The 115343-nt window shown below is 53.5% G+C and carries 106 protein-coding genes, 3 tRNA genes and 3 riboswitches (2 of these 112 cut by a window edge); of the genes, 73 read left to right on the top strand and 36 right to left on the bottom strand.

The window, feature by feature from the left end; genetic code table 11:
* Window positions 1-883: the 5' portion of a site-specific integrase gene (locus M4I36_RS11360; protein WP_258111854.1), read on the bottom strand. Its footprint begins 92 nt before the window's first position; 883 of the gene's 975 nt are visible here — the first part of the coding sequence; it begins with the start codon at window positions 881-883; its stop codon lies beyond the left edge, outside the window.
* 280 nt (window positions 884-1163) lie between these two features.
* Here M4I36_RS11360 and M4I36_RS11355 point away from each other — a divergent pair.
* The 3 genes from M4I36_RS11355 to M4I36_RS11345 all read left to right on the top strand — a co-directional run bounded on the left by M4I36_RS11355 (window position 1164) and on the right by M4I36_RS11345 (window position 1536).
* Window positions 1164-1239: transfer RNA gene (locus tag M4I36_RS11355), tRNA-Phe, on the top strand.
* A gap of 54 nt (window positions 1240-1293) precedes the next feature.
* Window positions 1294-1368 (top strand) — tRNA-Gly (locus M4I36_RS11350).
* A 94-nt stretch (window positions 1369-1462) separates the two neighbouring features.
* A tRNA-Cys gene (locus M4I36_RS11345) sits at window positions 1463-1536 on the top strand.
* Between the two features lie 254 nt (window positions 1537-1790).
* Here M4I36_RS11345 and M4I36_RS11340 read toward each other — a convergent pair.
* Window positions 1791-2723, bottom strand: a complete 933-nt coding sequence (locus M4I36_RS11340) for a phosphotransferase (RefSeq protein ID WP_258111853.1) — start codon at window positions 2721-2723, stop codon at window positions 1791-1793.
* Window positions 2724-2951: 228 nt separating this feature from the next.
* Between M4I36_RS11340 and M4I36_RS11335 the strand changes: the two genes are divergently transcribed.
* Window positions 2952-4457: a glycosyltransferase family 2 protein gene (locus M4I36_RS11335; protein WP_258111852.1), complete on the top strand. Its 1506-nt coding sequence runs from the start codon at window positions 2952-2954 to the stop codon at window positions 4455-4457.
* Between the two features lie 29 nt (window positions 4458-4486).
* Window positions 4487-5587 carry a phosphotransferase gene (locus M4I36_RS11330; protein ID WP_258111851.1) on the top strand — a complete coding sequence of 367 codons (1101 nt, stop codon included), beginning with the start codon at window positions 4487-4489 and terminating at the stop codon, window positions 5585-5587.
* Here the strand turns inward: M4I36_RS11330 and M4I36_RS11325 are convergent.
* Window positions 5494-6684 (bottom strand): YheC/YheD family protein, encoded by a 1191-nt coding sequence (locus M4I36_RS11325; protein ID WP_258111850.1) that lies wholly within the window; start codon window positions 6682-6684, stop codon window positions 5494-5496. The genes M4I36_RS11330 and M4I36_RS11325 overlap by 94 nt on opposite strands.
* 109 nt (window positions 6685-6793) lie before the next feature.
* Here M4I36_RS11325 and M4I36_RS11320 point away from each other — a divergent pair, with 109 nt between their 5' ends.
* Window positions 6794-7933: a glycosyltransferase family 4 protein gene (locus M4I36_RS11320; RefSeq protein ID WP_258111849.1), complete on the top strand. Its 1140-nt coding sequence runs from the start codon at window positions 6794-6796 to the stop codon at window positions 7931-7933.
* A 101-nt stretch (window positions 7934-8034) separates the two neighbouring features.
* On the opposite strand, the gene pepF is transcribed toward M4I36_RS11320, so the two are convergent.
* Entirely contained in the window at window positions 8035-9837 is a 1803-nt protein-coding gene (pepF, locus tag M4I36_RS11315) for an oligoendopeptidase F (RefSeq protein ID WP_258111848.1), read from the bottom strand.
* A 124-nt stretch (window positions 9838-9961) separates the two neighbouring features.
* Here pepF and M4I36_RS11310 point away from each other — a divergent pair, with 124 nt between their 5' ends.
* The gene (locus M4I36_RS11310) at window positions 9962-11035 is read left to right on the top strand and encodes a GGDEF domain-containing protein (protein WP_258111847.1); all 1074 of its coding nucleotides are present in this window, start codon (window positions 9962-9964) and stop codon (window positions 11033-11035) included.
* Window positions 11036-11081: 46 nt separating this feature from the next.
* A complete protein-coding gene (locus tag M4I36_RS11305; protein ID WP_258111846.1) occupies window positions 11082-11225 on the top strand; it encodes a hypothetical protein in 144 nt (47 codons plus the stop codon).
* A 122-nt stretch (window positions 11226-11347) separates the two neighbouring features.
* Here M4I36_RS11305 and M4I36_RS11300 read toward each other — a convergent pair whose 3' ends face one another.
* Window positions 11348-12724, bottom strand: a complete 1377-nt coding sequence (locus M4I36_RS11300) for a hypothetical protein (RefSeq protein ID WP_258111845.1) — start codon at window positions 12722-12724, stop codon at window positions 11348-11350.
* 280 nt (window positions 12725-13004) lie between these two features.
* Here M4I36_RS11300 and M4I36_RS11295 point away from each other — a divergent pair, with 280 nt between their 5' ends.
* The 3 genes from M4I36_RS11295 (at window position 13005) to M4I36_RS11285 (ending at window position 16031) form a co-directional block, all read left to right on the top strand.
* Window positions 13005-14189 (top strand): M20 family metallopeptidase, encoded by a 1185-nt coding sequence (locus M4I36_RS11295; RefSeq protein ID WP_308661218.1) that lies wholly within the window; start codon window positions 13005-13007, stop codon window positions 14187-14189.
* 14 nt (window positions 14190-14203) lie between these two features.
* Complete coding sequence (locus M4I36_RS11290; protein ID WP_258111843.1) at window positions 14204-15451, top strand: MFS transporter; 1248 nt, start codon at window positions 14204-14206, stop codon at window positions 15449-15451.
* Window positions 15452-15653: 202 nt separating this feature from the next.
* Complete coding sequence (locus M4I36_RS11285; RefSeq protein WP_258111842.1) at window positions 15654-16031, top strand: SPW repeat protein; 378 nt, start codon at window positions 15654-15656, stop codon at window positions 16029-16031.
* A gap of 96 nt (window positions 16032-16127) precedes the next feature.
* Here M4I36_RS11285 and M4I36_RS11280 read toward each other — a convergent pair whose 3' ends face one another.
* A complete protein-coding gene (locus tag M4I36_RS11280; protein ID WP_258111841.1) occupies window positions 16128-17837 on the bottom strand; it encodes a chloride channel protein in 1710 nt (569 codons plus the stop codon).
* A 108-nt stretch (window positions 17838-17945) separates the two neighbouring features.
* Here M4I36_RS11280 and M4I36_RS11275 point away from each other — a divergent pair, with 108 nt between their 5' ends.
* Window positions 17946-18398 (top strand): MarR family winged helix-turn-helix transcriptional regulator, encoded by a 453-nt coding sequence (locus tag M4I36_RS11275; protein ID WP_258111840.1) that lies wholly within the window; start codon window positions 17946-17948, stop codon window positions 18396-18398.
* Between the two features lie 47 nt (window positions 18399-18445).
* Here the strand turns inward: M4I36_RS11275 and M4I36_RS11270 are convergent, their stop codons facing one another.
* Window positions 18446-19198, bottom strand: coding sequence for an SDR family NAD(P)-dependent oxidoreductase (locus M4I36_RS11270; RefSeq protein ID WP_258111839.1), 753 nt, complete (start codon window positions 19196-19198; stop codon window positions 18446-18448).
* 135 nt (window positions 19199-19333) lie between these two features.
* On the opposite strand from M4I36_RS11270, the gene M4I36_RS11265 reads away from it, so the two are divergent.
* The 12 genes from M4I36_RS11265 to M4I36_RS11210 all read left to right on the top strand — a co-directional run bounded on the left by M4I36_RS11265 (window position 19334) and on the right by M4I36_RS11210 (window position 31138).
* Window positions 19334-20641 (top strand): NRAMP family divalent metal transporter, encoded by a 1308-nt coding sequence (locus M4I36_RS11265; RefSeq protein WP_258111838.1) that lies wholly within the window; start codon window positions 19334-19336, stop codon window positions 20639-20641.
* 13 nt (window positions 20642-20654) lie between these two features.
* Complete coding sequence (locus M4I36_RS11260) at window positions 20655-21302, top strand: helix-turn-helix domain-containing protein (RefSeq protein ID WP_258111837.1); 648 nt, start codon at window positions 20655-20657, stop codon at window positions 21300-21302.
* Between the two features lie 122 nt (window positions 21303-21424).
* Window positions 21425-21590, top strand: a riboswitch (M-box (ykoK) riboswitch).
* 264 nt (window positions 21591-21854) lie between these two features.
* Entirely contained in the window at window positions 21855-23189 is a 1335-nt protein-coding gene (locus tag M4I36_RS11255; protein ID WP_258111836.1) for an NRAMP family divalent metal transporter, read from the top strand.
* A gap of 70 nt (window positions 23190-23259) precedes the next feature.
* On the top strand, window positions 23260-23433 hold the full coding sequence (locus M4I36_RS11250) for a hypothetical protein (protein WP_258111835.1): 174 nt from the start codon (window positions 23260-23262) through the stop codon (window positions 23431-23433).
* 65 nt (window positions 23434-23498) lie between these two features.
* On the top strand, window positions 23499-23909 hold the full coding sequence (locus tag M4I36_RS11245) for a hypothetical protein (protein ID WP_258111834.1): 411 nt from the start codon (window positions 23499-23501) through the stop codon (window positions 23907-23909).
* Between the two features lie 435 nt (window positions 23910-24344).
* Window positions 24345-25244: a phosphogluconate dehydrogenase (NAD(+)-dependent, decarboxylating) gene (gene gnd, locus M4I36_RS11240; protein WP_258111833.1), complete on the top strand. Its 900-nt coding sequence runs from the start codon at window positions 24345-24347 to the stop codon at window positions 25242-25244.
* 179 nt (window positions 25245-25423) lie between these two features.
* On the top strand, window positions 25424-25774 hold the full coding sequence (locus M4I36_RS11235) for a YojF family protein (RefSeq protein WP_258111832.1): 351 nt from the start codon (window positions 25424-25426) through the stop codon (window positions 25772-25774).
* 148 nt (window positions 25775-25922) lie between these two features.
* Entirely contained in the window at window positions 25923-26621 is a 699-nt protein-coding gene (gene bshB2, locus M4I36_RS11230) for a bacillithiol biosynthesis deacetylase BshB2 (RefSeq protein WP_258111831.1), read from the top strand.
* 239 nt (window positions 26622-26860) lie between these two features.
* The gene (locus M4I36_RS11225; protein ID WP_258111830.1) at window positions 26861-28603 is read left to right on the top strand and encodes a putative bifunctional diguanylate cyclase/phosphodiesterase; all 1743 of its coding nucleotides are present in this window, start codon (window positions 26861-26863) and stop codon (window positions 28601-28603) included.
* Window positions 28600-29265: a pyroglutamyl-peptidase I gene (pcp, locus tag M4I36_RS11220; RefSeq protein WP_308661214.1), complete on the top strand. Its 666-nt coding sequence runs from the start codon at window positions 28600-28602 to the stop codon at window positions 29263-29265. Before M4I36_RS11225 ends, pcp begins: the two co-directional genes overlap by 4 nt.
* Entirely contained in the window at window positions 29262-30059 is a 798-nt protein-coding gene (gene pxpB / locus M4I36_RS11215) for a 5-oxoprolinase subunit PxpB (protein WP_258111829.1), read from the top strand. The genes pcp and pxpB overlap by 4 nt, the downstream gene beginning before the upstream one ends.
* Window positions 30056-31138, top strand: coding sequence for a 5-oxoprolinase subunit C family protein (locus M4I36_RS11210; protein WP_258111828.1), 1083 nt, complete (start codon window positions 30056-30058; stop codon window positions 31136-31138). The genes pxpB and M4I36_RS11210 overlap by 4 nt, the downstream gene beginning before the upstream one ends.
* A 40-nt stretch (window positions 31139-31178) precedes the next feature.
* Here the strand turns inward: M4I36_RS11210 and M4I36_RS11205 are convergent, their stop codons facing one another.
* On the bottom strand, window positions 31179-31931 hold the full coding sequence (locus M4I36_RS11205; protein WP_258111827.1) for a VIT1/CCC1 transporter family protein: 753 nt from the start codon (window positions 31929-31931) through the stop codon (window positions 31179-31181).
* A gap of 317 nt (window positions 31932-32248) precedes the next feature.
* On the opposite strand from M4I36_RS11205, the gene M4I36_RS11200 reads away from it, so the two are divergent.
* The 3 genes from M4I36_RS11200 to M4I36_RS16890 all read left to right on the top strand — a co-directional run bounded on the left by M4I36_RS11200 (window position 32249) and on the right by M4I36_RS16890 (window position 35041).
* Window positions 32249-33454 carry an MFS transporter gene (locus M4I36_RS11200; protein WP_258111826.1) on the top strand — a complete coding sequence of 402 codons (1206 nt, stop codon included), beginning with the start codon at window positions 32249-32251 and terminating at the stop codon, window positions 33452-33454.
* Between the two features lie 124 nt (window positions 33455-33578).
* On the top strand, window positions 33579-34310 hold the full coding sequence (locus M4I36_RS11195) for a 5-oxoprolinase subunit PxpA (protein ID WP_258111825.1): 732 nt from the start codon (window positions 33579-33581) through the stop codon (window positions 34308-34310).
* Window positions 34311-34505: 195 nt separating this feature from the next.
* Window positions 34506-34573, top strand: a riboswitch (Fluoride riboswitch).
* Window positions 34574-34648: 75 nt separating this feature from the next.
* Window positions 34649-35041, top strand: coding sequence for a FluC/FEX family fluoride channel (locus tag M4I36_RS16890; RefSeq protein ID WP_374986069.1), 393 nt, complete (start codon window positions 34649-34651; stop codon window positions 35039-35041).
* Between the two features lie 657 nt (window positions 35042-35698).
* Here the strand turns inward: M4I36_RS16890 and M4I36_RS11185 are convergent.
* Window positions 35699-36070: a fluoride efflux transporter FluC gene (locus M4I36_RS11185; RefSeq protein WP_258111823.1), complete on the bottom strand. Its 372-nt coding sequence runs from the start codon at window positions 36068-36070 to the stop codon at window positions 35699-35701.
* A 62-nt stretch (window positions 36071-36132) separates the two neighbouring features.
* Window positions 36133-36200, bottom strand: a riboswitch (Fluoride riboswitch).
* A 132-nt stretch (window positions 36201-36332) separates the two neighbouring features.
* Here M4I36_RS11185 and M4I36_RS11180 point away from each other — a divergent pair.
* Together M4I36_RS11180 and M4I36_RS11175 are read left to right on the top strand one after the other, a co-directional pair.
* On the top strand, window positions 36333-38795 hold the full coding sequence (locus M4I36_RS11180) for a bifunctional acetate--CoA ligase family protein/GNAT family N-acetyltransferase (protein ID WP_258111822.1): 2463 nt from the start codon (window positions 36333-36335) through the stop codon (window positions 38793-38795).
* The gene (locus M4I36_RS11175; RefSeq protein ID WP_258111821.1) at window positions 38792-39547 is read left to right on the top strand and encodes an SIR2 family NAD-dependent protein deacylase; all 756 of its coding nucleotides are present in this window, start codon (window positions 38792-38794) and stop codon (window positions 39545-39547) included. The genes M4I36_RS11180 and M4I36_RS11175 overlap by 4 nt, the downstream gene beginning before the upstream one ends.
* 190 nt (window positions 39548-39737) lie before the next feature.
* On the opposite strand, the gene M4I36_RS11170 is transcribed toward M4I36_RS11175, so the two are convergent.
* Entirely contained in the window at window positions 39738-40355 is a 618-nt protein-coding gene (locus M4I36_RS11170; protein ID WP_258111820.1) for a hypothetical protein, read from the bottom strand.
* Between the two features lie 262 nt (window positions 40356-40617).
* Here M4I36_RS11170 and trxB point away from each other — a divergent pair, with 262 nt between their 5' ends.
* Both trxB and M4I36_RS11160 read left to right on the top strand, forming a co-directional pair.
* A complete protein-coding gene (trxB, locus tag M4I36_RS11165; protein WP_258111819.1) occupies window positions 40618-41580 on the top strand; it encodes a thioredoxin-disulfide reductase in 963 nt (320 codons plus the stop codon).
* A gap of 131 nt (window positions 41581-41711) precedes the next feature.
* Entirely contained in the window at window positions 41712-42731 is a 1020-nt protein-coding gene (locus tag M4I36_RS11160) for a hypothetical protein (RefSeq protein WP_258111818.1), read from the top strand.
* A 57-nt stretch (window positions 42732-42788) separates the two neighbouring features.
* Here M4I36_RS11160 and M4I36_RS11155 read toward each other — a convergent pair whose 3' ends face one another.
* The 5 genes from M4I36_RS11155 to M4I36_RS11135 all read right to left on the bottom strand — a co-directional run bounded on the left by M4I36_RS11155 (window position 42789) and on the right by M4I36_RS11135 (window position 48071).
* A complete protein-coding gene (locus M4I36_RS11155; RefSeq protein WP_258111817.1) occupies window positions 42789-44252 on the bottom strand; it encodes a phytoene desaturase family protein in 1464 nt (487 codons plus the stop codon).
* Window positions 44249-45406 (bottom strand): glycosyltransferase family 2 protein, encoded by a 1158-nt coding sequence (locus M4I36_RS11150; RefSeq protein WP_258111816.1) that lies wholly within the window; start codon window positions 45404-45406, stop codon window positions 44249-44251. The genes M4I36_RS11155 and M4I36_RS11150 overlap by 4 nt, the downstream gene beginning before the upstream one ends.
* Before the next feature lie 129 nt (window positions 45407-45535).
* Window positions 45536-46300 carry a lysophospholipid acyltransferase family protein gene (locus tag M4I36_RS11145; RefSeq protein WP_258111815.1) on the bottom strand — a complete coding sequence of 255 codons (765 nt, stop codon included), beginning with the start codon at window positions 46298-46300 and terminating at the stop codon, window positions 45536-45538.
* Window positions 46297-47148 carry a carotenoid biosynthesis protein gene (locus M4I36_RS11140; protein WP_258111814.1) on the bottom strand — a complete coding sequence of 284 codons (852 nt, stop codon included), beginning with the start codon at window positions 47146-47148 and terminating at the stop codon, window positions 46297-46299. The genes M4I36_RS11145 and M4I36_RS11140 overlap by 4 nt, the downstream gene beginning before the upstream one ends.
* On the bottom strand, window positions 47145-48071 hold the full coding sequence (locus tag M4I36_RS11135; RefSeq protein ID WP_258111813.1) for a phytoene/squalene synthase family protein: 927 nt from the start codon (window positions 48069-48071) through the stop codon (window positions 47145-47147). Before M4I36_RS11135 ends, M4I36_RS11140 begins: the two co-directional genes overlap by 4 nt.
* 117 nt (window positions 48072-48188) lie before the next feature.
* Here M4I36_RS11135 and M4I36_RS11130 point away from each other — a divergent pair, with 117 nt between their 5' ends.
* Both M4I36_RS11130 and fni read left to right on the top strand, forming a co-directional pair.
* Window positions 48189-49772, top strand: a complete 1584-nt coding sequence (locus M4I36_RS11130) for a phytoene desaturase family protein (RefSeq protein ID WP_258111812.1) — start codon at window positions 48189-48191, stop codon at window positions 49770-49772.
* A 68-nt stretch (window positions 49773-49840) separates the two neighbouring features.
* Complete coding sequence (gene fni, locus M4I36_RS11125) at window positions 49841-51016, top strand: type 2 isopentenyl-diphosphate Delta-isomerase (protein WP_258111811.1); 1176 nt, start codon at window positions 49841-49843, stop codon at window positions 51014-51016.
* On the opposite strand, the gene M4I36_RS11120 is transcribed toward fni, so the two are convergent.
* From M4I36_RS11120 to M4I36_RS11110, 3 genes are read right to left on the bottom strand one after another with little or no spacing between them, the layout of a single operon-like run.
* Entirely contained in the window at window positions 50918-51427 is a 510-nt protein-coding gene (locus M4I36_RS11120; RefSeq protein ID WP_258111810.1) for a glycosyl-4,4'-diaponeurosporenoate acyltransferase CrtO family protein, read from the bottom strand. The two genes, fni and M4I36_RS11120, sit on opposite strands and share 99 nt — an antisense overlap.
* A 37-nt stretch (window positions 51428-51464) precedes the next feature.
* On the bottom strand, window positions 51465-52622 hold the full coding sequence (locus M4I36_RS11115) for a glycosyltransferase family 2 protein (RefSeq protein ID WP_258111809.1): 1158 nt from the start codon (window positions 52620-52622) through the stop codon (window positions 51465-51467).
* A complete protein-coding gene (locus tag M4I36_RS11110; protein WP_258111808.1) occupies window positions 52619-54142 on the bottom strand; it encodes an aldehyde dehydrogenase family protein in 1524 nt (507 codons plus the stop codon). The genes M4I36_RS11115 and M4I36_RS11110 overlap by 4 nt, the downstream gene beginning before the upstream one ends.
* Window positions 54143-54396: 254 nt before the next feature.
* On the opposite strand from M4I36_RS11110, the gene M4I36_RS11105 reads away from it, so the two are divergent.
* From M4I36_RS11105 to M4I36_RS11095, 3 genes are all read left to right on the top strand, one after another.
* On the top strand, window positions 54397-55914 hold the full coding sequence (locus M4I36_RS11105) for a phytoene desaturase family protein (protein ID WP_258111807.1): 1518 nt from the start codon (window positions 54397-54399) through the stop codon (window positions 55912-55914).
* A 335-nt stretch (window positions 55915-56249) separates the two neighbouring features.
* Complete coding sequence (locus M4I36_RS11100; RefSeq protein ID WP_258111806.1) at window positions 56250-56612, top strand: DUF423 domain-containing protein; 363 nt, start codon at window positions 56250-56252, stop codon at window positions 56610-56612.
* Window positions 56613-56731: 119 nt separating this feature from the next.
* A complete protein-coding gene (locus M4I36_RS11095; RefSeq protein ID WP_258111805.1) occupies window positions 56732-57835 on the top strand; it encodes an HD-GYP domain-containing protein in 1104 nt (367 codons plus the stop codon).
* On the opposite strand, the gene M4I36_RS11090 is transcribed toward M4I36_RS11095, so the two are convergent.
* Window positions 57770-58717, bottom strand: a complete 948-nt coding sequence (locus tag M4I36_RS11090; RefSeq protein ID WP_258111804.1) for a DMT family transporter — start codon at window positions 58715-58717, stop codon at window positions 57770-57772. The genes M4I36_RS11095 and M4I36_RS11090 overlap by 66 nt on opposite strands.
* Window positions 58718-58803: 86 nt before the next feature.
* Here M4I36_RS11090 and M4I36_RS11085 point away from each other — a divergent pair, with 86 nt between their 5' ends.
* On the top strand, window positions 58804-59958 hold the full coding sequence (locus tag M4I36_RS11085) for an aminotransferase class I/II-fold pyridoxal phosphate-dependent enzyme (protein WP_258111803.1): 1155 nt from the start codon (window positions 58804-58806) through the stop codon (window positions 59956-59958).
* 22 nt (window positions 59959-59980) lie between these two features.
* Here the strand turns inward: M4I36_RS11085 and M4I36_RS11080 are convergent, their stop codons facing one another.
* Window positions 59981-60616, bottom strand: a complete 636-nt coding sequence (locus tag M4I36_RS11080) for a Maf family protein (RefSeq protein WP_258111802.1) — start codon at window positions 60614-60616, stop codon at window positions 59981-59983.
* 129 nt (window positions 60617-60745) lie between these two features.
* Between M4I36_RS11080 and M4I36_RS11075 the strand changes: the two genes are divergently transcribed.
* Together M4I36_RS11075 and M4I36_RS11070 are read left to right on the top strand one after the other, a co-directional pair.
* Window positions 60746-60937, top strand: coding sequence for a hypothetical protein (locus M4I36_RS11075; protein ID WP_258111801.1), 192 nt, complete (start codon window positions 60746-60748; stop codon window positions 60935-60937).
* A 91-nt stretch (window positions 60938-61028) separates the two neighbouring features.
* Window positions 61029-62195: an MFS transporter gene (locus M4I36_RS11070; protein ID WP_258111800.1), complete on the top strand. Its 1167-nt coding sequence runs from the start codon at window positions 61029-61031 to the stop codon at window positions 62193-62195.
* Here M4I36_RS11070 and M4I36_RS11065 read toward each other — a convergent pair.
* Window positions 62128-63408: a BaiN/RdsA family NAD(P)/FAD-dependent oxidoreductase gene (locus M4I36_RS11065; protein ID WP_258111799.1), complete on the bottom strand. Its 1281-nt coding sequence runs from the start codon at window positions 63406-63408 to the stop codon at window positions 62128-62130. The two genes, M4I36_RS11070 and M4I36_RS11065, sit on opposite strands and share 68 nt — an antisense overlap.
* A gap of 239 nt (window positions 63409-63647) precedes the next feature.
* Here M4I36_RS11065 and M4I36_RS11060 point away from each other — a divergent pair, with 239 nt between their 5' ends.
* Complete coding sequence (locus M4I36_RS11060; RefSeq protein ID WP_258111798.1) at window positions 63648-64811, top strand: iron-containing alcohol dehydrogenase; 1164 nt, start codon at window positions 63648-63650, stop codon at window positions 64809-64811.
* A 105-nt stretch (window positions 64812-64916) separates the two neighbouring features.
* Here the strand turns inward: M4I36_RS11060 and M4I36_RS11055 are convergent, their stop codons facing one another.
* On the bottom strand, window positions 64917-66080 hold the full coding sequence (locus M4I36_RS11055) for a G1 family glutamic endopeptidase (RefSeq protein ID WP_258111797.1): 1164 nt from the start codon (window positions 66078-66080) through the stop codon (window positions 64917-64919).
* Window positions 66081-66267: 187 nt separating this feature from the next.
* On the opposite strand from M4I36_RS11055, the gene M4I36_RS11050 reads away from it, so the two are divergent.
* Entirely contained in the window at window positions 66268-66756 is a 489-nt protein-coding gene (locus M4I36_RS11050; protein WP_258111796.1) for a hypothetical protein, read from the top strand.
* 230 nt (window positions 66757-66986) lie between these two features.
* On the opposite strand, the gene acnA is transcribed toward M4I36_RS11050, so the two are convergent.
* The 6 genes from acnA to M4I36_RS11020 form a co-directional block, all read right to left on the bottom strand.
* Window positions 66987-69704, bottom strand: a complete 2718-nt coding sequence (acnA, locus tag M4I36_RS11045) for an aconitate hydratase AcnA (protein ID WP_258111795.1) — start codon at window positions 69702-69704, stop codon at window positions 66987-66989.
* 241 nt (window positions 69705-69945) lie between these two features.
* Window positions 69946-71130 carry a THUMP domain-containing class I SAM-dependent RNA methyltransferase gene (locus M4I36_RS11040; RefSeq protein ID WP_258111794.1) on the bottom strand — a complete coding sequence of 395 codons (1185 nt, stop codon included), beginning with the start codon at window positions 71128-71130 and terminating at the stop codon, window positions 69946-69948.
* A gap of 51 nt (window positions 71131-71181) precedes the next feature.
* A complete protein-coding gene (locus M4I36_RS11035) occupies window positions 71182-72144 on the bottom strand; it encodes a glycosyltransferase family 4 protein (RefSeq protein WP_258111793.1) in 963 nt (320 codons plus the stop codon).
* Window positions 72141-73346 (bottom strand): ornithine--oxo-acid transaminase, encoded by a 1206-nt coding sequence (locus M4I36_RS11030; RefSeq protein ID WP_258111792.1) that lies wholly within the window; start codon window positions 73344-73346, stop codon window positions 72141-72143. Before M4I36_RS11030 ends, M4I36_RS11035 begins: the two co-directional genes overlap by 4 nt.
* Window positions 73347-73496: 150 nt before the next feature.
* Window positions 73497-73718 (bottom strand): YjzC family protein, encoded by a 222-nt coding sequence (locus M4I36_RS11025; protein ID WP_258111791.1) that lies wholly within the window; start codon window positions 73716-73718, stop codon window positions 73497-73499.
* A gap of 166 nt (window positions 73719-73884) precedes the next feature.
* Entirely contained in the window at window positions 73885-74952 is a 1068-nt protein-coding gene (locus M4I36_RS11020; RefSeq protein ID WP_258111790.1) for a class I fructose-bisphosphate aldolase, read from the bottom strand.
* A gap of 169 nt (window positions 74953-75121) precedes the next feature.
* Between M4I36_RS11020 and ispG the strand changes: the two genes are divergently transcribed.
* Complete coding sequence (ispG, locus tag M4I36_RS11015) at window positions 75122-76231, top strand: flavodoxin-dependent (E)-4-hydroxy-3-methylbut-2-enyl-diphosphate synthase (protein ID WP_258111789.1); 1110 nt, start codon at window positions 75122-75124, stop codon at window positions 76229-76231.
* A 210-nt stretch (window positions 76232-76441) separates the two neighbouring features.
* Here ispG and M4I36_RS11010 read toward each other — a convergent pair whose 3' ends face one another.
* On the bottom strand, window positions 76442-78259 hold the full coding sequence (locus M4I36_RS11010) for a peptide ABC transporter substrate-binding protein (RefSeq protein ID WP_258111788.1): 1818 nt from the start codon (window positions 78257-78259) through the stop codon (window positions 76442-76444).
* 469 nt (window positions 78260-78728) lie between these two features.
* Window positions 78729-80582, bottom strand: a complete 1854-nt coding sequence (locus M4I36_RS11005; protein WP_258111787.1) for a peptide ABC transporter substrate-binding protein — start codon at window positions 80580-80582, stop codon at window positions 78729-78731.
* Between the two features lie 413 nt (window positions 80583-80995).
* On the opposite strand from M4I36_RS11005, the gene hisC reads away from it, so the two are divergent.
* The 15 genes from hisC to M4I36_RS10930 all read left to right on the top strand — a co-directional run bounded on the left by hisC (window position 80996) and on the right by M4I36_RS10930 (window position 94403).
* The gene (gene hisC, locus M4I36_RS11000) at window positions 80996-82123 is read left to right on the top strand and encodes a histidinol-phosphate transaminase (protein ID WP_258111786.1); all 1128 of its coding nucleotides are present in this window, start codon (window positions 80996-80998) and stop codon (window positions 82121-82123) included.
* Window positions 82120-83232: a pyruvate dehydrogenase (acetyl-transferring) E1 component subunit alpha gene (gene pdhA / locus M4I36_RS10995; protein ID WP_258111785.1), complete on the top strand. Its 1113-nt coding sequence runs from the start codon at window positions 82120-82122 to the stop codon at window positions 83230-83232. The genes hisC and pdhA overlap by 4 nt, the downstream gene beginning before the upstream one ends.
* Entirely contained in the window at window positions 83232-84218 is a 987-nt protein-coding gene (locus M4I36_RS10990) for an alpha-ketoacid dehydrogenase subunit beta (protein ID WP_258111784.1), read from the top strand. Before pdhA ends, M4I36_RS10990 begins: the two co-directional genes overlap by 1 nt.
* Window positions 84215-85573, top strand: a complete 1359-nt coding sequence (locus M4I36_RS10985; RefSeq protein WP_308661209.1) for a dihydrolipoamide acetyltransferase family protein — start codon at window positions 84215-84217, stop codon at window positions 85571-85573. The genes M4I36_RS10990 and M4I36_RS10985 overlap by 4 nt, the downstream gene beginning before the upstream one ends.
* A 200-nt stretch (window positions 85574-85773) precedes the next feature.
* On the top strand, window positions 85774-86412 hold the full coding sequence (locus M4I36_RS10980; RefSeq protein ID WP_258111783.1) for a TetR/AcrR family transcriptional regulator: 639 nt from the start codon (window positions 85774-85776) through the stop codon (window positions 86410-86412).
* A gap of 92 nt (window positions 86413-86504) precedes the next feature.
* Window positions 86505-87398, top strand: a complete 894-nt coding sequence (paaA, locus tag M4I36_RS10975; protein WP_308661217.1) for a 1,2-phenylacetyl-CoA epoxidase subunit PaaA — start codon at window positions 86505-86507, stop codon at window positions 87396-87398.
* 38 nt (window positions 87399-87436) lie between these two features.
* On the top strand, window positions 87437-87778 hold the full coding sequence (locus M4I36_RS10970; protein ID WP_258111781.1) for a phenylacetic acid degradation protein: 342 nt from the start codon (window positions 87437-87439) through the stop codon (window positions 87776-87778).
* Window positions 87775-88581, top strand: a complete 807-nt coding sequence (gene paaC / locus M4I36_RS10965) for a 1,2-phenylacetyl-CoA epoxidase subunit PaaC (RefSeq protein ID WP_258111780.1) — start codon at window positions 87775-87777, stop codon at window positions 88579-88581. The genes M4I36_RS10970 and paaC overlap by 4 nt, the downstream gene beginning before the upstream one ends.
* Before the next feature lie 61 nt (window positions 88582-88642).
* Window positions 88643-89119, top strand: coding sequence for a 1,2-phenylacetyl-CoA epoxidase subunit PaaD (gene paaD / locus M4I36_RS10960; RefSeq protein WP_258111779.1), 477 nt, complete (start codon window positions 88643-88645; stop codon window positions 89117-89119).
* Between the two features lie 14 nt (window positions 89120-89133).
* Complete coding sequence (locus tag M4I36_RS10955) at window positions 89134-90456, top strand: phenylacetate--CoA ligase family protein (RefSeq protein WP_258111778.1); 1323 nt, start codon at window positions 89134-89136, stop codon at window positions 90454-90456.
* 85 nt (window positions 90457-90541) lie between these two features.
* Window positions 90542-90850: an EthD family reductase gene (locus M4I36_RS10950; protein WP_258111777.1), complete on the top strand. Its 309-nt coding sequence runs from the start codon at window positions 90542-90544 to the stop codon at window positions 90848-90850.
* Window positions 90847-91632: an enoyl-CoA hydratase-related protein gene (locus M4I36_RS10945; RefSeq protein WP_258111776.1), complete on the top strand. Its 786-nt coding sequence runs from the start codon at window positions 90847-90849 to the stop codon at window positions 91630-91632. Before M4I36_RS10950 ends, M4I36_RS10945 begins: the two co-directional genes overlap by 4 nt.
* Before the next feature lie 14 nt (window positions 91633-91646).
* A complete protein-coding gene (locus tag M4I36_RS10940) occupies window positions 91647-92438 on the top strand; it encodes an enoyl-CoA hydratase-related protein (protein WP_258111862.1) in 792 nt (263 codons plus the stop codon).
* Between the two features lie 84 nt (window positions 92439-92522).
* Complete coding sequence (locus tag M4I36_RS10935; RefSeq protein ID WP_258111775.1) at window positions 92523-92915, top strand: thioesterase family protein; 393 nt, start codon at window positions 92523-92525, stop codon at window positions 92913-92915.
* A 48-nt stretch (window positions 92916-92963) separates the two neighbouring features.
* Window positions 92964-94403 (top strand): NAD-dependent succinate-semialdehyde dehydrogenase, encoded by a 1440-nt coding sequence (locus M4I36_RS10930; RefSeq protein WP_308661206.1) that lies wholly within the window; start codon window positions 92964-92966, stop codon window positions 94401-94403.
* A gap of 164 nt (window positions 94404-94567) precedes the next feature.
* Here the strand turns inward: M4I36_RS10930 and desA are convergent, their stop codons facing one another.
* Entirely contained in the window at window positions 94568-95602 is a 1035-nt protein-coding gene (gene desA, locus M4I36_RS10925) for a Delta(5) desaturase DesA (RefSeq protein WP_258111774.1), read from the bottom strand.
* Between the two features lie 237 nt (window positions 95603-95839).
* Between desA and M4I36_RS10920 the strand changes: the two genes are divergently transcribed.
* Window positions 95840-96394, top strand: coding sequence for a hypothetical protein (locus tag M4I36_RS10920; protein ID WP_258111773.1), 555 nt, complete (start codon window positions 95840-95842; stop codon window positions 96392-96394).
* 83 nt (window positions 96395-96477) lie between these two features.
* On the opposite strand, the gene acs is transcribed toward M4I36_RS10920, so the two are convergent.
* Window positions 96478-98433: an acetate--CoA ligase gene (gene acs / locus M4I36_RS10915; protein ID WP_258111772.1), complete on the bottom strand. Its 1956-nt coding sequence runs from the start codon at window positions 98431-98433 to the stop codon at window positions 96478-96480.
* A gap of 317 nt (window positions 98434-98750) precedes the next feature.
* On the opposite strand from acs, the gene M4I36_RS10910 reads away from it, so the two are divergent.
* Window positions 98751-99779: an ATP-binding cassette domain-containing protein gene (locus tag M4I36_RS10910; protein WP_258111771.1), complete on the top strand. Its 1029-nt coding sequence runs from the start codon at window positions 98751-98753 to the stop codon at window positions 99777-99779.
* Window positions 99776-100594 (top strand): ABC transporter permease, encoded by an 819-nt coding sequence (locus M4I36_RS10905; protein ID WP_258111770.1) that lies wholly within the window; start codon window positions 99776-99778, stop codon window positions 100592-100594. Before M4I36_RS10910 ends, M4I36_RS10905 begins: the two co-directional genes overlap by 4 nt.
* 62 nt (window positions 100595-100656) lie before the next feature.
* Here the strand turns inward: M4I36_RS10905 and M4I36_RS10900 are convergent, their stop codons facing one another.
* Together M4I36_RS10900 and M4I36_RS10895 are read right to left on the bottom strand one after the other, a co-directional pair.
* The gene (locus M4I36_RS10900) at window positions 100657-101754 is read right to left on the bottom strand and encodes a sensor histidine kinase (protein ID WP_258111769.1); all 1098 of its coding nucleotides are present in this window, start codon (window positions 101752-101754) and stop codon (window positions 100657-100659) included.
* Window positions 101751-102425, bottom strand: coding sequence for a response regulator transcription factor (locus M4I36_RS10895; protein WP_258111768.1), 675 nt, complete (start codon window positions 102423-102425; stop codon window positions 101751-101753). The genes M4I36_RS10900 and M4I36_RS10895 overlap by 4 nt, the downstream gene beginning before the upstream one ends.
* Window positions 102426-102749: 324 nt before the next feature.
* Here M4I36_RS10895 and M4I36_RS10890 point away from each other — a divergent pair, with 324 nt between their 5' ends.
* The 12 genes from M4I36_RS10890 (at window position 102750) to M4I36_RS10835 (ending at window position 112250) form a co-directional block, all read left to right on the top strand.
* Window positions 102750-102923 carry a hypothetical protein gene (locus M4I36_RS10890; protein ID WP_258111767.1) on the top strand — a complete coding sequence of 58 codons (174 nt, stop codon included), beginning with the start codon at window positions 102750-102752 and terminating at the stop codon, window positions 102921-102923.
* Window positions 102924-103120: 197 nt separating this feature from the next.
* Window positions 103121-103576: a DinB family protein gene (locus tag M4I36_RS10885; RefSeq protein ID WP_258111766.1), complete on the top strand. Its 456-nt coding sequence runs from the start codon at window positions 103121-103123 to the stop codon at window positions 103574-103576.
* 238 nt (window positions 103577-103814) lie between these two features.
* Window positions 103815-104933, top strand: coding sequence for an ATP phosphoribosyltransferase regulatory subunit (locus M4I36_RS10880; RefSeq protein WP_258111765.1), 1119 nt, complete (start codon window positions 103815-103817; stop codon window positions 104931-104933).
* A complete protein-coding gene (gene hisG, locus M4I36_RS10875; RefSeq protein ID WP_258111764.1) occupies window positions 104927-105568 on the top strand; it encodes an ATP phosphoribosyltransferase in 642 nt (213 codons plus the stop codon). Before M4I36_RS10880 ends, hisG begins: the two co-directional genes overlap by 7 nt.
* The gene (gene hisD / locus M4I36_RS10870) at window positions 105561-106871 is read left to right on the top strand and encodes a histidinol dehydrogenase (RefSeq protein ID WP_258111763.1); all 1311 of its coding nucleotides are present in this window, start codon (window positions 105561-105563) and stop codon (window positions 106869-106871) included. Before hisG ends, hisD begins: the two co-directional genes overlap by 8 nt.
* Complete coding sequence (gene hisB, locus M4I36_RS10865; RefSeq protein ID WP_258111762.1) at window positions 106864-107505, top strand: imidazoleglycerol-phosphate dehydratase HisB; 642 nt, start codon at window positions 106864-106866, stop codon at window positions 107503-107505. Before hisD ends, hisB begins: the two co-directional genes overlap by 8 nt.
* The gene (gene hisH / locus M4I36_RS10860) at window positions 107499-108179 is read left to right on the top strand and encodes an imidazole glycerol phosphate synthase subunit HisH (RefSeq protein WP_308661205.1); all 681 of its coding nucleotides are present in this window, start codon (window positions 107499-107501) and stop codon (window positions 108177-108179) included. The genes hisB and hisH overlap by 7 nt, the downstream gene beginning before the upstream one ends.
* Window positions 108163-108918 carry a 1-(5-phosphoribosyl)-5-[(5-phosphoribosylamino)methylideneamino]imidazole-4-carboxamide isomerase gene (locus tag M4I36_RS10855; protein WP_258111761.1) on the top strand — a complete coding sequence of 252 codons (756 nt, stop codon included), beginning with the start codon at window positions 108163-108165 and terminating at the stop codon, window positions 108916-108918. The genes hisH and M4I36_RS10855 overlap by 17 nt, the downstream gene beginning before the upstream one ends.
* Window positions 108912-109694 carry an imidazole glycerol phosphate synthase subunit HisF gene (gene hisF / locus M4I36_RS10850; protein ID WP_258111760.1) on the top strand — a complete coding sequence of 261 codons (783 nt, stop codon included), beginning with the start codon at window positions 108912-108914 and terminating at the stop codon, window positions 109692-109694. Before M4I36_RS10855 ends, hisF begins: the two co-directional genes overlap by 7 nt.
* Window positions 109695-109699: 5 nt before the next feature.
* Window positions 109700-110503: a bifunctional phosphoribosyl-AMP cyclohydrolase/phosphoribosyl-ATP diphosphatase HisIE gene (gene hisIE, locus M4I36_RS10845; protein WP_258111859.1), complete on the top strand. Its 804-nt coding sequence runs from the start codon at window positions 109700-109702 to the stop codon at window positions 110501-110503.
* Entirely contained in the window at window positions 110503-111426 is a 924-nt protein-coding gene (locus M4I36_RS10840) for a DMT family transporter (RefSeq protein WP_258111759.1), read from the top strand. Before hisIE ends, M4I36_RS10840 begins: the two co-directional genes overlap by 1 nt.
* A complete protein-coding gene (locus tag M4I36_RS10835) occupies window positions 111423-112250 on the top strand; it encodes a DODA-type extradiol aromatic ring-opening family dioxygenase (protein ID WP_258111758.1) in 828 nt (275 codons plus the stop codon). The genes M4I36_RS10840 and M4I36_RS10835 overlap by 4 nt, the downstream gene beginning before the upstream one ends.
* A 209-nt stretch (window positions 112251-112459) precedes the next feature.
* Here M4I36_RS10835 and M4I36_RS10830 read toward each other — a convergent pair whose 3' ends face one another.
* Window positions 112460-113827, bottom strand: a complete 1368-nt coding sequence (locus M4I36_RS10830; RefSeq protein WP_258111757.1) for a hypothetical protein — start codon at window positions 113825-113827, stop codon at window positions 112460-112462.
* Window positions 113828-114068: 241 nt separating this feature from the next.
* On the opposite strand from M4I36_RS10830, the gene M4I36_RS10825 reads away from it, so the two are divergent.
* Window positions 114069-114521, top strand: a complete 453-nt coding sequence (locus tag M4I36_RS10825; RefSeq protein WP_258111756.1) for a hypothetical protein — start codon at window positions 114069-114071, stop codon at window positions 114519-114521.
* Window positions 114522-114631: 110 nt separating this feature from the next.
* Here the strand turns inward: M4I36_RS10825 and M4I36_RS10820 are convergent, their stop codons facing one another.
* A protein-coding gene (locus tag M4I36_RS10820) for a S9 family peptidase (protein ID WP_258111755.1) crosses the window boundary here: on the bottom strand, window positions 114632-115343 show its 3' end. 1220 nt of this gene lie beyond the right edge of the window; the window shows 712 of its 1932 coding nt (coding positions 1221-1932); its start codon lies beyond the right edge, outside the window; its stop codon occupies window positions 114632-114634.

Genomic DNA, 115343 nt, shown 5'->3' with positions numbered 1-115343 from the left:
GCCGCATGATATCTCGCTCCAACACCCCGTTGATAGCGGCCTGTGTGGCAAATCCTGAACGCAGGCTGTGACCGGCGACTTGACTAGGGTCGAGACCGACACTCTCGGCGCAACGCTTCACCACAAGTGCAACGGATTGCGCGGTCAGGGCTCGATGTTCCACATGGTCCGCTTTGTTTACTTTCCGGAAAATCGGCCCCTCTTTTATAGAGGACTCGGCCAACCAAGTTTGCAGCGATGTCACTGGGCAGGTCGTCTTCGATTGGCCACGCACAACCGCGATGCGTTGCCCAGCGCCTTCTTGGTCAGTTTTGCTGTGGCGTACGGTCAGAACCATGCCGTCCTCACGAAACTCGACGTCATGGACGGTTAGGGACACAAGTTCCGAACGGCGAAAGGCGCCAGCAAAGCCGACCAGCAAAAGTGCTTTGTCACGTAATCCACGCAGAGTGGTTGTGTCAATTGCATCCACCATGCGCCGCAAGTCGTCGACTAAAATAGGGCTCTTAGGCTCTGGTGCCGTACCGTGTTCTCTGCGAATGCCGCGCCAGACAGCGCGCACGAGTATGGAGTGCGTGGGTGAGTCGAGTTTCTTGGCTTGGTGCGCGATGGAAATAGACGAAAGGCGCCGGACAATCGTGCTGGCCTTAGCCCCCAACTGTGCCATTTCGGCAATATAGCCTGCTACAGTCTCTGCTTCTGCAGGCAACGCAGAAGCATGGTGAGACTGACACCAATCGGTGAAATCCGCCCAATCCGAACGATATGCACGCCGACTATTGGGCGCATGAGAGCGCTCCAAATATCGCTGTAGTGCTCTCTCCATCGTCTGGCGCTGCACTCTGTAACCGTGTGTTTTTGGCTGCTGCTCTGAAGGAAGCACGGAACGTCTCCTCCTCGTAGATTATCTGGCATGATGGAATTATAGCACGGGGGAACCAGCATACTTCCGACAACTTCACAAACGACAAATCGAGTGTGGAGACAAGGGACGGTCTGACCGTGATGCTTTTTAAGGTGACTTGTAACCATCAAAGGAGTGTGTTACTATATCCTCCGTGCGAAAGAACAGAGTGACCGATGGCGGTGGATGCTCTCGCTGGTGTTTTTCCATCTTGACTTTGTTTGGCTAAGGTGTTACTGTTGAAATGTTATGCACTCATGGCTCGGTAGCTCAGTCGGTAGAGCAGAGGACTGAAAATCCTCGTGTCGGCGGTTCGATTCCGTCCCGAGCCACCATCACCTGGAAAGAAGATCAACAAAGGTTGTCTGATTTCCAGATAAATTCCTCTTGCGGAAGTGGCTCAGGGGTAGAGCATCGCCTTGCCAAGGCGAGGGTCGCGGGTTCGAATCCCGTCTTCCGCTCCATAGAGAGTACGTGTTGTCTCGGACTGGAGTTCTACGACTCCATGGCATAGGCATTTGGGTCGTAAGATACACTAGACTTCGTGACCTTTGATTTGGTGCCATAGCCAAGTGGTAAGGCAGAGGTCTGCAAAACCTCCATCGCCGGTTCAAATCCGGCTGGCGCCTCCAAAGAAAAACCTAGCATTCGCGCGGTTTCTCGTGACACGAGAGCCGCGTCGATTTCTTTTTCAGCGACTTTTCCATTCGTCCTGTGATGGTAGACTTTTTGTGATTGTAGACTTTTTGTGATTGTAGACTTTTTGTGATTATCATGTGCGCCGTAAAACCCCTTGCTTCATCAATGCGGAGTGGTCACCGACTTTCAAAGCGGTTTGGACCTACCCTTCGAGAATCTGCCCCTTTTACCTCGCCGTGCGGTTTTTCTATAAGAGAGCGGAATTCAAGTATTCGGCATATTGGTGAAGTTGTTTGCGACTGGGAAGCGACAATCCACCTTCGCTCCCAGACTTGCCGTGCCTACGAGCCATGTTGTACCAGCGCAGCACTGGGTAGGGTACATGAAGTAGCGTGAATAGGTACCGCTTCTCGGTTTTCCCGAGTGTTCGCTGACGGTCGTAGGTGCTGATGGACTCGACCATTCGAGGTCCGTCCCAAGCCGCATTTCGATGCAACAGATGGGCTAAATCCATCATTCGTCCCTGCATAGACGTATTGTCAAAATCAATCAAATGAAGCTGACGATGTGTATCGAATACGAGATTGGGATAGTTGTAATCCCCGTGAATAAATGAACCATCGAGACGCTCTCTCTCGATAAATTGCTGGACGAGAGGGTGCTTGACAGAATCCTCGGCCACATCCAGCAAATCAAAGAATCTTTCGTATTTCTTCTGAACATGGGATAGATGAGAGATAATTTGCTTTCCGGACTCGACTCGCTCTAGAACACGATGGTATTGGATTTTGGCGGTCGGTACGAGCGTTAAAGGATATCCGACAGCATGTTGATGAAAGACAGCGAGGGTCTGCAAAGCTTTGTTCCAATCGTTGATGTCCGATAAATGTGGGTTTTCACCGGGAATCCAGTTTGTCACAAAGAGAATTTTTTTTCGCCATGAAACGTACGCTTTTCCAGACTTGTCATACTGGACCAGGGGACAGTGAACAAACCCGTTTGCCTGTAAATATTCACTCACTTGGAGCAGATGACGAAGATGTTCCGGCGTGCTCTGCACTACTTTCACGCACCACTGGGTTCCATCTGTCGTGCGCAGCAAAAACACGTTACGTCTCTTGGGTTGGATGTGTGCCACACGCATCCCGTACATCTTCTCCATGAACTCTGTCAGGTGCATCCAATGTCTCCCCCTCTAGTGGGCATAAATTCCAAAAGATCTCCAATTGAACGTACCCCACATAGAATAAAATGCTTCAGGGTACGACTTTGCGCCAATCAGTGGAAGCCGCGCGTAGCTTTGTGAAAAGGTAGGTGGCATGAGATGTCTCCTGTAGACCGTCGCATCGGACTGACCAAGTTCCACCCGCATTCCCCGCAGCCAAGATCGATACCAAGCGAGGGAGGGGTGAGTGTCGTCATGCCTGTCTGTAATGAAGAGCGGACGCTTCGTGAGAATTTGCGGAGGCTTACTTCGTGGTCAGCTGTGCGGGAGGTCATCGTCGTTCTGAATGGGTGCACGGATGCGTCTGAGTCGATTGCTCGTGCTGCTGGTGTACGCCAATTGACATACCCGGAGAAGTTAGGCCCGGACGTCGGTCGGGCGCTTGGAGCGGCTGTTGCGAAGTCGGAATTCATCTTGTTTTTGGACGCAGACATTGTCTGGCGATTACAGGAACTGCAACCGTTCATTCGAAGTTTGCGGGACGGGGCAGATATAGCTTTGAATCAATACCCAACACCAGCCAATCGGCATTTCGACCACCCGACGGCCCTTGCCAAACGGGCCCTCAATATCGCACTGGAACGACCCGATTTGAGGGCGGCATCGTTGACGGCCGTACCGCATGCCATTCGCAAAAGTGCTCTCGTTGTAATGGAGTGTGCGGACCTTGCTGTGCCTCCCGTATTTTTCACGAAGGCCGTGTTGGCCGGACTGAAAATTAGCGCTCCTACGTACGTTGATGTAAGTACCCGCAATCGCTCGCGCGAGGCGCGAGGAGATGGTTATCTTCGTCGCGACGTCATTCTTGGCGACCATGTCGAGGCCTTTTCAGAAATCATTCGTCAGCGTGGAACTCGCGGAGGATTTGACGACTTGAATCGCCGACGGGAGGTCATAGAAGCACTCCAGAGTGCCCGGGATACCGAAGAGATTCAGGCGACGCATATCGATTGTCTGGGAAGGGCGGCAGTGGTTCCGGCGCGCAATGAGGCAAAGACTCTGCCACAAGTGGTCGCATCGTTGAAGGAGTCCGGAGCGGAGCAAATTTGCGTGATTGACAACGGATCGACCGACGGCACAAGCAGAATCGCACGGCAATTGGATGTGCAGCTTGAGGTTTTTGGGCAGGCATTAGGGCATGATGTTGGGCGATCCGTTGGCGTTTTAGCCACCCGAACGGCCGTCGCGACGCTGTTTGTCGATGCAGACTTTTTCATTCCGGCAAAAGAACTCAAGCCGTTCTATGATGCGGTTGAAAGCGGTGTGGATGTGGCGCTCAACGACTTGTCCTCCGGACTTGCCAATCGCGGTGTACGAGATGCCGTGACCACCGTCAAGGAGTTTTTGAACTTTGCTCTGCAACGTTCCGACCTCGGTGCGTGTTCACTGACAGCCGTACCGCATGCACTCTCTGGTGAGGCGTTGCGAGTGATTCCTGCGGCAGAGTTGTGCGTACCCCCGAAGGCGTTGGTTCGGGCGGTGATATCCGGGCTCGAAGTAAAACAAGTACAGTTTGCAGACGTGATACGGCGCAACCCCTATCGGCACCGATTACATTCCCGCCGCTATGGAGTTCCGCTGAAGAAGTTAATCGTGGGGGATCACGTTGAGGCCCTGCAGTTGCTCATCGAACTTCGCGGGATGCGCGGCGGCTATGTGCAGCCTCGGCGCCTAGAGGTGCTCCGGTAATGCGATTTGATGTGACATAGGATGTGTGGATGGGAAAGTTTCGTACACTTCTATCCACACAGGTGTCATCGGCACAAGATGAGGTGTTCCTCGACTTGGAATGGGGGAGTTGGATGAAACAGTCGGCATCTCATGGGCATGAGCATCCACAAGCGTGGCTCGCGTTAGCTCTGAAAACTTACGGGATGCGCGTGCGTGGATTTGAACCCTGCCAATCTGCATATACGGCCAGGGCCGCCTATCGTGTGGACACGGGGAATGGACATGTCGTCGTAAAGGTTTTTCGACAGCCGCTATACCGCCTCCAGCGCATGTTGCGGGAGTTACAGTATCTGAAGAAGTCGGGATATCGGCGAATGCCTAAAGTCTTGTCCAACCAGTCTGGGCAATATTGGTCGGAATGTGGAAAGCGCCTCATCTATTTGACGGAGTGGGTGGATGGACCGCCCGTGTCGCTACATTCGAGCGATTTGATGCTCTTGGGGCGGGCCTTGGCGGAGTTACATACGGTTCCTGTTCCAGTCGAGAAGTCGCGGTCTTCGCAGATGTTAACGCGCATGAAACAATTGGAGAATGATTTTTACCAGCGCAATTTGCCGAGTGTTTTGTCTCAACATTCACCGTCACAACGGTGGTTTCAGAGCCATGTGGGGGAGATTCGAGAACTTTCGGAAAGCGCATGGACAGCTTTGGGCCGTGAGGAAATTGCGCCGATTTTAGAACAATCGTTGCAGCAGGGGAGCTATTTACATGGTGACGTCACCCGCCCAAATGTTCTGCGTCGACGGAGGGACGTCTGTTTGATTGACTGGGAACAGGTGAAGATAGGATGTCCGTGGCTAGAGTTAGTGAAGGCCATGGCCAATACGACGGAGTTTGAATCCCGGTCGCTCTTGGCGTTACTCCGTGGCTATGAGCGAATTCGTCCCCTGTCCCCAGCCGAGAGGAGAATTGTCGCGGCCTTGTTTCACTTTCCCAGAGAGGCGTGGCTGGCGGCTCTACAGATAGGCTCTCGGCGCAAGAATCTCGCCACGTTTCAGGTACTGGAGTCTACCTGGGAACAGAGGCTAGAGGCAGTCCGTGCGGTCGACGATTGGTCGCAGACTGTTCCGTTCGGAAGGAGGCCGTAGCTCTGTTCCTCTAACCAGTGGGCGAAAGCAACCACCCTTTGAAGATAATGAGCTATTTCGCTGTTGGTTAAGATGTCGCGTCCCGGTCGTGCATTGCAGTCATATACGTACTGTTGTCCATCTGTGGTTTGACCAATATCGACTCCGAGAATTGCTAAATGCGGCAACGTTGCTTGCAGCTTTTCTGCGACCGTCAGACCGAATCGGTGAGCGCGAGAGATGTCGTCGTCCGACATATGACTTTGCAGTAGCCACGCAACCGATTCTTCTGTTCTCTCGGTCAAGGAAACGACTTTTCCTCCTGCATGATAATTGGTCAATAGCGAATCAGGCTGACTGGAGCGGCCAGTCGTACTCACAATTTCCCAAGCCCCACAGCGATTACGAACAAGTGTCACACGGATATCGACCGTGCGCTTGTCCGCGGTTTGCAGCAGTGGAACGTGCATTTGACCGAGATATCGACTACGCCGCGTGGCCATGGAAAGCAGTTGAAGTAGTTCGCGACGATTCAAGTCGGCCACGATGGTCTGGCCAAAGAACTGTTCTGCCACGACGAGAAATTGATTGGACTTGCGCCGTTCCACGTAGAGAGAGTTGCGACCACCTGACCCATGTACTGGCTTTATCCAGAGCTTTGGAACCTGTTCTAGGATGCGAATGGCGCTCTCTGCGCTGATTTCCTGAAAAGTTTTGGGGATTTGCCCATCTGTCGATGGACTCGATTGCGACAAAATTTGAAATAAATGGTCTTTTGGCGGCATAGGAGGATTGAATACCGGACGGGCGTGTTGGCGCAAAGAGCGCATGAGAAGTCGATATCGAGACGGATTCGCACGAATGTCCGACAGATACATAAAATCAAAATAGACCGTGCGTTTTGCAGGGTGAGACTGTTCGTGCCACACTCCCACAGCGTCCACTTCGTCGTATCGGCAACCAACAAGGGCAGAGACAGACCCTAACTGCGCGGTCGGAGGTACCACGAGGAGATCCATCCCTTCATGCTCTGCAGCGGTTGCGAGTGTTTGGTACGCGAAGGCAAGGCGCGGGTGTATCGCGCTCTTGGGTGACTGTGAGGAAATGACAACGAGCATGGCACACCCTCCTCTTGAGGCTGCTCTACCCTATGCCCATGCACTGGTCTCTGGTCAGGGCGGATAACCTCCCATCGACTATGCCACTCATTTTGAGGGAGATGGTGTGATGCCGATTGCCATCCTCGCACCAGAAGGATTGCCTGTTCCACCTACGCGCGGCGGATCCGTTCAAATCTACGTGCACGCTCTGCAGAGGTCCTTCGACGACATTGGCGTTCGAGACGTCTGCTTGTTGGCGCCAGAGCGCGTGGTCCGAGGCAACAAGTTGCCCTCGGAAAAAGTTTCCTATCGCAAAACGGTCCTCCAGATACTCAGGGACACGCAACCGCATGTCGTACAGGTGGAGAATAGGCCCGACTTTGTGGCCGCAGTGCGGTCTGTTTTACCGCATGCCAAGTTGATTCTCAATCTTCACTCCACGACCTTTCTCGCAGGTCGGGGACTTCGGACAGCAGCAGCAGCGGATGGTCGGGCAGACCATTCCGATGCACACGTCGCCGCGCGTTCTCGCATGCGCCGAATTCTGTCCAGCGTAGACTGCGTGGTGGTGAACAGTCACTACCTGCAACAGACCATTTCTCGAAGCTTTGATTTAGGGCGCACAAGATGGCGTTCGCGCGTGATTTATCCCGGCGTGGATGCAAGGACATTTTGCCCTCGGGAGGACGGAGGCATCGAATCGGGCGCAAAAACTTTTCGGATATTGTTTGTCGGACGGGTGATTCGCCAAAAGGGTCTGGATGTGGTTCTCCGGGGACTTCATCTGCTCCAAGAAAAGAATGTTCCATTTAAAATCACGGTTGTGGGCAGAACTCCGCCTTGGGAGCGAACGTATCGAGCGCACCTTGAGACGTTGGGGGAGCATCTGCCACTGGAGTGGGTTGGCTTTGTGAGTCCTTCCAAATTGCCAGACGTATATCGCAGTGCGGATGTTCTGGTTTGCCCATCGCAGAGAGAGGAGGCTTTTGGTTTGGTCAATCTCGAAGCGATGGCAAGCGGGCTCCCGGTCGTCGCCAGCAAGGTCGGAGGAATTCCTGAAGTGGTCAATACCGATACGGGCGTTTTAGTCGCAGAGCCGGATAATCCGACGGCGTTTGCTCGCGCCTTGCTCTGTCTCTATCAAGATAGCGCCTGCCGCTTGAGGCTCGCGCAGCAGGCGAGAGAGCGCGCGCAACTCTTTTCCTGGCAGCGCACAGCGGAATGTTTTTCCGAAGTTTACGAGGAACTGGCACGGTGGAAGCGGTAAAGTGCGAAACCGGAGCAGGATTGCCTCTGCCTGGCGGCACCTGCGATGGCCGTGGAGAAGGCAATCCTCGGATGCTTCACAGGCAGAGTGCTCGCTGCAGTTTAGTCGAAACTGCGTTCCAACTCGTCAATCAACGAACCAACGTAGGCTACCGCTTCGCGAATCGGACCTGGCTTGGACATGTCCACTCCGGCCATTTTCATCAGTTCGAGTGGAGACTTGGTCCCCCCTTGCTTGAGCACGTTGACCCAAGCTTCTGCGGCTGGAGTGCCCTCTTCGCGAATTTTTTTGGCGATCGCGGTCGAAGCCGTCAGCCCCGCGGAGTAGGTGTAAGGATAGAGCCCCATGTAGTAGTGTGGTTGACGCATCCACGTTAAGCTCGCTGCCTCGTCGATGGTGACAGCATCTCCCCAGAACGACGACAACACATCGCCTTTCTGCGCGGACAGAAGCGAGGCGGTAATAGATTTTCCTGCTTCTGCGAGAGTATAGACGCGGCGCTGCAATTCGGCTTCGAGTAAATGTGTGACATAGTTGTGGTAGTACGTTCCAAGCAATTGGCTGATGACCCAACGACGCATGCGTTGGTCGGTCGTCTGAGCGAGAATGTGGTCCGCCAACAGCATCTCATTCATCGTGGAGGGTGCTTCAATGAAATACATGGAGGGCCGTGTATTGGACAGCTTTTGATATCGATTGGCGAGTGCGAAATGCCCGGCGTGACCTAGTTCGTGCGCGAGCACAAAGGTGCTTCGCATGGTGTTTCCCCACGTTAAGAGGATGAAGGGGTGCACTCCGTAGGGACTGGAGCAGAAAGCGCCCGTTCCTTTTCCAACGTTGTCGACGTAATCCACCCAGCGACTGGAAAGGCCCGTGCGAATATTCGCGACGTACTCCGGACCAAGTACCTCGAGAGCATCGATAATCAACTGACTCGCTTGAGAGATGGTGGTTTGCGGATTAAAATCGGGATCGAGCGGAACTTTTAAATCACAGTGGCGCATGGTCTCGAGTCCCAGCACTCGTTGCCGCAAGCGGGCCAGACGGCGCATGTGCGGCGCCAAGTCGGTTTGGATGATGTCGAGAAGATTCTCGTACATGTCGCGCGTGACCTGTTGTGGGTGAAGGAGCATGTCGGTGGTGGAAGGGAAGCCACGCAAGCGAGCGAGGGCGACCTGTTTTGCAATCTCGGTAGCATACGTCGCGGCAAACGTATTTTGGTACTGACGCAGTGTGGACGCGAAAGAATCAAAGGCATTGCGGCGCAACTCCGTGTCGGCCGTGAATTCATAGACGTCTTCGTAAAGGGCGAACGAAACGGTATGTTCCGCGCCGGAGCTGTCCTTCACGGCACGGAATTGCATGTCCGCCGATTTGCCTCGCTGGTAAATCAGATAGGGACCGTTCAGTGCTTGACCCAGGGAAGCAAGCGTAGCCTCTGTCTGAGGAGACAGTAGGTATGGCTTGTAGTCCAGAATTTCTTGTAAAGACTTCCGATACACCGACAGCTCTGGATATTCTTCTAAAAAGTTCTCAACCACACCGTCTGGCAACGCGGCTATCTCGGAATTAATAAAAGCGAGGCCTGCCGACATCTCTGCAGAGACGGCTGCCATTTTTCCGCTGTTTGCCTGATTCGCCGGATTGGTGCCGTCCTCCGACTGGCGCAGGGATGCGTATGTAGAGACACGAACAAACTGCTCCATGAGTTGTTCGTGAGCGCTGAGGCATTGAAAAAGCTGTTCTGCAGATTCACCTAAGTGTCCCTGGAAAGCGGTTACAGACGGCAGTAGAGCGAGCAATGATGTGACAGCCTCTTCCCAATCCGCATCCGACGCATAGAGATCGGACAAATCCCACGTGTGTTCCATATCGACTTCATGTCTCAACAATCGTTCCGTCATTCGACAGACCTCCAGGACGAACAAAGTATGTGTCTTTGCTTACTATTCTATATTACCATTTACGAAAACATGGTACGATAAGGGCGGCGGCAGATTCGCAGCTCATGGAGGCAGAACAATTTCCGTGGAAGCTACTCAGCAAGACATCACCCATGTCGGCGTTGTGCAGAAAATTTACAAATCATACTGGTGGTCGATTGCGTTTTACTCGTTTGCTGTGCTGCTTTATGCTGCAGTGGACTCTGGAAAACGTATCTTTATTCTGGAGTATGTGCTAGGTTTGACCGTGCTCAAGCTCATTTTGTTGATGGTAGCCCTAGAGTTGATTCGCTGGCAATTTTCGCGCTGGCAAACTTATATCTGCGTACTCGGTGGGAGTATCGGAGTTTTTTTCGCTACGTCCGTCCTCTATCAGGAGCCGACTGCGTCGGCGCTTTTATTGATACCTATTATTGTTTCGGTGGCCTTTTTTCGCCGAAAACTGGTTTTGTTTGCAGCGTTGCTTTCCGTTATCAATTTTTGGTCTATTTACTTCCTAGAGTATCGACCGCATCATATCATCGGTTTGTCGGACATTTTTACCATTCTCAGTGTACTCATCGTCTGTACGTTGACTTTGCTGAGCGTTCTTGCTCGTGGTCAGGAAGTGTTGCGCTCGTTGACAGCGAGCATGAATGCTCGGCAGTTGTTGATGACAGAAAACGAGATGATGCAAAGGGCAGTTCACACCGATCCTCTGACAGGCATCTCTAACCGCGTTAAATTTACGGAACATTTGAATGAGCTGGTCACTCTGTCCAAATCCTCTCAATTTGTGTTTCATTTAGCGGTCATTGATATTGACCACTTTAAGAACATCAACGATACGTATGGTCATATTGTTGGGGACGAAGTCTTGGTGCAGGTTGCTCGAAGTCTTCGTCAGGAGTTTGGTGGCAACTATTTTGTCGCGCGGTATGGCGGGGAAGAATTTGTAGTGCTCGGAATGGAGATTACTTCCGACGACTTTGTCACGTCCATGGAGCATGCGCGATTGAGCCTGGAGAGCATGATTTTTAATTCGGGTATTCGAGTTACCATCAGCATTGGCATTCATACCTATCATACGCCGGAAGATGCCGAGACAGCATTTCAATTGGCAGATGCGGCGCTGTACAATGCTAAAAATGCAGGTCGCAATCGCGTAGTTGTTTGTTGAATGCGATGAGTGTAGTAAAATAAGGTTGTGGAGAGGAGTGAGGAGCATGGAGGAGAACGGACCGCTGTTTCATCGTAATCGCGGCGGGTTTGTGCCACGCGCACTGGTCTACTTCGTGTTTGTTGCGGGGGCCGTCGTAGTCGCTTTAGAACTATATCTTGGAATTATTTCGGCTATTCGCGTTGGCTGATAACCTCGACTGAGGTGGGTGCCATGTTTCATTCGCCTGAGTTGTTTGGTCTTGGCATGATGGTAGTGTGGGGCACGCAGGTTTGACATGTTTGTATGTCATACTTGCGTGCCCTTTTCAACTTATTTCTGAGCGGGGACGATGGTCCAGTCAGACCCGCTGACATTGCATTGGAGCCCGGCCATACCTAGCAAATTCTGTAAAGATTCGAGAGAAACAAAGGTTGTCTTGTGTTTGGAAAACGGATCGACCGCAATGGTACCTTGCATTGTCTCGATGACTTTTCCATCAAACGAGACGGAGACATTGCCAGACATCGGCATGGACATGCTTGAACTCATGGACATGGTTTGGGGTTGAATGCTTGGAAAATTCCATTGACCGTCGTGCCACGTGCTGCGAATGTGCAAAGTCTCTAGTGCCTGCATGATGTACCACAGCGGAACGTCCGTGGCAGCGCTATTCGAAGTGGCGGATGTGAGCACCGGCATTTCAAACGTCTTGCCAGACACGGATACATGGGCGATGTGCGGAAGCATTTTGACGGTTGCGGGAGAAGCGGGCGCGTTGTACACGGTAATGCCTTTGACGTCAACGGTCTCACTGCCGATGGATATCCTTATGGAAGCCGATCCGCTAGGCAGATAGACGTTATTGCCATAATGATAATCGGCAGTGTTCAGCCGCTGCCCGTACATGGCCACTGCCGGAACGGAGAGGGTCTTTCCGTTTAAGAGGACATCCACTTTAGGCGTTAAATTCATGGCGACGGTTCCTGTCTGGCGATTGAAAATATGGACCTCCAAATGATGGTTAACGGCGTGGCCGTCGAAATGCGAGGCCATCATGGGCATGCTCACACCCGGCGAAGAAACCATAATCTCGCCTTTCATACCAGCCTTGGCCTGTGCTTTCGTAATCATTGTGGCCAGGGGGCCAATTTGTACGCTAATCAGATACTTTTTTGTCCAAACTGTAGCTACTCCCACGTTGGATGGGAGTGGAACTCCGATGTTCGCGTTGGCGAGGATGTTTGGAGTGCCATTTGACTTGACCTGTGCTAGGCTGATGTACCAACCGTTTTCCGGGATGGCTTGCACGCCCGATAGGACTGCGCTGCCGTCCCAAGTTCCTTCACGAGTCGCCGTGAATTTCGGCAACCATTGTGATAGGCTTCCCTGTTTGGGAAGCATGCCTTGGAACAGGCCAGCGTCATAAGATTTTGCCGGCTGCAGTCCACTCAGGTGATAGCTCACGTCGAGTCCAGACTTGTTTACGTCAAGCGTAATGTCCCCACTCAGCGCAGATTTGGTGGTCGGAGTCAGGGTGACTGTGTCAGACGTCAATCCGACAGGTCCCACGGTGTACTGAGGGGATGCAGTTGCGGACATGGGAGCGAAAGCACTACAAATGGTCGTCGTTGCAAGTGCGCTGCTTGCCGCCAACACATAAAGGCGTTTCTTCTGTCCTCTGGGGCGAGCATTGAAAGACACCTTCACACTAACCTCTCCTTTGGTAATTTCGAATAAGGTTCCTAGAAAGATAGGGACAAGACGGAACGCATAGGCCCTCTCGTTGGCGATGTTTTGAATCGCATCGACTTGGAAATAGTACCATGAATTTAAAGATTTGTGCATGTAAAAAGAGGCATTCTGGCGTGATTTGTGTGCCGACAATTGTGACAGATTGCCCATCTGGATGAATTCGCTCCACCATCCCTGAATAATAGACGTATAATTCAGTCATCCGTTTGAGGGAGGAGATGAGTCGATGACAACCATCACGTTGCAAGATGTTGAACAACTCGTGTTGGATGTTCGGCATGAGTTGGTGGAATGGCGGCGTTATTTTCATGCCAATCCCGAATTGTCGTTTCAAGAGCGGCATACTTCGCAATTTGTATATGACACTCTGGCTTCTCTCCCCAATTTAGAATTGTCGCGACCGACTGCGACGAGTGTCATGGCTCGATTAAAGGGCACGGGTCCCGGACTGGTTCTGGCTCTGCGAGCGGATATGGATGCTTTGCCGATTCACGAAGAAAACACGTTTCCCTTCGCCTCACAACAGGATGGCGTGATGCATGCCTGTGGTCATGATGGACATACGGCCATGTTGCTTGCTACTGCAAAAATTTTGAGTCAAATGACCGCGCAGTTTTCGGGAGAAGTGCGGTTTTTGTTTCAGCACGCCGAGGAATTATTCCCAGGTGGTGCGAAAGAAATGGTCGAGGCCGGAGTCTTGGATGGTGTTCATCGCGTGTTGGGCATTCACTTGTGGGCACCTCTACAGGTCGGCAAAATTGGCATCCGGACGGGCGCTTTGTTGGCAGCCCCAGACCGTTTTGTGATTCGTATCGTTGGCGCCGGAGGACACGCCGCACAGCCCCATCTGACGGTCGACAGTATCGCCGTAGCTGCTCAGGTGGTGACGAACTTACAGCACGTTGTCGCCCGAACTGTAGATCCGCTCGACGCAATGGTACTCTCCATTACGCAAATTCACGGGGGTACGGCGGACAATATCATCCCGGGCAGCGTGGAACTGCGCGGGACGGTGCGGACCTTTACAAGCGAACTGCGTGCACAAGCCCCGCTCACGATGGAACGCGTCATCCGCGGGGTGACTGAAGCACATGGAGCTACCTATGAATTCTCTTATGAAAACGGCTATCGAGCTGTGGTTAACGACGAAGCAACAACGGAGCGACTGCGGAAAATCCTGACTGAAGGCTTCGGAGCAGAGGTTGTGGAAGAAGGTGTACCTACCATGGGTGGGGAGGATTTTTCTGCCTACCAGGATAAAGTGCCAGGAACGTTTTTCTTTGTAGGTGCGGGAAATGAAGCAAAAGGTATTGTATATCCGCACCACCATCCACGATTCACAGTCGATGAAGCGGCATTGCCAATTGGCGTAAAGTCTTTCGTGTTGGCTGTTCTTGGATTTTTAAACGAGTGTGAATGAAGGAGGAAGGTTCTGTGGAAGAAAATCGTCGTCCCATCGGTTTGCGTTCGACAGAGACCATTCGCTCGATTGCCGGGAGAAGTAGAGGGTACTTTCTGCTCATCGTCTTGGTGGCTGCTATCCCTGCATTTTTGGAGGGATTCGACACCAACCTGTACACGTTTGGGGCACCGTACATTGTCCCCCACGTACATGGTTCGGCAGCCATTCTTGGCGTGGTCGCCACGGGTTATGCGCTTGGAATAGCGCTGTTCAGTATGGTCGGCGGGTTTCTTTTCGACCGATTTTCGGTGAAATACACGATTATTTTGTCGGTCGCTATCTTTGCATTGTTTACTTGTTTGACTGGATTCGCAAACAGTGTTGTGACGTTGATTGCTTCCCGACTGCTGGTGGGTGTAGGCATTGGCATGTTTCAGCCAGCTATCATTGCGCTTCTTGGCGACATTTTTTTCGAGACGCGAGGACGCGCTGTATCGGCTTTTGCGGTCTTTTTCGGCGGTGGGTTGTTTGTTGGTCCCTATCTGATTAGTCCTTTTCTGCACGATTACAAATTCCCGTTTGTCCTCTCAGGAGTTGTCAGTCTTATTGCGCTCATCGTCTTCTATCTTGTCATACCGCGCACGTACAAGAAAGTCGAATCTAGACATGTCTCATTTCGTGGTATTTTGAATCGAAATGTGACGGTACTGTCCATCTCCATTTTTCTCTTTGGAATCACCCTTTTTGGTTTCTTGGGTTACTATTCGGACTATTTACTGAAGTCTCTGACACTTGCTTCGGGAGAGGCTGCCGCCATTGCGTCAATGGGTGGACTCGGGGGCTTTATCTGTGCATTTCCACTAGGATTGTTGGCGGACCGCGTGGGTCGGAAGTATGCGGTAAGTTTTGCGTCGCTGCTCATTCTCATTGGCAGTGTGGGGATGTTTAGCGTAGGACACAATGTCCCAGGGTTGTTTGTTTTGACGTTTGCCTTTGGTGCCGGATGGGGTATCTACGTGGATTTGGTCGCAGCTTTGGGTCAAGACTCTGTGGCCGATGAATCTGCGGGAACAGTCACTGGCTGGCTTTTGTTTTTGTTCAATGTGGGTGCACTCTTTGGCGGCCCCATTTTTGCACTCGCTTTACCGCTTGGTTTTGTTCCAGCCGGACTCCTGACTCTCGGCATTTCGAGTGCCCTATCGTTCATCCTTACGCTCGTGACTCAGGGTATCAAGGAAAGCAACGTGCAAGCGGAGGTGGTGACGCAAATCCATGTTTAATGCACACTCCTTTCGAGATTAGAAATATCGAGAAATCTCGAGAAAGCGTGACGTTTCCGCTGCTCATTGGGTTAGATTCACTGTCATTGCATCTCACGAGCAGACATCGCGTCACTTCAGGATTGAACAGCATACTTTTCGGGAGTATTGTATGAAATGTAAGCGATATTTTATCGCCGATACTTTCTGGGAGGTGTTCATCATGAAGTGGAGAAACGCCATTAATGCACTCATCGGAATCTGGTTCATCATCTCGCCGTGGGTCATGGGTTTTTCTCACGTCACCGCAGCAGTGTGGACCAGCGTCGTGCTCGGGGCAGTGTTGCTCATCGTCTCGTTCTGGGCAGCCATGAGGAAAGACTCCAGTGGTTTCGGGGTATGGCAGACGTGGGTTTCGCTCATCATGGGAATTTGGTTCATTGTTCAGCCGTTTGCCTTTACGTTGGGTAAAGCCAACGTATGGGAGAGCGTCATTCTTGGCGCCATCGTCATCTTGCTGAACATCTGGACGATGTCGGCTAGTGAACACAGCACGTCCAATCGAAGTCATCCGATGAATTCATCTCATTCACACGCCTAATGCTCTTTTTTCCTGGTAACAAGCTGCCGCGGTTGCGCAGCAAGATGTTTTCGTGAAGGTGCTTGCCAGCCGTGCGCAAGATTCCTCGAAATGGTTTCATTTCGAGGAATCTTTTTTGATGTCGGTGTGATCTCTACGATGGATGCTCGGAAAAGTGCGAGTTCTTCTGCTCTCTTCGTCGACATTCCTTTTTCGTAGGCAGAGAAAGTCTTCCAGGGTGAGGGTGCCTAACTCTTCACCATCGGACGATATAACAGAAATAACATTCGCACCTTGAGTGACCATAAGTTCCAGAGCGGTCTTAGCCGTGTCCGTTTCGCATACGGAGACGAGCGACTCGCCGGCGGAGCGCTCGGGAAGCGGCGCACCCTTCGATGTCCCTCTGAGGAGCTCTCTGACGTAGTGCATCTGAAGCACGTCTGTGCTGTATTCCAGCGTGAGGTGTAGACCGCGGCGCGCCAGTTTTTCGGTCAATATCGATCTCGGTAGTATCCACGAGGACATGCCTGTTGCGATTGTGGCGGCGATTAGCAGAGGAAGCAGGGCTCCCACATTGTTCGTGAGTTCCAGCGGGAAAACAATACTTGTGAACGGAGTTCTGGTGACTCCTGAAAAAATTGCCGACATACCTAAGAGTGCCCACACGCCCGGGTGGGTGGCGTGAAAGAGCAGTCCGGCGACGCCGCCAAGACTACCGCCAATGATGAGAATGGGAGCCAAAATTCCGCCAGAGGTGCCGGATCCTAATCCTACCGTCCAGATGACTGTTTTCACGAGTAGAAGGAGTGCCAGCGTGCCCAATGTCAGTCGGACGTTGAGCATTGCATCAATGCTTCCGTAGCCTACTCCTAAGGCACGCGGCGAAAAGTAGCCGCCAACGCCAATCACGACGGCTCCGAGGGCAGGCCACCACATCCAGTGAATCGGCAATTTCCGAAACCCGTCTTCGACACCGTAGATGCCGAAAGTCAATAGCACCGCAACCAAGCTACCGGCCAAACCGATAACAGCTGCGACGGCAAGGAGATTCCAACTGACGTGGGGGAGATTTGGCATGGCGAACATCGGGCCAGGACCAAGCAACAGAGTGCGGATGGCATCTGCCACCGCGCTCGCAATCGCGATAGGAACCAGGCTTCTCGGCTTTAGCTCGAACACGAGTAACTCTACGGCGAACAGCACGGATGCCACAGGTGCAGCAAACGTTGCAGACATTCCCCCAGCAGCACCTGCTGTGAGTAAAATGCGCCGTTCCACAGAGGAAAAGGAAAACAATTGACTGAAGAGGGACCCGAATGCGCCTCCTGTCATAATAATCGGACCTTCAGCGCCAAAGGGCCCGCCCGTGCCGATGGAGATGGCAGACGAGATAGGCTTCCAGAAGGCAACGCGTGGTTGTACTTTGCTTTCGTTGATGAGCATGGCTTCCATGGCTTCGGGAATGCCGTGGCCACGAATTTTTTCTGACCCGTACCGAGCCATCAAACCGACAGCGAGGGCTCCGGTAATGGGGATGAGAATAACCCAAGCGTGAAGATGGTTATGGGTTGGCGTAATATAGGAGAAAGACAAGCGTCCGAAAAACGACAGGTTGGTGAAGAAGTAAATGAGCTTGAGCAGAGCGACGGCGATGAAACCACACATGACGCCGATGACCAATGCTGCCGCAGATAGCTTCAGAATCTGTCGATTGGTCGTAAAGTCTCCAGTTTGGTGTGACCGTTCCTTTTGCAGAGTGATCGCCCCTTTGGCATTTCGGTTGTTATGGCCGTTGAAGTACAATCCGACATGCTCTTTAACCGCCACTTCAATTTATATCGTAATACGATAAAAAACAAGATAAGTTGAGCAGAATTTGTGGTAGCCATCATTTTTCTTCGGGGAAGGTTTCTTCAGAAAGGCGTGATGTGAGGTATGGACCGACAAGCCTACATTGAATTGGCAGAGTTTCGGTATCGATTGAGAAAATTTTTGCATTTTAGCGAAGAGGCAGCCAAGGGAGTAGGCATTACTCCGAATCAACATCAATTGTTGCTCGCCATTGCCGGATTTCCAGACCGGAGTTACATCACTCCGACAGAGGCTGCTGAGCGCCTTCAAATCAAACATCACAGCTGTCTTGGATTGATTGGTCGTTGCGAAAAATTGGGTTTGATTCGCAGATTTGATAACCCGGATGATGGGCGCAGTGTCTACGTGGCTCTTACGGAACAAGGGGAGACGTTGCTCAAGCGGCTGACGGAGATGCATCAACTGGAGTTAGACCGATTGGGGCTAACGCATCGAAACTTCTTGCAAAAAGACCTGTCGGTGTTTGAAGGTTCAACTGCATCCGCATCGATGCGAGGCGATGCGGAGCAGTCCTAGGCTAAGTGCCTGTTTGTTGTGCGTGGGATGGTCAGTCAGCACAGAGTTTATTTGAATTCCGCAAACCCATCATCGACCATCACCACACTGCCATTAATGGCATCGGCCTCTTTGCTGGCCAGCAGTGCGACCACATTGGCGATGTGCTCTGGTTTTTGCAACTGTTTTCTCATATGCTGACGTGCCATCTTATCGGCAATACCCATGTCTTTGTATCCCTGGATGATGGGTGTGTCGACTCCGCCCGGTGCAATCGCGAGACATCGTATACCAAATTCGCCCAGCTCTAAAGCGGCAGCTTGCGTCATCATCTTAACGGCTCCCTTTGCTGCATGGTAGCCGATAACCCCTGGACTCGCCATGAAGGCAAAGACGGATGCGGTGTTGATGATGGTTCCAGCGGTGCCAAGCTCGCGCATTTTCCGGGCTGCAGCGAGAATTCCGTAATACACTCCGTATTGGTTGACTTTTACAACAGCATCAAAGTCTTCAGGTGAGTGGTCGAGAAGCGGTTTGTAGCGCCCAATTCCTGCGTTGTTGAACATGATGTCCAGACTGCCGAACGTATCCACTGCGGTCTGTACCAATTGCTCCACTTCGTTGTAAACGGTTACATCTGTTTTGACAAATAAAGACCTTCCACTGTTTCTCTGAATGTCTTCGGCAGTGATTCGGCCCTCAGCTTCGTTGACATCGGCAACGACGACACTGGCTCCCTCCGCCGCAAATTTGATGGCTGTCGCTCGGCCAATTCCACTCGCCCCACCTGTAACAATGCAAACTTTCCCAGTCAAATTCATGTTCGTTCACTCTCCCTCAGACTATGCTTAAGAACACTTTCGCATGGTGTTGAGATTTTCACAACATGGACGCAACACCTTTTTGCCGATGCACTTATAGGATAGGGCATTACGGCAGAAGGAGTTGATCCGCTCTTGAACTCTCGACCCATTTCCACCGAAGACGAGTCCGTGGTGTCTACATCTCAGGTCAAGCGCAAATTTAAGCTGCGGTACTTAAACGTATTCTGGCTCCTGTTGGGACCGGGGGTCTTGGCGATGATTGGGGATAATGATGCTGGAGGGGTTATTTCCTATGCGGTCACTGGCGCCAAGTTTGGAGTGGGACTGTTTATTCCTTTGGTTCTAGTTCTTGGAGTGGTCACATTTACTGTACAAGAGATGAGCCTGCGTGTTGGAGTTGTGAGCAGTACAGGATACGCAAAATTAGTTTTCGACCGTTTCGGCAAGTTTTGGGGTTATTATCATATAACGACTCTAACATTGGAAAATTTGATTACGCTTTTGACAGAGTTTATCGGAATGACGGCGGGACTGGTGATTCTCGGATTGCCATTATGGACGGCGGACCTGCTCAGCTTGGGTCTGGTGGTCTCCATTACAATGTTTACGGGATATTGGACAAAAGAGAGACTGACGCTGTTTATCGGCGCGCTGAATGTGGTGTTTGTGGTAGTTGCTCTGCTGACGCATCCGAGTTTTCAAGATGTTGCACATGCGCTCGTTCGCTGGAATTTACCTGCGTTTGCTCCTTTTAAAAATGTGATTTGGTATGTCATCGCGACAATTGGTAACGCCATTGCCCCGTGGATGATTTTTTTTCAAGGTAGCGCCGTCATTGACAAAGGAGTGACGAAAAAGCAACTCGTGCTCGGACGAATGGATACGGCCATCGGCGCAGTTGTCCAAGTGGTCATTGCGGCTTTTATTATCCTCTGCGGCGCGGCGCTCTTTGGTCATGTATCGCATCTCAGCAGTGCTGGGCCAGCCACGCTTATTTCGGCGTTGAACATTCACTTCGGACGTCTTGCCGCTATTTTGTTCGGATTCGGCATTTTTAATGCTGGATTTCTTGCAGCCATCACAATCTCTCTGTCGTCATCCTGGACCATAGCCGAATCGTTCGGTTGGGCACGCAGCCTCAATGATTCCATTCGTAAAGCTCCCGGATTTTATGGAGTTTACTTTGGGAGTCTGCTCGTGGCTTCTGGCGTATTGTTAATTCCGAACCTGCCGATGGACTTTATCTCCGTGCTCGCGCAAGTGGTCGGAGGCGTTCTCATTGCACCCATTCTCATCTTTCTGGTCTTGTTTGCAGCGGATCGAAAAATGATGGGACAGTATGCAAGCCGTTTATGGTCCAAGTGCTGGGGATGGTCAATAGTTATTCTGCTGATTGCCTTGACCATCGCAACCTTTTGGCAAACATTTGGGACGTTTTGAGGAGGGGGCTGTTGTGGCAGAAAGTCCATCACGTGAGTTGGAACGTCTGGTCAAAGATTTACTTCAAGACCAAGAGATGTCCATGCGGAGACTGGCAGCGGCAACCGGAATCGATGTGGCAGCCATTTCTAAAATGTTGTCTGGCAAACAGAGAGTCAATCCTGAATATCTTCAGCGAATCGCCGAGTGCTTGAAAGTCAACCCAATTGTTTTGTTTGAAGCGGCAGGATTTCAACTGGAGCGGAATATGTCTGCGGTGGAGCCTAATTTGACAGCCATTTGTGCGGGTCTATTCAAGGATTTGGGTTGGAACATTCAGTGTACCCGGCTTGACATTGAACGGGAGCTTCAAAAGTGTGAAGGGTATGCAAATACGGAAGAGGGCCAATTGCTCATCGTTGAGAAGTTCGTCGAGAAGCGCGAGCAACTAAACGATTCTGGGGTCTTTTCCGGAGTCTTGGATGAAATGTATGCAGCGTTTCTCATATCGGGCATCAGTGATATTGAGCGACAAATTCTCGGCGGAGCGCTGCTCTACTTCATAGTGGCAACAGACGCGATTCCAGACTATCTCTTTCCAGTTGGTTATATGGACGACGCAATTGCTCTGGATATTTCGTATAAAAAATGGAAGGAATATCAACGAAGGCTTTCTTCATAGGCGATTTTTTACGTTGACACTGTTCAAGCGGCATGATATAACTAGGTTGCGAGCAGAAGTTGTTTTGCTTTATTGAAGAGTCGGTTGTTGTATGCATTTCTTGCTTTGACACCATTAAAATTAAAAGTCCTCGTTAGGCGAGGCGTCTATGCGAATACATGCCACTGCCCGGAAACGTGGAAACACGCCAATGGGTCACCAGGTACTGCCGGCTTAAGGCTTTACTTAATGTGGCTGGGTTTGATGCCCTATGTCGTATAGTGCCAAAGCTCAACTAGGGGGATGCGTTTTTGGCGAGGACATGATAATTCATTGTGCGCCAAACAATACCCCTGAAACCGGACCTATTGTTTCAGGGGTATTGTTGCGTTCCCATGTAGATGCATAAGATACCACAGTTCAATGGTGCAGCAAAGGCAGGTTCATTCCTCAAGGAGGTGGTTGGTGTGGATATAGGCCCTAGTATGCAGCGTAAGTTGCAGTCTTTGTCGGGTTGTGTGCTTTTTCCCCATTCCATGATTTCCACACCAGAACTTGAGGAAGGTGTTTCCTATGGCAAAAAACCTAGCCTTCGACTACGAGGAACTCGATGCGGATATTCGCAGAAAAGACCAAGAGAGAATTGAAACATTAGAAGCGAAAAAAGGTATTCTCGCAAAAATTCTGCTTGGACTCGTGATGATTGGTCCTGGCGTGCTGGTGATGATTGCCGACAACGACGCTGGCGGAGTCATTACCTATGCCCAGACTGGCGCCGCTTATGGAATTGGCTTTTTCATTCCTGCACTCATCTTGGCTGGGTTCATCGCGTACGTTGTACAAGAGATGACGGTTCGCTTAGGAGCGGTCACGAAACGCGGTCACGCAGAGATGATTTGGGGTCGCTACGGAGCGTTTTGGGGTTGGTTTTCGCTCATCGACTTAGTGGTCGCCAATGTCTTGGCCTTGATTACAGAGTTTATTGGCATCACTCTCGGGATGGGAGTATTCGGTGTTCCACACTGGATTAGTGCAGTCGTAGCTAGCGTCGTCGATGCGCTGATTCTGCTGGTCCTCCGCTATTATACGTGGGAGCGCATTTCTCTTTGGATTGCTCTCGGCAATTTGGTTTTTGTACCAATTGCTTTGATGGCGCACCCACATTGGTCTGAGGTTGCCAATGCCTTTACAAACTGGAATATTCCTGGCGGGTTTACACCAGTTTTCTTGTTTGTCGTCTTGGCAAATTTCGGGACGACTATTGCACCCTGGATGCTTTTCTTTCAACAGTCTTCGGTTGTCGACAAGGGCCTCAAGGTCAAGGACATTCGCCGCGGCCAGTGGGACACGGCCATTGGAACGGTGGCCATGGTGCTCGTGGCGTTGGCCATCGTCATCTTGACGGGAACCGTCGTACATGGACTGCCTAATGCGGGAGATTACAGTATTTCGCAAATCTTGACAGTATTAGGTCATAAGCTTGGTCCAACTGGAGAAAAATTGTTTGCGCTCGGCATGGTCGAGGCAGGAACCATTGCAGCCATTGCCTTGACCGCGAGTACGTCATGGGCGATGGGTGAAGCTTTTCACTGGCCAAAGAGCATCAACATGCCATGTTCGCGGGCCTGGAAGTTTTATGTACCGGGCATCATCAGTGCCATCATTGCGGCAGCAGTTGTATTGTGGCCGAATGCTCCGCTTGGTTTCATGAACTTGGCTGTTCAAGTTATCGCGTCTATTTTCATGCCAGCCGCCATGATGTTTCTAATTCTGCTGTTGAACGACAAAGGAATCATGGGGATTCATGTGAACGGCCGCTGGCAAAACATATCGGCTTTCGTGATTGTCGGATTGTTGGTGGTTTTGAATGGAGTTTATGGACTCACCGTCATTTTCCCAAAACTTTGATGGCGATACAGGGCGTATGAACTCTTGACGCGGTCTGAAGATGGAGAGCCTTTCTTAGGAGGGATGGAGCATGAAAGACGGGAAGAAGTCTAAAGTGTATGCATTGATGGAAGATACTCCGCAGGTGACACTGGAGCGGGCTAAAGTAAAAGGGTCCGTTAACGTGATTTTCTGGGGATTGCGAATTTACATTGTCGCTATGGTTGTTCTGGTCATTATTGGTTTTACGCGTGGAACCATTTGAATGTGAAACACGCGTTGAGTGAGATGGCGCGTTGAGTGAGATGGCGCGTTGAGTGAGATGGCGCGTTGAGTGAGATGGAGCGTGGACCGTTGGTCCGTGCTTTATCTTTTTCTTTCTATGAAGGAAAAATTGCGATGAGAGCGAAATGGTATAAGCGAAATGGTGTGGTAAAGGCAGAGAAGAACTGCCGTTGTTCAACGTTCTGCCGATTTGGAAAAGGAGGCACGGTGGCGTTGGTTCCGTATCGCGTTCCTCTTTGTAAAGAATGTGACTCGCCCCTATCTGTAGTGGAGCACCACATTCACGAATACTTGCGGCGGATTCGCCCGAGTGGAAAAGCGGACAAGCCCTTTAAGGGGAGTTTCCGTCACTATACGAACGAAGTTTTGAAGTGCGAAAAGTGTGGTCAGAGGTACTTGGCGAAGCGTGATGAAGATGGGCGGTTTCAAAGAGGCAGAAAACTAAAACGCGCTTAAAACTCTCAAATGTTTAGAATGTGTCAGAGATTACTGCAGAATCTCCTCGACATGGCGGATTTTCTGTGGGAATGTGTTATTCTGTAGGTGGAATTTCGTATTGTGCGACTTTCGTCGCAGTGAAACTCTTAATCTGGTTGGTTTACCACAAGAGTTTCGAGAGCGTTCCGTCCAGTCTTCGCGGACGGAATTTTTTGCGTTCTAAATCGAGCCGAGACCGCGTGTGCACATGTTCCACAGGTTCCAGTAGATAGTGTTCCATCAAGGGTACCGTTTGTGCATTGGAGATGAGAGGGGGTTCTGTGGTTTAGCCAACCAGCAGTTTTCCGGAGTGGGTTTGGTACAATGGCGACGTGGGGTCTCCACGAGCAGTTGTTGTTCATTCGGTAGAAAATGTGTTGGCTGTCGCAAAACGATGCAAAGGAGCGGTCCTACATGCAAATCGGTCTGATTGGATTGGGTAAGATGGGTCACAATCTTGGAGTCAATCTGTTAGAGAAGGGTCACCAAGTGGTCGCCAGCGATATCAATTCGGATGCCAGGGAGACGTTTCGCGCTGCGGGGGGTGGTGCGGCAGCATCCATCGAGGAACTCGTGGACAAACTATCACCACCGCGAATTATCTGGTTGATGGTTCCAGCCGGTTCTGTGGTGGACTCAGTTTTGGCGGTACTGGGCACTCGGTTGGAACGTGGAGACATCGTGATCGACGGAGGGAATTCCCATTATAAAGACAGCATGCGTCGAGCCGCGGAACTGGACGAGGTTGGCGTACATTTTTTTGATGTGGGAACATCCGGGGGTACGTCTGGAGCCAGATATGGAGCCTGCTACATGATTGGTGGCAATGCCACCGTGTTTTCTCAAATTGAGGCGCTGTTTCGTGATACTGCCGTCCAAGGTGGTTATCTGTATACCGGAAAGTCGGGCAGTGGACATTACAGCAAGATGGTTCACAACGGCATTGAATACGGCATGATGGCGGCGATTGGGGAGGGCTTTGAGGTTCTCGAGCACAGTGAATTTGACTACGATTATGCCGCTTTGGCCAATGTGTGGTGCAACGGATCGGTCATCCGTGGCTGGTTGATGGAACTCACGCAACAAGCATTTGCGGCGGATCCCGCTTTATCGACCATCCGTGGCGTCATGCATTCGTCAGGGGAGGGGAAGTGGACGGTGCAGGAGGCGCTCGATATGGAAGTGGCAACCCCAATTATTGCCATGTCGCTCTTGATGCGGTATCGCTCGCAAGTGACGGATACGTTCGGCGGCAAAGTGGTGGCGGCGCTTCGCAACCAATTTGGTGGGCACGCTGTCGAGACCGTCGAGTGAGACGGTCTCTCGTTCCGAGAGATACATATTGCGCAGGTGGAGTCCTATGAGTGTGGAGTCGTCCGAGAATAAGAGAGAACTCGCCTAGGTGAGCGGTCAGAACTCTGACTGAAATAGATTTCGTAACAAACTTATTGTAAGATGTATAGGCAAGTCGGAATAGAACAGGGGGAGAATGGATGGGGCCGTTGCATCGGGCGGAAGCAGAGGCATATCTGCAGCGCTTCGTGGACAAGGACGTGTATTTGCATCTGGAGACGACAAATGGAGCTTATGCAGGAAATAATCCATCTGGCTCCATGGCAGTCTGTGCCTATATCCGGAATGGACGTGTGCGTTTTGAGCGTGGATCGGTGACGGGGTTTGGACCGTATCGAGTCGGTCTAAAGATGGATCAGGGCTGGATTTATGCGGAAGGATTGACGGATTGGGAAGTTGATGACGAGGGACGGCTGTTGTTTGCCGGACATGATGGTGACGGGAAATTGGCCATTTCGCTCGAATTGAGCTTTCAGCCGTTTGAAGTTTGACGCAGTCGACGTGCGTACGAGATTGTAACTGGAACGAGCGAGATTCAACGAGGTCGAACCTTGAATGCTTGAATGCTCGAACCTTGAATGCTTGCTTTAGTGCGATGGCTGGGCTCTTGGAGGATGTTTTGAAGGAGGTTTGACTGCGGTGGTCAATCGAGTTCTTGTGGTGTTACCCCATCCCGATGATGAGACGTTTGGCTGTGGAGGGACCATTGCCAAATGGACCAAAAGTGGTGCGGAAGTTGTTTATATGTGTGGTACCTTAGGGCAGATGGGGCGCAATATGGGTAAGCCGTTTTTTGCCACGCGCGAAAGTTTGCCTCATGTTCGAGCGCAAGAATTGGCGGACGCCTGTAAGGTACTTGGTATTCAAGACGTTCGCAAGATGGGATTGCGTGATAAGACCATTGAATTTGAAGACCCGGCAAAGGTCGCTGAACAAATTCAGTCTGTGATTCGCGAGTTTCGCCCGCAGATACTGCTGACTCATTATCCCGGCTATGGCGTGCATCCGGACCACGATGCGCTTGGTTTTGCCGCGGTGTTAGCGGTAAAAGGTCTCGGCGCTGCTGAACGGCCGGAAATTTATGCGCACGCGATTACGCACAATCGTCTCCAGACGCTCGGTGCTCCTGACATAGAGGTGGATATTGCGGATGTCGTGCAGACCAAGATAGATGCCGTCAAAGCACATCGCTCTCAGTCTGAGGGGATGATGAAGCGGCTCGCGGACGGTTCTGAATCGGATGAAGCCGTTCGAAAGAGAATGGAACAAAACTTTAAGAAGGAAGTCTTTTGGTATTACAATCCCGACCATTTGCCGGACACGCTTTGGCTTTCCTGAACGTGTTTGCGTCGCAAAGGAAGACAGCACATTTCTGAATCTCATTTCGGGCTGACGAGCAGATGCGGAACTAGGGCCTTGCGCTCGTCAGCTAAGAAAATTGGCCCTTGATTTGTCCCGCTATGCAGGAATGAAGCGGAAATGTGTCGAACTGTGTGGACACGATGCGACAACCAGACGCTGCTCTTAGAGGAGAGTATTTCCGAGCAGTGCGTGGCGGTATTCGGAGGACACAGAAAATGGCAAAAAGGCAGGCGCGTTCGGAACCACTTCAACAGTCCACTTGGCAGGAAATTGAGCAGAGGGCGTTTGATTCGCGGGACACTCGGTTAGACCTGCTGGAGTTTATTCCGGACGCTATCATTTTGCATCAAGATGGTGTCATTCGCTTTGCAAACCAAGCGGCGGGACAGTTGTTTGGGCTGGATGCCAAGACTCTGCAAGGGCAGCCAATCCTTCGATTTGTTCACGGCAACTGTCACATGCAAGTCCAGTCCGACCTGTTTCAGATGGAGAATGAGATGATTTCGGGGCGCCGAACGCATTGCGGCGAGTACCAAATGGTTCGCTCTGACGGGACACCTTTTGCGGCGGAGACGTCGTGCCTGATGATGCAGACACGCGACGGGCGTCCCGAAGTCGTCAGTTTCATCCGCGATGTGACGGATAGGCAAAGGCTCTATGAGTCGTTGACACAGATTGCATACTATGACACGTTGACACGTCTTCCAAATCGCAATCGATTTATTGAATATTTAGAGGAAATATTAATGGTCGGCGGTTCTGACCGCAAAAGAGCCATTTTGGTGCTCGATGTGGACCGCTTCAAATATGTGAATGATTCGTTTGGCCACGCATTTGGCGACTCAGTCATTCAAGAAATCGGGAAACGCTTGCGCATGTCTGCGGGTATGGGGTCCTTCATCGCTCGAATGGGCGGCGATGAATTTGGACTTGTGTTTGATGATATTGAATTGGCGAGAGATGCGACAAAGCGGGTTTTGCGCCAGTTTGACAAGCCGATACAAGTAGAGGAACACGAATTTTATTTAACGCCCTCCATTGGTATTGCAGAATATCCGAGAGACGGTAAGGATGCTGCGACGCTGTTGAAACATGCGGATATTGCCATGTACTGGGCCAAAGAGTCCGGGGGCAACGGCCTTCGAGAATATGTTCAGCCGCCTGTTGATACATGGATGCGCAATGTACAACTGGATGCCAATATGCGTCACGGGTTAGCCCGGCAGGAATTTTTCTTGCTCTATCAACCGAAAGTCGATGTGCGTACGAGGCGTACGGTTGGGGTGGAAGCCCTCTTGCGATGGCAGCTTCCGGAAGGGCGCATTGTCAGTCCAACAGAATTTATTCCTCTCGCCGAACAGACGGGATTTATCGTTCCGCTCGGGCGATATGTGCTTCATCAGGCGTGTCGTCAAATCGCTTTGTGGCGAAAATTAGGACTGACATCCCTGGTGGTTTCCATCAACGTTTCTGCGAAACAGTTTCAGCACGTCAATCTTTTAAAAGAAGTGTCGGAAGCACTCAAAGAATGGAGCCTGCCACCCTCCTGCCTAGACATCGAGATTACCGAGAGCGCCGTTATGCAAAATCCGCGAGACACAGCTGCAGCGCTCTGCAAGCTCAAGGAGCTGGGCGTGCGCGTGTCGATTGACGATTTTGGCAGTGGTTTTTCTTCGTTTGGCTATCTTCGAGAATTTATTCCAACGACGATTAAAATCGATCAATCGTTCGTACACCGCATGGTTTCGGATATGCGTGAACAAGCCATTGTCTCGACGCTTATACAAATGGCGCATCACTTAGACATGGAGGTTGTCGCGGAGGGCGTGGAGACCGAAGAACAACTTGCGATGCTGCAGACGATGCGGTGTGATGTCGTCCAAGGATTTTACTTCTGCCAACCGAAAGATGCAGGCTTGGTCGAGCGGCATCTGTTAGACGAGGAGGCGATTGTATGACCACTGTGCGGAGGGTACTCATCACGGGATTTCAACCATTTGGTGGAGAGGAACAAAATCCGTCCTGGTTGCTCGCCTCTCGGTTCGCCGGGCTACAGACGATTCACGACGTGACGGTCGAGGTGGTGGTGGCAGAACTGCCGACCGTTTTCGGGGTTTCTTCGCAACACCTGCGCGCGGCGATTTCGGAACATCGACCCGAGGTCGTCCTTTGTCTTGGCCAAGCTGGTGGACGTAACGGATTGACACCAGAGCGGGTGGCCATCAACATCGATGACGCGCGAATCGCGGACAACGATGGCCAACAGCCGGTCGATGTTCCTGTCGTGTCGGGAGGGCCAGCAGCTTACTTTAGTTCCCTGCCCATCAAGCGCATGGTTCGCGATATGCGAGCAGCGGGCATTCCGGCAGAGGTCAGTCAGACGGCGGGTACTTTCGTTTGTAACCACGTGTTCTACGCCTTGATGCATATGGCAGCAACTGAATTCCCGTTCATTTGGCGCTGTGGATTTATGCACGTTCCCTACCTCCCGATGCAAGTGCTGGGGCGTAGTAGTCCGAGCATGTCGTTACAACTGATGAAGAAAGGTGTCGAAGTGTCTCTTCGAGCGGTTCTTTCACCCATTCCCGATGAGCAGCTGGTAGGTGGTCAAGAGCAGTGACAAGCGTGGATGTAAGCCACTCGTGTCGATGGCAGGGGCAAATCGTTTGCATGCGAGCGTTTGGCGATACGGGAGTGCTTCTCCAGTTTGCAAATCCAGCAAAGAACGATGCTGAGCGAGCCAGGGAACTGCTGGAGATGGCTTATCAAGTCGAGTGTCGCGCCGATGTCTCTTGGCAGGATGTCTCTCTTGGCTATGACGAAGTACTGGTCATTTACAACCCAGTTCAAACCTCGTTAGGGACAGTTTGTCGCGGTCTGTGTCAGGCCCTCGCAGAGGAAAAGGGTCGACCTACGCCGAGAAGGGCGTTGTGGGATATTCCCGTGCGTTACGGTGGCGTGGACGGACCTGATTTAGAAGAGGTTGCACGTTGTTTGGAGATGGACGTAGACGAAGTTGTTCGTCGGCATACCGAGCCGACGTATCTGGTTCGGTTTCTCGGTTTTATTGGCGGTTTTCCATATTTGGACGGACTGCCAGCCTCTTTGGCCGTGCCGCGCAGAGCCACTCCGAGGGTCGCTGTTCCAGCGGGATCGGTCGGAATCGGTGGCGAACAGACCGGCATTTACCCGCACGCTACTCCAGGTGGATGGCAGTTGATTGGTCGGACCGATTGGCAGTTGTTCGATGCGAACCGCATTCCTCCGGCGCTCCTCTCTGCGGGCGATCTCGTTCGATTCCACGCGGTCGAACGCGGCACAAGTGTAGCTGTCCATCCGCCCAAACGTCGCTCGGTCACCCAACCCGCTAGCGGAGAGTGCGATGCCGACGCGGATGTGGGGGATGGGATATGAAAATCGTCCGTGCTGGTTTTTTGTCCTCCATTCAGGATGAGGGGCGCATTGGCTATCGGAAAATTGGTTTGTCTCCGGGTGGCGCGGCAGACGGGGATGCACTGCGTCTCGCGAATGCGTGTTTGGGCCAATCGGGTGAGTCTGCGCTCGAAATGGGTCTCGTCGGAGCGGCGCTTGAGGTGAGACACAAGAGCGTGCTCGTCCATATGGGGGCCGGTATGCGTGCATCCATCGATGGTTGGCCGTGGCCGAGCGGAAAAGTGGTTGCTGTCCCGCCAGGGGTCACGGTCACGTTTGACACTGCAGAGAGAGGCGTTTGGGCTTACTTGGCGGTAGCTGGAGGATTTGCGGTGCCTGAGATGCTTGCTTCACAATCGACGGATTTGCGCACCGCCTTTGGTGGGATGGGCGGGCGCGCCGTCCGTGCGGGCGATGAATTGCCCACGCGTTTCGACCTTGGAGACAAGGCCTATCGGCATTGGGCTCGGCATGGACGTCCAGTTCATGCGGTCCCCGGTCTCTACGAGGCTACTTGGAGTCTTTCTTCGACCGTATGTTTGTCCTTGCAAACGACGTCGGATTCTCTCCTCTCAGACCATTTCTCAGTGGACGAGACCCATACTGGCGAAAAATCAGTGGACGCCGCACGGGAATTGCGTTTTTTGCGTGGACCCGAGTGGGACATTTTTAGTCAAGCCGAACGAATCGGTTGGTTGAGACAGCGATTTCTCGTATCTGCTGATTCCAACCGGATTGGATTGCGCCTTCAGGGACAGCCGCTCTGCTTACCGCACGGCCGAGATATGCGCTCCAATCCAGTGGTCCCGGGAACGGTCCAAATCTCCGGCGACGGTCAACCCATGGTGTTGCTTGCCGATTGCCAGACGGTCGGCGGCTACCCTCGCATCGCGCACGTCTGCACTGCAGACTTGGGTAGAGCGGCACAATGCCGGCCCGGAACTTCTGTGCGGTTTCGAGAAATTTCGCGGGCAACGGCAGCCTCTCTTTTGCAGGAACGTCAGCGGATGTTCCACCAGGTGCAGTGGGCGGTGCGCTCGAAATACGCGCGAGGGGAATAGCTCCGCCAGGCACCATAGAGTTTTCCTGTCTCTTGATATATCAGATGTGAACCAACGTGGTTCCGAGGAGTCCCAGACCGTACGCGACCACACCTACAATAATCCCAGCCATCGTCATCTCTAGACCACTGGTCCACCAGCGGCGGGCAGTCACCAACGTCTTTAATGCGCCGACCGCGAAGTGGGCTACAATGGAGACAGCTGCCGCTAAAATGAGCGCGAGGATACCACTCGCAAACAGGAAGGGAATGAGTGGCACAAGTCCACCGACGAGTGTCGAAAGGCTGCCGACAAATGCCGATTTCCAGTGCGATCCGCTTTCGGTCTCTTGAATTCCTAGTTCTTCCTGGGCCATCGTCTTAACAAACAAACTTTCGTCCGTTGCGATTTTGTGTGCAATGGCGTCTGCCTCTGCTTCGTTGAATCCCTTTAGTTGATAGAGTAGAGCCAACTCCTCGATTTCGTGCTCTGGATTTTCACGAATTTCCCGCATTTCATGCGCCAATTCCTGCTGTTCAAGTTCGGATTCCGACTTGCTTGCAAGCCATGCCCCAGCGCCCATGGAGAGAGTGCTTGCTAAAGCTCCAAACAGACCGCTGACCAACACGATATGGACGTTCGAGGTATAACCCGCCACGCCAGCAATGATGCCAAAAATTGCACCGAGGCCGTCATTGACTCCGTAAATGGCGTCTCCAATCCAACCGCCAGTCTGTGACTTGTGCCAACGTTCTTGGCCGAATATCTTGTGTAAACGATTTTGCGCAGGATGAGCAACATCCAGATGGATCATCGCGTATCAAACTCCTTTTGATGCTTTACGTTCTGTCGAGTCTCATTCTTTCGGATGGGATGTCTCTTAGTCAATCGTAATCACCACGGATTGCCTAGCCATCATTTTCAGTTTGACGCACTTAACTGAAACACCGATTGTCCTTGTTTGCGCTAGATTCAAGAAAAAGTATGTTCACGTCAAAAGAGCTCATAGACAAATGCCCTCTTATGGTGTACTTTGGAAATGAAAAGTATTGAATTTGTGGAGAAGGGGTGTTCTCTTTTTCGCATGAACGACCGTGTTGCGTGATAGACATGAACCATGGAGGTGTGTTTGTGAGCGTTATTTCAAATCGGAATTATTCCATTCTTTTGTCAGGTCAACTTATTTCCACGCTGGGGAACAACTTGTATATGCTCGCATTGCCTTGGTACGTCTATATCACCACTGGATCGAAAGAATTATTGGTTGTTACTGGTCTTGCGCAAAGTCTTCCCGCATTGGCTGGATTATTCTCTGGGGTTTTTGTTGATCGTTGGAAAAAACGCACCGTGATGATGGTTGTCGACCTGCTTCGTCTGGTTCTTTGCGCAGTTTTATTTTTCTTCGCGGCGCACCATGACGGCATCGTGTGGATTGTAGCCACTGTTTTGCTGTTGGAACTGGCGGGACGATTTTTCGGACCGGCGGCTCGGAGTATTATTCCGCTGGTCGTGGACAAAGAACTTTTGGCGGAAGCATCCGGACTTGAGCAGTCGAGTAGTGGCATTGCCCAACTTGCAGGTACATTGGGTGGAGGACCCATCATTCAACTTCTAGGCGCTCCTGTTCTGTTTCTGTTAAACTCAATAACTTATGCGATTTCGGTTATAAGTTTGTTGTTCGTTCGTGTTCAAGAACATATCGGTCCTCCCACCGAGCCTCCATCCTTTTTCAAAGAGTGGAAGGCGGGTTTTCGAACGACCCTTAAATCTCGTTTGGTTGCGTTGGTTGTGTTCGCGGCCATGGCTGCGAACTTTGGCTTTTCGGCATTTGATATTACACTGACGGCGTGGGTTAAGGGACCCATGCATGGGAATGCCATCTATCTGGCACTCGTCGGAGGGTCCTTTTTTGTCGGCATTTTGGTCGGGGGTATGCTGCTCGGACCTATCAATAAAAAAGTTGAAATTCGCACCATCCTTGTAGGTGGCTTGCTCATAGATGCTCTGCTGGTGGCAGTCTTTGGAGTGGACACAAACATCTTTTGGTCTACGTCCATACTCTTGGTCATGGGGATTTTTACTGCTCTGATGAACGGGGCGCTCGGAACTTTTGCTTATCAAGTTGTACCGGCCAAATCTCGTGGGCGAGTTTTTGGCATCATGGGTGCACTCAGCACGATGATGACGCCTGTTGGAATGGCTGTCTATGGCTACCTGATGCTTCAGGTTCACTTATCGATACTGTTTGTTCTGGTTGGAATTCCAGCCTTGTTGGGCGGGATTGGTCTGATGTTGCCATTTCCAGTTGGTTCGGATGACCCTGAGCCGGCTATTTGAATGACAGCGATGCATTCAGGCCGCAGTCGATATTTCGTCTATGGACTACTGAAAAATCAATTCGCGCAGGTTGATTTTTGCGTCCAAACAGTTCTCTGAAAGTACGCGTTGGGAGGTGGCGGGAGTGGATTTAAACTGCGACATGGGCGAGAGCTATGGTCGATTCCAGGTTGGCGCCGATGCGGAGTTGTGGCCGTACGTGACGTCCGCGAATTTAGCATGTGGGTTTCACGGGGGGTGTCCGCTGACCATTCAGGCTTCCGTCGATGCGGCACTGGCGCACGGAGTGTCGGTCGGGGCTCACCCAGGGTATCCCGACCTGATGGGATTTGGACGGCGGGAGATGACGATGTCGGATGCGGAGATGTACACTTCGATGGTCTACCAGATCAGCGCGCTTCGCGGATTTCTCGCCATTAAGGGGGGCGTCCTGCATCATGTAAAGCTACACGGAGCGCTCTATCATCGGGCGTCTGTAGACCGGTCAGTGGCTCGAGCGGTCGTGGCAGCCATTCGCGATGTTGACCCGACTCTCTGCGTCTATACGCTGCCGGAAAGCGTGCTCGCGGAGGTTGCGCAGGAGGCACAACTGGCAGTGTGGAGAGAAGGATTTGCCGACCGAAGGTACGCGGCGGATGGGCGACTTCTGCCCCGAACCCATCCAAAAGCGCTTTTGCAAACCGTTGCTGAAGTTGAGGAGCAAGTTCGGGGGCTCATGCACGAGGGACGGGTTATAGGAGAGGACGGTCGGCCGATCTCGATGGTGGTTGACACCATCTGCCTTCATGGGGATGGGCCGAACGCCATAGCATTTGCACGGGCGGCAAAGGCTGTGTTGGACGCGCAGCGGCGTTGAACGGGGGGTCTTTCCTCGCGAGAGCGACACAGCTGGTGTAGATGACGTGGTCACAAGGAGCGTCGAGGTGCATACCATACGGTAAGTAGTCGACGAAGGTTCTCGTTGCCGAGCGAGTGCGTTCTTGAACGTCTTGCTGACGGCCACAATCTTCATACCCTAAAACGGTCCGACTTCAGAATGAGTGGACCGATACCGCTGTACGGTGATGGAGCTCACCGTAACCCTCACATGCTTCTGTGGGTAATGGCTCCTGTGATGAGTTGGCATCGCTTGACGAGACCAACGCTTGCACAGGGGCTTTTTCAGTTCCCGGCAAGCGACAGGAGGGACTGAACATGTGGAAATTCTGGACGGTGGCCGCCGCAGCAGGAGGTCTCTTACGCTATGGGATATGGGTTATGGCGATGCACCTATTTTGGCACAATGGAGCTTTCATCGCCGCCTGTATCGCCAATGCCAGTGGATGTCTTCTGTTTGGTGCCGCTTTAGGCTTCAAGGACGTGCTTCCGACATCCTGGTTTCGGATTTGGACGGTCGGATTTTGTGGCTCTCTTACGACATTTGGAGATTGGCTGGCGAGTTCGCTGCGATTGCTTTCAGAACATGGAGTGTGGGCTTTCGTCGGCGCTCTGTTTTTCTCCTTTCTGCTTGGCTGCGCACTTCTCTGGGCAGGCAGAGTCGGTGTCGGTAAGCTTCGCAGCGCGGTGATGCGGCAGAATCGTGCGTAATACCGCGCCTCCGAGGACACTCCATAAGGCGAGAGCGCACAAATCCGGCCAGAGCGGCATCGAACAGAGCGCGGTCACCGTACCAAGAGTTAAATAGCGCAAAATGGCGGCGAGAGACATGGCGAACGGGTCTTCGACCGGATCGACCAACAGAAGAAGTTTCGAAATGGTTTCCGAGGAATGCTTCGGCCTGTGCCGCTGCGATAGAGCCGTGTCGAGGCATGGCCAGAGTGTGAGCGTGCTGAACATCGCGATGGAGAAGAAAGATTGGTGCGGGAATTTCGTCGCCTCACGCATGTGCGTTGCGGCCACGTAGCCCACCGTAGCGGCAGCAGCGCTTGCGAGGACGAGGAGTGTCGACGGGCCGACTCCGTCTTTTGACCAGTGCTTTTCGCGAAATGACGAAATGATCAGAGGGAATACACCAAGACCGCTGAGAGAAGCTGCGAGAATCAATAGTGCGATGCTCCATCTCATCGGTTTATCCCCCCTCGTGGTCGATGACTGTCGATTGGCGTGCTGAGCTGCGGCTCGTGTGGCATGATTACCGCTGCTTCTATCGTATGGAATGGTAGCTTGTCCTGCAGAGGACGGTAGACCAGCTAATGCTCGCCCATGGCTCTGCTTGGTGGGAACTCGGTTTTGTCATCGGTTTTGTCAAAGGAGGATCCAAGTCGCCAGAGAGAACGCAATCAGGGAAACTGAGACACTGGTGAATCCATAGAACAACGCCAGGCGCTTTGATGACTTTGTCAATTGAATGGTTTCGTAGACGAACGTGGAGAACGTGGTGAAGCCGCCGAGAAATCCGATGTCCACGAACCAGCGAAGGCTGGCGTGAGCGGTTATCCAGGCATTGTTGGTAAGACCGAGTAGAAAACAACCGGAGGCGTTGATGAGAAGTGTCGTCCACGGAAAGCGAGATAGAGATTTTCGAAAATGTGTGAGCGATGTCACGGAGAGTTGGCGACGTGCTGCTGTGCCGAAGACGGAGCCAAGGGCGACCCAAAAGATAGATGACCAATTCATGAAAGAAATCCCCTCTCCCGGATGCATGCAGAAAGCGCCGCGACTTTGCCGCTTTTGCAACGAATGGGACAGGGGCCATCAGCCTTCTGAAAAAGGCGGTTGAGGGGCGGGCTCCATCGCCGTATCGAATTGGAATGCGCTATACTGAGAACCATCAGAGGCAAACCATGACACAGACCTGCTATAACATATTCTCAATGTCTCAGGTTGGTTCCGCAAAGCGAACCCTCTGTGGTATGAGACAGTGAAGGGGGCGTCGCCCGTGGCGCGTGTGATACTTCGCGATGGCCTGGTGGCTGAATTGCGCAAAGTTCGCTCGACGGATGCGGACTTTGCGCTGATTCAAGAACTTTTTGAGAACACCTCTCCGGAGAGCTTATATTTTCGGTTTTTTCACGCAATAAAATCGGTTGATGAGACGACGATTCGTGCGATGATTGGGGACGATGAGCGCACGCTCGCCTTGATGTGTCTGCATGAAGATAAAGCCATCGCCATTGGCAATTACATGGGGACAGATGACGGCGTGGCGGAAGTTGCGTTTCTCGTCCGAGATGACTCGCAGGGGCGAGGCATTGGCAGCTTGTTGCTCGCTCATCTTGCTGAAGCCGCATGGCTGAATGGTATTCGTGTATTGGAAGCTCATATCTTACGGGATAACTATCGAATGCTTCAAGTGTTTCGGGCGAGTGGTTTTGAGCTGACGTCGGAAACGGATGGCAGTAGCGTACGCCTCGTGTGGGCGCTCGGACGTCATGAACCAAGTCGAGTGTTGCAGGAAACGCGGGAGCGCTTGGCGACGTCCGCATCCTTACATCCCTTCTTTCACCCGGAGACCGTGGCGGTGGTGGGTGCTTCGAGAGATCCCATTGCGCTCGGTCACTTACTACTTCGCCACCTTCTTGAAGGTGAATTTACTGGCGCTGTCTATCCAGTCCACCCGTCTGCTCGGGCCATTGCTGGGGTGCGTGCGTATCCACTGGTCTCCGCGATTCCGGAAACGGTTGACCTAGCAGTCATCGCAGTGCCAGCGCTGGGAGTGGAAGAGGTTGTCGAAGACTGTCTGCGAGCCAAGGTCAAGGCCGTGATGATTCTGTCTTCTGGCTTTGCGGAAGCTGGGCCGCAAGGGTTAGAACGTGAACGGATGATTCGTGACAAACTAAGGGCGGCGGGCTGCCGTTTGATTGGGCCCAATGGGTTAGGTCTGGTCAATACGTCACCAGCCGTGAGGTTAAATGCTTCGTTTGCGCCTGCTCTGCCGAAGTGCGGTCGCGTCGGAATTGCCAGTCATTCTGGAGCGCTCGGCATCGCCATTTTAGAATACGCAAGTCGAGTGGGGGTTGGCGTTTCGTCGTTTGTTTCCCTCGGTAATCGAGCAGACGTTTCCGGCAACGATTTACTCCAATATTGGGAAACGGATGCCGAGACTGATATTATTCTTCTGTATTTAGAGGCGTTTGGAAATCCGAGAAAATTCTCTCGTATTGCTCGGAGACTGTCCCGACAAAAGCCTATGCTCGCTGTGAAAAGTGGACGCAGCCCCGCCAGTTTGTTTGCCTCGCATCGAATTGGGCCGTCGCTGGTTCATGATGATGAGACGTTTGCCGCGCTCTTTCGGCAGGCTGGAATTATCCGTGTGGACACACTCCAAGAGTTGTTCGATGTGACTGCGCTGTTAGCCACACCTGTGGTTGCTTCTGGCGATCGCGTTGCGGTTGTGACGAATACCGCCGGTGGTGCAGTATTGACGGCTGACATGCTGACGCGAGACCGTCTCCGACTCATGCAGCCTGTCATCAATCTCGGGTTTGAAGCACTTGCTGATAGTTACCGAGAGGTCCTGCCGGCAGTGCTTCGGGATGAGAGCGTGGATGCCGTTGTTGTTCTCTACACTCCGGTTGGCCCGTCCGATGAATCGGCTGTGGTGGAGGCATTGGGAGCGGCAATTCGAGAAGTGAGGGAAGAAGCGCGCATTCAAGGGAAAACGTTTGCAAAACCAGTAGTTGCAAATTTTCTTTTTACGGGCGAATACATGGTTCGTTATATTGAGGTCGACGATGCCTATCGAATTCCCATCTACCCATTTCCCGAGAGTGCCGTACGTGCGCTAGCTCGCGTTGTCGAATATCACGAGTATCGCCGCAGTCCCATCGGTCGCGTTCCAGACATTGAAGGAATGGATGGTTCGGGTGCACGTGACTATGTTCGTCAAATATTGAAGTCGCACGGGCATGCGATTTTGACGGAGTCGGAGATGAACGAGTTAGTGCGCCTTGGGGGATTTCGAATGACGGCAGTAGCGGAGCATCGACCAGCGAAATGTACGGTTCGCCTCGAGTCCGATTTACTGTTCGGTCCGATTTTGCGGGTATTCCCAGAACCCTCCTCCAGTTTTGGCGGACCTCATGTGGTTCGGCTCTTACCATTGACCGATTTGGATGTAGAACAACTCGCGCGGGTGGTGGCGACTTGGTTCGTCCATCAGCAGCCCTTGACTATGGTGGTCGGCAAGCAGCCAGCGACAGATGCGACGACCGACTATGAACACGTGTCTCAGGAATTGAGAGATTTCTTTGCGCGGTTGTCACAATTGACAGAAGACGTTCCCGAATTCTCTGGTATGGAGTTAGCACTTGGCATGGATGGGAGTCAGTTGCAGTGGAAAGCACCCGTGGTGGTCGAGGTCGGGAGACCATCGGGATCGGAAGGACCAGTGTTGGAATGAACCTTCGCGAGGCTTTGCCCAAGATTTCATACGTGTTGCAGTCCTCTTCGAATGTTGTGGTTTTGACGGGAGCCGGGATGAGCACTGAATCGGGTATTCCTGACTTTCGTTCCAATGCAGGATGGTGGTCGGATGAAAGACTGATGAACGCCATGTCTGTGGCCTATTGGGACAGTCATCCCGATGAATTCTGGGTTGCTTTTCGCAAAACATTTTTGTCACCAGAATTTGTTGAGGCTCGTCCCAATCTCGGTCATCACGCGCTGGCTGCTTTCGAACGAACGGGAGGACGTCACGTCACGATTCTCACGCAAAATGTCGATGGTCTTCATCAACAAGCGGGTAGTCGGGTCGTTCTTGAACTGCACGGAAATCTGCGCACTGCGACCTGTCCCGCATGTGGGCAGGTTTACGATATGAGGGCACTTCCTGCCGACGAGACGCCTGTATGCACCGCATACACGGTGCGGGGGGACTGTGGGCATCCACTGCGACCGGATGTGGTGCTGTTTGGGCAACAAGTGCAACACTATGCGTCGGCCGCTCTGTCGATTCAAGCCGCAGATGCTTTATTCGTGCTTGGTTCGTCAATGACAGTGCATCCCGCCTCCCAACTTCCAGAGTTTCGCGTGGCATCCAAATGTCCACTGGTCGTCATCAATGAGACAGAGACTGAGATCGACGCGGCGGCTGACATTGTCCTGCGCGGGAAAATTGGGACCTTGTTACCGGAAGTTTTGGCGTCGCTGTGAGCAAGGATTCGGGCGTCTCCCAGGACCGTCGCAGTCATCATCGCACCACACGTCGGTTTGCGCAAAGAATCGGTGCTCGTTCTCACAGACTCTCGTGCTCATACGCAAAGGGACTGACCTGTCTGCAACGCGGTCAGTCCCTTTGCGGTCAGTCCCCTTATAGAAGACATCCTGTCCATGGGTGAGAAGGTTAAACCCACCAGTGCATTCCATTCGCAAAATTCAGAGTGACGCCATACGTCAAATACAGCAACCAAATCCCGGTTAGGAATTGGAAAAAACCTACTGTCTTTTCAAAGGATTTGCTGTTCATGAATCGAGCGAATATCTCTGGAATGTAAATGAGCGTCAGTCCAATAAACAGAATCATCGCCGGAATGTCGCCATTTTTCCCAAAAGAGATAGCGCCTAATACACTCAAACCGAGCAGTGGAATGGCCATCCAAGCTTCGGGACCGGGTTCACTGCCACTGTATCTGCGCCAGCCTAAGACAATCCAATGAATGCCGTAAACCGTAAAGGCTACAGCCGCCATATAGAGTGGAGGAGCATCCCGATAGACAGGGAACCAGGAGAGGCCGACCATCAAATAAATTCCTGTCAAAAGCTGCCCGAATCCTCCGAGGAACATGCCCCACAGTCCGACCGTACGGTCATATCGTATCTTGTCTTGACTCCAATTGGGTCCGCCTGCTAAAGTCGTGCCACCTTGCACGAAATAATTGATGGATAGAGAAAGAAACCCGATGCCGAGTGGCCAAAAGGGTGAAACAGGGTATACGGATGCGATCACATGGTTAGCCCCCATTCTGTCGTTCCTTCTGGTAGCGTGCCTCGTCTGCCAGAGGATTCATGCATAGGTGTGCGCTTTTCCACGAACTGCAATTTTACTGCAGGCCCCTCTCGCACAACATACCTGTGCATGTATACGTTGTATAATAGTATGTGACTTCTGCAAAATCAATAAGTGTAGAATGATAAGAAAAATAATTTTTGCTAGCTAAAAATGATTTCGTTTGAAGTTACGCTTTGGCTTGCTGTAAAATCGGGGAGAAAGCGAGGCGACTATCATGTCTAATCATCATCGAGTAGTCATTTTGGGCACAGGCCCTGCCGGATATACGGCTGCCATTTATGCTGCGAGGGCAAGCTTGCAACCGGTGATTGTGGAAGGAAGCGAACCTGGTGGGCAGTTGACGCTTACGACGGAAGTTGAGAATTTTCCTGGTTTTTCTGATGGCGTTCAAGGACCGGAGCTTATGGTAGCCATGCGAACACAAGCGGAGCGATTTGGCGCAACATTTCGTACAGGTCTCGCCACTTCGGTCAATCTGAGTGAACGACCATTTCGAATTGTCGTGGATGAGAAGGAGACGCTGACGGCGGATACGCTCATTATTGCGACAGGCGCATCGGCAAAAATGCTTGGTGTTCCAGGGGAGCAAGAGATGATTGGCAGGGGAGTGTCTACATGTGCCACGTGCGACGGCTTCTTCTTTAGGAACAAAAAAGTGCTGGTGGTTGGTGGCGGCGATTCTGCCATGGAGGAAGCTACTTATTTGACGCACCATGCAGAAAAGGTGACGATTGTGCACCGCCGTGAAGAGTTTCGGGCATCGAAGGTCATGCAAGACCGAGCTCGCCATAACGAGAAAATTGATTTCGTCCTGAATGTCACACCGCTCGAAATGGTTTCGGATGGGAATAAGGTGACGGGTCTGAAAGTGAAGAGTAACGAAACGGGTGAGGAGCGCGTTCTCGAAGCAGATGGCGTGTTTGTTGCCATTGGTCACCGTCCGAATACCGATTTTTTGAAAGGGCAAGTTGAGGTGGATAAGGTGGGATACATCGTTACTTCTGGTCATTCGAGCGCAACCAATGTCCCAGGTGTTTTTGCGTGTGGGGATGTCATGGATTCGCACTATCGGCAAGCGATTACTGCTGCGGGAAGTGGCTGTAAAGCAGCGATGGATGTTGAGAAATTCCTTGAAGGGTCGGCCGTGCACGACTGGTCCATGTCTTCGGCAAAATAGTTGCGACAAGTCGTTCAAAACAGGACCTTCCGGCGCTTTTGATGGCTGGAAGGTTGTTTGGTATGGGGCTGAACTGTCGGGGCATACTTGAGTTGGTTTACCATTACATCCGTCGAAGAGGAGAGGATTTGATGAACCAACAGCAGTATGGAGCTATGGGTGCGCCCATCGGAGGACCGTCTTCCATGGGCATGCCAGTAGGCGGAATGCTCCGGGAATTTGGAACCAATCCCCAGGTGGTTCAACAGCATATTCAGCAGGACCTTGGCTATTATGGGAATGGTTCGACAGAGATGATGCATTATCAGCCGATGTTCTCCCATGCTATGAGCAACCCCATCATGCAAGGCCAAGGTTACAGCAACCAACAGGGCTACGGCCAAGGTCAAGGCATGCAGGGCCAGGGTTACAGCAACCAGCAGGGTTACGGTCAAGGTCAAGGCATGCAAGGCCAAGGTTACAGCAACCAACAGGGCTACGGCCAAGGCCAGGGCATGCAGGGCCAGGGCATGCAAGGCCAAGGTTACAGCAACCAACAGGGCTACGGCCAAGGTCAAGGCATGCAAGGCCAAGGTTACAGCAACCAGCAGGGCTACGGCCAAGGCCAGGGCATGCAGGGCCAGGGCATGCAAGGTCAGGGTTACAGCAACCAGCACCAGCAGGGCTACTCACCGCAAGCACTACAGCAAGTCATGCACGCAGCGCCAGTGTCGGCTAACGTCATGGATTCTTATGGAGCAGAGTCCCTGCGGTACGGCGGCGGTTACGCGGGAATGCAGGGAGCCATGCAGAACACAATCAGCCAGCCGTATGGAATGGGTTCCAGTATTCTCTCTGAATATGGCACCAACCCGCAGGTGGTTCGCCAGCATATCGCTCAAGATTTGCAGCAAGGCCAGGGAGCGATGACCTCTCAACAGGCTGGCAACCGCGTGGCTGAAGCCTACCAAATGTATGGGTCTTCCATCCCTCCGCAGACGAGCCAGATGCAGCATCCCATGGGCTCGAGCATGCTCTCGCAGTATGGAACGTCGCCTCAAGTGGTGCAAAGTCACATCCAGCAAGATTTATCTTCGATGGGATACGGGAATACGCACCCGATGCAGGGGAGTCCGATGCAACAGTCATGGGCAGGGCGCGGCATGATGTAGCGGGACCGAGCCGTGGTCGTGAACGACATATTGAGCAAGTAGGCAGAGCGGCGCCAGTCAGTGGCGCCGCTCGCTGTATGCGTGGACTACTTCTGCTGCAAGTTTTGCACCGATAGCCACCATCGGCGTGCCGCCGCCTGGATGGGTCGATCCGCCCACATAAAACACTCCTCGGCAATGTCGCGAGACCATCGGTGTACGCATCAACGCACGTCGGGTGCCGTTTGAAGAAGGGCCATAAATGGAGCCACGGTAAGCTCCTGTTCTGCGCGCCAAATCGACTGGCGTGACCCATTGGCATAGGTCTAAGTTTTGGCGAAGGTCGCTCAAATGGCAACGGCGTTCCAACAGTTGCAAAATGCGTTCTTTCATGTCGTCCGTAGCCCATTCCGAATTGTCTGACGAACTCGGCGCGTTGATGAGAACGAATAAGCTGGTCCGACCATGATGCGACAGAGTGGCGTCGGAAGCGGCGGGGTTGCAAATATAAATTGTCGGATTTTCAGGCACCTTTTGGTCGCGAAAGAGCGCTTGGAACTCCGCTTCATAGGTTTGTGGAAAGAAGACGCTATGATGCGGGAGGTCTGGGTATTCGCGGCGCACGCCGAGCAGCGCCACCAAACCGGAGTGTGATACGGCCTGAACGGGTAGAGCAGGCAAGGGGCGGTCGAATAAAGTTTCCGCCGTAAGCGCATCAAAGCCGATGACGACCGCATCGTAGGGTACATTTTCACCGCGGACGCGAATGCCAGTCAGTGAGCGGTGGCGTTGTAAAACGCGATCGACCGGAGAATTTGTGTGCACGTTAACCCCGACTTTGACGGCAGCGTGGAGAAGAGCGTCCAGCAACGTGGCGGATCCGCCTGGGAGATAGTACACTCCCGTGCCAAATTCGATATGGGCAATCAAGGCGATGGTGGCCGGAGTCTGGGCTGGGGACGATCCGACATAGGTCGCATAGCGGTCGAGCGACATGCGAACGCGCTTATCTTGAAAGTAGCGCGCATGAAACGACTGCATAGGCAGCAGGGGATGTACGCGAGCCAGAGCCGACGGCAGCCCGCGGTGCAGGTAGTGGCGGATGGATGAGAAGGAGTTGTTAAAAAAGTGTGACTGCGAGAGTTCATACATTCTCTTCGTCTCTGCCAGATAGAGAGGCCAGGCGCGGGCATCCGCCGCTGAGAGCGTTGCCAGGTTGTCCTGCATCTGTTCGCGGTCCGGAACAGCGTCGAGCACACTGCCATCGGCAAAGTGGTTGCGATGATGGAGTCTGAGGCGCTGATATGGCAACAGAGAACTCGGGCATTCCGCCACGTCTAACAGGTCGTGGAACAGCCACGGCATGGTCAGCGTCGACGGTCCGTAAGAAAAGGAATATCCGGCGTTTTCGTAACGCCACAGCTTGCCGCCTACTTCTGCGTTCTTTTCGTAAAGGTCGACGGTATGACCTTTGGCTGCGAGTCGAATACTCGCCGAGAGACCGCCAATTCCGGCGCCGATGATGGCGATGCGCGAAGTCATGAGTACGTCCGCCCCTTCCAATAATAGCCAAGACGAAACCAGGATCGCCAAGCGGAATACCAGGCGAGTCCAATCAGGAGGGCAGCTGACATCGGCATCCAACAACTGACCCAGAGCGGAGTGTGAAAGCGGCGGTCGACGACGGCTTTGAGCGCGATTGACAAAAGCAGCGCAAGGGCACTTGCGATGACGGAGAGAGGCGGTACGGATAGGCCCATCATCGCTTTCGTCAAGTCGACGAGTAGACTCACCAGCGGCCAGATGAATAAGAGCGCGTACCAGACGGTGACAAAGCCGAGCAGTAAAGGATTTCGCCCGATGCCCGCGTACAAATTCTTGCCGAATCCATGCCAGACCTGCTTTGCGGACGTGTACATGTGTACACTTTGCGCATCGCTGATATCGACTAAGGCGACCCGTCCGCCAGATCTTTTGACGGATCGCGCTAATTCCATGTCGTCCACAAGGTGCTGTCCACTGGTCAAGTGGCCGCCAATGTGTTCATACATCGACCGTTCAAACAACATGCACATACCGCTGCCCGCGACATACATCGGTGACGGCGAGGCTTGCACGCGAGAAACGGGTAGGTGCAAGGCAATCGTAAAGACCATCAAGCTTGTCGAGAGCCAGCCAGTCCACGTGTTGTTTTCTACACGCGGAAACCCGGTCACTAACTGAGCTTTGTGCCGAATAGCTGTGGTGACAAGACGCGACACGGCGTCTTTGGCCAAATGCGTGTCGGCGTCTGTGAACAAAAGCCACTCTCCGCTGGCACTCTCCGCGAGTTGTTGGCAAGCATGGGCCTTGCCAAAATGCATGGCATCCACGACAAATGGTCGCCCACACAACACTTTCGCAGCAATCGACTGGCTGTCTGCCGTTCGCAAGGCGTCCTCTGCCAATACCTTTGTGTTGTCCTCCGACTCGTCATCGAGACAGAGAATCTCCAGTGGGCGGTACGTCTGCTCGATGAGTCCGCTCAAGCAACGCTCAATGCATCGAGCCTCGTTGCGTGCAGGGACGAGGGCACTGACCAATCCTGCAGACGGACCAGGTGGTTGGAGACGAGGCCACGCCCGGAGGTTTATAAGCACCACCATTGCTTCGAACAGAATGCCGAGTAATGCCACCACCGTCCACAAGAGCATCATACTTTCCTCCAGACCGAATGAAATACAAACCAAGCTTGTTGGCAAAGTGACTGAGTTGTTTCGCAGAAGACGCCTCGCCACTTTTTGTCGGCGCAGTCCGCTCGTCCAAAACTCCAGTGTAGGTTGTTCTCAATTCGCAAGCATGTCCAAGTCAGAAGAAGTACCTCTCTGCTTTCGAGCTAAGAGATTGTGATATCCGCACGTTTGGAATTCATTTCGGGCGGCTACGCCAGTCCGTACGCTGGCCGAAAGTACGCGCAACTGTTCATCCGCCAAATCGGTCAATGTTTGCTCCAGATGAAGTTGGCGCTCGGCAGCACGGAGTTGTTGGCAACACGCGACGGTCTCTGGGCTCCCCAAGTGCATAAACACGTCCCACTTGGCGTGTTCCAAGGACGCATAGTGAATGGCGAGTGGGTAAAGGACCGTGCTCGGGTCCAGTGTATCCACCAGATGGGCCAGCCCCTTTTGGAAACCAATCGGTCGATCTCCCTGCAATCTCTGCTCTCCTTCTGGAAAGATGGCGATCATCGTTTGGCGCTGTCTGGCCAGCTGGTGAACGTAACGCCACAACTGGCGCATGTCTGAGGCCGATTGGGTCTGCCCCGCAAAAGCCCCAAGACGACGAAAGAAAGGATAGCGTGTGAGGCCGTCGTAACTCATCCACGCATAAGCGTGGCGATGCAGAGTCGTTCGGTTGAGCCAGAAAAGGAGTAGTCCATCCCACCAACTGCTGTGGTTCGCGTAGACAAGAATGGGTGCGGTACGACTCATCAGCACACCGTCTTCGTGGTCGTGACGATACCAGACCGCATGAAAAGAGCGCTTCAGTTGGAAGTGTAGGTAGAGGTGAAAGATGTGTTCGAGTAGTTGGGAACGCTTTGCTTCTATCAAACTCGACCATCTCCTGCAGTTTGTTTGGAAAGGGACCGGAGTTGCCCTGCTGTTATCACTCCCAACCACGGAATAGCCGCGACGAGAACGGGGAGATAGAAACCGTGGGCGATGCCAACCAAGCCAAAAAGCAAAAAGACAGGACCGACGACGGCGGGAAGTTGTGAGCGTCGATGTTGCCCCCTACGCAATGCAACGCCACGCGAAATTGCGGGATGTCGGTCCGTTGAGGCCGCTCTGCCGAGGATGAGTAGAACGCACTCCATGCACAGAAGAACGCCCATCCAGGCGATGAAGTTTTGTCTGGGAATGCCATACCATGGACCACCAGAGAGCCAAGTCCAATCGCGGAGTACGTGAGACGCGACCGGATCGAGCAGAGCGTCGAGACACACTCCAAGCAGTGGCGCTGCAATCGACTGTGCCCAGGGAGAGACAAACAGTTCTCTGGCGGCGAGAAACGATGCTCCGCCAATCAAGACCCACGCGCCGCCGATGGCGAGCGGGACATGCCAAAGCTGTAAGCCAAGGGCTCCGGTGTAGCGATAGGCGCCAAATGGGAAACCGGTGTGGACGCCAAGCACTTCTACTAAAAAACCGCCGAGAGCGAGCAGGAGGATGCTGAGTGAACCAGCGACTCGACCGAGTTGCACAACGAGTTGCCAGCTCGTGACCAGGCCGCCGAGTAGAAGAAAGACCGCATTGGAGAAGGACAGCCATGCGGGCAGTGGTCCATGTAAGAGCAGCGCCGTGCCAACAGCCGACCAGGCGAGCCAAACGAGGGAGGTGAGACGCCACGGGCGGACGGGGTCCATCGCAGAATGGTTAAGGGGATGACGTGTGTTCATAGATGGTTCGCCACAATCGGCAAATCGGATGCGAATGGGGACGGCGAGTCCGGAAACTGACTGGACAGGTGATATGTATCTTCTAAACGAAGCAGGAGTGAGGTCTTGTCTGCATCCGACAGATAGACGCGCTCATGAAAGACATCGTAGTCGAGACTGACAATTTTGTGGAGGATGCCTCGATAGAACCATCCCGCCGCGAGGAACGCCAATCGGCTAGTCGCAGGATAATCGGCTGCCACCATCAGTCCCCGCCGATACTTGCGGTCCGCATGGCGCGCCACTTTCGCCGCGAGCTGGCGCCAGTGGTCGGTGAGTAGATTGGTTTGAATATCGTCAGCGTTCACATGACAAGCTTGCATCCATTGGAGTGGGAGGTAGATTCGTCCAATCGCCGCATCCTCACGGACATCTCGCAGAATGTTGGTGAGTTGCATGGCCAGACCGAGATCGACCGCAGCTTTCTGCATTCGCTCATTCCCTTGGCCGACGAGGATGGGCAACAGCATCAACCCTACGGTACCCGCTACCAGATAGCAATAGTGTTCCAAGTCACGAATGGTTTTTGGCTGTTCAAAGTGCAAATCGCGGCGCTGTCCTTCAATCATATGTTCGAATGGTTCGAAAGACATCGGAAAGCGTTGGAAGGTATCTTCCAGTGCCATCCAGACTGGCATGTCCCGGGACCACTGCCCTAGTTTCGCCAAGGCCAACAGCCTCTCGACCTCTGCGAGTTGCGCGAGGCGTTCGCTAGAAGGCTCGTCGCCTTCGTCGACCATGTTGTCAACCATTCGGCAGTATGCATATACGGCCCATACTGCCTGACGCTCGGCTGTTGGGAGTTGAGAGAATGCGTTGTAAAAACTCGATGAGTGTTGCTTCACAACGCCTTCGCAAATCTCGTAGGCCTCGTCCATTTGCATAGTTGTCTCACCCCTCAAACATGGTACAATCATTATACAGAAGATATACATCCAGGTCTACGCGCGCCGCTTGTCGACTACCTTGAAAGCATGGGCGCGTCGAGGAGGAGTACAGGTATGGCCAAGAGAGCGGCAATAGTCGGTGCTGGCGTTGGCGGATTGACGACCGCTTTACGCCTGCTGCGCAACGGTTGGGAAGTCGATGTCTATGAAAAGAATATGCGCGCCGGGGGCAGACTTGGACGCATTGAGGGCGGGGGATTCAAATTTGATTTGGGCCCCACCATCGTCCTCATGCCAGACGTGTTTTATCGGCTCTTTGCAGATTTAGGACGGCGTCTCGAAGATTATTTAGAACTGCGCCCGCTCGAGCCGAACTACCGCTTGCATTTCGCGGACGGTTCATATTTAGACTCTACGTCTAATTTACAACGAATGATGCAAGAAATCGAGCGTTTGGCGCCATCCGATTTGGATGGATTTATGCGTTATCTAGCGTGGATGCAGCGGCGGTATCGCGTGGCTCGCTACGACTTTATCGAAGAACCCATGCTTACGATGAAAGAATTAGTCGATTTGAGGAAGTTGTGGAAACTCTACGGACTGCACACAGTGCAGACTATGAACCGCGATGTCCGTCGATTTATCAAGGACCCGCGACTGCAAACCGCGCTGACTTTTCAGAGTTTATACATCGGGATTGACCCATTTGAGGCGCCAGCCATCTACAATGTGATTGGCTACATGGAGTTGTCCTACAGTGGCGTCTGGTACTGCAAAGGGGGATACTATTCGGTGACCGAAGCGCTCGTGCGGTTGCTGGAAGAGATGGGCGGCAGGTTGCACCTGGGCACCCCGGTGGAAACCGTCGAGGTGGAAGGCGGACGGGCTGTGGGCGTGCGCGTCAGAGGACAATTACAGTCTGCGGATGCGGTCGTCGTGGGAGCAGATTTTCCCCTCGCTGCGAAGCGACTCGTTCCGGAGAGCGCGCGTCCCGACTACTCGGATGCGAGAATCGACAAAATGGAGCAGTCTTGTAGTGCATTTATGATGTACTTAGGTGTGGACCAGTCCTATCGACATGCTGATGTTCACAACGTCTATTTTTCTCGGGATTTTCAGGGTTTCACAGACGATGTGTTTCGTCGGAAAGTGTTGCCGAACGACCCGTCTTTTTATGTTCACCTGCCCAATCTCATCGATGATTCGGTCGCGCCACCTGGTAAACAGGGAATTTACGTGTTGGTGCCTGTGCCGAACAAGACGGCGCCGATTGACTGGGCGAAGGAAAAGAAACCATTTCGCGATGCGATGATTCAACGTCTTCAACGAGTGGGGTTTCGCGACCTTGAAAAGCATTTGGAGTTCGAGGCGATTTACACGCCGGATACGTGGGAAGCGTCTCTCGGCCTGGCAGAAGGGGCCGCTTTTGGCGTCATGCCACGATTGCGGCAATCGGCTTATTGGAGACCTTCGTTAAAATCGAAAACCGTCAGTGGTCTCTATTTTGTCGGCGCCAGTACGCATCCCGGCGGTGGAGTGCCGATTGTCATGACGGGGGCGAGGACTATTGAACGCATTATGTCGGAAGATTATCCTGGGTATCTGCCGAACGCGCACCAGACGTCGAAAGACCTTCCCACGTGGAGTGACCGAAGGCACTTGGCGCATGATTTTGCCGCGTTTACCGAACAAGGCTAAACGTTGAAGGAATCGACGTTTTTATGAGAATGGCGAGGCTATCACAGAGAGGATGACGCAGTTCTGACATGAATACGACGTCTGGACGCGAGCAAAGAAAAATAGAACACGTGGAACTGGCGAGTCGGGAGGATGCCGTCACACCCGTCGAAGATTTTGACGACATTCATCTCATTCACAATTCGCTTCCTAATGTACGGAAGGCGGATGTTCGGTTGGATGTTCAGCTTGACCAGTTGTCTTTGAAAACTCCACTTTACATTAATGCGATGACGGGTGGCGCTCTGGGTCTGGAGGACATAAATCGAGGCTTAGCGTTGGCGGCCCAAGCGACAGGTGTAGCGATGGCAGTCGGGTCGCAGCACGCCGCTTTGCGCGACCGCACACTACAAAGGACGTACCGGGTCGTGCGCGACGTCAATCCGGATGGCATCGTGTTTGCCAACGTTGGTGCGACCGTTTCCGTGCAGGACGCACTGTTCGCCGTGGAGATGCTTGAAGCCAATGCGCTGCAAGTTCATTTGAATGTGCCGCAGGAATTAGTCATGCCGGAAGGAGACCGAGATTTTCGCGGTGTTTTGGAACGCATTGCGGAAATCGTGGAATGCTGTCCGGTTCCCGTCATTGTCAAGGAAGTCGGATTTGGCATGTCGCGCCAGACGGTCTTTGCCCTCGCTGCGTCTGGCGTCCGTTGGGTGGATGTGGGTGGCCGTGGCGGCACCGACTTCGTGCACATTGAAAATCAGCGCAGAGTCGCGACCGACTTTGACTATTGGCGAGGCTGGGGACAGTCGACGGCCGTTTCTTTACTCGAAGCGGAGTCGCTTGCCCATAAAGTGCTGCTGTTTGCCAGCGGCGGCATTCGAAATCCTTTAGACGGGTTAAAAAGCTTGGTGCTGGGGGCTCGAGCGATTGGAATCGCGGGACCCATCTTGCGGTCCTTTCGAGACGGCGGCGTCCCTGCGGTGGAAGCGTATTTGCGCGGGTTTTTGGATGGGCTGGTGACGCTCATGACCGCACTTGGTGTGGTCGATGTCCGCGAGTTGTGTCACCAACCTGTGGTGGTGACAGGACGCACGTTGGAATGGTGTACCCTGCGTGGCATTGATGCCGGTGGCTTGGCGCGACGTCAAGGAACAGGTGCTCTAAACGCCATGCCCTTCGGACAGGACCGAGCGCTGGCGCCTGTGCAGCACCCTCAAGAAGCGAATACGGTTGTACCGCTGAGCAAGGATGCAGGGTAGATTGACCAGTACCGCATAGACAAGCATTGCCGCAGTCAGCGGCCAATTTCCAGTGAACAAAAACAGAAGCGCAGGCGGAATTTGCATCCAGTGCGTGAGTTCCGCTCGGCACGTCTCGCGCACAAAGGTTTGGTAGTAGTCGCTGTCCAGGGACTCCAGACGTTTTTTGCGAAATCCTTTTCCCCAAAAAGCAGCGCCATCCGGAAGCCGTTCTTTCCAGCGGCGAATGAAAAAGACCTGCTCATACAGCTTCCCTCCTCGCTCAAATCGGCGTTCCCGGAACATGGGTCGCCCCGGCTCCAACTGACTCGGCCCAATGTAGAGAGCCAGCGCCGAGAAACCAAGCTGCACGGCAAACCAGAAGAGGCCACAGGCAGGAATGACGATCCAAGGTGAGATATGAACGTTCATGGATGATGCGTTCCCCCTTCTTTGGCTGAGTTCGTCGTCATTTCGACTTTTCTTCGGAAGTTTTGGTTGGGTGCATCGTGCGACCTTTCCACTGAACAGAATGGAGTATTTTCACCCGCCAGACGGATGACAGAAAAAGAATGAGAAAGAGCAGTGCCGACAGTGGGAACAAGATGCTGTTGAGACTCCAAAACGAGCCAATGCGGCGCAATACCAGTTGCATGAGCAGTGCTTGTGCGACGTATAACAGCAATGTTTCGAGAGGCGACTGGAGCAGGTGTGCAAACAGGAGTGGCCAACAGCTGAGAAGTCCTGCTATCCAGACGACAGTGAGCCATCCACGGACTCCGTTTTCCGCCGTCGCTCCGACTGCCAGGGATTTCGTCCAACCTTGCCAGAGAGAGGATAAGCTCGAATACATGCGATAACGAACGTAGCCACGGCCCAACAGATTGACAATGTGTGATGCTTTACCCACGCGCATAGCCAAATAAAAATTTTCGAGGATTTTCGAACGAATGTCCGAATGGCCGGAGACGTGTTGATAGATTTTTTTCGGACACAAGACAAAAGGACCAAAGCCGCCGTGTGTTCTTGGTGGGGCGCTGCCGGCGTGCATCGCCAAGACCGATACTGCGCCAGGCAACGCAGACGCCTGTTCAAACCAGGAGAGCACCTGATGATACGGTTGGATGCTGTAATAGCGCTCATGGCGAATGGCAGTTTGTAGCCATTCGGCAAACGGATCGACCTCGATGGAGACATCCGCATCGACCATCAAGAGCCACGAGCCAAACGCCTTGGTCGATCCGGTCATCAACGCGTGTGGCTTTCCATACCATCCTTCCGGTAAGTCTTCTGTGGCAATGGTGCGCGCACCGCAGGCCGCCGCTACCTCGGTAGTGCGGTCCTCAGAATGGTCGTCGACCACCATCACTTCGGCGATGTGACGCGGAAGTTTAGCGGCCAGTGTCATCCAGGTGGGTAAGTTTTTCTGCAAGTTGACTTCCTCATTGCGAGCGGGAATGATGATGGACACATTCGCCCGTGATACGCGAGATTCCCGAGGCAGATGTCGGTCCACCCCCAGTTGCACGACACGAGCCGTGTTGCGCCTTGGCTTCAGCGTGTTCGGCATTGTCAAGTACAGGTAGAGCCCAGCACAAAAGCCGAGCAGCGGCAAAAGGTACGTCATGGCCGGTCGACCTCCGTCGTGGTCTTGTTTTTGGAGCGCGATCTCCAATGCATCCAACGGCGTAAAAACTGATAGCTGCGTTCGTCGTAGGGAAACCAGGTCAGGCTTTTCGCTGCTCTTCCGCTTTCGGTCATGAGGGCTTGCTCGTAAGTGAACGTCTGGATGCCTGCCGCTCCGTGGTAGCGTCCGTAGCCACTGGCTTTGACGCCCCCGAAGGGTAAGTTCATGTTTGACAGTTGAAGGATGACGCCATTGACGGAACACGTGCCCACATTTAATTGCCGCGCCACCGCCATGCCGTGCCGTTGATTGGAGGTAAAGATACTGGCGCCGAGTCCGAACTCGGAGGCATTGACACGGCGAATGGCTTCGCTCTCGTCAGTAAACGAGATAATTGGCAAAATGGGTCCAAAAATCTCTTCGCGCATCACGTCCATTTGGTCCGTGACATTCGTCAACACGGTCGGTAGATAACAATCTCGGGAAGTTCCTGCTGCGACCGCTCCCCCGCAGTGGACGACGGCACCGCGTGCGACGGCGTTGTCGACCAAGGCCTGCATCCTTGCTAATCCGGCCTCCGTGGTCATGCCACCAAGGTCGGCAAATTGGCTGGTCGATTGACGGAGTTCCAGCGTTCGTTGGCACACGAGGCGAACGAATTGGTCTTTGACGCGCGCGTCGACGTAAACGCGCTCCACGGAGACGCAGACTTGACCGCTGTGCAAAAACCCACCCCAGACTGCGGCGCGGGCGGCGCGCTCGAGGTTGGCATCGGACAACACGAGAAGCGCGTCTTTGCCACTCAGTTCGAGGTCACAGGGTATCAACATCTGGGCGGCGTGCTGCGCAATTTCTTTGCCTACCTTCACACTGCCCGTGAAAAAAATTTTGTCTGGACCTGCGTTGACCAACGCCCGGCCAATGTCGCTGTCACCCTCGACAATTTGCAGGACGTAAGGCGGCAGTCCTGCGCGTTGGATGGTCTCTGTCAGCAACTGGGGAATGCCAGTTAGAACTTCTGAGGGCTTAAGCACCACTGTGTTACCCGCTGCGAGTGCCGTAATCGAAGGAACTAAGGCGAGTTGCACCGGAAAGTTCCAGGGGGCAAGGACGAGGACGGCACCATAGGGGCGGCGCACAATGCGGGACTTTGCTGGCCACATGTAGAGAGGGGTGCGCACAGGAACGTCGGCAAGCATTTTCTTGGCATGCCGACGGTAATATCGAATCGCCTCAAGCGTTGGAAAGATATCCGTCATCAGTGCATCCATCGGAGTTTTTTTGCAGTCTTCTCCGAGAACGCGGATGTACGTGTCCATCTCGTCTGCCAACGCTGCTTCCAAGCGGCGCAAGTATCCGAGACGTGTTTTTAAGGATAGAGAGGCCCATGTGAGATGGGCATCTTTGGCGCGCCGCAATGCTTCATTTGCTTCGCTGTCTGGGGTTCTGCCGGAAGATTTTGTTGAGTTCTGAGATGCTTCCTTGATTGTTGGGTTAACCTCCATAGACGAAACTTGCATGAGATACCTCATCTCCATCTATATATGAAAGCGAGTAGGGATGGCAGACATTGCAGAGAAGACGCAGAAGACATGTAGTGGTGGTTTCCGTGCTCATCCATGCTGTTTTTCTCTATGTGAGACGTGTCCGCAAAAGTTTGACAAACCCTGTACAATCACTTTACGATATCTAGGTAAGCGTGTCGAGTGGAGAAACGGGATGTAGGGTGAAATACTGACGCATCTATGCACAGCGAGTGTGGGGAGGAGCAGTCATGGCGCAACGGAAAGTGGTCGTCATTGGTGGTGGACTAGCTGGAATGTCCGCAGCCATCCGTTTAGCAGTGGATGGATATCATGTCACTGTATTAGAAAAAAATCAACGAGTCGGTGGAAAGCTCAATCGCGTGTCTGGAAACGGGTTTACATTTGACACTGGCCCGTCGATTTTGACCATGCCGTGGGTTTTGGAGAATTTGTTTGCAGCTGCCAGTAGAGATATACGCGACTATATGGAGATTGTTCGCGTTGAGCCACAGTGGCGTTCTTTCTTCGAGGATGGGCACACTATGGATTTGGAAGGCGACTTGCCGAGTCTTCTTTCGACGATTTCGAGTTTAAACCCGTCGGATGGAGCAAAATTTCTTCAATATCTCCAGTACTGCGGACGGATGTACGAATTGAGTCGTCAGAGTTTTTATAAAAAAAGTTTATCGGGACTTCCGGATTTGCGCAAAGAGCATTCTCTTCGCGAATTAATGGAGATGGACCCACTGAAGACGATGAACACCGTCACTGAGAAGTATTTGACAGACCCGCACCTGCGGCAGATGTTTAACTTCTTTGTCATGTACGTGGGTAGTTCACCCTATGATGCGCCAGCGATTCTGTCGCAACTCATCTACGTTCAGTTGGGCCTCGGCATCTTTTATGTCAAAGGTGGCATGTATCAAATTGCAGAGGGCATGCTCAAACTGGCTGGCGAGTTGTCGGTGGACATCCATACGGATGCCAAAGTGGAGGAAATTCTGTTCACAGGGAACCGAGCAACGGGCGTTCGATTGGAATCAGGAGAAGTCGTGTCAGCGGACATCTTAGTCTGTAACCGCGAAGTCATCCCGGCGCATCAATCGCTGTTAGCTCAGCATCCGGATAAAGACGCCGTCATCTCCAAACTTTCTAAATTTGAACCAACGGTTTCAGGCCATGTTTTGTTGCTGGGAGTCGACTGCCAATATGAGCAATTGCGGCACCACAACTTCTTTTTCTCGGAGAATCCGGAGCGAGAGTTTCGAGATATGTTCCATGACCGGAAGCCAACTGAAGACCCTACAGTCTATTTAGGGGTATCGAGTCGCAGTGACCCTAGCCAAGCACCTGTAGGAATGGACAATCTGTTCGTGCTGACGCACGTACCGCCACTCGCTCCAACAGAGAGTTTTGAAGCTAGGCGGGAGTGGTATCGAGATTTAGTTTTGAATAAGTTGGAGCGGATGGGTCTTAAGGATCTTCGCAGCCACATTGTCTTCGAACACCAGTTTATTCCGGACGACCTACATCAACTCTACGGCGCGAATGGCGGCTCCATTTATGGAGTAGTGACGGATCGCAAAAAAAATGGTGGTTTTAAAATAGCCAGTCGGAGCAGTCTGCTGTCGAACCTGTACTTTGTCGGTGGGTCGGTGCACCCGGGTGGCGGCGTGCCGATGGTGACTCTTTGCGGACAGTTGACGGCCGATTTAATCGGCCAGCAAGAAACACCGGAGATTCGCAAACTGGATGTTTCATCCTGACAAACTTGGCGTCACCTTGTGCCGTCAAACCGTTTGGCCAACCAAGGCATCACATTCCTGAATTCCTACGGGATGTGATGCCTTTTGAAAAATTCAGGAACGTTTCGGAGTGCACAATACATACTACTCATGATGCCTCTGTCCAGATTGGCAGTCGAATCTAAAAAATTCAGGCGGTGGAGAAGGGAAATGTGGTCAAAAAGTCGAATAGGCTACTCAATTGTTGATGAATTGTCGAATGAATAGTTATTTTGTCGCAGAGAGAGCTTCTTGGATTCGTGAAAAGTCAACCGATGAAACGACTTGGGTCACGCTTTGCAGTTGGGGGGATTGACATGTTCATCTTACTCGGCAGTGTGTTGGGTTTTTTCAGCGTGGCTCTTGGGGCGTTCGCTGCTCACGCGCTGAGGCGGCGCGTGAGTGCAGAGCAGAGCGCGGTCTTTGCGACCGGAGCGCAGTATGAGATGTACCACGCACTGGCCTTAATCGCGATTGGCCTGTGGTCTTTACAGCACCCAAGTTCACTGCTCACTGCGGCAGCTTGGTTTTTTGTGGCTGGAATTGTCTTCTTTTCGGGGAGTCTGTACGTGTTGGTCTGGACGGGTATGAAGCGCTTTGGAGCGGTTACACCCATTGGGGGCCTTTGCTTTCTGGTCGGTTGGGCACTTTTGGCGATTCGAGCATGGCATCTGCTTTGAGCGTTCGTTCTACTTTTGTTTTACATAGATCAGTCGTTCGGTAGGATTTCCGCGTTCCATTTATGAGTCATCAGGGACAGAGAGCTTACCAATTTAACGGGAAACGTGAGGCGTGGAAGATGCGTCTGAAATCTGTGGAATCGCTGGTGCCAGGAGATGTGTTGGGACAACCTGTATATGGGAAATCAGGGCAAGTGTTGCTGCAGGTCGATGTCGCGTTGACGAGTTCCTACATTCGGCGATTGCGCCAATATGGATGTACGTATGTGTTTGTTCGAGATCCTCGCACTGAGGATGTAGAACTACAGCAATCTATGTCCTCTGAGTTGCGCCAGGAGATTGTCCGCAAAATTCATCGGACGCTCGACCGATTTGCAAACGGAATTGAGCGCCGCAGCTTGCTTCGGGAAGGCGAACTTGGAGCCACATTTCGGGACCTCTTTAACATGCTCTTTCAGAATGTCTTGAAGAACCAAGTCGTGTTGACGAATTTGACTTCCATGTACTCCAGTGACACCTTTCTCTATTCGCATTGTATGAACGTCGCGCTGTACGCTGGTGCGGTTGCCATCGGCTACGGATACTCTGAAGCCAAAGTGCGGGACCTCGGCGTTGGGGCCATGCTGCATGACATCGGCAAACTGGCCATTGACCGCAAAATTCTGGACAAACCGGGTGCTCTGACGGAGGACGAAAAAAGACAAGTGGAGATGCACTGTCAACTCGGGTACGATATGCTTACGCAACAGCCGAACATCTCAAGAACCTCCGCACATTGTGCTTTGCAGCATCATGAAAAATTTGACGGTACGGGCTACCCGCGTGGCTTGGTTGGTGAAGAGATTCACGAAGTCGGCCGCATCTTAGCGGTAGCCGATGTATATGATGCCCTGACATCCAATCGTGCCTACCGGAAAGCATTTTTACCACACGAAGCAGTGGAAGTTTTATATGGGGAAAGCAATGCTCATTTCGACCCTAAGTTTGTCCAGTTGTTCGTCAAACACGTCAACGTCTATCCCCCGGGTACGCCTGTGACGTTGAATCAGAATCTGTCCGGTATTGTCGTAGATATTAACACAGATCAACTGATGCGTCCGGTAGTTCGGATTTTACAAGAGTCCAATCGCGACGTCACTCCGTATGATATTGATTTGTCAAAGCATCTCAACTTCGTCATTTCCCGTTGTGACGATCACGCTTCCGTCTCCTTCGTCGGTTGACGACTTTGCGCGTGTGCGAAGGAACCAGTAAACTCCGGCCAACAGGAGCGCTCCGCCGAGAGCGTCACGCCATGTGATGGTCTCATGCAACAAGGCATAGGCGAGGAGAATTGCGCCGACCGGTTCTCCGAGAATCGTCATGGCAACGCTGGAGGCACGGACAAACTTCAAGAGGTAGTTGAACAGGGCGTGTCCAAAGAGCGTGGGAACGAGCGCGAGTAGCGCAAATAGAATCCAATTTCGGGCATCGTAGTCAAAAAACAAAGCGTGCGTGAAGAGCGCATCGCCTGCCAACACGACTGCTGCGACAGAAAATACCGTGGTATTATAAGTCCACGGAGGCATGGATGTGCGAGACCGCTGTCCAGCTAACATGTAAAGAGAAGCCCCGATGGCTCCGAGGAGCGCATCGATGTCTCCGAGGAACGCTCTGGACGATGCTTCGGCATCACTGTAGCCCACGACACTCGCACCGGCGATGGCGAGAATAGCTGCGGCCATTTCTCGTTTGGACTGCCGTTCATGGAAAGCGAAGTATGCACCAGCTCCGACAAAAACGGGCTGCAATGCGGTGATGAGCGTGGATGAAGAGACGCTCGTATCTTTTAAAGATTGTATCCAAAACACAAAGTGCAGGCCGAGAAAAATGCCAGCAATCAGCATGATGGTCAAGTCGCGTCGATGAATTGCGCGCCACAGATGCCTTTCGCGAAGCGCAAGAGGCAACAAGACGAGTGCTGAGAACGTCATCCGATAAAATCCAATCATGCTGGCAGGAGCACTCGACCACTTGATGAAAATGGCTGAAAATGAAACTGCAATGACTCCCAGCACGAGTAGCGCCGCGTGTTTAGGAGAGAGAGCGCGTGTCTGCGCGGACATGACGAAGCCTCCTGAGCATTAACATGGTTTTGGGTGGAGTTTCATGGATTTGAATGGCGCAAAGTGCAGGTAAAGGAGATACAGTCATGGAACGCACAACGGTGCTCGCACAGCTCGGAAATCGCCAAGACCCGCGTACGGGCAGTATTTCAACCCCTATTTATCGCGCCACGACCTATGCTCACGAAGAACTCGGGAAGAGTACCGGTTACGATTATACACGCACGGGCAATCCGACTCGAGCCGTTCTGGAACGAGCGATTGCCGACTTGGAGGGCGGTTGCAGAGGATTCGCCTTCGCATCCGGAATGGCAGCGGTGCACGCAGTGATGAATCTCTTTCAACCGTCCGACCATTTGATTCTATCAAGTGACCTTTATGGTGGAACGTATCGGTTGGTGGAGCAGTTTTTGCGCAAAATTGGGATAGAGGCCACGTATGTCGATACGAGTGACTTTGCGTCGATTGAAGCGGCGCTGCAAAGCAACACCAAAGGTGTTTTTGTCGAGACTCCGACGAATCCAACGCTGCGTGTGGCAGATTTGGCTGCTATCGGAGAATTCTGTCATGACCAGAAGTTGTTACTGATGGTCGATAACACGTTCATGACCCCCTATACGCAGCGGCCGCTTGAATACGGGGCGGACCTCGTCATTCATTCGGCTACAAAATTCCTTGGCGGCCACAATGATGTCTTGGCTGGTTTAGTCGTGAGCAAGACTGAGGAGATAGCCGACAAGCTCTATTTTATCCAGAACTCCATTGGGTCCACGCTCGGTCCCGACGACAGTTGGTTACTTCTTCGTGGTATGAAGACACTGGCCTTGCGCATGGAAAGGCATGAACAGAATGCCCTGTCTTTGGCCAACTGGTTAGTTCGTCATGAGGCCGTGCCTACCGTCTATTATCCAGGGCTCGTGAGTCACCCAGGACACCAGACGCAACGCCTGCAAGCAAGTTCGTTTGGGGGCATGCTGTCGTTTGAAGTGGCTGATGCTCGAATGGTGCCGGAGATTTTAAAGCAAGTGCAACTCGTAACCTTTGCGGAAAGCTTGGGTGGCACAGAATCGCTCATGACTTATCCAGCCGTGCAGACGCATGCTGACATTCCGGAAGATATCCGGAATGCGTGTGGCGTCACCGACCGACTTCTGCGCCTGTCGGTCGGTATTGAAGATGTCGACGACCTCAAAGCGGACTTAGATGCTGCGTTGAAGTACGCTTTAAACGTACTGCATTGAGTCGCCGCTGTCGTCATGTCTACTAAGAATTGGAGAGCAGTAGGTCGACGCCTGCTCTCTGAAAGAGCAGGCGCATGACACGTGGCGACAGGCCCATCACCGTGAAAAAATCGCCGTGAATCGCTTGAATGAACTGGGCTGCCATGCCTTGGACAGCGTAAGCCCCGGCTTTGTCCAGAGACTCACCCGTAGCAAGGTAGTGCACAATGTCGGCCTCACTCAATACTTCGAAAACGACCTCAGTTTGGTCTGAATGGGTGTACTCCTTGCCAGTTGCTGCGTCAATCAGACAGGTGCCAGTCCAGACGTCGTGAACGCGGCCGGAGAGCAGGCGCAACATCTGTGTTGCTGCCTGACGGTCTGCTGGTTTGCCGAGAATTTTGTTGTCGACGACGACGAGCGTGTCCGCACCGAGAATGAAGGTCCTCGGTGAATGCGAATAATTGGCGGCGATAGCCCGCGCTTTTTGTGTGGCCAGCGTTTCCACTTGTTTTTCCACCGCCCACTCGGACGGGACATGTTCGTCAACGTGGCTTGGCTCAACAGTGACGTGGAGACCGAGCATTTCGCATATCTGTAAACGGCGCGGAGAACTGGATGCCAGAATGATGCGAAGGGTATCCTTGCTTTCGACATGGACTGCGCGGTTTTCGGACATCGAGACGAACACCTTCCTTTATTCCATTTTATACAATAAATGTGGTTCGTGTGGCATGAGCTTATGGTCTGTCTTCATTTTGCGCATGATATGGCGGACAACACAACTCACCAGAAGGGGGACTGTTGTATGACCACGCGTCGCAAGTCGATTGGTCGTGGCGATGAAGCAGTTGGTCCAATTATGTCGGCGAATGCCAGTCAGGCAATGGCTCGCGGAGCAAAAGTGGATCAGCCACATCGCCATGGCACTCCAAAAGTCGGAAAATACAGCAGGAAACTCGGAGGAGAGTATGGGTCGTCGGTCTCTCACCTGCAGTGAGTGGGGAGAGGAATCTGCGTGCCGGAGAACGGTTGGCTCCGGCACGACGCTTGTCTTCTAGCGATGTTCGCAAAAAAGGAGAACAGGGTTCATGAGAGAACGCCGTGCCTTGGCACTCTATCTTGGAAGCGAAACACTGCTCAGCTTGGGCATTGGCATGGTTCAGTACGCACAGCCATTCTTCTATGAAGCTCATGCCGTTGGCGATGCGCGCATCGGCATTCTCTTTTCCGTCAATGCCCTGACAGGAGCTTTTGTAGCCTTACTTCTCGCACCTCTGGCGGATAAGTTGGGTGCATCCGTGGCCTGGAAGTTTGCGACTCTGTTGCTCGCCGTCAGTTACTTGGGAATGGGTCTCATGCATTCTTATCCATGGTGGCTCGTGACCTCCGCCTTCGCTGGTGCAGGAGGGGCTCTCTTGGTGTCTACAGAGAATGTGGTTCTTTCCTCGCTCACAAGCGGCACGGAAAAGGCTCACATTTTCAGTCGTTTTGTAGCGATGTATATGTTCTGCATGGGTTCGGGCAGCGTGTTGGCTGGGTTTCTCGCGCCACACATCGGATTTCGCGCAGTCGTCTTGATGGGTGCAGCCATCTCGTTGATCGCCCCATGCATACGCGTCTTTGTGCGGGCACCCGATGCCAAGTCACATCGGGCGTTCCGAGTCCCGAATCGGAAAATGCTGTGGATGAGTGGCTTCTCTCTCCTGTTCGGCATGGCTCCCGGTCTCTTGTCCCAATTTGCGACGCTCGTGTTGAAAAACGACTATGGTGCATCGACAGAGTGGACCGCTATCGTCTCAGCATTGGCGATGTTCATGGTCTCAGTAGGATCCGCCACCGTCAGCCCACTCATTCGCAAAATTCGGCAAGGTCCAACGCTGGCTATTGCCTTTGCGACGACAGCCGGTGCAACTGCAGCGCAATCGTTCACACCGAGATTTTTTCCATTCGCCGGACTGTATCTGCTGCGCACGGCCAGTGCCTCCATTCCGCAACCCATTATCGATGCGGCGTTTCTAAGAAATATGGAAGCGACCGAGTTTTCTCAGATGTTTGGCTTGCGTGTCTTCGGGGCTAATGTGGGTAGTGCCATCGGGACGGCAATTGGCGGCAATTTGCTCGCCCATCGACAGTTGAAGGCGCTTCTCTGGCTATCGGCGTCACTCTTCGTCCTCGCTTTCGTGTATATCACCGTTCTATTGCGTATCGTGCGGCGCTGGCCCCCGCCGCTCGACCCGTTGAAAATGCCACAGTGATGTTGTAACCACCTGTGTGCGCGTGAACATCCATCACTTCGCCAGCGAAGTACAGACCTCGGCAAAGTTTGGAAGCCATCGTTTTTGGATCGATGTCTCGCACCGACACGCCGCCGCCCGTGACCGTCGCCTTAGCGAGCGGCAGGGTTCCAGTAATTCGGACCGGGAAGTGGTGAACTTGCCGCTCTAGGAGGTCGATGTCGATATTTTTCAGGTGGGCGGATTGCACATTTCCATCAATTCCGGACCGGGCGAGAATGGTTTCCACCATACGTTCCGGCAATACGTCGAGTAGGACCGTTTTGACCTGCTTTCTTGGAGCAGTGTGGCGGTAGTGGTTCCACTGTTCACGAAACGATTCACCGGCTTCTTCTGGAAGCAGGTCCATCTCCACGCGCAACTGGGCGCTCGGTCGTTTCTGAAGTGCGACCGAGACGTAGTGGCTGCAGCGGAGGGCGGCTGGACCGCTGAGGCCAAAGTGAGTAAAGAGAACATCGCCGGTTTCTGTCGTCCAGCGTTTGTTCTGGTCGTCGAGGACAGTCAGAGGGACGTTTTGAAAGGACAACCCCTGTAGAGCTCGTCGAACAATGTGAGGGTCGTCGCTGGTCAGTGGTACTTCCGTTGGAAAAGGTTGCACAATGGTGTGTCCAAGCCGTGCAGCCCAAGGGTATCCATCCCCTGTACTCCCGGTTTGTGGAACACTGCACCCACCAGTCGCAAGGACGACCGCCTTAGTCAGTAGTTGCTGTCCACCCTGCAGTTCCACGCCATGGATTTGTTGCTCCGTGCTCAACAGTTTGCGCACGGGAGTCTCTAAATAAACTTGGACGCCTGCTTCGCGGACGGCCTCCACCATTGCGGCGACGACCGTTAAGGCTTTGTCGGTCTTGGGAAAGACGCGACCTCGGTCTTCCTCCTTTAACGCGATTCCCAGTCCTTCGAAGAAGCCCATGATGTCTTGGTTGTTGTAACGGGACAAGGCCGAGTGGAGAAATCGAGCATTCCCGGGGATGTTCTCCATGAGCTCAGCCAGTGGTTTGGCATTGGTGACGTTGCATCTTCCGCCACCGGAAATTCCGAGCTTGCGTCCCAGGCGGTCTCCTTTTTCGAGAAGCGTGGTGGCAGCGCCCGTTTCTGCAGCTGCGATGGCGGCCATAAGGCCCGCTGGACCTCCGCCAATCACGACCACGTCCGACGCTACTCTATGGGTCATAATACAGGCATCCTCCGTTTGCTTTGAGAGTCTGGCGCAATCCAACTCAGTGTACCATGTCTAAGATTTAGCGGCGCGTGTGATAAAATGACCTATGCACCGGAAACTGTGCGTTGTTGTGGCGAGACGTGAGCCGTTCCATGGCATGGGTGAATGATGCCGTTCGACCATGCCGTGGATGGGTTCGTTCTTCTGGTCGCAAATCGGTTGATAGACAGAAGCTGGGGAGGAATAAGAACATGAATCCATTTCGATTCCACAATCCAACCGCCTTGTACTATGGGAAAGGTCAACTGGAACTTGAGTTGGTCAACGAAGTGAAGCACTATGGTCAACGCGTTCTCCTGTTGTATGGCGGCGGTAGCATTCGCCGAAATGGCCTCTACGACAAAGTGGTTGGCTTGTTGCAGGCCGGGGATATCGCAGTCGTTGAGTTGGCTGGGGTTGAACCTAATCCGCGTTTGACCACCGTTCATCGTGGTATCGAGCTGTGCCGCACGCATAGTATCGACCTCATCCTGGCGGTTGGCGGAGGTTCCGTTCTCGATTGTGCCAAGGCGATTGCGATGGGAGTCTGCTTCGATGGAGAGGTATACGACATCTATCAACGCAAAGCGGTCGCCACCGGAGCATTGCCCATAGGAACCGTGTTGACCTTGGCAGCTACCGGATCGGAAATGAATTCTGGTGGTGTCATCACGAATTGGGAGACGAAGGAGAAATTGGGCGGAGGTTCGCCATTTACATATCCGAAGTTTTCTTTCTGTGACCCTGAGAATACGTTTACCGTCCCCAAAGATCAGACTGTTTACGGGGCTTGCGATATGTTGGCCCATGCTTTGGAACACTATTTTCATCGAACGGAGAATGCTCCGTTGCAGCGTCGGATGATTGAATCGGTTTTGAAGACAATTCTTGAAACCACGCCAAAAGTGCTCGCGAATCCTGAGGACTACGATGCCCGCGAAACCATGATGTACTGCTCGACGATGGCTTTGAATGGGATGGTTAGTATGGGGATTCAAGGGGATTGGGCCAATCATGCGATGGAACATGAGGTCAGCGCGATTTACGATATCCCGCACGGCGGGGGCTTGGCGATTTTGTTCCCACATTGGATGGATTATGTGGTGGAAGAGGCGCCGTTGCGCTTTGCCGATTTGGCTCGGAATGTGTTTGGCATTTCGGAAGCAACGTCGGAATTGTCGCTGGCTCGCGCCGGAATTGCTGCGCTGCGTGATTTTTACGCATCGATTGGGGCGCCGCAGCGACTCGCAGAGTACGGCATTGGTTCCGACCAATTGGACTGGATGGCTGAGCAAAGCGTGCGCTTTGGAGCCATTGGAAATTATCGAAAACTGGAGAAAACAGACGTATTGGCCATCCTAACGGCAGCATTGTAATGTCACTTAACTCTATAGCATCAAGGGACTCAAGGCGCATCTGCCCCGAGTCCCTTGATGCTTCTTTGCAGTTTTTCCCATGAAGTGACTGTTCCCGGCACAGGGTCACCACTGTGTGACTTGAACCGTCCACTTCCATCCATTGCTCGTGCCATGCGCCGTCTCTGTGTTTTCTTTCTTTGACATGTAGTCGAAAGGATTCCAGCTTTGCACGGACGGATTGTGTTGTGCATTGGACCACATGGACTGGAATTGACTGACTGCTTCCTGTAACTGCTGATTCAACTGATTTTGAATCGCATTCCATTGGGCAGAGGAAGGCATTTCAGATTCCCATTGCGATCCGCTGTTCCCAAACGCTTGTTTCAGTTGTTGCTGCAATTGCTGCTGAATTTGCTGCCACTGTTGCCATGCAGGTCCAACATTGCTTGCTGGCAATGGACCCGTTGGTACCTGAATAACGGTGACCGGTTGCGGTCCTTGTGTTTCGCCACTAACGGAATTGCCCGTTGGCTTGGTGGTGAATGCCGTGTATCCATTCGTCAAACCTGACGGGCGAATCAGCGCTGTATCTTGATTCGGGTCAACCAACACCATTCTCTGAGTTGACGCGTCACTTTGAACGATGGGCTGTCCATTGGCAGTTGCATCACTGTAGTGAATGGTCCCCATGTTGGCGAGGGGAACTAAACTCAGATTCTGATTGGACGGGTCCTCACTAATCCACTCCGCACTTTGCTCCATCTGCGAAGCGTACGTGTAGGACACAGGCACGTATTTGGTAAACGTCTTAGACTGGCCATTCGCTGTTACCGTTGCCTTCAATTCGAACATGCCTTGTTGACCGGGCACCGGCTGAATCGAAGCACTCACTGTGGCTCCGGCAGGCAGGCTGACCCAATCATGCGCTGCTCCAGGAAGTTTTTCCCAAAACAAAACATTGGACGCCTGACCGTTTTGAACAGTCTCTACCGTGCCCATTTGCAAGAGATCCGTCGTCTGCACTCCACCTAGACCAATCCACTGAGCGGCTGCAGATTGTTCCGCTCCATGCACCGAAGGAACTTGCCAACTTCCGGTCACGGTGCGAAGCAATTGGCCGTTGTTGGCCAGGTCTACGTAGCCAGCCCAGTTTTTGCTGCCCATTACATTCGCAGCGTAATAGACAGGCTGTTTTCCTGTGGTTTTGGTTGGCTGGTGTGCAACTTGAGCCACTAGTGCGGCAGGAACCGCTAACGCGGCAGTCATCAAAATCGCTCCTCGGAGCATCACACAGCACCTCCATCAATAATCTTCATCTCTTATAGTTTACTCTAGACAACATAGTTCGAAAACACATTGAAAATGTTGTCCAACTTTTTACGTAATGGTGACGAAAATAGTTCAACGGTCATGTTCTCTCGAAGCGCAGGGCACACTCTGTATAGAATATTGTCCAGCGTTAGGAGTGGTGCCCGTGAATCGGTCTCGAATTTTGGTGATATCTGCATTGCTGAGCATGTTATCTGTGTCCGCTTGTGGTGAATATCGACCGGAACAAAACGAAAAAATGCTCATGGATGAAAATTCTCAAGTGTTGCCGGTGACAGTCGCACAACCACCTGTCACCATCAATATGCCGCGGCGTATACAAAATCCTCCGCCTGCGCATGCGATCATTGAAGGACACACCTTGCACTTCTATTCTAACGTGGCTTGGTACGGACACCAAGTGGAAATTTTTTATGTACCCCGCCATGACTTATTCTACCACTCGGGTCACTACCAACTGAATGGCACAAAAAATGTGCAGAAAGTAGCACAAGGGACCATTCAGCCGAATGGGACGTGGTCGGTACGATGGAATTACAAGTCGTTTCCTCTGTCCGACAAAGAGCCTCTGTTCTTCATCATTCGGACGAATGAAGGCCAATTTGGATTGGTTCGGACGTATGCACAGCAGTGACGGTGAACGGGTGAAAACGCTTCTCGCTACAAAACAACAGGACCTCCGCTCTGCGCAGTGTGTCGCCACAGCGCTAAGAGGAGGTCCTGTTTGTGCGTGACCGACTTCTCAAGGTCTTGCATGCATGCGTAAAACCGGGTTAGATGGACCAGCAGGAGCATACTGTGCCCACACGCGCTAGCCCGGTCACAAGAGTATGCGAGAGACGGGGAGACGGGCGTAACGCAAAGTTACGCCGTCTCGATGAATCCCCGCAACACGGTCTGCAAAATGCCTCCATTGCGGTAATAATCGATTTCGATGGGGCTGTCTAACCGCAGGATGGCTTGGAAATGCAGTTCATTTCCGTCTTCTTTCACCACGTGTACGGTCAGTTCCTGACGTGGATTCAAATCACCGCGAAGCCCTTTGATGGTAAAGGATTCCCGGCCCGTCAAGCCGAGTGAAGCTGCGCTTTCATTGGGTTTGAATTGGAGCGGTAAGACACCCATGCCAACCAAGTTGCTGCGGTGAATTCGCTCGAAACTCTCTGCGAGCACTGCAGACACTCCGAGTAAGGAAGTGCCTTTGGCAGCCCAGTCGCGCGAAGAACCCGTGCCATACTCTTTCCCAGCTAGAACAATGAGTGGTTGCTTGGCAGCTTGATATTTCATCGAAGCATCGTAGATGGACATGACTTCTCCGGTCGGGAAGTACGTGGTCACTCCGCCCTCTGTCCCCGGAGCGATTTTGTTGCGAATGCGAATGTTTGCAAACGTCCCACGCATCATCACTTCGTGGTTTCCACGCCGTGAACCGTAGGAATTGAAGTCATAAGGCTCAACGCCGTGGCTCGTCAAGTACTGTCCGGCCGGACCGCTTTGAAGGATGCTACCAGCAGGCGAAATGTGGTCCGTTGTTACGGAGTCGCCGAGGAACGCGAGGACTCTCGCGGACTCGATGTCCGTGGGTGCTGGCAACTGCTCGCTGATGCCAACGAAAAAGGGTGGGTGTTGAATGTATGTCGATTCCTTATCCCACGCGTACAGCTCGCCTTTAGGAACGTCCAGTGCATTCCAACGTTCGTTACCCGTAAAGACCTCTCCATATCGACTCTTGAACATGTCCGCGTCCAACGCTTGGCGCACGGTGGTAGCAACCTCTTGGCTGGTCGGCCAAATGTCTTTTAAGTACACAGGCTGACCGTCTTTACCAGTTCCCAGTGGTTCGGTGGTCAAGTCAATGTCGACCGTTCCGGCCAAGGCGTAGGCAACGACCAACGGCGGCGAAGCTAGGTAATTGGCACGAACTAACGAGTGAATGCGACCTTCAAAGTTACGGTTGCCAGAAAGCACAGCCGATACCAGTAAGTCATTCTCTCGGATGGGTTCCGCAATCTCTTCTGGGAGCGGACCACTGTTTCCAATGCAAGTGGTGCAGCCATAGCCGACGACATCAAATCCAATCTTGGCCAAGAACGGAAGCAGTTGCGCCCGCTCCAAATAGTCTGTGACTACGCGTGAGCCAGGAGCTAAGCTGGTTTTCACGTAATGAGGCGGCTGTAAGCCTTTCTCGACTGCTTTTTTAGCGAGCAAGCCAGCGCCAACCATGACGTAAGGGTTCGATGTGTTGGTGCAACTCGTGATGGCCGCAATGGCGACGGCACCGGGTTTCATCGTGGATGAATGCCCATCTGCGTGACGAATGTGGACCGTCTTTTGCGCGTCTTCGGCACTAAGTCCAAATCCACCCTTTTCAATGGGGGTGTGCAGTCCTTGTTCAAATGTCGATTTCATGTTCGACAGTTCAATTTTGTCCTGTGGACGCTTCGGGCCTGCCATGGTTGGCTGAACCGTGGCAAGGTCGAGTTCCAGCGTGTCTGTAAAGATGGGATCCGGCGTGGCATCCGTGCGGAACAACCCTTGAGCTTTCGTGTATGCCTCGACAATCTCCACCAGATGCTCGTCTCTGCCTGTGCTCTTCAAGTATTCCAAGGTTTCCGCGTCTACTGGGAAGAAGCCCATCGTCGCTCCGTATTCAGGAGACATGTTGGCGACTGTCGCGCGGTCGGCAACGGAAATACTGGATAGACCGCTACCGTAAAACTCTACAAACTTACCGACTACGCCCTTTTTGCGCAACATGTTGGTGACCGTCAACGCCAAATCGGTTGCGGTGGACCCTTCAGGAAGTTGGCCGGTCAGCTTGAAGCCAATGACTTCGGGTAACAGTTGATAGAGCGGTTGCCCAAGCATGCAGGCCTCCGCTTCAATACCTCCCACACCCCAGCCGAGGACGCCAATGCCATTGATCATCGTGGTATGCGAATCCGTTCCGACCAGCGAGTCTGGATAAAGGACTGTCGCACCGTCAGCGTCTTGTTTCTGCTGTACGACTTTCGCCAAATACTCAAGGTTGACCTGGTGAACAATTCCCGTGCCAGGCGGAACCACGCGGAAATTGTCGAACGCCGTCTGTGCCCAGCGAAGGAACTTGTAACGCTCTTCGTTGCGCTCAAACTCCCGCTCAATGTTGAATTGCAATGCCTCTGCGGAGCCGAAGGCATCCACCTGGACGGAGTGGTCAATCACAAGGTCGACCGGAATGAGTGGGTTAATCCGATTCGGGTCACCACCCAGTTCGTGCATGGCGGCACGCAGTGCAGCGAGATCGACCACTGCGGGAACGCCCGTGAAATCTTGCAGCAAAATGCGTGCGGGCTTGAATGGCACATCCGCATTCTGCGGTTTGGCGGCGTTCCAGTTGGCGAGATGGCGTACATGTTCTTCGGTGATGACGCGCTGGTCATACTGACGCAATACAGCTTCGAGGAGGATTTTGATGGAAAATGGCAATTTGGAGATGGGCCCGACGTTTTCTGCTTCCAGCGTGGGCAGAGCATAGTAAACATAATCTTTTCCCTGGACTGTCAATGTGGTACGCGACTGAAATAAGTTCTGGACTGTCATGGGTCTTCACTCCTTTGCAGCGACACTGGTTTCCATGTCATTGTTACAGATACCTCGTGTCGAAGTAAAATAGGTATTTTGTTTCTCGATGAGGCTATCGACGGAAAAAATCACTGAACATTCGCGCCGTCTAGCTGCTCTGGTCGACGCGAAACTTGGGCCAGGACCGATGCTCGACCAAGTTTCACGCCACCCCGAATGCCAAACCGAATGCTCATTCGGATTTCAGCCCTAAGAAACTCTACTCCTTTTGCTTGTCCCTTTGCAACGGACCGGACCGCAGCCAGTGCTCTGCCGGGCGCGGCGGCATGGGCCCGAGCACTTGATAGAACTGCGTCGCAATGCGCCCATTGTAGAGCTTGCGCCGCTTGTCGGCGCGGCGTCCAAACTGCTTTTCGAAGTGAGTATCGCTCGTGATGACAAACAGCGACCATGTGGGCGCTTTGCGGAGCATCCGCGCAAACGCTAAGTAGAGGTCTCCCAGTTCGTCGCGATGACCCATGCGTTCGCCGTAAGGCGGATTGGTAATCAAGCAGCCGTAGTCGCGGTCGATACGGAGTGATCTCACATCGGCCTGTTCGATGCGGATATCTTTTCCAACTCCGGCTTTTCGGGCGTGATAGCCGACGTATGAGAGCATGCTCTTGTCGATGTCGCTCGCCACAATGTCGAGAGCGTCCGTTCGCTCTGATGACCGCGCGACTTCTCGTGCTTCCCGCCAAGCAGCGGGGGAGAGTGCGGGCCACTCTTCGCTGGCAAAGCGGCGGTCGAGCCCCGGCGCACGATTGCGGCCAATCAGCGCCGCTTCGACCGCGATGGTGCCTGAGCCACAGAGCGGATCGAGCAAAGGACGATGGCCTTGCCATCGACTGAGCAAAACGAGGGCAGCAGCCAGCGTCTCGCGCAGTGGGGCTGTAGCCGTGAGTTGGCGGTAGCCGCGTTTGTGCAGGCCTTCGCCGCTGGTATCCAGCCACAAGTGAGCGACGTCCTTGATGAGCACCACCTGGACCGCAAACGTCGCGCCTGTTTCCGGCAATTCCGCGGTCTGGTAGTGGGCGAGGAGTGAATCCACAATGGCCTTTTTGACAATACTCTGGCACGCTGGCACGCTGTGCAGCACCGAGTCCACTGACCGACCGCTGACGGGAAACCGCGCATTGACGGGTAGCCACTCCCACCACGGCAATTGTTTTGTGCCTTCGAACAGTTGGTCGAAGGTGTCCGCCGCAAATTCACCCATTTTAAGGTAGAGTCGATCCGCTGTTCGCAGCCACAAATTGGCGGTCGCCAACGCGGTCGCGTCTGCCTGGAATTCCACGTACCCATTGTGCGATGTGGTATTCGTATAGCCCATACCGTGCAATTCCCGAGCTACGACCGCCTCCAAGCCGAAGGCGGCTGTGGCGATGAAGGTGACATGATTCATGCAAAAGCTCCTTGTCTCTGCCGACACTTTTCCCAGTTGGCGTTGGGGCGACTACTTGTCCAATAAGACGACAATCATCGAAACCAGAGAAAAGCAGGCGCTGACTAAGTACATCAGGGCCACGGTCTGACGCTGTGAAAAACCGGCGCGAAGCAAACTGTGGTGGACGTGTGTCTTATCTGGCTTGTAGACAGGTTGTCCACGCCAAGCACGGACTACGACTACCCGCAAAGCATCGAAAATCGGAACACCGAGGGCGAGAACTGGAACGATGATAGCGACTACGGTGGCAGACTTAAAAGCGCCGATGGCCGCAATGCTACCCAGTGCATAGCCGAGTACCGTGCTCCCGGCATCGCCCATAATGATTTTTGCGGGATGAAAGTTGTGACGCAGAAAGCCGAGTGCGGCACCGACAATGGCCAGCGAAAAGATGGCCGAAGCGATATCGCCTTTGAGCAAGGCGACGAAAAATAACGTTCCCGCGGAAATCGCGGCAATTCCTGCCGCCAGTCCGTCGACTCCATCGAGAAAGTTAAAGACGTTGATGACGCCGACAATCCAGACGACCGTCACCACCACGGACAGAACCTGGGGAATGGCGACAAAGCCACCGCCCCCAAAGGGAGTGCTTATGACGCGCACTGCACCTCCAAAGAGCGGGATGAGCAGTGCGGCGCCGATTTGAATTAAGAACCGAATCGCCACCGAGAAGTCGCGACCGCGGCTCTTATAAAAGTCGTCGACCACACCGATGCCGAATAAGCAGAAAGCTCCAATCATCATCCCTAAATATGGGGAAAAGAGGTGATGGGCTTTGAAGAGATACATCACTCCGGCTACCAGCAATCCTGCGAATATCGCCACTCCACCCAGGAGCGGGAGAGGGTTCGCGTGGATTTTTCGCTCACTGGGCAAGTCTACAAACCGCCACCGGATGGCAAGCTTGCGCGCCATCGGGGTGGTTGTGAAAGCGACGAGAAAGGCAACGAGTCCTGGCAACCAGACATTCACGACTGCATCACGGCTCGAATTCTCGTCAATGCGTCGTCCAATTCGGCTTTTTCAATGATGAGCGGCGGTGCGAAGCGAATTACGTTCTCGTGCGTCTCTTTGCAAAGAAGTCCTCGCTCCATGAGTGCCTCGCAGTAGGGTCGAGCCGGGTGGTCCAACTGAATTCCAATGAACAGACCTCGACCGCGCACTTCAACGATATGGCGGTTGTTGATTTGCTGCAATCCTTTGAGGAAGTAGGCGCCCAGTTCATTAGACCGTTCTGCCAATTTTTCGTCGATCATCACTTCCATGGACGCGATGGCCACGGCACAAGCCAACGGATTTCCGCCGAAAGTAGACCCGTGAGAACCGGGATTGAAGACATCCAAAATGTCATGGTTCGCTGCGACAGCGGAGATGGGGAAGACGCCGCCACCCAGAGCTTTGCCGAGAATATAAATATCCGGCTGAACGTTTTCCCACTCACAGGCAAACAATTTCCCTGTTCTTCCAAATCCGGTCTGAACTTCGTCGGCCATCATCAGCACATTGTGTGCTCTACAAAGGTCAGACGCTTTTTTCAAAAATCCGTCGGGTGGAATGAGAATACCCGCCTCACCTTGAATCGGTTCGAACAGAAATCCAGCAGTGTTCGGGGTGATAGCCTCTGTCAGTGCGTCAATATCCCCGTAAGGAATCATTTTAAAGCCTGGCGTTAAGGGGCCAAATCCGCGTTGGTATTCTGCGTCCGATGACATGGAGATGGCCGTTACCGTTCGGCCGTGAAAATTCCCTTGACAGACGATGATCTCCGCCATGCCATCCGGTACGCCTTTGATATCGTAAGCCCATCGGCGGGCCGCTTTGATGGCCGTCTCCACAGCTTCTGCGCCAGTATTCATGGGGAGAATTTTTTCCATCTTCGTCAACCTGCTCAACATTTCATAAAACTGTCCCAAGTTATCACTGTGGAATGCGCGAGAGGTCAAGGTCACACGGTCCGCCTGTTCTTTCAGCGCGGCGATAATCCGCGGATGGCGATGGCCTGGGTTGAGTGCCGAATAAGCACTCAGCATATCCATGTAGCGATTGCCTTCTGGGTCTTCTACCCAGATACGTTCCGCTTTGCTGACGACGATGGGTAGAGGATGGTAGTTGTGAGCTCCGTAGCGATCGGTCACTTCCATAATATCCTTGGATGGTGTTTGCAGTTGCGACATTCCATGTCCCCCTCTTTGGAGATGACGACTCAATTTCAGCATGTATGCACAGCATACCATGAATGCATCATTCTTCATCATTATGGGGAAGGTCTCGGTTTCGTTCAAGGGGGGAGACACGGCGGGGCGAATCCGCCCGGATTCGCCCCGTTAACCGCCATTTCGATGTTTCACATCTCCATTTTTGACACGCGTCCATTTGCGATGTGCGTTTGTCGGTTCGGGAAACGGTTCTCCTTTTTTCAAGTGAATTTCTCTCGGATGCGAGATGCCCTCACTGTCTGGGTGTTCCCCGATTTCTCGATACACTCCGTCATTCGGCGCCTTCCATCCCACTTCAAACTGGTTGTGTTCGCCACCCACTGTCCGCACCTCACTTTCTCACGCGGTCTTTCGCCCGCAAAGACAGTATGAGGTCGTCTGAAGTTTCCTATGCAAGTCCGTAAGCGGCTTTGCTATCTCATTGAAGCCGCTCGTGCGTTCGGAATTAGAACCATCCGGTCGGCAGCACCAAGTGCGGCCACATGCGCTTTCTTCCTTAAGCCAATGTGACCTCTTTGCAAAGGTAGACATCCTGAATGGTGTGCAGCAGTTTTGCGCCTTCCGCCATTGGCCGCTGAAACGCCTTTCGACCGGAGATGAGCCCCATGCCACCAGCGCGCTTGTTGATGACGGCAGTTTGAACGGCTTCAGCGAAGTCGTTCTGTCCGCTCGCACCACCAGAGTTGATGAGCCCAATTCGCCCCATGTAGCAGTTGGCGACTTGGTAACGAGCGAGATCGATTGGGTGGTCGCTGGTCAATTCGCGATAGATGCGTTCGTCAGTCTTTCCGTAGGAGCTTCCCTCCATGTTGAGTGCCTTGAACCCACCGTTTGTCTCCGGCAATTTCTGCTTGATGATGTCCGCCTCGATGGTGACGCCGAGGTGATTTGCCTGACCAGTCAAGTCGGCAGCTACGTGGTAATCGGTTTGCCCTTGTTTGAATTCTGGATTTCGCAGATAGCACCAGAGAATGGTGAAGAGACCGAGTTCATGGGCGAGTGCGAATGCTTCACTGACCTCTTGGAGTTGACGCGTTGATTCGTCCGACCCAAAATAAATGGTCGCCCCAATTCCTGCGGCACCCATATCGTACGCTTGCTGAACACTGGCAAACATGACTTGGTCAAATTTGTTTGGGTAGGTCAACAACTCGTTGTGATTGATTTTTACAATAAAGGGGATTTTATGCGCGTACTTGCGGGATGTCAGTGCCAACACGCCGAGCGTCGAAGCCACACCGTTGCAGCCGCCTTCAAGAGCCAACTTAACGATATTTTCAGGGTTGAAATATGCCGGGTTTTTTGCAAAAGAGGCGCCTGCGGAATGTTCAATGCCTTGGTCAACAGGTAGGATGGAGACATACCCGGTGCCACCGAGACGGCCAGCCTGAAGAAGCCACTCCAAGTTGCCAAGGACGCGGTTGTTGCGGTTGCTCGCAGCGTAGACTTCGTCCACGACGGACGCTGAAGGGGCGTACAATTCACTGTTTGGGATGGTTTGACTGACGTGCTGAAGTAGGTAGTCCGCTTGGTCTCCAAGATACTCTCGAATCGTCTCAATCATTCTGAAATCTCCACTCCTCTTTGTCCGTAGCGCAATTTGTACTTGAATGCCCGAACCTAGTTTTGTACGATTAATAATGTACCAGAAACGGACCTTGGACGAAACATGGGGCGTGGCCCTGTTATGCCAGCGGCGGTATACGTTCGCTTTGGCGAGAGGAGAGAATACCGTGTATTTGCGGCAGCAAACAAGGCCGGTCAGGGTTGGCGACGTGACCATTGGTGGGAACGACCAAGTCGTCATTCAAAGTATGACGACCACAAAGACGGCAGATGTCGAGGCGACGGTGGCGGAAATTCGCCGTCTTGAAGAGGCGGGTTGCCAGTTGGTTCGCGTCACGGTAAACAACCATGAGGCGGCAGAAGCTATTTCGCACATCAAACGTCAAATTCACATCCCACTGGTGGCGGATATTCACTTCGATTATCGATTGGCTCTGGAAGCCATCGCTCGCGGCATTGATAAAGTGCGCATTAATCCAGGAAATATTGGAAAGCGCGACCGCGTCGAAGCGGTCGTCAAAGCCTGCAAAGAGCGAAATATCCCCATTCGCATTGGTGTCAATGCCGGTAGCTTAGAGCGGGAGATTTTGGAGAAGTACGGGTACCCAACGGCTCAAGGTATGCTCGAAAGCGCGCTTCATCACATCCGGATTTTGGAGGAACTCGACTTTCACGATATCATCGTCTCGATGAAAGCCTCGGATGTGCCGCTTGCCATCGAAGCGTACCGATTGGCGGCGGAAACATTCGATTATCCGCTTCATCTTGGAATTACCGAGTCAGGTACTTTGTTTAGCGGCACCATTAAGAGTTCGGCAGGTCTCGGTACCCTGTTGTCCATGGGAATAGGCAATACGGTTCGTGTCTCTCTCTCGGCGGACCCAGTGGAAGAAATTCGCGTGGCTCGCGAACTGTTGAAAGTGTATCACGTGGTATCGGACGCAGTCACGATTGTTTCCTGCCCCACGTGCGGACGCATTGACATCGACCTCATCTCGATTGCCAATGAAATTGAAGCATTCACTGCCAACATCAAAGCCCCCATCAAAGTGTCGGTGCTAGGCTGTGCCGTCAATGGTCCCGGTGAAGCAAAAGAAGCGGATATTGGGATTGCTGGTGCGCGCGGCGAAGGATTGCTGTTTCGCAAAGGCAAGGTAGTGCGCAAGGTGCCCGAGGCGGAATTGGTGGCAGAGTTAAAAAAGGAAATTACGGCAATGGCCGAGCGGTACGCCCGCACAGGAAGTGTGGACGAAGAAGTCGAACAGCCTGTCTCTTAGTCGCGAAACAGTCGCCCTGGTGAGATAGACGGGCGCCGACTATGTCTCTACACCGTTTTCAAGAAACAAGGAACGCCCCGCCACGCGACGGGGCGTTCCTTATCAATGGTGGTGTGGAATAGTCACACCACCGCATATGCTCTGTCCGTTTGGATGGGGGCGCCATGCCACTCCATTAAGCGTACAAGCGCGTAACAACGAACACTGTACTTAGTTGGAGGCGCTCGGACTCACCCACCAGTACTGTATTTGCGGGAAACCAACAGCCGAGTCGCTGTATTTGATGGCGTTGTGAACAGTCGGTGCAGTGACCGTCAAACTCGCGACGTTATTCGCCCAGAGGAAGGGAAGTTGTTTGGCGGTGTAGTCCTCGTAAGCGAAGAAATGTTTCATGGTCTCCGCCTCGGTCGCATAAGGTTTATGGGTTGCGGCAATCAATTCATCCTCTTTTTTGCTGCTGTATCCAAAGCCGGACGGCGCACCCGTTGCGAACAACTGCCCGCCCGTCGGATAAAATCCAGGTCCGTTGTAGTCCCAGCCAGAGCCTGTCGCCATATCCCACTGCGACGCGTCTTTCGGGTTGCTGGTGACGCTGATTTCTGTGGTGAACGGCATGGGCTTGAGTGTGACGTCAATGCCTTCTTTCGCCCAGTCCTCTTTCATCAATTCAGCGACATCCATACCGGATGTACTGCCGCTCGCATAGATCATCAGGAGTTTCAGTGGTTTGCCGTCTTTGGTCATGACGCCATGGACTTCTTTCCAACCGTGTTTTTCGAGCAATGCTTTACCAGCAGCAATATTGAACGGATACGGGTTGGTGTTGAGGGCTGGGTCGAGGAATTGAGTGACCGGAGTAGTTGGAATGGGACCATCAATCGGTGGGCCATAGCCTTTGTAAATGGACGTGTCAATGCCTTGCAAATCTTGGCCCATGTGCAGCGCTTGGCGAATATACAGTTTATCCATCAAGCTCTTCACTTTTGAGCCAGGGAACATGTTGAGGTCCGTGTAGAACATACCAAATGAATATTGAGGTGTGATTTTGTCGCCCATCGACGTCAGGGCGCCTTTGGAGCCAAGTTGAGAAAAGTCGATGTAACCCACGTTGACAGCGCCTGTCTTTACTGCAGAGAATTCGGCAGCGGTTGATGCCTCATAGTCAAAGACCACTTTCTTGACGGTACTCTTATGGCCGTCATAGTTCGGGTTTGGAACGAGTGTCCAGGCTTGACTTGGAATGGCGCTTTGGACCATGAACGGACCGTCCACGACTTTGTCGAACATGGCGTTTGTTGCGTTCGCACCGAGGTATTTGATTTCCTTCATAATGTTTTTGTGAATGTCCCAAACTGCGGCCGGCATGGGAGTCAATTGAATAAGTCCGTTAAAAATAAACCACTGCTGGTTGGCCGGTTTGTCGAGTGTGAACGTCACTTCGTATTTGCCGTTGGGCACCACGCTCTTGATGCCATTCGGAATATCGCCCGTACCTGCGCCAACATAGGGCCACGGCGAGGGAGCTTTCGCGGATGAGGCGGCTTTGACCACGTTCCATGTGAACATGAGGTCTTTGGAAGTGACGGGTTGCCCATTCGACCAATGCCATTTTGGATTTAAAAATACATGATAGACGGTACCTGCCTTGTTATAGGTGATTTTGTCCGCGATGGATGACTTGTAATTGATGGTGTAATTGTTGTTAATCCAGAGCAACGGTTTATACAGTTGGTCATAAAACACCGTGTTGTCGACCGAATCATCCTCGGCATTAACTATGGGTATAAACCAGTTCAAGTTGGTTTGCGCAGACTCGGCAATCGTGATGATGCCACCTTTGGTGACTTTGGTGGAACTGGACGAGGACGACGTGGACGTGGTGTTGCTTGTTTTTGTCGTGTTTGAGGCGGTTGAATTAGAACTCGTGCCGCAACCTGTGACCGTGAGAATTAACCCGGTGGAGAGAGCACCTACGGTCAGTAGCGAGCGTCTGCGTCGCTTGGATACAGATTTTTTTGGACTGGACAAAACCATTTCCCCCTTTGTGTTGTGCGTGGTCACTTTGGCGAAACCCCTTTGTCCACTTTCCTCACTGCGGCAATCGGTCAAGATGGGTATCTTATGAAACAGACTCCACGTCCTTGGCGAAAAACCTCAGTATTTCCAATGGTGAAAGCCCAGAGACCATCAAGAAAGTTTCGTTAATTTAAAATATCACAATCAAACAAAAAATTCACTAGGAACCTTATTTATATTTGCAATTTTGTCGGCAAAGGTCACATGAGAGGCGTGAATGGAGTGGTTGTACAGGGATTTTTTTCTGCTCTGCTACTGTAATGCACGAAAGTCGTGGGTTATTGGGAGAATTCATGACAGGGAAGTTGCCTCCGTCGTCAAGCCCATGGAGAACGCTTTCTCCATGGGCTTTTGTAGGTGACAGTGAGATGTTTTAGCCTAGCTGAATTGCGTCATTCGGGTGCGGACAAACAAACTTGCATCAATTGCCCGATGTTGCCCCGGAAACCCACCAATACTGCATCTGCGGGAATCCGACGGCACCATCGTAGTATTCGGCTACGCCGTGGACGTTGGGAGCACTGACGACCAGCGTGGCGTAGTTGTTGTTCCACAGGAACGGCAGATGCCGCGCCGTGAAATCGGCATATTTCTGAAAGGCTGCCATATTGGCGGCATCGCTTGCATAAGGCTGATGCGTGGCCGCAATCAAAGCGTCCTCGGTCTTGTTGCTATAGCCAAAGCCGGACGGAGCACCAGTCGCAAACAACTGGCCACCGGTGGGATAGTAGCCGGGGCCATTGTAGAACCAGCCGGACCCATTTGCCATCTCCCAAGTTTTTGGTGCTTTCGGATTGCTTGTGACGCTGATGAGCGTGCTGAATGGCATGGGTTTGAGGGTCACATCCACGCCTTCTTCCGCCCAGTCCTGTTTCATCAGTTCTACCGTGTCCTGCGCCGCGGCACTGCCACTGGTGTAGAGCATGACGAACTTCATCTTTTCATTCCCTTTCGTCATGACACCGTTCACTTCTTTCCAGCCATGCTGTTCCAACAATTTCTTGCCGGCGGCAGGGTTGAATGGGTAAATTGGTTTGGATTGCAGCGGGTCCAAATATTGCGTCTGCGGCGTGGTCGGTATCGGACCATACACTGGCGGTGCGTAGCCGTGGTAGATGGCAGTGTCGACGGACTGTTGGTCAATCCCCATCTGAAGGGCTTGGCGAACGTACAGGTGGTCGAAAATAGGCGCAGTCGTGGAACCCTTGAACATATTCAATTGCGTCTCAAAGAATCCAAACCCGTACTCTGGCGTGATTTTGTCACCCATCGAGGTCAGCGCGGAGCGGGAGCCGTACTGACTCAAATCCAAATAGCCAACGTTGACGGTTCCCGTCTTAAGCGCTGAAAATTCTGCCGCAGTAGACGCTTGGTATGCAAAGACGAGTTTGTCCACGATGCTTTTGTGGCCATCGTAATTTGGATTGGGAACCAAAGTCCAAGACTGGCTGGGCACGGCATCTTTCATTTTGAAGGGGCCGTCGACCACCGTGTCAAACGACGGATTGGTCGCCTCTGTGCCAAGATACTTGATTTCTGTCATGATGTTTTTGTGGATATCCCAGACGGAAGCTGGCATCGGTACCAATTGGATGATCCCGTTGTAAATAAACCAATGCTGATTGGCTGGTTTGTCGAGCGTAAAGGTCACTTCGTACTTGCCGTTGGGGACCACGCTCTTGATGCCGTTCGGGATGTCTCCTGTTCCTACGCCAACGTATGGCCATGGCGACGGAGCATTGTTGGCGGATGCCGCTTTGACCACGTTCCAAGTAAACATGAGGTCTTTCGAGGTGACGGGTTGTCCGTTCGACCAATGCCACTTCGGATTCAGATAGACATGATAGACCGTGCCTGCCTTGTTGTAGGTAATTTTGTCGGCAATCGACGAGTTCCAATTAATAGAGTAATTAGGGTTTATCCACAACAAGGGCTTGTACATATCGTAAATCATCTGGAAGTTGGCAACGCTGTCGGCACCTGAGTTGGCAATGGGAATGAACCAGTTTAAATTCGTCTGCGCTGAGACCGCAAAGGTGATGGTCCCCCCAGGAGTCGGTTTTCCTGCAGAAGCTGCGGTCGTGCCGCTGTTGTTGGTCGCGCTGCTGTTGGCCGTGTGGTTGGAACTACTCGTTCCGCAGCCACTCACGGCCAAGACGACTCCGGTAGACAGGGCGATGGTCGCCGTCACCATCCGGCGATGGCGATTTTTCACTGCCAATTTCGCTTGGATGCTCGATGGCATGGTGTTTTGCGTATGACTTCTCTTTGCCATAATAGATGGCCCCCTCATTCGTTTGTGCTTTTTTCCATTCCGTTGAAGCGCGTTCGTGCAAGAGGTGTCCAAAAGGTTATTACTTGTTGCGAGCATCCGTGTTGAGGGCGTACACCATGCCCAGACTACGAGGCGCTGGCGACGACGGGTGATCGGCGGTTGGAGGTGAATTGAGGGATACAACGTATCATAAAGTTGCGCAAAAATCATCGCTTTTTTTTGAGTATTACAACGAAATATTGCGTTTCTGCCAGATGGAGTCATGAATCTTGATACTCTCGTGCTGAAAACGCTATCATAGACAGGGTGATACCAAGCAAGCGCTTGTTTGTGCTTTATTTCGGAGGGACTCGTCAGGTACGATAGCATTATGAAGAGACCATTGGCCAGTTTGGTCAGGAGGAGGGCGACAGGTGGATACCGTTCATCCAGTGGAACCACGGCCGCAATTGCGAGGGCTGGGTGTTTATGCACCAGGAATGCCTATTGAGGAAGTGGCGCGCCGTTATGGATTGAAGCGCATTGTCAAATTGGCATCGAATGAAAATCCATATGGTTGTTCGCACAAGGCGACAGATGCTGTCGTCCGGGAAATGACTCGAGCATCGCTTTATCCTGAGTCGCTCGGTCCAGAATTAGTCCAGAAACTTGCTCAAAAAGCCGGAGTTCGTGCCGAGCAAGTGTTGATTGGCAACGGGTCGGACGAGATTATTCGCATGCTTTCCCGCGCCTACGTTCATCCTGGCGATGAAGTGGTGATGGCTGATATCACGTTTCCCCGTTACCAGACGAATGTGCGCATCGAAGGCGGGCGCGTGGTCGCAGTACCACTCCGAGAGGGCGTTCATGACTTAGCGGCGATGAAGGCGGCAATCTGTGACAAGACGCGGATGGTATTCGTCTGCAATCCGAATAATCCCACCGGGACGGTCGTCGACAAGAAGGCACTTCTCGAATTCATTCGCGCGGTTCCTGAACATGTCCTGTTGGTTCTCGACGAAGCTTACATTGAATACGTGGAGCAAGAGATGCTTGATTCCATCGCACTGCTCCAAGAGCATCCGAATCTTGTGATTTTGCGCACGTTTTCCAAGATATACGGGCTGGCTGGACTACGTATTGGCTATGGTTTTATGCATCCGGCAGTGGTGCAGTCGCTGATTCAGGTGAAAGATGCGTTTAATACCAGTCGACTGGCGCAAGCGGCGGCGCTGGCTTCGCTCGAAGATGACGAATTTGTCGAGAATTGCCGGAATCAGAATGCGCAGGAGCGAGAACGTTTGACAAAAGCACTGAGGAGCTTTGGACTGGAAGTCTACCCGTCGGAGGCCAACTTTGTCATGGCGCTGGTCGAGGAAGACGGTATGGATTGGTTTAATGCGCTGCTTAAACGGGGTGTGGTCATTCGCTGCGGCGCTCAGTTGGAGGCAAACCCTCATACGCTTCGCATCAGTGTTGGGACCCCTGAGGAAAATGACTTTTTATTGACAGTGTTACAGGAAGTTCTGCCAGATTTGCGAAAGGAGACGATGCAGGGATGATTGCCGAGAACGAGTTATCTCAATTGACTGGTTTTTTTCGTCATCGCGAAAACGACGTGCTTCCACTCTTTCGAGTGGTGCAGCCGGATGGCAAAGCGGAGGAAAGCATGCTCGCACACTTGACCGTCGAGCAGATTCAGAAGATTTATCGGCAGATGGTGCGTGTGCGCCAGTTTGACCGGAAGTCCATCGCGTTGCAGAGGCAGGGCAAGATGGGAACCTACGCTCCGTTTGAAGGCCAGGAGGCCGCACAGGTCGGCAGTGCGCTCGCTTTGCGCCGAAGTGACTGGGTGTTTCCGACGTATCGGGATGGTGCCGCCTCGATGACGCATGGTATGCCGCTCAAAACGATGTTTCGCTACTGGATGGGCCAACTCGACGGATTTGACGTGCCTGATGACTTGAATATTTTGCACCCGTGTGTCCCGATTGCCACGCACTTATTGCACGCAGTCGGGGTGGCTTGGGCGGCGAAATTGCGTGGCGAAGACACCGTCAGCATCTGCTATTTCGGCGATGGCGCCACTTCCGAAGGAGATTTTCACGAGGCCCTGAATTTTGCGGGGGTCTTTCATCTGCCTGTCGTCTTTTTTTGCCAGAACAACGGATTTGCCATCAGCGTTCCGTTTCAGCGCCAATCGGCGTCTCGGACGATTGCAGAGCGCGCTTCCGCCTATGCGATGGACGGCATTCGCGTCGACGGCAATGATGGGTTGGCCGTCTACTTGGCCGTGCAGTCGGCTGTCCAGAAGGCGCGGGACGGCGGTGGGCCGACGCTCATCGAAGCGGTGACGCAGAGGTTTGGAGCCCATACCACCGCGGATGATCCGACGCGCTATCGGGATCAGGCATCGATGGACGAAGCATGGCGCGACGAACGGGATGGAATTGTGCGGTTGCGTCGTTTGATGCTACAGAAGGGTGTGTGGTCTGACAGCGAGGAGCAGCGGCTCTTGGAGAGCACGTCCGAGGAGTTGCTCGCGGCGTTTGACGAGGCGGCTGCCGTGCCGATGTCCCAACCTGCGGAAATGTTCCATCACGTCTATGGGCAGGAATTGTGGCACCTCAAGGAACAGCGGCAGGGGCTGCAGGCGGGAGGGGAAGCGTAATGGCAGAAGAACTGAATATGGTCCAGGCGATTGCCGCAGCGCTCGACGCAAAATTGGCGGACGACGCACGCATCATGATTCTCGGCGAGGACGTCGGCGTCAACGGCGGGGTTTTTCGCGCGACGGACGGATTGCAGAAGAAATACGGGCAAAACCGCGTTGTTGATACTCCGTTAGCCGAGTCTGGCATTATCGGTTCGTCGGTGGGACTCGCGTTAAATGGGTTCCGGCCAGTCGCCGAAATCCAGTTTCTGGCGTTTATGTTTCCCGGACTTGAGCAAGTCTTTGCTCATGTGGCTCGGATGCGCTCGCGGACGCGCGGTCGGTTTCAACTGCCGATGGTCATTCGCACCCCTTATGGCGCGGGTATCCGCGGGCCTGAACTGCATTCCGAAAGTCTCGAATCCCTGTTTGTCCATACTCCAGGGCTGCGCGTGGTTGTGCCGAGTAATCCGTACGATGCCAAAGGTATGTTGATTGCCGCGATGGAATTGGACGATCCGGTCATGTTTTTGGAACCCACAAGGCTTTATCGAGCTGGTAAGCGGAGCGTTCCCGGAGGATTGTACCGCGTTCCCTTGGATGAGGCTGAGGTGCTCCATGAAGGAGACGACGTGTCGATCTTCGCGTGGGGAGCGATGGTACCGGTCGCGGAACGTGCTGCATTGGCGCTTCACGAGGAGCGTGGGTGGACTGCGGACGTGGTGGACCTGCGCTCGCTCATGCCTTTGGACCGTGAGACGATTCTTCGCTCGGTGGAGAAGACGGGGCGCGCTGTCATCGTGCACGAAGCGCACAAGACGGGAGGGCTCGGCGGTGAAGTTGCGGCGTTGATCGCTGAAGAAGCTATCGACTGTTTGCGGGCACCCATCATGCGCGTGACGGGCTATGATGTGCCAGTTCCATCGTTTGCCGTCGAAGACGCCTATCTTCCAGATGAGGACCGTGTCAAAGTTGGGGTGACAGAAGCGGTGACGTATGAGTGAGCGCGACGACTGCAAAGGGGATGAGTGCGGTGGCAGACCTGTTTGAATTTAAACTAGCAGATATTGGGGAAGGCGTACAAACGGCGACCATCGTCCGCTGGTTGGTCGAAGAAGGGCAGGCCGTCCGCATGGATGAGCCGCTCGTATTGGTGGAAACTGACAAAGTCACGGCGGAACTGCCGTCGCCTGTGGTGGGAGTTGTTGACAAGCTGCTCGCCGCTGCTGGCGATACTGTCGAAGTGGGTGCCGGGCTGCTGAAAATTCGCACGGGCGCGGGGGCGTCTGCTTCGCAACAGTCGCAAGGAACGGCGGCGGTCCCTGCGCCGTCTGCAACAACGGTGGCGCGCGAGCGTGTAGCGAGCGCAGCTGTAGCGGACAGTACTGCGGCGGGGAAGTCTGCGGATACAGAGAAATCCCGGGCATCAGTCGATGGGGGAGGACAACCTGCCGCAGCAACGGGTGCGCGTGTCCGTGCTACGCCCTATGTGCGACATTTGGCACGTCAGCTCGGTGTCGATTTGACCACGCTGCAGGGGACGGGTCGCAATGGCCGAATTAGCGAAGAGGACGTTCGTCATCAGGCTGGCGGAACGAAGAGCGACGCTGTCGCCAGCCAGTCTGGCAGAGGGACGGTGCAGGCAGCGCCGGGGGCAGACGTAGAGCGCATTCCATTTCGCGGGATTCGCCAAAAAATCGCAGAACACATGGTGATGTCGGTACGGACCATACCGCATGTGACACATATGGAAGAAATAGAAATGGATGCACTGATGGACGTGTTAAAAAAGGCCAAGCCGCACGCGGAGCAGAAAGGAACTCGTCTGACTTTGTTGGCTTATGTGGCTAAGGCGATGAGTATGGCCGTCCGCGATTATCCGCTACTTAACAGTTCGCTCGACGAAGCCGCTGGAGAAATCCTCGTCAAGCATCGGGTCAATGTTGGCATTGCGACCGACACGGAGGCGGGACTCCTTGTACCCGTCGTACAAAATGTTGGTGCCAAGTCGGTTTTGCAAGTGGCCAGTGACATTCAGGTTCTCACGGAGAAAGCGCGTCTGGGGAAACTTGGACTCGGGGAAACCGCAGGCGGGACCATTACCATCAGCAATATGGGCGGCATTGGCAGCATTCATGCTACGCCGATCATTCGCCATCCGGAAGTAGCAATCCTTGCTCTTCACAAGATGGAGCCGCGGGTCGTCGTTCGCAACGACGAACCCGTGATTCGCAAAATGATGAACGTTTCTCTTTCGTTCGACCATCGGTTGCTCGATGGAGCGACGGCAGTTCGGTTTACGAATCGAATCAAGGAGTTGTTGGAACAGCCGGAACTGTGGCTGCTCGAACTTGCGTGATTGGCGCAGGAATTTGAGCCGCCGATGAGAGGGCGGCAGGTCAGATGAGGAAAGAGACCATTTACAACTGGCTCCGCTAGGCGTACGATAAAAACAAGCAAGCGCTTGTTTGGCGCGTTGTTCTTGTTGGACCAGAGACATCCGTCGAAACTGCTCAGATGCAGGTAAGGCGTTCGCAAAGATTCGAGGTTGAACAGGCGATGGACAGAGAACCAGTCGAAGAAGCGGACGCGGTCACTGTACAGCCGCTCAAAGAGAGTTCAAAAGCGTCCATTTTGGCTGCGGCGGGCGCCTTATTCAGCCGTAAAGGCTACCACGGCACGACCATTCGCGAAATTGCCGAAGCGCGCGGAATTTTGTCCGGCAGTCTCTATGCTCATATCAGTTCGAAAGAAGATTTGCTGTTTGAGATTGCAGACGAAGGAGCGACCGCATTTTTGGAAGCGTTGCGGCCGGTCGTGGAAGCGGATCGACCCGCGTCAGAAAAGCTTTTGGCTGGCTTGACGGCACATATCCAAGTAGTCGCCACTCGCTTGGACGCCGCTCGCGTCTTCTTCCATGAGTGGTATGCGCTTCGTGAACCGCGTCGCAGTATCATTTTTCAGAAGCGAGTGGACTACGAGCAGCTGTGGTCGAAGATTCTTGAGGAAGGCGTCCAGTCTGGGGAATTTCAGGCGAGGGATACTCAGTTTGCACGCTTGCTCATCTTGTCTGCGGCGAATTGGGTATATCAGTGGTACCACCGAGATGGACCGGATGACCCGGAACGTATTGCTCGTCGATTTACCCAGTTGATTCTGGATGGGATTGGACAACATCGCGGAGGTGAAGACGAATGATGGACCTCAAGTCAAATCGAACTGGCGTGCGAGGTGCACATGGCCAGTCCGCAGACGTCGACAGTCAGGTCGAAACAAAAGAAGCCGAGCAGATGGAAGCGTTTATGCGACGGATTGAAGCCGGCGACAAAATTGAGTCGACGGATTGGATGCCACTCGAATATCGCCTGCTTCTCTTGCGGCTGATTCACATGCATGGCATCAGCGAGATTATGGGTGCGTATCCGGAGAAGGAATGGGTGCCCAAAGCTCCCACATTGGCGCGAAAACTTTCGCTCTTGGCAAAAGTGCAAGATGAGGTGGGGCACGGTCAATTGTTGTTGCGCGTGGCGGAAGATTTGGCGGAGCCCATTGGCGGCAATCGAGACTCGCTCATGACCGATGTCTTTACCGGGAAGGTCAAATTTCACAATGTCTTTCATATGGATGCTCCCACATGGGCGGATGCGGGTATCATTGGTTGGCTGGTCGACGGCGCAGCCATCATCACGCAGACGGCACTGCTGGACGGGTCATACGCTCCGTACACGCGGGTTTTGCGCAGAGTCTGTGCAGAAGAGAGCTTTCACATGCAGCATGGTGAGTCTATTATTCTCACCTTGGCAGAGGGCACCAAGACGCAACGTCAGATGTTACAAGACGCTTTGAACCGCTGGTGGCCGTCGCTTTTGTTCTTCTTCGGGCCGAAAGAGATCTCTTCGCCTGTGGAAAAAATGATGAAGTATAAAATTCGCCAGCGAACGAATGAAGAACTTCGACAAAAGTTTTTGAATCGCTATGTGCCGCGAATTCACGCGGTTGGTTTGACCATTCCAGACAGTTCCTTGCATCGAGATGCCGACGGTCTGTGGCATTATCAAGAGCCTGATTGGGAGTATTTCAGCATGATGGTGCGAGAAAATGTCGGTCCAAAGTCAGCAGAGCGCATTCATCTGCGTCAAGCTGCCCATGAAGGGCAGGCGTGGGCTCGTCAAGTGGCACTATGACAAGAGTCGCTGCAAAAAGTTAGAGGGAGGTCTTGCCGATGGAGGGCGTCAAAGAGTACGGGGCGTACGAAGTTTTTGTGCAGCGCACGCACCAAGATGCCCATGTGCACGTGGGGAGTTTGCTTGCCTCGGACGTGTCGATGGCCATACTGCTCGCCCGTGAAAATTTTCTTCGGCGCGATGAGGCAGTCAGTCTCTGGGTGGTCCCGCGAACCGCAGTCGCCAGCGTCGGCGGCGAAGATGTAGACTTCTTTGCGCGCGAGTTTGACCGCTCTTATCGCGAAGTGAGTGGATACGCAGACAACGCGTTGCGCTGGAAGGAGTTCAAGTCGCGGGCGCTATCGCTCGACGAAGTGATTGAGGATGTGCGAAAACCATGACAAAACATCGGTCCGCAATCGAAGATGCACCAAACCAGAAAGCTCCGGATGCCAGTGTCGCCGACGCATATCGCGAATACATCCCGTTATTGTATACGCTTGCAGACGATGAGTTAGTCGCGGGTCATCGCGCATCGGAGTGGCTCGGTCTGGCACCTTCGGTGGAGGAAGACATTGCGTTTGCCTCGCTTGCACAGGATGAAATTGGCCATGCGCGATTTTATTACGAATTGCTTCACCATTTGGGGGAGCCTACTCCAGACCATCTCGTTTATCGCCGCCAAGCAACCCACTGGCGTAATTCGCGCCTCTTGGAACGCGCGCGCGGGGATTTTGCGGAAGCGGTCGTGCGTCAGTGGATGTATGACACGTGGGATGCTGTGCGTCTAGAGGTGCTCATTCAGTGTCCGTTTCCAGCGCTTGCGGACGGAGTTCGCAAAATGCAGCGCGAGGAATATTATCATTTGATTCACATGGATGCTTGGCTCGCGCGGCTCTCGTCGGGCGGCGAAGCGAAAGACCGATTGGTGCGTGCGGTCGAGGCCGTGTTTGCGGAGGCGGCTGACCTCTCCGTACTGCCGCAGGAACTTTCTTCGAGCGTCTCGGGAAGCTTGAATTGGGAGCAGGCGGAGTTGGTGTTTCACCAGCGGATCGAGCAGGCTTTACACCGCTACGGTCTGGGAAACGCTCGTTGGTCACTGCCCGGTCCGTCGGGACGGAGTGGAGACCACAGCGCCTCGCTGACTGAGTTGCTCGGCACACTTCAAGAAGTTTCGTCCACAGAAGAGGGCGTGCGCTGGTAATTGAGTCTCACTGTGTGGCCCACAGCAGGGCATACGGAAGGCATAGGAAGGGGGAATCCACATGCCAGTAGTTGCAGATGCCGACTTGAAGAAAGCGGTTACGGAGCGGTTCTGGGTCCTCACAGACCCGGAGATGCCGGCCATCAGTTTGGCAGATTTGGGTGTGGTGCATGCAGTCGACGTCACCGACGGTGCTGTGCGGATTGAACTCTTGCCTACGTTTCTGGGCTGCCCGGCACTCGATTTCATACGCGACAAAGTGCGCCGTGACATCGAGCTTCTGCCGGGAGTGGAAGGCGTGGACGTGCGTTACGTCTACGACCGACCATGGACGACAGATGATGTGACGGCGGAAGGCCGGAGAGCGCTCCGCAACTATGGCATAGCGCCGCCCGTCGCTCCCGGAGAGCCAGTGCCGTGCCCGTACTGCGCTTCAACTGAGACGGAGCGAAGCAGCCGCTTCGGCCCGGCTCCGTGCCGGATGGTGTACTACTGCAACAGTTGCCGCCAACCATTTGAAGCCATGAAAACGCTATAAGAGGGTGTGAGAGCATGTATCAAGCCGAGTTGGAGACCATGAGCCGAGACGAGCTGTCCGCACTACAGTCCACTCGGCTGTCTGCGGCCGTTCGTCGCGCCTACGATCGCGTTCCCTTCTACCGCACACGGATGGATGAGCGGGGAGTTGCACCAGAAGATATTCAGTCGATTGCCGATGTGTGGAAGCTCCCGTTTCTCACGAAAAAGGACTTTCGCGCGGAGTATCCATTTGGTCTCTTTTCCGCACCCCGTTCTGATATCGTGCGGTTTCATGCATCTTCCGGGACCAAGGGGAAGCCGACGTTAGTCGGCTATACGAAGGCAGATCTCGCTGTTTGGTCGGATCTCATGGCTCGCGCGTTGGTAACGGCAGGAGCTTCGCCTGCAGACACGATTCACGTGGCCTACGGATACGGTCTGTTCACCGGGGGCCTCGGCTTTCATGCCGGAGTCGAGCGGCTCGGAGCCACGGTCATCCCCGCTTCCGGGGGACAGACGGCACGCCAGGCTATGCTCTTACAGGATTTGCGCCCAGAAGGACTGGTCTGCACTCCCTCTTACGCGATGGCGATCGCCGATGCGATTCGAGACAGTGGGGCCGACCCCAGTCAACTCGGGCTTCGTTACGGCATTTTTGGGGCCGAACCGTGGACGGATGCGATTCGCTCGAACTTAGAAAAGACATTCCACATCAAAGCTTGTGACGTCTATGGTTTGTCCGAGTTGATGGGACCCGGAGTGTCTATCGAGTGCCAGGAAGCGCAGAATGGGCTACACATTGCCGAAGACCATTTTTTTGCCGAAGTAATTAATGTCGACACAGGGGAGCCCGCTGCACCGATGGAGGGCGGAGAATTGGTCTTGACGGCGCTGACCAAAGAGGGGATGTCGGTTGTGCGCTACCGCACGGGCGATATGGTCTATCTTGATGTTCGACCGTGCGTCTGTGGTCGAACCCACGCGCGGATGTCGCGCGTGCTCGGTCGACTTGACGACATGCTCATCATTCGTGGTGTCAATGTCTTTCCGTCGGAAATTGAGCGCGTTGTTGTTGCACGCGAAGAACTGAGTTCGCACTATGTCATCTATGTGGATAAACAGGAGCACTTGGACGTGCTGGAAGTCCACGTCGAAGTCCAGCCAGAATACGGTTCACTTGCTGGACAAGTCGTGACGGGTCTCGTCGCAGAGCACAGGGCACCCGGCTTGGCGGCTGATGTGGCGCAGGAACTGCGAGACGTGCTCGGGCTAGGCATCGGTGTGCGGCTCGTTCCGCCAGGCACGTTGCCGCGCAGTGAAGGGAAAGCTGTGCGCCTGGTAGACCGCCGTAAGTAACGGCTGGCGGTCTCGCAGCACGAAGGGTGCTTGTCAGAAAAGATTGCGTTAGCCACAGACTGTAGGGAAGAGGAGATGGGAAGCGATGGTCAAGTTGATTGCGATTTACCGCAAACCAGAGGATGAAGCTGCTTTTCTGCAACACTACCGTGAAGTGCATACGCCTCTCGTTCGAAAAATGCCGGGATTGGAAAAATTGGACGTTACAAAAATTGATGCGGATGCGATGGGCAGTCCCACGGATTACTTTTTGCTCGCGGAGATGTCCTTTGCGGATGAGGCCACGTTGACGGCGGCCATGAACTCGGCAGAAGGCAAAGCTGCCGCGAAGGACTTGATGTCTTTTGCTCGGCCCATTGTGACGATGGTGACCGGGACTGTTCAAGAGGGATGACGGAAATGCTGCGGGAGTTTACGCAGGTTTCGAGGCCCGCCGAAAGCGTTGCATTGTTGACATTCGGTACTGAAAACGACCTAAATCCGCTTTCGATAGGGCGGGTTGCGGAGATTGTAGAGGTTCTCTTTGAGTTAGAGCGAGAGGACACGGTCCGTGCGGTGGTTCTGACCGGGGGACAGCGGGCTTTCGCTGCGGGCGCGGACATTGGTGAGATGGTCGATGTGACCGTTGCTGAGATGAAAACCCGCAACCAATTTCGCGACTGGGACCGCTTGCGGACGTTCAGCAAGCCCCTCATTGCAGCCGTGCGCGGCTATGCGCTTGGCGGGGGCTTGGAATTGGCGCTCTCTTGTGACCTGGTGGTGGCAGGAGAGTCTGCGCGGTTTGGGTTTCCTGAAGTGAATCTTGGCCTCATGCCGGGCGCTGGTGGAACGCAGCGGCTGGCACGCAAAGTGGGCACTTCGAGGGCACTCGAGATGCTCTGGTTGGGCAAGCCTGTGGATTCGAAGCGCGCACTCGATATGGGTCTTGTGGAGCACGTGGTGGCTGATGAAGAAACGGTGCATGTGGCGATTGAATGGGCTGTGCATGTTGCCAAGCAGGCTCCTCTCTCCGTGCGCGCCATCAAGGAAGCGGTCTATCAGGCGACAGATGTTCCTTTAGGAGTGGGCATGGAAGCGGAACGCAATTTATTTTATCTGCTCTTTGCGACAGACGATAAGGCGGAGGGCGTGCAGGCATTTCTCGAAAAGCGTCCGCCCCGCTTTGAGGGGAGGTAGTGCCAGTGGCTGAAATGTACAGTCCGACGGAAGACTCTGTTCAACTGGAATTACGCGAATCGGTCGCCTATGTGTTCATGAATCGACCTGACAAGTTAAATGCGTTGACGATGCCCATGTTACGCGAGTTGACTGCGACCATCGGCTGGTGTGACGCATCCGAAGACGTGCGGGCCATCGTGTTGACGGGCCGCGGCCGAGGGTTCTCTGCTGGCCAAGATTTATCCGCAGTGGACAGCTCGTTGCCAGTTGATTATGAGGCGATTGTGAAGAGTGGCTACAACCCGTTGGTTGAACAGATTGCCACGAGTAAAAAGCCAGTCATCGCAGCCGTGCAAGGCGTGGCGGCCGGGGCTGGAGCTAATTTGGCTTTCGCGTGCGATCTCGTTGTCGCCTCGGCGCAAGCCTCGTTCTTACAGTCATTTGTTCCGATTGGCTTGGTGCCTGACTCCGGAGGGTCGTGGTGGTTACCGCGTTTAGTGGGATTGTCCAAAGCAAAAGAACTAGCCTTTTTCGGAGATCGTCTGACCGCAGACGATGCGCGTCAACTGGGTTTAGTGATGACGGTCGCGCCCATGGACGAGTTTGAAGAAGTGGTCGCCAAAGTGGCAACGCGTCTTGCGGCGCTGCCGACTCTTGCGATTGGATTGACGAAGCAGGCGATGCACGCTGCGCTCGGGATGGACTTGACGAGTGCGCTCGCGGCTGAAGCAAAGCTCCAGGGAGAAGCGGGACGCACAGCGGATCATCAAGAAGGTGTGAAAGCTTTTCTCGAAAAGCGAAAACCAGCCTTTCGTGGTCGCTGACGAGACGTTGTGCTGGCGAGGCGGATGCGTGGAAGGTGCCTTCGGAAAATGCGCGTTCGTGCACAACAAGAAAGGAGTGGGCGCATGAAACCAGGGCTGGAACCGGGCTATCGAGAGCAACTGGAGATGGAAGTCACGGTCGAGATGTGTCCTCAGTTCGATGGAGAGACGGTTCATCAGACGATGTCGACGGTTTCGATGATTTACCACATGGAGTGGGTGGCGCGCAAAGTCATTCTGCCGTTTCTCGAAGACGGAGAGGAAGGTATTGGGGCAGAATTGAATGTTCGCCACAGCGCTCCGGCCCCGGTCGGGAAAAAAGTTACTTTTATCGCTGAGGTAACGCATAACGATGGGCGCCTCGTTATTTGCGACGTGCGCGCGGTACACGATAAGGCGGTGGTCGGTGCGGGCAGTTTCACCCAAGCGATTTTACCGCGTCAAAAGATTGTCGACCGTATTGAAGCGATGTCTTGAGCAGTGCAGACCACGACGAAAAGTTCGAAATGAAGGAGCGTGAATGGAATGGATGTAGGAAAGATGTACATGGGTGGCGAGTGGGTTGAAGCAGTACACGGGGATACGTGGAAAGTGTACAATCCAGCGACGGGTGACTTGGTGGGCGAGGTCGCGTTTGGTGATGGAGACGATGCCAAGCGCGCCATCGATGCTGCGGCCCAAGCATTTCCCGGTTGGTCTTCGGCGACAGCTCGGGAACGCGCGAAATATCTCTTGAAGCTCCACGACTTAGTGCGTGCTCATCGAGATGAATTGGCGGAACTGGTGTCGCTGGAAATGGGCAAGCCCCTGCGCGAAGCCAAAGGGGAAGTGCTTGGGGCTGCAGATAACTTCCTCTGGTACGCAGAAGAAGCGAAGCGTGTATATGGCGAAACCATTCCATCGTCCGTGCCGAATAAACGCATATTAGTGATGCGCCAACCGGTTGGTGTGGTGGCTGCTATCACACCATGGAATTTCCCAGTGAATATGGTGGCCCGGAAAGTGGCTCCGGCCCTCGCCTCTGGTTGTACGGTCATTTTGAAACCAGCGGAGAGCACCCCGCTGTCCGCTATTCGACTCTTCGAGTTGATTGCCGAAGCTGGCTTTCCACCAGGAGTCGCGAATCTTGTCTTGGGCAAGCCCGATTCCATTGGCGAAGCGTTCATCAATTCGGAAAAAGTGCGCAAAATTGCCTTTACCGGATCGACCCGCGTTGGCAAGTTGCTGATGGAAGGCGCGGCTAAGACGGTGAAACGCATCAGTCTGGAACTCGGTGGGCATGCGCCGACCGTTGTTTTCGCCGACGCCGACTTGGATGCGGCGGTGGCCGGGGTGTTTGAGAGCAAATATCGAGCGTCTGGCCAACAGTGCATCTGCACGAATCGGCTGTTTGTCCATGAGGATGTTCACGATGCATTTGTCGAGAAGCTGAAAGCTCGTGTGGCTGCTGCGAAAGTAGGGGATGGCCGAGACAAGTCGGTTGAAATTGGACCGCTGGTCAATGAACGTGCCGTGGAAAAGGTGATGCGGCACATTGACGATGCGCGCAGCAAAGGAGCTTCTGTCGTACACGGCGGAAGTCGCCTCACGGAGGGAGAGTATGCGAAAGGATTTTTTGTGGCACCCACGATTCTCACCAACGTTCAGGCGAACATGTTGGTATGTCAAGAAGAGACCTTCGGCCCGGTGTTGCCAGTCCTCACATTTTCTGATGAAGAAGAAGTGGTGCGCATGGCTAATGATACTCCGTATGGGCTGGCTGCCTACATCTTTACGCAGAATCTCAGCCGGGCAATGCGTGTCGCGGAAGCGTTGGAGTACGGCATTGTAGGTGTGAATGATGGGGAAGTCACACAAACTCAAGCTCCGTTTGGTGGGATGAAGGAAAGTGGCATCGGCCGAGAAGGCGGACACTATGCCATGGATGAATTTTTAGAAGTCAAATTCGTCTCCCTCGGATTATAAGCAACACAATCAAACGCATCCTGCCACACGGCGGCTCTAGAGGCCGCCAGTGTAGGATGCGTTTTCCATATACCGCTGTCAAGATTCTTCGCGCCGCTAGTCAGGCTTCACGGCGAATGGGTGGACACTGGGTGTTGCTATTAAAGCGTGAGCACCGTGGCCGCTTATGCTTTTTGGATTCGTCGAGCACGTCTCGCTAAGCGAATGCTATGATGGACTTTTCGGAAGCCTACAAATTGTTTTTGCGACTCATCCCACAGGCGGAAATTCAAAGATTTTAGGCTGGTGGCCAGGGTAACCGATGGAACATTTTGCAACGAAGTACATGTTTTTGCAGCCTTTTCAAGGTAGTAGTTGGGTATGCGTGGACTGAGGTGATGGATGTGATGATATCCAATATTCCCTGTCACCCATTGCAGGACTCTGGGAAGTTTATAGAAAGAACTCCCTTCCAACGCCGCATTCACATATTCCCACTCTTCGTCTTTCTCAAAGTACGTGTCTTCGAATTGATGTTGCACATAGAAGAGCCAAATACCAATCATTCCTGCAAGGTACAACATGGTCCCTTGAATGATTAAGACCTCTTTCCAGCCGAAGAAGTAGCACAAAGTTGCCACAATGAGGGCTAAAGCAGCGGTGGTCAAGTGCGTGTTCCAACGCTCCTTAGGTCGGGCACCTTTCGTGTTGTATCGGTATTCGACTAAATAGAGTTGCAATGGACCGAGTCCAAACATAACGAAAGGATTGCGGTACAGGCGATAGAATCTTTGCTGCCATTTGGAGCGGGACTGGTACTCTTCCACCGTTAAGGTCCAAATATCTCCGGTGCCGCGGCGCGAGAGATTGCCGCTGGTAGCATGGTGAATCCAGTGCTCATTCTTCCACCTATAGTAAGGAAAAAACGTGAGTAAGCCCGTGATAACGCCAAAAACTGTATTGGCACGTCTGCTGCGAAAAAATGCGTGGTGTGTGCAATCGTGAAACATAATAAAAATTCGCACCAGAAAGGCAGTTGCGGCAATGCTGAGTGCGACGGATATCCACAGAGAAATAGAGTAGGAGAAATACGCAGCTGCAACAATCAGGAGATAAGGGATGATATTACCAATAAATTGCAAACTACTTCTAGACCGACTTGGCAACGCGTACGGAGCGATGTCCGACTTCCATTCGCTTGCGTTTGGCATCATTTTCATAATTGGCATCCTTTCTCTTACAAACAAAACCGAGAAGAAACAGGGAGGAGAGACAAGAGGCGGTAGCCGATTTCCATAAACTATGCTACCTTAGGTGATGGCGGGATAAAATGAACCACAGTACCCAGTATGGCACATTTCGGGGTATTCAGCAAGGGGCATCGTTTGTGCCTTTTAAAATCTCATGGCCTTTTGGCATCACCCGCTTGATTGAGCAGACGGAATGGAGGCATGGGTGTGAACATGATTTTGGCCAAGTTTCCAAAGCAGAAATTTGCAACGTTATCGCTATCTCTTGTGAGTGTTTGTGTCTTAGCGGGGTGCGGCGTGCATACCTCTGGAAACCATAATGCCAATGTGGGCACGACTTCGTCAAAGGCCGTATCGGACACTGTCACCTCTCCTCTACACGCGTACCAAGACAAAGTGTCCTTCAAGATTGTGTATCCTCAATTGACGAGTGGATGGACCGTGGAGAGTCCTTCTGTATCGCCCGCTGATGGAAACAGTGTCGTAAAGCAGTTGTCCTTTTCGCTGACGAACCACACAGCCAACACAGCATTCCAAGTGATTGAAATGGGTGGAAAGGTAGAGGTTGGTGGCGGATCGGTCAATCGAACTGTCCGCATGGATGGCCGAACAATCACAGAGTCGTTCAATGCAGACGGGGAGTTGGTAGCGGCTTCATGGATGGTGCAAGGTACCAGCGTACAACTCATGAACCTGAATTTGAGCGGCGGGAAAAAGGCGACAACGGCGATGAAGTCGGCCATTCCCATGTTGTTGTCTTGAGTCAACTCGCACTGTGTCCGTTGCGGCGCCACGACTCGGCGCCGCAAAATCCATGGATATAAGACATCTGAGAAGACTCGCGCTTAACCGCGCATGTCGTCAAGCAACTGGTCGAGAATGTCGCTGTCCTCCAGCCCCGTTACGTCTCCTCGCACCTCGCCAGTCTGAATGATTTCGCGAAGCATTCGGCGAATAATTTTTCCAGACCGCGTCTTTGGCATAGCGCTGACAAAATGGATAGATGCTGGTCGTGCGAACGACCCGATGTCGGAAACGACCTTAGCCATCAGTTCCTTCGACAACGCCTCTTCGGCTGCAAAACGCGCATCGAGTGTCACGAAAGCGACTGGCACTTGGCCGCGAATGTCATCCGGTTGCCCCACGACTGCCGCTTCGACTACGGCTGGGTGTGCAATCAGCGAACTTTCCATTTCCATCGTGCTGATGCGGTGGCCGGAGACGTTGATGACGTCATCCACGCGACCCAGTACCCAGTAGTGCCCATCAGCGTCTCGGACGGCGCTGTCTCCCGTAAAGTAGGCGCCAGGGACTTGGCGGAAGTAGGAAGACAGATACCGATTGTGATCGCCAAAAATGTCTCTCGCCAAACTCGGAAAGGCATTTCGAATGACAAGATAGCCAGGCGTACCTGCGGGCACTGGCTGGCCGTCGCCGTCCACAATGTCGAGGTGGTGACCGAAAAACGGTACGCCGCAACTCCCAGGTTTCATGGATACGGCACCCGGCAGAGATGCGAGCGGAGTGCCGCCCGTCTCTGTTTGACCCCACGTGTTGTTAATGACGACCTTGCCATCGCCAAAAATGCTGCGCATGAAGTTCCACGCCTCGGGATTGAGCGGTTCGCCGACCGATGCGAGCAAGGTCACATGGGATAAGTCGTATTGTTGGGCGAGACGGGAGCCGTGTTTTAAGAGCATCCGGTAAGCCGTCGGAGCGGAAAAAAGTTTGTTGACTTGATAGCGTTCGACCATTTCATAGAGACGACCTGGGTGCGGATAATCGATGGCCCCCTCATACAGCAGGGTTGTGGTGCCGAGTGCGAGGCCGCCAACGAGTACGAAGATGTGAGACGTCAACCAGCCAATGTCTGCTGTGTTCCAGTAGACATCTTCCGCGTGGAGATCGAGTTGGTATTTTGTGTACGCGTATGTGCCGAGCAGAAACCCTCCGCCAGCGTGAACAATGCCTTTCGGTTTTCCGCTTGTTCCGCTCGTGAAAATGAGTAAACCGGGGTCATTCGGATCGAGCGGGAGCGCTGGAAAGTCGGCGGAAGCTCGCTCCATCTGTTCGCCATAATCCACATCTCGAACGGGAGTCATCGGCGTGTCTAGGTCAGGTACATGATGACAGACAACCACGTGTTCCACTTGCGTATCGCGCGCCAAGGCGGCGTCTACCGTCTCCTTTAAGGCAATGATTTTGCCTCGGCGATAGCTACCATTGGCGCAGATGACCGCTTTCGCACCGCTGGCGACTACCCGTTCGTGCAAAGCTTCTGCTGAAAACCCCGCAAACACCGTATTGTAGATGATTCCACTGCGAAGGCAAGCGAGCAATACAACGTAGGTCTCTAGTGAATTAGGCATGTAAACGCTTACCACATCTCCGGAACGAAGTCCCAAGGATTGAAGCACGTTCGCAAATTTGCATACTTCGCGATGGAGTTGCGCGTACGTTAAGGACGAGCGCTCGCCGCGCTCACCTTCAAAAAACAGAGCGACTTTATTTCTCGTATTTGGGTGTTCGGCATGGCGGTCCACACAGTTGTCGCAGACGTTTATTTTTCCTCCAGGGAAAAATGCGAAGTCCGGCAGGGCACCTTGGATGACTGTGTTTGCCGGATGAAACCATCGAAGTTCGGCTGCGATGTCCGACCAAAAAGCCTCAGGGTGCTCAAGTGATTGCTGATAGCGCGCTGCGTACTCTGCTTCGGACGAGATAAATGATGTGTTCCTGTACGCATCTGATGGATGAATAGGAAGAGAATTGCTGATAAAGGGAGGGAGTTCTGTCGGCATAACAATCGTCACCTCGTACAAACAGAATGGAATAGAGTCAACACGACAGCAAGGCGGCATAGTGCTCAAGCAGCATGACACAAGAAGCTGTCTCTGTTCTCTGAAAGTTACGTATAAGCACAGTATAGTCTAAATCACGAGCGTTGCATGAATGTTCAAATGGTATTTGTGAGATTCGGCGAATCGTGTTCTCCCTTCTCGATTCGCCGTGGCCACCTCTATCGCCGAGAACCCTAGATGCCGATGTTCATACGGCGTTCATAAACCTCCGTTATTGTGCGGAAGGAACGAAGAAGAGTGGATGGGGAGGAACAGAGATGAGCCGCGCGAGCAACAGCGAGATAAAGCGTGAATCCATGTGGGCTGTCGAGGCAGAAAGTTTGGTCAAAAGCTTCGGCACTCATCGGGCCGTGGATGGGATTCATATGCAGGTTCGCACAGGGACCATTTACGGCGTACTCGGCCCCAACGGGGCCGGAAAGACAACTACCATTCGCATGCTTGCCACATTATTAAAGCCAGACGCGGGGACTGCGCGCATCTTCGGGCATGACGTCGTGCGAGAACCGTACCGTGTTCGTCAGCTGATTGGCGTGACGGGACAATATGCCTCTGTCGATGAAACATTAAGTGCCACCGAAAATCTTGTGATTTTTTCCAGACTACTCGGGCTTAGTCGTTCGGACGCGAAGCGGAAAGCGGCAGAATTGTTGGAGGAATTCGATTTGGTGGAAGCGGCGAAACGACCGCTCAAGAAGTTCTCTGGAGGCATGCGTCGCAGGTTGGATTTAGCAGCGAGTTTAATCGCCCAACCGCCGCTTATCTTTCTCGATGAACCGACCACTGGGCTTGACCCCCGTACACGATCCCAGATGTGGGACACGATTCGAAGATTGGTGAAAACGGGATCGACCGTACTGTTAACCACACAGTATCTGGACGAAGCCGATCAACTAGCGGACCGTATCGCCGTCATCGACCACGGTCGAGTCGTTGCCGAAGGGACCGTGGATGAGTTGAAAATGTCGGTCGGTACATCCTCTTTGCAACTGCAGCTCAAGAATGCAGCAGAAATTCAAAGTGCGTGCCGGATGATTGAAAAGGTACTCGGCGTGAAGGCCATCGTCTCCTCAGAAGCAGGAGGAATTACGGCTCCAATGGCCGATGCAGACCGGGTGACTGATTTACTTCTGTATTTCCGTGAGTCAGGGATTGGCCTGGCTGAAATGAGTGTGCAAAAGCCGACGCTTGATGAAGTGTTTTTAACCATCACAGGACACGACACGGGGCAGAATTTAGGAAAGACACCGGAGGGTGCAGCCAGCGAGGAGGAGTTTCTATCATGAGTAGCCAACAAGCCATTTTGCCAGAGGTCGAGCCTTTGTTAAAAAACCGCGTGAGCCTAGGCCAGTCGGTACAAAACTCTTTGACCATGGCGTATCGAGGGCTCTTGAAACTTCGCCGTACGCCAGAGCAACTTATAGACGTCACATTGCAGCCCCTCATTTTCACGTTGATGTTCACCTATATCTTTGGTGGAGCTATTTCCGGGAATGTTCACAGTTATTTACCGGTGATTATTCCTGGTATCCTTGTTCAGACCGTCATTACCACTTCGGTTGTGACCGGTGTTCAACTGCGAGAAGACATGGATAAGGGCGTGTTCGACCGGTTCAAGTCTCTGCCCATTGCGCGTATCGCTCCGCTCGCCGGGGCACTGCTGGCCGACACCATTCGATATGCGATTGCCACAACACTTACCTTTACGATGGGATACATCCTGGGATATCGCCCAAGCGGAGGACTCGGTCATGTGGCTGTTGCCGCCGTACTGGTCATTGTATGCGCATGGGCAATGAGTTGGATATTCGCGTTCTTTGGCGTGATTGCTCGCACAGCCTCTAGTGTGCAAGGAATCTCACTGCTCATTTTGTTTCCGCTCACCTTTCTCTCCAATGCCTTTGTACCAGTCAAGACCATGCCGCATTGGCTACAATGGTTCGTCCACATCAATCCGCTCTCTCACCTGGTCAGCGCCGTGCGCGAACTCGCTGACAGCGGCACCATCGGCAGCAATCTGGGCATCTCACTCATCGGTGCCGCCGTGGTCGTGTTGATCTTTGCACCACTAACGGTTCGCAACTATATGCGGCGCGCATAAAGTCCTCATCGGATGGGCCGCCGCAACCGAATACGCGGCTGAGCACACCACTCCCATCCGCTTTACGACAGGAGTGGTGTCTGCGCGCGGGGTAGAGAGACGGTGAAGGTCGATCCGCCGTTGACGGCGCTCACCACCTGCACTGTGCCGTGGTGTAAGTCGACTATTTTTTTCACAATAGACAATCCTAGTCCGGCACCAGAGGTCACACGGGACGTATTGGCCTTGTAAAATCGTTCAAAAACCCGCTCTTGCTCCTCTTCCGTCATGCCCATCCCGGTATCCGTGATGCTTACCACTACCCCTTCCGCGGATACGTGTACGGAAATGTCAATGAAGCCTTGTTCGGGTGTGAATTTAATCGCATTGGATAGGATGTTCACCCATACTTGGCTCAACAAGTCTTTGTCCGCACAAATTTCGACAGAAGGTGCTTCAACCTGCACTTGAATGTGTTTGTCCGACCATGTTGGCTCACAAGCTAAAACGATATCTCGAATTTGTCGGTCTAGCCTGTAGGGCTCCGCGTGATACGGGTGATACCCGGACTCAAGGGACGTCAACTTCAACAGGTTGTCGCTCAACCGTGACAATCGTTTGCTTTCCGCTTCGATAATATTGAGATAGTGTTCCTGCTGCTCGGTAGACAAGTTCCCTTGTCGTATAGCAGCGGTAAAGCCTTGAATGGAGGTCAGGGGGGATTGAATTTCGTGCGACACATTTGAAATGAATTCCTGACGCATCTGTTCGAGCTCCGCCAATTCTTGCGCCATATTATTAATACTGTGGACAAGGAGGCGAATGGGGTGTTCCTGTCCTCCTGGCTCTCCTCGAATCATGTCCACATTCAAGCGAACATCAAAGTTGCCTTTGGACATATTTCGAAGCGCTTCGATCAGTGACTGCCACAGGAGTCGCTGTCGCGGCCGAACCAATCGATGAACCGCAGTGCCGAGAATGACCAGCAGGAGGAGAGTCATGCCGAGTGTTGTCATGTCACGCAGATACATCCCAAGTACCCAGTGAAACCGAGAAGTGAGCCATGCGGTAAGTAAAAATGATAGCGAGTAGACACTACCGATGCCGACCAACCCCAAAATCCACCAGGATGAGATGAGTCCGAATTGTTTGACTCGCCTGCGTAGCGCTTCGCGGCTCAAGAGAGTTCCTCCAGTCGGTAGCCCAATCCACGCACGGTGACCACGCGCCATGCACTGAGGTCTTCCGGGAATTTGTCGCGAAGGCGCTTAATGTGAACATCGACCGTCCGCTCATCGCCATCAAAGTCGTAGCCCCAAACGGATTCAATCAGTTCGTCTCGGGACAGTGTTCGCCCAGGATAGCTCATCAGCTTGAACAGTAAATCGAATTCCTTGGGTGGCAGTGAGACGGAAAGACTACGGCAAGTCACCATGCGCTCCTTTGCGTCGAGCGATACCTGCCCCACTTGTACGACCTGTTCTGTGACAATTCGGTATCTGCGCAGCAAAGCTTGGACGCGGGCGATCAACTCCTCCGGCTCGAACGGCTTCACCATATAGTCGTCTGCACCGAGGCGTAGTCCCCTCACCTTTTGCATCGTTTCCCCTTTAGCGGTCAACATCAGAACCGGTAACGAGCCTCCCCGACGGATTTCCGTGCACAATTCCCATCCATCCATTCCGGGCATCATGATGTCGAGTACGACGAGATCGATCCGGTGTGCATTCAAAATCCCGAGTGCCTGAACGCCATTCTCAGCCTCAAGCGTTGCCATGCCCTGCCGGCGAAGATAATGTGCGACGAGTTCTCGAATATGCTCTTCATCGTCCACAACCAACACAACAGCCATTGTTTCGCGGGTCCCTTCTTTCTCTGCATCAGCCGCTGGGAGGCGGATGAGCGTATGGCAAACTATTGTCTTCCCAGTATATCGCTCGAATATGAACACGCTATGAACGGTGCGCAGGATTTTGCAGTATGTCGGCGCTGACCGTGTCAAACGCTTCTTCGTGCGCGGCGCTAACACAATGCCAACAGGCGCTGCGTCTGATGTCTTAAGCCGCTCAAGACATGCTATCATGTGGAAATGAAAGAACTGTATGAAGGGACTGTGTATTATGGCTGAGCTTGTTTGAGAAGGAGATAGAGTCGTTTTACAAATTGGAGGTGACATATGAACATTCGTTTGCTGCATGAGTCTGACTCTCTGGCTTATCAAGCAGTAAGGTTGCTTGCGTTAAAGACTGATCCGGATTCCTTCGGATCGACATATGAGCAAGAAGCTGTAAGACCTCTAGAAAAATTTGCTGAGAGGATTCAACATACGGAAAACCAGTTTACGGTGTAGAACCCCATGCATTGAAACATGACGGACAGTATGTTGATGAAGATTTGATGATTCTGAAGCTATCGAATTCAGGCGAAAGCGGGCGGACACTTTCACGCTCAGGTCTGTGAACCGATTTGGAGGTCTTTGGGGCGCCGAATAGGACTGCGTTAGAATCCGTTCCGTCACCTCAGCACGTTCAGGATGGAGGTCATGACATGAGTAAAATCACAAACATCGAATTTTTTCAGTACTACTCTGGGCTTACCGAAGGGTTACTGGAACACCTTGTCGATGAGCATTTGCAATATCGCCCTTATGCGTCCATGAAAACTTTGGGAGAAGAGCTTCGTCATATCGCGGATTCCCGCGAAATTTATCTGCGGGCGATGGTTGATGGCGTGGGTCCATCGTGGAAAGAAAAGCGTATGGATCCGGAGATGGCAGTCCGTGTCGCAAACCTTAAGGCTTACTTTGAGGAACTAAGTCAACGTTTTAATGCTTTTTTTGCATCCGAAGTGGATTGGAGCAAAGAAGTACCGTGGAAGGGTATGGGCGACGACCTAGATGTTGAAGCGTGTCTCGACTGGCTGACGCACTTCGAATGTACTCATCAAGGGATTGTAAGTGTCTATTTAGTAGGGCTGGGAATTCAGTACAATATTTCAGGTTGAGACTGCAGAAGGCGTCTTTCAGTCGAGCACAATTGCGCCTTGAATAAATTCGGAATGCACTTAAACTAAGTTCCTTCTTGACAGTATGTCAACGCAGAGTGGCACAATGTGGATTCCTCTATCGAAGCTAGCCATTGAAGAATCATGACATGGCTAGCTTGCTTTTTGTCCCTGTAGCCGCTAGAATACTTTCATGCTTTATCTTATTAGAGAAGTAAAGTAGGGCGCTGTCCTGCTTTTGGCGATTGCAAGGGTTGAGTGGAATGTGTGGATGGCCGTCATTGGAAGGAGATTGATTGGCATCGAGCAGTGGATGGAATTTGCTGATAAGCCACTTGGCATGCAGGATGGCTATGCAGGTTTTGCGAAGCAGCGCCGCGTTCTCGAATCGACCATCGTACGGCACTTGGAACGAGAAGGTCACGAGTTGGTCAGTTGCGGCGCTTTTGAATATGTGGAGACGCTTCTGCGAGCCCGACCCGTCGGCCCTCTGGAACAGTGGGTGCAGTGGGTGGATGCTTCCGGTCGCGCGGTGGCGCTCCGACCGGAAATGACACCCTCTATCGCGCGCATGGCCGCGCCGCTCGTTTCGTCTGGGCAGCGGTCGCTTCGGTGGAGCTATGCGGAGAGAGTGTATCGCCGCGTGGCTGCGCCGACGGCCTCGCTGCAATTTGCTTCGGGCAGTGTCCGGGAATCCACTCAAGTGGGTGTGGAGTGGATTGGAGGCAGTGGTGTGTTGGCCGATGTGCGTCTGCTGGAATTGTGTCACTCGGCACTCCGTGAGGCAGGTCTGGCACAGGCGCACACGGTTCTGTCGCATGCGCGCATTGCGCCACTGTTCCTGGCTGCGGTAGGGATTTCGCAGGGACTCGTGGCGCAGTTACTGGCGCTGCTCCACGCTGGGAAATACGTCGACTTTGAGGAATTGGCTGGTTCCACGCCAGTGCACGGTGGGCTATTGTCGGCCCTCAGGAAACTGCGCCCGGAGCAGCCGCGTTCTCTGGAAGACGTGTTTGTCACCTTCGGAAAAAGGGTGTCTCCTTCGAGCGACTTGGTCGCAGCCTGGTCTGAGTTGGTCGAACTGGCGGCGCGCATGAGGGAAAGTGGTCTTTCGGCAGACATGACGTTTGACCTTACGTTTCACCGCGATGTCGCCTATTACACGGGGCTCATTTTCGAGACATTCGCTCCCGGGGTAGGTGTGCCCATCGCGCTTGGCGGTCGGTATGACCATCTCTTGCAACAATTTGGAGCCGAGGCACCAGCCGTCGGATTTGCGTTTGAACTGGAGCAATTGATGGAGGCAAAAGGAATGGCCATCGGCTGGAGCACGCGCGCGGGGGTGGCGTCATGCTGACCGTCGCGCTTGCCAAGGGCCGGACTGCCGAAGACCTCGTTCCGCTCTGGCGCGAATCGCTGTTGCCGTGCCCTGAAGACGTGCTGAGCAGTCGCGCCCTCGTGTTTGAAGTCGACTGGCCTCCCGGTGAGCGTATTCGCTTCCTGCTCGCCAAGCCGATGGATGTCCCCACTTATGTGTTTTATGGCGTCGCGGATCTCGGTGTGGTCGGCAAAGACATTCTGCTCGAGCAGGAGCGCGCCGTCTACGAATTGCTCAATCTCGAAGTCGCCCGCTGTCGCCTTTGTGTGGCCGGTCGGCCCGAGCTTGCGGCAGAAACGCCGCAGCGCGTAGCCACAAAGTATCCCCGTCTCGCTGAGTCGTATTTTCGTCGTCAAGGACAAGTGGTCGATCTCGTAGAACTCGGCGGTAGCATTGAACTCGCAGCCGTGATTGGTCTGACCGACCGAATCTTCGATCTCGTTCAAACTGGCGCTACTTTGGCCGCGAACGGTCTCACGGTGTTCGATGAAGTGGAGCAGATTTCTGCACGCCTGATTGTCAATCGGTCGAGTTATCGATTGAAATCGACGGAAATTGCGACGGTGGTCGAGGGGTTGACGGCGGCAGTCCGAAGGAGGCGTGTGCATGCTTGACATCGCGCGGGGATTGGCTCGAGAGTTTTCGTGGACGCGGATGCTCGGCGGCGATGAGCCGGATTTGAGTGCGACCGTCGCCCGCATTGTGGAGGCGGTGCGCCGCGAGGGAGATGCGGCGTTGCAGCGCTTCTCCAAAGAATTCGACAGGGTTTCGAATGTTGGTGCTGACAACCTGCGTGTACCGGACGAAGTGGTGGAGGCTGCCCATCTGGCGGTGCCTTCCTCCGTTCGTGCGGCGCTGTGCGAAGCTGCGGAGCGCATTCGCGCGTTTCACAGCGCGGTATTGCCTCAACCCACGGAGGTGGTCGGAAGCCATGGAGAGCGACTCGGAATGGTGTGGCATGCCCTCGGTCGCGTTGGTGTCTATGCACCGGGAGGTCGTGCCGCGTATCCGTCTACCGTGTTGATGAACGCCATCCCGGCTCAGGTGGCGGCAGTCCCCGAAATCGTCTTGGTTTCTCCGCCTGCATCGCCGTCGCCGTGGCCGCATCCACTCGTGTTGGTGGCTGCCCAACTGGCGGGCGTGACCGAAATCTACGCGGTCGGTGGCGCACAGGCAATCGCTGCTTTGGCTTACGGGACGGAAACGATTCGCCGCGTCGACAAGATTGTCGGTCCCGGCAATCGCTACGTGGCCTCTGCCAAACGGCTCGTGATGGGGGATGTGGGGTTGGACTCGATTGCCGGTCCGAGTGAAGTTTTCGTGTTAGCGGACAAGACAGCGCAGGCGAGAGTCATCGCCGCAGATGTGTTGGCACAAGCCGAGCACGATGAAGATGCAGGGTGCGTAGTCCTCGCAACGGATCGCCCCCTACTCGACGAGGTCGCTCTGCAACTGGAGGTACAGCTCAGTCGCCTGCCGCGCCGCGAGATTGCGGCGGCCTCGTTGTCCGCTGCGGGTGCGCTACTCTACGCGGAGACGATGGAGGAAGCGCTCGGCGTGGTCGAGCGCGCAGCGCCGGAACATGTGGAGCTTCTCGTTGACGACGCTCGCCGTTATCTGCCGCGCTTGCGGACGGCTGGCGCGGTGTTTGTCGGCATGCACACGCCGGAAGCTGTCGGGGACTACTTCGCGGGACCAAACCACGTGTTGCCGACGCACGGGACTGCTCGCTACGCGTCCGGGCTGTCGGTGCACGATTTTCTGCGGCGCAACACGTACGTCGAATACACGGCGGAGGCTTTGGCAGCGCACGCGGATGCAGTCGTGACTTTGGCACGGGCAGAAGGATTGGATGGGCACGCAGCATCGGTTTGCTGCCGCGTGGCACCGGATTGGGGAGATGGAAAGCATGAGTGACACAACTGCCGCACCGCGCTTGGCGCATATTGCGCGGGCCACGTCGGAGACGGAGATTGACTTGACGCTGGCACTGGATGGAGATGGCACCGCGCAGCTAGAGATGCCCATCCCATTTCTGCGCCACATGCTGCAACTGTTTGCGGCACACGGTGGTTTTCGGCTGGACGTCCTGGCGCAGGGAGACACGGATGTGGACGCACACCATTTGACGGAGGACATCGGTCTCTGTCTTGGCCGCGCATTGCGCGTGGCGCTCGGGGACAAGAGTAGGATTGCCCGCTATGGAGAGCGCCACGTGCCGATGGACGAAACTCTGGCGCGCGCCGTCGTCGACATCTCGGGACGCAGCGCATGCGTCCTCCAAGCACAATTTTCGCGCGATCTCGTTGGCGATTTTCCGACCGAATTGGTGTTTGAATTTTTTAAGTCGGTCGCCAATGAAGCAAACATGGCCATTCATCTCGCCGTTCTCTACGGAGACAACACCCATCACCAAGTGGAGGCACTGTTTAAAGCGTTTGGCCGCGCTTTGGCCGAGGCGGTGACGGTTCCGTCGGCGCTACACAGCGAACTGGGTGGCGTCTCTTTGGGACCGTCGGTTCCCAGCACGAAAGGTCTGGTGGAGTGGTGATTTTTATTTTCGATCTCGGCATTGGCAACTTATCGAGTGTCCAGTTTGGTTTTGAGCGGTGCGGGGAATCTTCAGTGCTGATTGCATCTGGCACAGACTGGTCGGAACAACTTGCCGTCTGGGGGCTGCCGCAAGCGGTCATCTTGCCGGGAGTCGGGGCATTTGGAGACGCCATGTTCCAACTGAAAGCACGAGGATTGCTGACTCCGCTCCGCAAGGCGGCACGGTCGGGCGTGCCTTTGCTCGGCATCTGCCTCGGTATGCAACTCCTGTTCGCCACTTCGGAAGAGAGTTCGGGCAGTGTGGGACTTCACCTTCTGGAGGGGAATATCCTCCGTTTGCCGAGCGGATTCAAAGTGCCGCACATGGGCTGGAACAGTTTGGAGCGCATGCGGCCTCACCCTCTCGTCGAAGGCTTAGACGAAGGGGAGTATGTCTATTTCGTCCACTCTTTCTACGCCGAGGTGCCCAACCCCAAAACAGTCGTGTCGGTGACGCCGTACGCAGGTGTGGAGGTGCCGGCTATCGTCGCCGAGGGCAACCTTTGCGGAACCCAATTTCATCCTGAAAAAAGTGGCCCAATTGGGCACCGCATCTTGCAGAACTTCGTTTATTGGTCCCGCGGAATTCATGAGCGCATGAGAGAGGAAGGTAACGATGTTCTCCAACTTTGACGTGTTTCCGGCGCTCGACTTTCTCGACGGGTACTGTGTGCGGCTCAGTCAAGGCAACTTTTCCGAAGGCCAAAGGGTCAGTCCCAATCCGCTCCACACGGCAGAGCAATTTCTCGGGGCCGGAGCGCGGTGGTTGCACATTGTCGACCTCAACGCCGCGCGCACTGGCGTCCCTTATCACGAGGCGCAGATTGCCGAGTTGGTGAGGACGGCGGCGACGTTTGGTGCACGCGTGCAAGTGGGGGGTGGCGTGCGCAGTTTGGAACGGATCGGCCAGTGGCTAAAACTCGGCGTGGCGCGTTGCATTGTGGGCACGGCGGCACTAGAGCCCGACTTTATGGCGGAGGCGGTCCGGGAGTTTGGCGCGGACGCGGTCGTTGCGGGCTTGGATGGGCGCGATGGCCGGTTTTCGGCGATGGGGTGGGAGGAGCAGACGACGGTCTCGCTCGTCGACTTGGCCGTCCGACTCGCAGCGGTTGGGGTGACTGGCGCCATCGTGACGGACGTTCGCCGCGACGGTATGGAGGCGGGGGCCAATCTGGATTTGGCCGCGCAGTTGCAACAGGCTTCCGGACTCGCGGTGGTCGCCTCGGGTGGCGTGACGACGGTTGCTGACATTCGTGCGGCGAAAGCGGCCCAACTCGCCGGTGTGGTGGTTGGAAAGGCGCTCTACAGCGGGCGCTTAACCGTGAACACGGCACTGGCGGCAGCTCTAGAGGAGGTAGCGCCACCATGCTGACGAAGCGGATCGTCCCGTGCTTCGACGTTGACGGCGGTCGTGTTGTCAAGCACGTCGGTTTCCTCGAGCAGCGCCAAGATGCGGGCAGTCCGCTTGAACTGGCGCGGCGATACTGTGACGAAGGAGCGGACGAACTGGTTCTGCTCGATATCTCTGCGTCTGAACAGGGCCGGCTTGCAACGCGGCGCGTGGTTGAAGAGGTGGCCACGGCCATCAACATTCCGCTGACGGTCGGTGGGGGCGTGAGCCGTATCGAGGATGTGCGCGAGCTGCTTCTTGCTGGTGCCGACAAAGTGTCCATCAATACGGGAGCCGTACGCCAACCCTCTCTTATTGGCGAAGCTGCTCATCGTTTTGGGGAGCAGTGCATCGTGGTCGCCATTGACGCCAAAAAGCATCCTGAGACGGGACAATATGAGGTGGTCATCGAAGGGGGCAAGCGCAGCACCGGCCTTGAAGTGGTCGAGTGGGCTAAACGCGTAGGCAGTCTTGGCGCTGGTGAAATTCTGCTCACGTCGTTTCGCCAGGATGGCACGCGCCTTGGGTTCGATGTCGCTTTGACCCGCGCCGTCTCTACTTCCGTATCGGTGCCGGTGATTGCCAGTGGCGGTGCGGGAAAGCGTGAGCACTTTTACGAGGTCCTGACGGAAGGGATGGCGGACGCGGCCCTGGCAGCCAGCGTTTTTCACTTCGCGGAAACCTCCATCGCGAGCGTCAAAGCACACTGTCAACAGAGGGGGGTGTTGATGCGATGGACAACCACGATACCACGATGACTAAGATGCTCGCCACCGTGCGCTATGACGCTAGGAGCGGACTCGTCCCCGTAGTGGTTCAGGAGGCAAGCACAGGTGCGGTGTTGACGTTGGCCTACGCCAACCGCGAGGCGGTCAAGCGAACCTTGGCGAGTCGCGAAGCTTGGTTTTACAGTCGGTCTCGGCGCGAACTATGGCACAAAGGGGCGACTTCTGGGAACATCCAGAAAGTTCTTGAGGTGCGGGTCGACTGTGACGGAGACGCGTTGCTCTATTTGGTCGCAGCCCATGGTCCCGCGTGCCACACGGGTGCAAGTTCCTGCTTTTTCACCAACGTCGTTTCAGACGAAGCGTACCCTGGAGCACTCCTAGGCGAGTCTTCCGATTTCAACGGCAACTCTCTAGAGCAACAGGACGAGGGAGGCGCGGGAGAAGCCATCGCAGGCGCCGCTTCGACGGCTGCGGACCAGAACGAGAATTTTCCTGTAGACTTTGAGGCACTCGCAAAATTGTGGGATACTATAGTAGCTCGGGACAAGGAGCGTCCATCTGGTAGCTATACGTCACTGCTGTTTCAGCAAGGATTGGCAAGAGTGGCGAAAAAAGTGGGAGAAGAGGGCGTCGAAGTGGCACTGGCCGCCGTTCAAACTGGCGCGCCAAAGCCGTCGCCGACCCATTTGCCCGATAAAGAGGCGGGACATGCCGCATTTATGCATGCCGAATTGGCGCATGAAAGTGCAGATTTGCTTTACCACCTGCTGGTCCTCTGGCGTATTGCTGGGGTGGCGCCGACCGAAGTGCTGAATGTCTTAAGGAGCCGATCTCGTTAATGCAACCGGAACCTCCCCAATCGGCTGCAAGCGCCTCGCGCTCTCGCGAGGCGCTTGGTCTGTCTGCGGTGATTTTTGTCAATTTGTTGTGGGCCATGAGTTTTCCCGCCACGGCGATTGCTGTGCGCACGATTCCGTCCATTTTGCTGACGCTCATTCGCCTCGGCGTCGCCACGCTGGTTTTGTCTCCGTGGTGGTGGTTTGGCGGAGGGCGCCGCCTATGGAACAAGCGCATCTTGTTACTTGCCGCTTTTCTTGGGGTGATGGGATTTACGTTTCCAGTCTTTCTCGAGACCGACGGATTGCGATTGTCGAGTCCGGCCATCGCAGCGATTGCCATTGCAATGGAGCCACTCTTCACTACGGTCCTGTCGGCCATAGCCTCGCGCGAGCGCTTACCGCTCCGACGATGGCTGGCGCTGCTCTTGGCACTCATTGGGGCGTACGCGATTGCTGGTTTTCCTCGTCCGGGAAATCCAGGATATTTAGCAGGAGACCTCTTAATGATGCTCGCGGTCATGTGCTACGCTATCTATAATGTCTATTCTAAACGTCTGACGGACAAAGTGGATTCCATGCCCGCCGCAGCCTCCGCGCTGACTTTTGGCTTTTTAGGGACCATCCCGCTCTGGTTCTTGGCAGGGCAACCTCTGGTTCGAGTGTGGACTTCAGCGGGCATCTTCAGCACCGGGTATTTGGCTCTGTTGTCGACTGCCGGCGCGTATGTCCTGTGGAATCTCATTTTGCGTGTATTTCACGTCTCGTTTGCCGCCCTGTTTCTCTACATGCAACCCGTCTTCGGTGTGCTTTTGTCCGTTCTTATCGTCCATGTAGCTCCGGAATGGTATTTTTACATCGGAGCAGTCATTATCTTGTTCAGCATATTTCTCGGCAGAACGAAGCGAGAGGAGACGACACAATGAATCCCTTTGTCCACACCTGCATTTCTCCCCATGGTTTTGAAATCATCCCTAACCTTGACGTTGCAAACCACGCTGGTATCCTGCGATTGCGCCAAGCGCTCGAAAAACAGGGGGCACAGATGGAAGAGGCCAAACCCGATGCGTTGGTCGTCCTGACGCCCCATGGATTGCGAATTGCCGACCACTTTTCGATTGGTGTCAGTGAGTGGATGCGCGGTTCGGCCGAATACGAGGGAAAGCAAGTCATGATGGAGCAAAAAGTTCATCGCTCGCTGGCGCGGGGTATTGCCCGTCATGCCGCAGAACGGCGCCTTCCGGTGGCTGCTGTCAACTTTGCGACGGCTGAAGGGCCGCTGTCGTCTCTGCCTCTCGATTGGGGCAGCATGGTACCTCTCTGGTTCATGCCGGATGTACCGATTGTCGTCATTACCCCGTCACGGGACGTGCCCGTGGACATGCATATCCAGTTTGGCCATGCCTTGGCAGAGGTTGTTTCTCAGTCCGAACTGCGTGTCGGTCTCATTGTTTCTTGTGACTGGGCGCACACGCACGAAGCAACGGGACCCTACGGATATTCGGAGACAGCAAAGCATTTAGATAAAGAAGTGCGAGAGATTGTCCAGACCGGAGATTGGGAGCGTCTCGCACAGTTTGACAGAGACTTTGTGGAGGCGGCAAAGCCAGACGGCATTAGTCAAATGCTCATCGCCTCTGGGGCTATTTTGCGTGAGGACCGCTCCCTCGATGCATTCACTTACGAGTGCCCCACATACTTCGGCATGCTTGTGGCCGGACTTGCTCGACCGAAAACGCCTGTTCTCTAGAGAACGGGCGTATGTCGAAACGGGTCTCTGATGCCTTGGTATTGGGCCAGTGCCGCATGGATTTCGTTTGGTCTGCATCCAGAAAAATGCTGGTTCACTGTGCCGTTTGTCTTGATTGAAGGGAGCCTGTGCCATACGTACACACTCCCTTTTTTCACAGCCATGTGCCCTATGTCTTGATTGAAGGGAGCCTGTGCCCCCTCGCGGACTTAATCCGGGACGTAAAGTCCTCCGTTTATTACATAACCCGGCAATTCTGTAGGCGGTGTGTCGTGAAAATGTGCTCGCTCCGCAGAGGGACTGGGGAATTCGACCCATGCCGTGGTCAGCGGGCTGTGCAACATTGCCATAATGCTCGTCAGCAATTTTTGCTGTTCGTCGGCTGCAGCCGAACCTTGAGTGGTTGGGAACTCTGCTGCATAGAGCAGCGATTGCGGATAGTCGCCGTGATTCATGATGGCTGGATTCATGACCCAAGACTGTGCACCGCCGTTATCGCCATCCGCTGTGTCTTGAGAGACGGTCACGTTCCATGTGTCTGCGAGCCCGGTTGCCGCAGCTTTTTGAAGTGCGCGCAACGTCTCTAACATCGAGGTCGTGTCTTTCTGCACATTCGCTGCTGGTTCCGGCTGTAAAACCGGCACCGTCAAGGATGCCGCCGGATTGGCAGGTAGATTGCCAAGCCATTCGCCAATCCCGATGAGGACACTGGTTCCGTCCTTCGCAAAGAGCGGGGCCTGTGTCCATGTGTAGAGGGGAGAAGTCTCTCTCGGAATGGGATAGACGACCGCCTGCTGTGTCACGACATTGACCGCGACAATCCGGTTCCAATATCGATAATGCCATGCGAAGGTGTGGAGCGGTGAATGAGCAGGCCCCTTAAGCGCAAGCCAAACCCAGTGTCCCGTCTGACCCAGCACACGATTGTCCAACTCGCCTGGATTATCCATCTCCGGGTTCATCCCGGAGGAGTACATGGGTATGCTGGATGGGATAGGGACAGAGGTCGTGCTTTGTACAAGCGTCGCCTGAACGGGTTGACCAATTTGGTGGATGGTAAAATGGAGGCTCCAGTCACCTCCGGCGGGTAGCATTTGTGCGCTCACCGATTGCGATTCCTTTTGAGCATTGCTCAACTCGGACGAGGCGAGAGAGTAATCTGCTTCTCCCATGAGGGTATGGTCGTAGGAAGTACCTTGTTTGGTCAATGCCTCGAAGCCGAGGTGTACCCAAGGTGACATCGTTTGCGAATGGGTATTGTCGATGATAGTCATATTCCAGACCTGCACTGGACGTCCAAATTGTGTACTGGCGTCAAGATACGTCCAGCCGTAAGGTGGAGGCGTTGACGGCAATTCGGTTAAGGTGACCTTTGTATTGGCCGCAGCACCTTGACCGGACTGGTGGTTACCCACCTGAGTGGTCGGTGGCGAGGTCTGCTGGTTCTGCGCTTGTGGCTTGGCCGTAGGCGTTGTGGCGCAACCGGCAACCAGCGCCAGCAAACTCCCGCTTACAGTCCACGCGACAATTTTCTTTGGCCAAGTGTTGGACAACTGGGCCGGTTGCTGTGGTTTCACGACCATTCATCCTCTCTTCCACTGTAGTCTAGCAGAATCTAACCAATTCGTCTGCCCGCATGGTTTTATCTGCTTCAACGAGGACTATCAAAAATTCACTTCTTGATGGTCAATGGTAAATGGTGTCTTGTGCTTTGACTTGTAATCTGGTCGTACAGAAGGTAGGCTTGGGAGGAAGCCTACAACAGCGCCAATCGCTCGCGTTGCAGCGAGAGAGACCAAACGTCGATGGAGGTTCATCATGCGAAAATCATGGATATTGGCTACCTGTATGTGTGCTGCGAGTCTCTTGGCGATTTCTGGGTGTGGTGCGGTGGTCGATGCTCGTCCGCTCGAGGCTCACGCTCCCCACGGCGGATTTAGCGAGTCGCCCAGTGCCACTCATGGGGTGCTAAGTTCCGTTCTCTTTCGGGTTAGCGGCACGGTTACCAAAGTGGAGAAGTCGTCGGATAAGCTTCAGTACATCTTGCTAAAAGTCACCAAAACATACAATGACGCAGACGGGCCGTCACCATTTTCAACGGGATCGACCATGAAATTTGACTTCGACGAGTCTCTCAGCAAATTGGGGAAGAGTCATTTGAAGCCGGGAGAACATATATTGATTCAATTTGGTCGCTTTAAGGTGCCCGGTCATACCTCAGTCGTGCTCGGTAGCAACTTTGGCTGGGTGAAAGTTATCAAAAAGGGCTGATATCGCTTCCGGCGACGTGAGCGCGCATCAAAGGGTAACCCATGTTTCGACCAGATACACTCTGTTCGAAACATGGGTGTTTTTGTTGCCCGCAGTGGCGGCGTCTTGAGTCAGTCCAGGTTTTCGACCGTCACGGGTTCAATCGGATCTGCGGGAGTATATCCAAAAATCTTGCCGTAGAAATAGAACTCCGAGTCGAGGGCGTGTTTGATGTTTTGTGCCATGCGAAAGCCATGTCCTTCGCCCTCGTAAGCGACATATGCCACGGGAAGTTTCTTGTTGCGGAGTGCTTCGACCATCAACTCTGCTTGGTTAGGCGGCACAATTTTGTCGTCCAAGCCCTGAAAAAATATCACTGGGCAGGACAGTTGGTCGGTAAAGTGAATCGGTGACCGTTGGTAGTACACATCTTTGGCTGCCGGGTAAGGGCCGAGCAGGCTGTCCATATAGCGCGACTCGAACTTGTGCGTCTCTTGGGCGAAAATCTCCAACTCGCTGAGTCCAAAGTAGCTCGCGCCCGCTTGGAACACATCGCAAAAAGTCAGTGCGGCCAAGGTTGTATAACCGCCCGCACTGCCACCAGCGATGGCAATTCGCGCTCCGTCCACGTCCCCGCGCTCGACTAAATAAAGCGCTGCGTGAACACAATCGTCCACGTCTACTATGCCCCATTGTCCCTTTAGTCTGTCTCGATACTCTCGTCCATATCCGGACGACCCACCGTAGTTGACATCGACCACGGCAAATCCGTGACTCGTCCAATACTGGGTGGACAGGTTGAGGGCGGAGCTAGAGGAACTCGTGGGCCCGCCGTGTACATGA

It is taken from the genome of Alicyclobacillus sp. SP_1, assembly GCF_024706985.1.
In the GTDB taxonomy this organism is placed as follows: Bacteria; Bacillota; Bacilli; order Alicyclobacillales; family Alicyclobacillaceae; genus Alicyclobacillus_I.
This window is presented reverse-complemented; position numbering and strand designations above follow the sequence as displayed.

Coding starts and splice junctions, on each gene's coding strand:
- M4I36_RS11340 (WP_258111853.1), bottom strand. CDS start 2,723: ATGCACCTGACAGAGTTCATGGAGAAGATGTACGGGATGCGTGTGGCA.
- M4I36_RS11330 (WP_258111851.1), top strand. CDS start 4,487: ATGGGAAAGTTTCGTACACTTCTATCCACACAGGTGTCATCGGCACAA.
- M4I36_RS11325 (WP_258111850.1), bottom strand. CDS start 6,684: ATGCTCGTTGTCATTTCCTCACAGTCACCCAAGAGCGCGATACACCCG.
- M4I36_RS11320 (WP_258111849.1), top strand. CDS start 6,794: ATGCCGATTGCCATCCTCGCACCAGAAGGATTGCCTGTTCCACCTACG.
- pepF (WP_258111848.1), bottom strand. CDS start 9,837: ATGACGGAACGATTGTTGAGACATGAAGTCGATATGGAACACACGTGG.
- M4I36_RS11305 (WP_258111846.1), top strand. CDS start 11,082: ATGGAGGAGAACGGACCGCTGTTTCATCGTAATCGCGGCGGGTTTGTG.
- M4I36_RS11285 (WP_258111842.1), top strand. CDS start 15,654: ATGAAGTGGAGAAACGCCATTAATGCACTCATCGGAATCTGGTTCATC.
- M4I36_RS11275 (WP_258111840.1), top strand. CDS start 17,946: ATGGACCGACAAGCCTACATTGAATTGGCAGAGTTTCGGTATCGATTG.
- M4I36_RS11270 (WP_258111839.1), bottom strand. CDS start 19,198: ATGAATTTGACTGGGAAAGTTTGCATTGTTACAGGTGGGGCGAGTGGA.
- M4I36_RS11255 (WP_258111836.1), top strand. CDS start 21,855: ATGGCAAAAAACCTAGCCTTCGACTACGAGGAACTCGATGCGGATATT.
- M4I36_RS11250 (WP_258111835.1), top strand. CDS start 23,260: ATGAAAGACGGGAAGAAGTCTAAAGTGTATGCATTGATGGAAGATACT.
- gnd (WP_258111833.1), top strand. CDS start 24,345: ATGCAAATCGGTCTGATTGGATTGGGTAAGATGGGTCACAATCTTGGA.
- M4I36_RS11235 (WP_258111832.1), top strand. CDS start 25,424: ATGGGGCCGTTGCATCGGGCGGAAGCAGAGGCATATCTGCAGCGCTTC.
- M4I36_RS11225 (WP_258111830.1), top strand. CDS start 26,861: ATGGCAAAAAGGCAGGCGCGTTCGGAACCACTTCAACAGTCCACTTGG.
- pcp (WP_308661214.1), top strand. CDS start 28,600: ATGACCACTGTGCGGAGGGTACTCATCACGGGATTTCAACCATTTGGT.
- M4I36_RS11210 (WP_258111828.1), top strand. CDS start 30,056: ATGAAAATCGTCCGTGCTGGTTTTTTGTCCTCCATTCAGGATGAGGGG.
- M4I36_RS11205 (WP_258111827.1), bottom strand. CDS start 31,931: ATGATCCATCTGGATGTTGCTCATCCTGCGCAAAATCGTTTACACAAG.
- M4I36_RS16890 (WP_374986069.1), top strand. CDS start 34,649: ATGTGGAAATTCTGGACGGTGGCCGCCGCAGCAGGAGGTCTCTTACGC.
- M4I36_RS11185 (WP_258111823.1), bottom strand. CDS start 36,070: ATGAATTGGTCATCTATCTTTTGGGTCGCCCTTGGCTCCGTCTTCGGC.
- M4I36_RS11175 (WP_258111821.1), top strand. CDS start 38,792: ATGAACCTTCGCGAGGCTTTGCCCAAGATTTCATACGTGTTGCAGTCC.
- M4I36_RS11170 (WP_258111820.1), bottom strand. CDS start 40,355: ATGGGGGCTAACCATGTGATCGCATCCGTATACCCTGTTTCACCCTTT.
- trxB (WP_258111819.1), top strand. CDS start 40,618: ATGTCTAATCATCATCGAGTAGTCATTTTGGGCACAGGCCCTGCCGGA.
- M4I36_RS11160 (WP_258111818.1), top strand. CDS start 41,712: ATGAACCAACAGCAGTATGGAGCTATGGGTGCGCCCATCGGAGGACCG.
- M4I36_RS11155 (WP_258111817.1), bottom strand. CDS start 44,252: ATGACTTCGCGCATCGCCATCATCGGCGCCGGAATTGGCGGTCTCTCG.
- M4I36_RS11150 (WP_258111816.1), bottom strand. CDS start 45,406: ATGATGCTCTTGTGGACGGTGGTGGCATTACTCGGCATTCTGTTCGAA.
- M4I36_RS11140 (WP_258111814.1), bottom strand. CDS start 47,148: ATGAACACACGTCATCCCCTTAACCATTCTGCGATGGACCCCGTCCGC.
- M4I36_RS11135 (WP_258111813.1), bottom strand. CDS start 48,071: ATGCAAATGGACGAGGCCTACGAGATTTGCGAAGGCGTTGTGAAGCAA.
- M4I36_RS11130 (WP_258111812.1), top strand. CDS start 48,189: ATGGCCAAGAGAGCGGCAATAGTCGGTGCTGGCGTTGGCGGATTGACG.
- fni (WP_258111811.1), top strand. CDS start 49,841: ATGAATACGACGTCTGGACGCGAGCAAAGAAAAATAGAACACGTGGAA.
- M4I36_RS11120 (WP_258111810.1), bottom strand. CDS start 51,427: ATGAACGTTCATATCTCACCTTGGATCGTCATTCCTGCCTGTGGCCTC.
- M4I36_RS11115 (WP_258111809.1), bottom strand. CDS start 52,622: ATGACGTACCTTTTGCCGCTGCTCGGCTTTTGTGCTGGGCTCTACCTG.
- M4I36_RS11110 (WP_258111808.1), bottom strand. CDS start 54,142: ATGCAAGTTTCGTCTATGGAGGTTAACCCAACAATCAAGGAAGCATCT.
- M4I36_RS11105 (WP_258111807.1), top strand. CDS start 54,397: ATGGCGCAACGGAAAGTGGTCGTCATTGGTGGTGGACTAGCTGGAATG.
- M4I36_RS11100 (WP_258111806.1), top strand. CDS start 56,250: ATGTTCATCTTACTCGGCAGTGTGTTGGGTTTTTTCAGCGTGGCTCTT.
- M4I36_RS11095 (WP_258111805.1), top strand. CDS start 56,732: ATGCGTCTGAAATCTGTGGAATCGCTGGTGCCAGGAGATGTGTTGGGA.
- M4I36_RS11090 (WP_258111804.1), bottom strand. CDS start 58,717: ATGTCCGCGCAGACACGCGCTCTCTCTCCTAAACACGCGGCGCTACTC.
- M4I36_RS11085 (WP_258111803.1), top strand. CDS start 58,804: ATGGAACGCACAACGGTGCTCGCACAGCTCGGAAATCGCCAAGACCCG.
- M4I36_RS11080 (WP_258111802.1), bottom strand. CDS start 60,616: ATGTCCGAAAACCGCGCAGTCCATGTCGAAAGCAAGGATACCCTTCGC.
- M4I36_RS11075 (WP_258111801.1), top strand. CDS start 60,746: ATGACCACGCGTCGCAAGTCGATTGGTCGTGGCGATGAAGCAGTTGGT.
- M4I36_RS11070 (WP_258111800.1), top strand. CDS start 61,029: ATGAGAGAACGCCGTGCCTTGGCACTCTATCTTGGAAGCGAAACACTG.
- M4I36_RS11065 (WP_258111799.1), bottom strand. CDS start 63,408: ATGACCCATAGAGTAGCGTCGGACGTGGTCGTGATTGGCGGAGGTCCA.
- M4I36_RS11060 (WP_258111798.1), top strand. CDS start 63,648: ATGAATCCATTTCGATTCCACAATCCAACCGCCTTGTACTATGGGAAA.
- M4I36_RS11055 (WP_258111797.1), bottom strand. CDS start 66,080: ATGCTCCGAGGAGCGATTTTGATGACTGCCGCGTTAGCGGTTCCTGCC.
- acnA (WP_258111795.1), bottom strand. CDS start 69,704: ATGACAGTCCAGAACTTATTTCAGTCGCGTACCACATTGACAGTCCAG.
- M4I36_RS11040 (WP_258111794.1), bottom strand. CDS start 71,130: ATGAATCATGTCACCTTCATCGCCACAGCCGCCTTCGGCTTGGAGGCG.
- M4I36_RS11030 (WP_258111792.1), bottom strand. CDS start 73,346: ATGTCGCAACTGCAAACACCATCCAAGGATATTATGGAAGTGACCGAT.
- M4I36_RS11020 (WP_258111790.1), bottom strand. CDS start 74,952: ATGATTGAGACGATTCGAGAGTATCTTGGAGACCAAGCGGACTACCTA.
- M4I36_RS11005 (WP_258111787.1), bottom strand. CDS start 80,582: ATGGCAAAGAGAAGTCATACGCAAAACACCATGCCATCGAGCATCCAA.
- pdhA (WP_258111785.1), top strand. CDS start 82,120: ATGATTGCCGAGAACGAGTTATCTCAATTGACTGGTTTTTTTCGTCAT.
- M4I36_RS10990 (WP_258111784.1), top strand. CDS start 83,232: ATGGCAGAAGAACTGAATATGGTCCAGGCGATTGCCGCAGCGCTCGAC.
- M4I36_RS10980 (WP_258111783.1), top strand. CDS start 85,774: ATGGACAGAGAACCAGTCGAAGAAGCGGACGCGGTCACTGTACAGCCG.
- paaA (WP_308661217.1), top strand. CDS start 86,505: ATGGAAGCGTTTATGCGACGGATTGAAGCCGGCGACAAAATTGAGTCG.
- M4I36_RS10970 (WP_258111781.1), top strand. CDS start 87,437: ATGGAGGGCGTCAAAGAGTACGGGGCGTACGAAGTTTTTGTGCAGCGC.
- paaC (WP_258111780.1), top strand. CDS start 87,775: ATGACAAAACATCGGTCCGCAATCGAAGATGCACCAAACCAGAAAGCT.
- paaD (WP_258111779.1), top strand. CDS start 88,643: ATGCCAGTAGTTGCAGATGCCGACTTGAAGAAAGCGGTTACGGAGCGG.
- M4I36_RS10955 (WP_258111778.1), top strand. CDS start 89,134: ATGTATCAAGCCGAGTTGGAGACCATGAGCCGAGACGAGCTGTCCGCA.
- M4I36_RS10950 (WP_258111777.1), top strand. CDS start 90,542: ATGGTCAAGTTGATTGCGATTTACCGCAAACCAGAGGATGAAGCTGCT.
- M4I36_RS10945 (WP_258111776.1), top strand. CDS start 90,847: ATGACGGAAATGCTGCGGGAGTTTACGCAGGTTTCGAGGCCCGCCGAA.
- M4I36_RS10940 (WP_258111862.1), top strand. CDS start 91,647: ATGTACAGTCCGACGGAAGACTCTGTTCAACTGGAATTACGCGAATCG.
- M4I36_RS10935 (WP_258111775.1), top strand. CDS start 92,523: ATGAAACCAGGGCTGGAACCGGGCTATCGAGAGCAACTGGAGATGGAA.
- M4I36_RS10930 (WP_308661206.1), top strand. CDS start 92,964: ATGGATGTAGGAAAGATGTACATGGGTGGCGAGTGGGTTGAAGCAGTA.
- desA (WP_258111774.1), bottom strand. CDS start 95,602: ATGAAAATGATGCCAAACGCAAGCGAATGGAAGTCGGACATCGCTCCG.
- acs (WP_258111772.1), bottom strand. CDS start 98,433: ATGCCGACAGAACTCCCTCCCTTTATCAGCAATTCTCTTCCTATTCAT.
- M4I36_RS10910 (WP_258111771.1), top strand. CDS start 98,751: ATGAGCCGCGCGAGCAACAGCGAGATAAAGCGTGAATCCATGTGGGCT.
- M4I36_RS10905 (WP_258111770.1), top strand. CDS start 99,776: ATGAGTAGCCAACAAGCCATTTTGCCAGAGGTCGAGCCTTTGTTAAAA.
- M4I36_RS10895 (WP_258111768.1), bottom strand. CDS start 102,425: ATGGCTGTTGTGTTGGTTGTGGACGATGAAGAGCATATTCGAGAACTC.
- M4I36_RS10890 (WP_258111767.1), top strand. CDS start 102,750: ATGAACATTCGTTTGCTGCATGAGTCTGACTCTCTGGCTTATCAAGCA.
- M4I36_RS10885 (WP_258111766.1), top strand. CDS start 103,121: ATGAGTAAAATCACAAACATCGAATTTTTTCAGTACTACTCTGGGCTT.
- hisG (WP_258111764.1), top strand. CDS start 104,927: ATGCTGACCGTCGCGCTTGCCAAGGGCCGGACTGCCGAAGACCTCGTT.
- hisD (WP_258111763.1), top strand. CDS start 105,561: ATGCTTGACATCGCGCGGGGATTGGCTCGAGAGTTTTCGTGGACGCGG.
- hisB (WP_258111762.1), top strand. CDS start 106,864: ATGAGTGACACAACTGCCGCACCGCGCTTGGCGCATATTGCGCGGGCC.
- M4I36_RS10855 (WP_258111761.1), top strand. CDS start 108,163: ATGTTCTCCAACTTTGACGTGTTTCCGGCGCTCGACTTTCTCGACGGG.
- hisF (WP_258111760.1), top strand. CDS start 108,912: ATGCTGACGAAGCGGATCGTCCCGTGCTTCGACGTTGACGGCGGTCGT.
- hisIE (WP_258111859.1), top strand. CDS start 109,700: ATGCTCGCCACCGTGCGCTATGACGCTAGGAGCGGACTCGTCCCCGTA.
- M4I36_RS10840 (WP_258111759.1), top strand. CDS start 110,503: ATGCAACCGGAACCTCCCCAATCGGCTGCAAGCGCCTCGCGCTCTCGC.
- M4I36_RS10835 (WP_258111758.1), top strand. CDS start 111,423: ATGAATCCCTTTGTCCACACCTGCATTTCTCCCCATGGTTTTGAAATC.
- M4I36_RS10825 (WP_258111756.1), top strand. CDS start 114,069: ATGCGAAAATCATGGATATTGGCTACCTGTATGTGTGCTGCGAGTCTC.